This window comes from Arthrobacter sp. V1I7, from assembly GCF_030817015.1.
GTDB lineage: Bacteria > Actinomycetota > Actinomycetes > Actinomycetales > Micrococcaceae > Arthrobacter.
The window spans coordinates 1,991,265-2,103,964 of the sequence record NZ_JAUSYS010000001.1; the positions used below are offsets into that span (position 1 = coordinate 1,991,265).

Consider the following 112,700-nt stretch of genomic DNA (forward strand, 5'->3'; position numbering starts at 1 on the left):
CCACCATTACCGGACCCTCAGGACCGACGACCTCACCTTCGTCCTGACGAATCGCTGGCGGGAACTCGGCCTGAGCATCGACCCCCCGGACTTCACCGACGCCGAAGCTATCGCCGCCGTCGCCCGCATCACCAACGGCAACTTCCGGCTCATCCAGAGGCTCTTTACCCAGATCATGCGAATCCGCGACATTAACCAGCTCCACAGCATCACGAAGGAAGTCGTCGAAGCCGCCCGCGAAACTTTGCTCATCGGCACCTGGCCGCGCCGATATCGCCGCTACATCTCCGCCAAATACCGTGGAGAATCAGGTAGCCCAAAACGCAGAATCGCAGCAAGTGTGATGCCCAGGAGGTTATGAGCCGGCGGTCCACCTGAAGTGAGGCAGAAACCATTAATGGGCCAGCTGTAATGGAACTTGGCCAACTTGGATGAGACCGAACATCTGAAATGCCGAACGGGCCAGGCTCCAGAAACCGCGCCGAGCTGACGTAACGGCGGTTATCTGCGTAACGAAACAGTCGAAAAACGGGGGAGTCGGCACTCGCTACCGCCTCGGTGCAGGGTGAAGTGGGCCTTCCGGTGGGCGGCGCTACGGCAAATCCACCCCCGGTGGCAGCAAGAAGCTCTCGATGAAGATCACGTCCACAGTGGACGGCAGAACCCTGAGACCCAGACGGTTACCGCGCCAGTAAAGGTCGTCGCCGGGACACTCAAGACGGTGACGCCTATCGTGTGCCGTTATGGCAAGGGAGAAACCTACTTCCGGGACCTACGGAGCACCCGGTCATAAATGTCTTATTGGGCGGCGGGCGGCGGCAGGCAGCGGATCTGCCTCCGCGTTGTGCCAGCTTGTTCTGCGACGCCAGCATAACTTATCGTCTATCGACCTGGCGTGGTCATTTGAAATCGCCGGACCCATCGTTATGCCGCGCTACGATTCGGGGCCAATCGCCTCGGGGGCGGATCCCAAAGGCGCGGTCGGCTCCACACTTAAGGGACATTTATCGACCCTTGGAGGGTGACATGCGCAGATCAGCAACGTCCGGCGTCGCGGTTTCCGCGGCATTTCTCTTCGCCTTGCTGCTCGCGGGATGCGGCCAGCCGGCAGCGCCCCCGGCAACCTCGACGACGACGGCGCCTGCCGAGTCCAGCCCCACCGCGACGGCGAGCCGGCCGGCGTCGCCGACCCCGACCCCCAGTCTCACCGCGTCCGCAGCCTGGACTACATACACGACGGCCGACGGCCAGTTGACCTTCGATGTGCCTACAGCCTGGAGCATTAGGGATCCCGCTGGGGATTTGCCTGAAGGTGGTGGCGCATTCGCGGAAGTTACCAACCAGGCCGGGAAGCCGATGGCAACACTCCGCACCAATATGGCCGTGGGATCCGCCTGCGTGGAGCGGTTCCCATATTCGGTACTGGAAACCCAGCCGATGGCCGCCCTGACCCAAGGCGGCTCCACGCCACGGTATGTCTTTGAGACCCGCGGAGACGTCACGGCGCCGTATCCGACTATCAACACCGTAGCTGCGTACGGCATCGAGACAGCCGCCGCACCCACGGGGGAAGTGGCGTGCCCCATCTTCCACTTCTTCACGTGGCCGCCGACGTCCGCGAGCTTCGGTGCGGGCTATAACCCAGTGAACAATGAGACTCCCGGCGACCCGTCGCTGCCGTACCTCGAAAAGGCCAAGCTATACATGGGCACGCCCGAGTACCTGGATATCAAGCGGATGATCACCTCGTTGCGGCCGACATCGTAGGCTGCCAGTGATGGCCGAAAACCGCCAGGACACCCTGAGCGAAATGTCCGTCGCCGAACCCCGTGTAGCCAAGGTCGTGAGGAACGCCCTACCCCGTCGCTGCTAACTTGCATCTCTCCCTAACGCCCTCACCGGTAATGGACCACATGTCGGCCTATGTGGCCTGAAAGGCCAACGGGGGAGTGGTAGCGCGTCTCCTGCTTGGCCTTACTTCACGAGGGCCGCAAGTCGCTTCTGGCAAACGCCGGCACCGCTGGTTTCCGTGTGATGGTGGCATGGCGGATGCCGGGGAAACGGGTCCTGTTCGGTTGCGGGGTTCAGGTACGGACCCGGTCGCGGCGGCGGTCGATGACCGAAACGATCACAGCTACCGTGGTGAGTCCCGCTGCCAGGTACAGGGGTAGGTAGGTGGCCGGGGCAATGATGGCGCCTGCCAAAGCTGTTCCGGCGGAACCGGCGGTGATCTTCAGGGCGCCGATCCAGACGAATATCTGCCCTCGCGCTTGAGTTGGGGCGTACTCGCTTCGGGCCGCCAGGGTGGCGGCAAAGAAATAGGAGTTAAGGGCTCCCGCGAGCGAGTAAGCGGCAACAGCCTCAGGAAAGACGCCCGCGAAGGTTATCCCGCAGAGGGCGACGCCGACGGTGGCGGCCAGCCAAGTCATGAGGGGGTCCGCGTCAGTTCGCATGGGCCGGATCATCACGCCGGCCGAGCCGACAAGACCACCAAGGCCGTATGCTGCCGTCAGGATCCCTGCGGCGGCTGGTTCCACTCGCAGCTCTCCGGTGGATGCAACCGCGGTGATGGGCAGAGCCGCGACAGAAAGGGCGATGACGACAGTCAGGTAAAGCGTCCGGCGCATGGGACCGCTGGATACCATCATCAGCAGTGTTTGTCCGGGACGGGGAATCTCCGAGGGAACAGCAGCTGGCGGTGAGTAGGGCAACAATCGGATTACGGCTGCGGCCACGAAAGTCGAACCGGCCAGTAGTAAGGCCGCAACAGCCGGATCCGCCCAGGCCGAGACGGCCGCCACCAACGACGGCCCAATAGTGCCGCCGATGCCGTATGTAGCAACGTCCCACCCTTGGGCCCGCCGCTGGCTGATCCGGTCACTGCCGGCGATCGCAGCGAGGCGGCTGCTGATGCCTCCAGTCAGGAGTGGACCAACCAGCCCGGAGGTTATGAGCAGCAAAGCCGGGATGATGGGCGGTGTCAGCGGATACAGCAGGACAGCTGCGGCCAGTGTGACGCCGTGTGCCATGCAGGCCACGGCGATCACCGTTCGGCCGTCGCGTGCTGTGTCGAGGCACCTGGCAATGAAAGGGCCGAAGATGTGCGGGGCGGTGATGCACGCGCCCAGGATTCCTGCCAGCCACCCGGGGGCGCCGCTGGTCGTCACGAGCAGGACGATGGCGACGACGGCACCACCATCCGCGCTGCGAGCCAGAGTAGCGGCAAGAACGTATCGGGCAAGACCGCCAGGGACGGCGGACTTTTGCCTGTTCTTTTGGGGCTGGATTTTGCTGGGGGACAGGCTCATGTCCCTCTCCGAAGTGTCCGTCACTGGGTTATGCCTCCAGTCCGATCTGGCGAATGGCCTCAGCGACTTTGTCCCGCCCTTCGCTGTCGAGCCCGCGCAACGGTAATGGCAGCGTCGAGGAGGCCACCAGTCCGAGGTCCTCTGCAAGGGCTGCCGTGACGCGAAGGCTGCCGTAGGTTCTGAACAGCGACCACACCGGTTCGAGCTGTGCGGACGCTTCCAGGGCCAGATCGCTCCGGCCAGCCATGGCGTGATCCACAATGGCCCTGGCCCGCTGAGGAGCCACCCCCGCGATCACCGAGTACCAGAGGTCGCAACCGGCAAGCAGCGCTTCCGCCGCTACCCAGTCCCCGCTAATACCTACAAAGGTTCCCTGCGGCAGACCGGGGCGAAGCTTGCCGAGGCGGCTTGCAACTTCTCCGGCGGCGGGCGGCGGGATCTTGATTGACGCGATTCCCGGGATACGGGCGATGCGGGCATGCAGGTCATCGGAGAAGGTAAAGCCTGTGGTGCCCGGGTTGTCATAAACGACGACGGGAAGCACGGACTCGGCTGCAACGGCTGCGTACAAGGCAAATACTTCCACGTCGGTGAGGCGCTGGTAGGACACCGGAGCCAGGAGCAACGCGGAGGCACCCGCGTTCTGTGCATCCTCCGCATACGCAAGCACGTCACGTGTGCGCACCGCACCTACACCGGCGAGAACCGGAACGCCGTCAGCGGCGTCCACAGCTGCCTCGAGGACGGCTCGGCGTTCGTCACGTGAGAGGTAGGCATAGTTTCCCGTCGAGCCAAGAACGCCCAGGGAGTCCACGCCGGCCTGGGCGGCGCGGGATACCAGCAGGGCCACGGCTTTGAGGTCGACGCTTTCACCGTTCATGGGGGTGAGGGGAAATGCACTAAGGCCGTTGAACAACGAGTCCTGCTTTCATGCGGCTGCAGCGGGCCGGGCCGAGCCGCAGCGTACGGGTGGTTACGCATTTCATGCTGCCAAACCCATTGGTCCTACACTAGGTCCAAGAACGTACAACTCCGGAGGTCCAATGGGTGAAGCTGAAATACCGATCGTGCTCGACAGGCAGAGCCCCGCCTCCCTGACCGCACAACTGGCCAGCCAGCTGCGCATTGCCATCCTCAACGGACTCCTTCAGCCCGAACACACGCTTCCCGCGACGCGACGGATGGCAACGGAACTAGGCATCTCACGCGGCGTCGTCGTCCGCGCGTTCGAGCAGCTATCCGGCGAAGGGTTCCTTGAAAGCAGCGGAGCAGGCGGAACCAAAGTCGCGGTCCGCCCCGACATCCAAACCCGTCCCCGCAAAAAGACGGAGCACAACAGCAACCGCACCCAAGCTGACTCGATTGACCTGACCCCGGGCAGGCCGTCCGGGACGCCCTTCAAAGACAGGGAATGGCGTAACGCCTGGAAAAAGGCACTATCAGAACAGGGAAACACGCACCTGCCGCCAGCCCTCGGGACCTCCGCGCTGCGCGAAGCAGTCACCCGACATCTTGCAGTGTCCCGAGGGCTCTCCGTCGAACCCGAGGACGTCATCATCACCGGCGGCACCAGCGACGCACTTCAGCTAGTCGTGGCCATGCTCCGCAGCCACGCAGATCACCCCCACATCCTGGTGGAGGACCCCGGCTACCCAACAGCCCGCCGGGTCATGAGCGCCGCCGGTGCCCAGCTTTTGACCGTTCCGGTAGACGAAAACGGTCTCAAAAGTTCCCAACTGGCCGCACTGAGCGACATACCCGACGCGGTACTCATAACGCCCAGCCACCAGTACCCGCTGGGCGGCAGGATGGCCGTCCAGGAACGGCTGGGTCTACTGAAATGGGCTGACCATCATGGTGTGCTCGTCCTGGAAGACGACTACGACAGCGAGTTCCGTCACAGCAGAATGCCCCTTCCTGCCGTCGCCTCGCTGCCCACCAACGCCGAGGTAGTGCTTCTGGGAACCTTCTCGAAAAACCTCAGCCCCTGGCTGCGCTGCGGATACCTGGTGGTTCGGGGCGATGCCGGCCACCGGCTCAAGGCAGTACGTGAAGCCCTGGACACCCCGGTAGCAGGAGTACTCCAGTCGGCCCTGGCCCATTACATCCAGGAAGGCGGGCTCGCCCGCCACGTCACACGCGCCCGGCGGGAGTATTCACACCGCCGCGCCATGCTCATGCAGCGCCTGGGATTCCGCGAGGATCTCGAGCTAACGGCTCTCGACGGGGGATTGCACGCTGTCATCCGCTTCGAACAACCCGACGCCGCGGACTTGGCAGCAAAAGCCCTGCAGCAAGGGGTCCGCGTGACACCACTTGCCGGATACTATGCGGACCGCCAACCCACGAACGGTCTGATCATTGGCTACGGAGCCGTTACAGACCTGCAATTGTCCAGAGCGCTCACCATCATAAGTAGCCTGCTGAATACAACAGCTGAACACAACACCCGCCCCTGAGGACAGCAACTCACGTAGTTGAACGCCATTGAGCGAAATGACGTCCGGGGATAGAAGCCCGTAGGCTGCCAAGCCTTTTGAGATTTTTGCCAACAAAACTAAGACAGGACAGGGGCGGTGTCCGGTCTCACCCATTCTGGCATCCGACCAGGCAACTGACGTGGGCAGATGCGAAGCCCAGTGGGAAGAATTACCTACAAATCGTCGCAATATTGATGAGATTTCCGGTTTAGTTTGCGCGACCGGAGTGGCGGCTCAGACAGCCGGACGGCTCGCCACCCTGCCCTTAGCACGGGAAGCACAATTGGAGACACTTGGGCGATGAACATGGCTGTGAGCGAACATAGCCAACTTCGGACACCGCGTGACCCCGGCATCCGGTCCGCGCCGCGCCGAATGCTGACGAGATCCACGACTTCTACTCCGGGTCGGGTTCGTCGTATGTGATTGGCGAGACTGTTAATACTGACAATGACGACTGGGACTTCTAGGTCGTTGTAGATGGACAACGTATTTGGTCCTTTGGACAACCTAATTGGTCCTGGATGTGAGTGTGAGATTCCGAGCTAGTTGAGATTTGTCGGAACAAGTTGGACCAATTCAGGTCAACTTGACCCTCATCCAGCCTGCTCTGAATCTCACCCTATTGTGAGGTTCCACGGTACTTGGTCATTTCCCAACTTAGATGGCCACGTTTCACAGTAGTTGGCCAGCTGTTTCATACAGTTGAGATTGCTAGAAAACTTGGTTAACTTTGCCATCTCAGTAAACTGTCGGGCTCCTGACTCGTGCCACTAGGACCGCAAATTTGGGGCAATAGGCCCCTGACCTGCTGTTTCTCGCTGCCGGTAGGGCATTTTTGGTTACTAAGAACCTCTGGGAAGTAGCCTCGGAGGATGGTTTCACAGTTCGTGCGCAAGATTAGGACGGCCTCGGGCGCCGTCGCGGTCCAGGTCGTGGCGAAGGATCGTGGCCAGGTCGTTGAGATCGACCATGTGGGCTCGGCCCACACCGACGCCGAGTTGGAACTGCTGCTGGAGTTAGCGCGAGAGAGGCTACATCCTGGCCAGGGGATGTTGGATCTGGGCCCGCTGCCCCGGATCCAGGCCAGTACCGAGGATGTCGCCGACTGGACCACGGCCGGGCCCATGCCGGTCTCCAGCCCTGGTGGCCGCCGACGGCTCGTGGCCGGAGGCGGGCGCGTGGTCGCGACCGCTTCGCTGCTGCTCTGGAACGTCCTGACCGAGGCGTACTCCCGTCTGGGATTCGACACAGTCGGAGACGACGTGTTCAGATCTCTGGTACTCGCCCGGATCGTCGAGCCTACCTCCAAGGCCGATACCATCCGGGTCCTGGAAGAGATCGGCGCGGTTGCCCCCTCCCTGCGTACAGTCTTCCGGTGCCTGCAGCGCTGCAACAAGCAGGACTACCGCGGCACTCTGGCCAAGGCGTGCCTGGCCCACTCGGTCCGAACAACCGGGACCTCGGCCATGGTGCTCTACGACGTCACCACGCTCCACTTCGAGAACGAGGACGAGGACGCTCTGCGCAAGGTCGGGATGAGCAAGGAGCACCGCGTCGACCCGCAGGTCCAGGTCGGGCTTCTCGTGGACCCGGCCGGGTTCCCGCTGGAGATGCACCTGTTCGAGGGCAACAAGGCCGAGACGACCACTCTCGTCCCCGTTCTGGAAGCCTTCCAAGAACGCCACGGCGTGACGGACATGGTCGTGGTGGCCGATGCGGGCATGCTCTCGGCGGGGAACCTGAACGCGCTCGAGGATGCCGGGTTCTCCTTCATCGTCGGCTCCCGCCTGACCAAAGCCCCCTACGACCTCGCCGAGCACTTCGAACGCCGCGGGGACTACTTCGAAAACGGGCAGATCCTCGAATCCAGGCGCGTGATGGGCACCGGCAAGAACGGGCGGGAGCGCCGGATCGTCTACCAGTACTCCTTCAAGCGCGCCAAACGGGACAACCGCAATATCAACCTCATGATCGACAAAGCCGAACGCATCGCCGACGGGAAGGCCCCGCTGAAGAAGGCCAGATTCCTCAAGGTCACCGGCGCCCAGAAGGCTCTCGACCAGCCCACCATCGACCGCGCCCGCCAGCTCGCCGGCCTCAAGGGCTACGTCACCAACCTCCCCGAGACCAAGATGCCCGGCACCGCGGTGATCAGCGCCTACCACGACCTCTGGCAGGTCGAGGCCTCCTTCCGCATGACCAAATCCGACCTACGCGCCCGGCCCGTGTTCCACCGTCAGCGGGAGGCCATCGAAGCCCACCTCACCGTCGTGTTCGCAGCCCTCGCCATCGCACGCCATCTGCAGGAGGCCACCGGGGCATCCATCAAGCGCATCGTCCAGACCCTACGCGCAGTCCGATCAGCGACCATCGAACTCAACGGACAACGCCTGACCCTCGACCCCGACATACCGTTGGAAGCCCAAAACCTCCTCGCAGAACTCGGCCGCGAAGGTCACTAAGCCAGTTGGCACGAGTCAGGTCTCAGTAAACTGTCGGGCTCACCGCCGGGGCTAGGGCGGACGGCTTCGCGATCTCCGAAACGGACCGCACCGCCGTTCTGTCCACTTCCGGCCGGGCTAGAGCTATGGCAGATATGCTGGCGGCGCTCCACCATGCAATTTCGCATCTCTTCATCGTCACGGACTGTAAGGCCCAGGGTGACGAGGCGGTGCTTCGCTGGCGGGATCACAACCGCGACCGCTACCGAAAGGGCATCGCACATGAAAAATGTGTGATGCCCTTTCGTGCGTTCAGAGACTGAGCTGATGCGGCTCATTGCTGGAACTACACCCGGCTTACGATTTCTTCGTCCTCACATTCTTGGCGAAGTCGTCGTAGATGCTTTTATTGCTACTTACTGTGGCTTCCATAAGTGAGGTGAAGAGAGCCAAAACCGCTTTTACGTTAGAGCTGCTCTTCAATCCTTGGTTAGTCGCCGGCTTCAGTTGCTCTGAGAAGGAGAGGGCCGTGCGCACAACTGGAAGCCAAAGCTTGACACCCTGTTCAGGCTTTAGGTTGTTCTTCTTGAACTCGATGTCGACTCGAGAGGTTACAACTTCGGATAGGATCACCTCTACGCATGACGCGATCGCGGCGACAGTCAGTACGAGAGCGCCGCGAGAGCTCAGGAATGCAGCATGAGTCTTCTGTTGTGCCGTTCGATCGTCCTCTGCCAGCGCTGTGATCTCTTGTTTGACTTGTTCTACGGCTTTTAGAAGCGAATGGCAGAACAACACGTGTTTAGCAGAGAGGGACTCATTGAAGAACCGAGCGTATATTGCGTCGTCCTCCCAAATTTGCCGGGTTTCGTTATACCCCAGGTTGGGTTCGCCATGGAAAGCTGCCAGTGATTGGGCAACCGAGCCGTCTGCCAGCAGATTCTTTTCACGACGCATAGCATCAGTGCTGCCCCCTCTACGCCCACCGCGATATTCGGCATCAGGAATAGACTCGAATTGCGACCTAAGACGCTGCTGAACGGCGTCCCCGCTGCGGAAGTCAGTTGCTTGGACTTTATTTTGAGTATTGTTGAATTTAACTACGCTGTTGACAATATTTGGATCTGCGCTTGATATAAATCGAACTTGCACCCAGGCATCATGAAGGTTGACCGCCTCTTCATCAGTTAGCTCGCCTAGGGAGCCGGTTGTCTGTCCACCATTCACGATGCCAATACCGTCAATTTCGATAGACGTCTTATCTTCATCCGCTAAGGCCTGGTATTTGTTCACTAAGGCCGTGATGCCGTTGTTGAAAATAAGGAAATCCTTGGGGTTCCCCTGCGCCGTCAATTTGATGTTGTGATTGATATTCTGCGTAGACTTTCTGGAACCGAGGTATTCGCGTATGTTAGGGGAGAGCAGGGCAGATTTGTGCTCCGTCCAAGTGGTTCTCAGAGCGTCTGCCCGGACTGCCGTGCAGTATGTGTTCCAAGTGGGTCCCGCAACTTCAAAACCGCCCTTCGTCTCGAAGGTGAAAGTGTCAGAGACAAGAATGGGCGCTTTCCCTCTTCGATATATGTCCTCGATACTCTCGATGCCTATTTGTCGCGCAAAGACATCAACATCCGAACTCGGGGCGCCCGATCAACGCGGCGGGCGAGGTGTCGGCGATCGCTGGACCCTGATCGTGCTCCGCGACATCGTCTTCGGAGACAAGCGCTATTTCCGAGAGCTGCACGCCGGCCTCGCCGTGCGCGGTCAAGAGGAAATACTCGTCTAGGGGATAGGGCGGGTCTGCCGGACTTGCTGGTCACTGTTAGCGGACTGCGAATCGGGCGTAATTGCGCCGCTCACCACGAGTGCGAACCCTTGCGTGGGTCCGAAGTTGACTTCAGTTGCGATGACTTCGGCGCTCCACTGACCGGGTTGGGCGTCTACCACGACCATTTCGGTTGGGTTGAGCGTGTCCGGGACGCCGCCGGGCGCTGACTGGCCGGCGATGAAATGGTTACCCAGAAACACGTCGCCGTTCGGTGCGGTCACCCGGAGGTCGAGGTTGTTGATGGCGCTGTTGTCCGAGCCGATCGTGCCCGGCGGTTCCGTCCAGTTGAGTGTGACGGCGAGGGGGGCGGATTGCTCGAGGGAGAATTGAAGCAGACACGTCGCACCGGTTACGAGCCCATCCTTATTCCGCACGTCGAGCAGCAGGCGTGGGGCGTGCTGTCCCAGTGCCGCAACGGGTTTGAGCGCGCCCCAGCCCCGTGTGGGGCTCGGTATCTCGGTATTGTTGCCGGTCGCGACGGTCGAGTTGAGTGCGATCGCCCGGATCAGTGCCGCCGTCGGCGCGAAACCGTCTTCGGGCCGCGGATGTCCGTCACGGTACCGTCCCTCGATGAGTTGTTGGCGGACGAGGGTTAGGACAGCGGCGACCCATGGGGTGGCGTAGCTGCTCGCGCAGGGGACAGCCGCGGCGTTTAGCTCGCATAGTGTGCCGATCCGGGCGGACATGACGCCGCATCCGACACCCGTCAGGTCCGGCTTTCGGCGTCCATCGGCGGTCGGTCCCGCGTTGCCGTCGCCGACGGTGTCTCCGGGTTGGCCTACTGCTGTAGCGCTGACGCAGAGGGCATTCTTCGCTGTGCCAGGGGGGCCCTGCTCTTCGTCGCTGTTGCCGCTCGATCCGACGACGACGTGGTCTTCGTTCGCCGAAACGAAGGCGTCCACGCCTGCCGAGTGCGGGTCGTAGGTGGCCGGGCGGCCGACGCCTTGCGGTTTGGCGTGCCAGCTGTTGCTGTGCACTGTCGCACCGCTCTGGGAGGCGGCGGCCAGTTCGATCATTATGGTGCTTGTGGTCTTGACGTCGCTGACGTTGCCGCATGTCAGGCGGGCGCCGGAGGCGACTCCTCGCTGTGGGTGCGCGCCGAGGCCGCCTGCAGCGTCGCCGGCGGCGATGCCGCAGGTGAAGGTGGCGTGTTTGCCTGTTGGCCTCTGGGCGGAGTTGCGTACCAGCAGGACTTTCCGGTGGTTGGGCCCGGGCTGCGGGTGTTCGGTGTCGGTGAAGAAGCAGTGGTCGAGGTCCGGTGGTCCGTTGTCGATCATTCCGATGACCTGGCCGGCTCCGGTCAGGCCCAGCCTTTCGATCTCGGGTATCCGGCCTGCCGTCGTGAGCACCGGGTTCCCTGCGGTGCCTCCTCGGTCTTCGCTGACCTCGGGCACTTCCTGGACCCAGCGGACACCTTGCATTTCAGCGATCCGTGCCGCAGTGGCGGAGTTGCCGGTGATGCGGATCAGGAACTTGCCTCCCAGTGGCCGTTCGTCGAGGACGGCGATGATCCGCTCCGGTGGGAGAAGTTCCTGTACTTGGGTAAGAACCGACTCTGCCTGCGAATTAAAGGCGATCACGTCGATAGGTGCGGGGGCGGTTGGCTCGTCGACCTGCTCTTCGTTGCGTAACTCGGCCGAAACTTTGAGATCGTTGGTCATCTGCGCGACCGCCCGCACCCGCTCATCGCTTCGCAGTTGTGCCGCCGTGGCCGGGTCGAGCACTTCGATATAGCAGTTGCGGGGCACGTATTCGGTAAGTTTCAGGCCGAATTCGGATCGGAGCTGCTCGGTTGCCTCGGCCTTGAGAGTCTCGAAAAACTGGACGATCCAGGCGGGTTCGCTCGCCATGTCGATCGGCTCGTCAAGGTTCGACTGGAGGTCCTGTTCAACGAGTGGATCGAAAGTGCGTCCGGCCATCGAGATGGCGGTATCCGTGCGAGGCTGGTTCATGGCCTGCTCCTTCCGCTGGGTGGATGCGTGAAGAGGCGAAACGAGGTATTCATCCGGGCAAGCGCCCACCAGACGGCCAGCGAAATCGGGAGCCGTATGTCGATGTCCGGATCCATTTCGCCGGTTTCGGTGGCTGGGGGGATGACGCCGAAGCCGCCATCGGGGCATTGCTGCGCGTGCAGGAACGCGGTCACGGAACGAATCCGCTCGGGAACCAGTGGTCCAAACGCGTGCGCACTCCGCAGCAGTGAGCACCCGGTAACCAGATTTGACCGGCGCAGTGTATCGATCGCAAGTGATTCGAGACGGCGTGCTACCTGGCCGTCCGGCTGCGGCAACGGCGCGTCGCCGTATGCGGCGGCAAGTCGCCGGACGTGGTCGGGATCAACCTGCCGTACGGCCAGCGCTTGCCATAATTGCGCAGGGGCAGGGAGATTCGCCGGTGCCAGCAGTCCGAGTTGGGTAAGTATCGCCCTTTCCTCACACCACCTGGACTGGCTGCCGGATGTTTGGCTGTCCACAATAGATCGGACTCCGTCGACGAAACCGGTCAGGATCGGAACGTCCATCCCGCGGCCGCGTAGAATGCCGAAAACTGCCAAGGTGAGCGTGGCCGGAACGGCCGCGAGTTGAGCGCTTTCCTGCAGACGTGCGGTGAGCTGTTTGGCGGCCCTGTCCGCCAGAGCAGTGGCGCGTTCGTCGATGGCGCTGATCAGGGTCGTGCCGACGAGCGCGCCCATGACTGCGGTCGGGGTCGACTGCGGGGTTTCCATGATGGCGGCGAACCAGGCGGCGCCCTGGCTCGTGGACGACTGGTTCGTGCGCTCTGCTCGGGGCGCGACGCTCCGAACCTCGTGGTCTGGATCGGCTAATGTCTCACGCCCGATCCTGCTCATAGTTGCGAGGACGAGGACCAGGGTGCTGTGGTATCTCTCAGCGAAACGCCGTTCGTCCGGCGGTGCACTACCGGTGCGGGTTGCGTAGGCGCCGGGGTCCGTTTGTTCGATCGCCACGATCGAGCCGTCGAGGTCCTGGGCAGCGGTGAGCTCGGACCATGCGTTCTCGTAGCTGGTGTCGTGGTTGAAACGCAAGCAGTCCCAGGACAACAGCAGCTCACCCACCAGGTCCCAGTGCCCCTGGCGTCCAAAGCGCACCAGGGCGTCGGACACGACTCGGTGCAGTTGGTCGAGTTGCTGCGGGGTCAGTTCGCTCGGCGGGCGGTCACCGAATGCGCAGCCGAACATCACGTCGTGGGTTAGCTCGTAGATCGATCGCTCGGTTTGGTAGAGCGCGTCGGGGTTCCGGACTAGGAGTGATGATGCCGTGAGCTCGGCGAGCGGAGGCAGGTGGTGGCTGAACCCGCCCCAGTCGAGGATTGTCCGCTCGATCATCACATGGTGCGGGAGGCGCCCGGTCTGATCGAGCAGGCCTGTGTCGATAGCCCGTTGGATCGCTGCCTCATGCGCCGGGTCCGGGTTGCTGGTGATCCTGAGAAATGCGCACAGGCCGGCCCGCAGGATCAAATGATTGCTGTTGCGGACAGGTCGGTTGCGAAGCTCGGGTACTTGTGCGGCCGTGGTGAGCCGGTCGATGATCTGGGTGGCGCTCGGCTGCTCGTCGATCAGTCCATGCCGGATGCCGTGCACCATGAGGACGATCAGCTCAAGCAGAGGCTTGTTCTGCGATTCGTTCTTACTATCCTGTCGCGGCACGAATTGATTCAGCTGTAGTGCGAGCCAGTCCATAGCTGCCGCCGCCGCGGAACGCCGGAACACCTGCAATCCGATCCTGCCCGTGGCGCCCTACTGGTCCTTGCTGTGGTAGAGCACGTAGGTTTCGTGGACGAAGAGGTCCGTCACGCTCTGCTCGTCTTCGTCCTCGGCGTGTTCCTGAGACGTCTCGACGATTTTACGAGCCAGTGTGGGGAGATCGAAGATGCTCTGCTTGGCCAGGGCGGCCATCACATCCTCGAGCGCGGGGACTCCTTGAATCGGTGTAGAGGTTGAATCGGCCATGCCAGCTCCCAGTGGATTGTTCGGTGAGTGGATGTGAAGGTTGTTGTTCCCCGTCGGCTGCGCGAGTGCCGGCACATCATTCCTCTTTGTGCACGTATACGTAACTGGAGTGGACAAACATCTCGCCGACGTACGATGAGTCCTCGTTCTCAGTGCGTTCTTCGGCGTCTTGGATGAGTCGGCGGGCTAGTGTCGGCAGATCAAAAACGCTCTGCTTGGCAAGTGACGCCATGACGTCTTCAACGTTCGGTGTCCCGATGAATTCGGCCATTTCAGCTCCCTGCTCGTTCCGGATTGACTACAGGGTAGGCGCTGTCATTACCGGTGGCAATAGTCCGCGTTGACTCATAGGAAATGCGCGCGAAGCAGGTATCGAAGAATCATCTGAGAATGCGCGCTAGGCGGGGTGTCCGCCGGCCCGGCACGCTGGGCCACGGGGCTGTCAATGAACGAACGCAAGGCTGTGACGAAGGCGATCGCGACCCGGTATGCGCGGTCGGACCGGTCGGCCAAGAGGATCATCCTGGACGAGCTATGCGCGACGGCCGGGTGGCACCGCGACCACGCGCGCAAGGCGCTGCGCCAGTCGCTGGTGCTGCGGAAGGTCAGGCCCAGGTCGCCGAGGCCGCCGATCTACGGGGAGCCGGTGATTACGGCGCTGCGGCCGTGCTGGGCCGTTCAGGGCAACCCATGCGGGCGGCTGCTGGCCGCGGCGCTGCCGGACCTGGTGCCGAGGCTGCGCCGCCACGGCGAGCTGGTCATCGATGACGGACGCCGCGGCGCTGCTGGTGCGGATCTCCCCGGCCACCATCGACCGGCGGCTCGCGGCCGACCGGGCAAAACTCGGGGCCCGGGGCCGCTCACACACGAAGCCCGGGTCGCTGTTGAAGGACGCCATCCCGATGCGGACGTGGGCCGAATGGAACGATGCGAAGCTCCGCGGTACTGCAGGCTGTAGGCGAATTCGAGGCTCATCGGATCGATCATGGACGTGGGTGCCTTTCACCGGATGAAGGTCGCTGTGCGCTGGATTCAGCATAAGACCGACCCGCGACCCCGTCATGGCTTTGTGGGAAGATGCTCGAAACACCGATCAGAGGGGCGACATCGAATTCGACGAGAAGCTTCGCAGATGGGCTAAGGGGTCCTACACACTCGAGGCAGGCACGGAGCTGCTGATTCGCGCGTTCGGCGGCCGGTTCGCCTCCACCGGGGAGCCGTGGATCCATGTCGAGGACGGACAGCCATGGATCGACTTCGAAGCCATTCCCGACAATGTAGGCGTCCTCTCCGGAGGGGAGCGCCGGATGCTGCTCATCATCGCGTCCATAGGCGGCGGCGCTCCGGTCGACCTGTCGGACGTCTTGCCCGCACTCGACCGGGCCAACCTGAGCATGGTCCTGGCAGCCGTGTCGCACGCCGGCGGCTCCCATGAACATTCGATGATGGACCTGAACAAGGACGGAACCCACTCGATCAGCCGGCAGACGTCGCTGTATCCGTGGCCGGAGCCCGGCGTTCTGTATTCCCTGTAGCGCCGGAAAGTGACACCCCTCGGTCCCACATGTACTGGGCGATGTCTGCCAATGATGAAGTGAGCCCGGAAACGCCGGGCCACGAAAGGAAAACATCATGTCTCGCACGCACTTCGAGCTCTACATCGGATCCTCCACGGACGGATGCTCCATCCACCCGCACTACGAGGAAGGCACGCACCTCTCCCTGGAAGACGCCAAGGCGCATGCCGCTTCGGTGACCGGCCGGCGGCTGTCATGGGAGTGGGTGGCAGAGCGGAAGCGATGGCGGGCGGAGGCCGGCTGGGGCAAGGCCGCCGAGATCGAGGAATTGTCGAACGGTCCCGTCCGGATCAGCGTAGCTGTCACGCCGATGTAGCCCCGTGCCAGCTTCGCGGTGGTGCGGCACCGCGAAGCGGGCACAATTAGCCGTCAGGCCCGGTGCCTATTTGAAGAAGTCCACCATGCCCTGCTGAAGCCGGATGTGGATTGCCCCGCGCCCTTCTCTCACGCCTGGGATGTAGTAGACCTCGTCCGTGAGCAGTGGCGGCTGCCCTTCCCACGTCGAGGTGACGTGTGAGCGGGGCATGGACGAGTACCAAATTTTTCTCTTGGGCTCTTCCTCTTTCCACAGCACCATGTAGGCCATCCTCCGAAAGGAAGTAGCTGCTGTTCGGGTCGACTTCAGGTGCGAGATTCCAGCAACGGATGACAGTACGGTCCAGCACCTTCTTTCCGACCGTGTAGGTCCTGTAGCTGGGGCGGCTGCTCAAAGCACGCTCGTCTTGGTGCACCTTCCTCAGCCGTATGGCCGTGGTTAGCTCGTGCTCTGGCTGTATGCCCAGCCTGAGAGCGCGTTCGATGAATTCAGCGACCAGCGGCGCCGCCTCTTGCTCTGCCCGGCGCGGGGCCGCAGCGGCAGCTTCCACGTCCCTTGATGCTTGGGCCCTTTGGGCCTCAGCCTGGCGTTTGCTTGTCTCGATTGCATCTTCAAGTTGGCCCATGCGAGCACTCTAGGGTCAGACAGAGACTTGGCGCTATGGCCCAGCCGCAGATGAAGCAGTCGCTCTGGCGAGGCGGGGAGAGGCATTCGAAGGCCCGCACACCTGAGGTTTAGCAAGGGGCAACAGCCCGACCTAACTACGGGCTTGTTGGGGGAGTGGCTTACCGTCACTGAAAGCCTCTGAGGATCTCCAAGGCGGCTTGCTGCTCACGGGACCCTGGGCGTTCAGCCAGATTGCAGGATCCACATAGGGAACTCGTAGCAGTTGAGCATCTTCTGTCATGTCCTCAAGCTGGTCAGCGGTTCCGGCCACGTAATTGCAAAGTCCGAGGATCTGAGCGCCCTGGCTGCGTTCCGCGTCCTTGCCGTCCTCAAGGAATGCCTGTTCCCCGAGTGGCGGTAAGTCGGGCAACGGTCGATACTCAACTGCCATTTCCGTCATTTCAGCCCCCAGGGTCCGGATTTGGACTTACTGTACGCCGACCGACCTTCCCGAACTCGATCCGTGTTGGGCGCGGATCAGTGGGTTCTGGTGTTGGCGCGCCAAAGCACTCCAGCAGCGATGGCGCCATGGCGTACCTGTCCCTGGTCAACGGTCCTATCTGGCTGAGATTCAGGCCGTCCCGGACTTGACCGGTTTACGGGGGCTAACGGCCGTGATGAGATTAGCCAGACATTGAACACTGGGGGACATCTTGAACGCGCTTTCCTTTGACCGCGCAGCACGTTTTCGCGCCCTCGTGGCCCGGCTTGACGGCAGCAACAGCACCAAGGAACGGACGCAGCTGCTACCCGCCCTGATTGACCTGGCGGAGGACCTGGCAGCTAGCCCTCCTGGCCGCCGGAAGCGCTTCACCCGCGCTGAAGGCCGAGATCATCGCCTTGGTCATCCGGTTCCGGGTCGAGAAGCAGCGCTCCGAGGTCATCCGTCCGCAGGCAGTTACCCGAACATTCGACTACGACACAACGGACCCCCGGTCGCGGAATCCGTATTATGCGGACAAGAATCACCGCCAGGCTCGCAAAAACCGAGCCCGCCGGGTCAACTTCGGCTCCACCCCCAGCGCTCTGCAGTTCGGAAAGGACATGGCCGCGCTGCGCGAGGATGTCGACTTCGCTCTGGCCGATGCCGACAAGGACCCAAGCTTCCTGCTGGATCGGATCGTGAAGCTCTATCGAGCCCGGAAGAGGGCCCTAAACTCCAACTACGAGCACGAGGTCGGAGATGAGCTGGACGGGATGGCCATCAGTGTTGCCGGTACGACGGCACGGGAAGCTACGGCCCATGCGCGGCCGGCTGTCCGATTTTACAAACCTGTCCCGGATGAGGTCTCGCCAATCTTCAGTAAGCAGGTCGTTTCCGGTGGCCTGCCTACACTGGGTCGTGGTCGGCGTTAGCCGCGAGGGAGGATAGCCCACACACACCTTTGCGCCCATTCCGTAGCAGCGGCAAACCTATGTACCGGTGCGATCAGCTCGTCATACATCCCCGTCGTCCGCTGGGGTACCGTGGGATGGCGATTCTGTTGGCGCTACCGCTACCGCTAATGCTGCCGCCCTCCGACATTTAAGTCGACAATCGAATCAGTGGATCAAGCCGCAGACCTTGCAAACTTTCTCAAGGACAATGACGGTAAACAGGTTCAGTTAGATGTGACGTGCAAATCGTCCAGCACCGCATGTTACCCCGGACAGGCGAATTGATTCATCTGATGAGATACGCAGAGTACTACTTGACATAATGTGGATTATCGGCGTTTGGGGTGAGGGGTGGAAGGGGCCGGAAACACGTGGAATATGCCGATGGTCGCACCCGGACCGGCCCGGCCTTTCCTCCGGCGAATCCATTGTCTTAAGCGTCGGCCTCGCTGAGAATGAACCATGACGGTCTACCTGAGGTCCCTGGAAACTGCTGTTCCACCAACTGTCCTGGTCCAAACCGAAGCGCGTGACGTCTTTGCGGCCCAGCCCGGACTGACGAGGCTCGGTACGCGGCTCGTCAGCACCTGCTTTGACTCGGCAGCCATCGACACCCGCTACACGGCCGTCGAGGAACTCACCCTGGACCGCCGGGCCGAGAATCCCCGGTTCTTCGATTCCGCCACCGGCCTTCTGCTCAGTCCCAGCACCAAGGCCCGGAACGACATCTTTGCCACCGAGGCCACCAAACTCTTTATCGAGTCCGCCCAAAAAGCCCTGGACGCCTGCCCGGGAATTGATCCACTTGACATAACTCACCTGGTGACGGTCTCCTGCACCGGTTTTTTCAACCCGGGCCCGGACTATAAGATCGTGCGCGCCTTGGGCCTGAACCCGGCCGTTCAGCGGTACCACCTCGGCTTCATGGGCTGCTACGCCGCCTTTCCCGCGCTGCGGGCCGCGAAGTCCTTCTGCGAGGCCGATCCGGAGGCCGTGGTGCTGGTGGTCTGCGCCGAACTCTGCTCCCTGCACGTCCGGACCTCGAATGATCCGGACACCATCATGGGCTCGGCCCTGTTCGCCGACGGTGCGGCTGCGGCCATCATCAGCGCGCGGGACATCCCCGGTGAACCGGCGCTCCTGCAGTTGGACCACTTCGAAACGGTTCTGACGCCCGTCGGCGAGGAATCCATGGCATGGAACATCGGCGACCAAGGCTTCGAGATGGTGCTCGGCAACTACGTTCCGCACATCATCGACGACCACATCATCGGCGCACTGGAACCGCTGCTGTCCCGGGAGGTTTCCCTGCTCGGACTCCCCTACCGCGACATCCGGCACTGGGCCATCCATCCCGGCGGCCGCAGCATCCTGGACAAGGTGCAGTCCCGGCTGGGGCTCAGCGACGAGCAGCTGGTACCGGCCCGGGAAACGCTCCGGAACTTCGGCAACATGAGCAGTGCGACGGTGCTGTTCGTGCTCAGGCACATCCTGGACCTTCCGGGCGAAGACGGCAACGAACGGATCTGTTCGATGGCGTTCGGGCCCGGGCTGACAGTCGAAACGGCACTCTTCACCAAGCTCCGCGACACCGCGACGGCGGCTTCCGCGCGGACGGAGCGAAGCGCCGCCGCCCTGCCGGAATCCGCGCTGGCCTGAGGCGCAACGTGGAGCTTCTGCGGGAACGTGCAACTGACGCGGTCGAGCAAATGGACCTGCCCGGCTGTGACCCGGCCCGGCTGGACCGGACCTACGAGCAGTTTGCGCTGGTCAACCGGGCCGTCTCCGGCTGGCGCGGCCTGTACCTCCGTGAGCTCCGGCCCCGGCTCAGGGCAGGCTCAGCCACGACCCTCCTCGACATCGGCTGCGGCGGCGGGGACGTGCCGGTAATGCTGGCCCGTTGGGCCTCCCGCGACGGGCTCCGGCTTGAGATCACGGCCATCGACCCGGATCCGCGGGCCAGCCGTTTCGCCGCCAAACATCATCCGGCGGCCGGCGTGACGTTCCGGCAGGCGACTACAGCCGGCCTGGTCCGCGAGGGCCGCAGCTACGACTTCGTCGTATCCAACCACGTGCTCCACCACCTGGCAGCGGACGAGTTTCCGGCCTTCCTGGCCGAGTCGGGAAAACTCTGCCACGGCCGGGTCATCCATAATGACCTGCGGCGCAGTGTCCTGGCCTATGCGCTCTTCTTCGCCGGCTCCCGGCCTCTCACCGGCTCCTATATCCGGCAGGACGGGCTGACGTCCATCCGGCGGAGCTACACGACGGCGGAGCTCCGTGCCGCCGCTCCCCCGGGCTGGACGGTGGTACGCCGCGCCCCCTACCGGAACCTGCTGATCCTCGACAAAAGCGCCGCGGGTGCCTGAGGTCCTGGTCATCGGCGGCGGACCGGTCGGCCTGTTCATGGCCGCCCTGCTGCTGCAAAACGGCGTGCGGGTCCGGGTGCTCGAACAGCGCGCCGCGCCGGACCCGCACTCCCGGGCCATCGGCATCCACCCTCCCGCGCTGGACGTGCTGGAACGGATCGGCGTCGCGCAGGAACTGGTGGCCGGGGGGATCCCGATCCGTCGCGGCATCGCGGTCGGCGGCGGGCGGCAGCTCGCGGAGATGAACTTCGACGGCGTGTCGGAGAGCTACCCCTTCGTCCTGTCCCTACCCCAGAGCCGTACCGAGGCAGCCCTGGAACGGCGCGTCCGGGCGCTCGATCCCGGCGCCCTGCACCGCGGCGTCGGGCTCACCGGCCTGCACGACGACGGCGCTCAGGTCACGGTGACGGGCAGCTCACCCACGGGGCCGGTCCGGTATTCGGCGAACCTCGTGATCGCCGCCGACGGGGTCCGCTCCACCGTGCGGACACTGCAGGGAACGGCGGTGCATGCCAAGGACTATCCCGACACCTACCTGATGGGCGACTTCGCCGACGGCACCTGCCTCGGCCCGGACGCCGCGCTCTTCCTGGCGTCGGAGGGGATTGTCGAGTCCTTCCCGCTGCCCGGGGTCCAGCGCCGCTGGGTGCTCCGGCTCAACGGGTCGGACAGGGCGGGGAGTGCTGCGCTGCACGCCAAGACCGACGCCGGCTGGCTGGCGGAGCGCGTCCGGGACCGCACCGACATCCATGTCGACGCCGGCAGCAACAGCATGCTCAGCAGCTTCGGCGCACGGTCACGGCTGGCACGCCGGATGGTGACCGGACGGACAATCCTGATCGGCGACGCCGCCCACGAGATCAGCCCTATCGGAGGCCAGGGCATGAACCTGGGCTGGCTCGACGCTGTGGCGCTGGCGCCGCTCGTGCTCGCCGCCGTGCGGGGTGCCGACGCGGGAGCGCAACTGCAAAGGTTTGAACGCAACCGGATGACGGCCGCCGTCAGGGCGATGCGGCAGGCGGAGATCAATATGGCGCTGGGCCGGCCGCTCGCCGGCACCCTCCTTGACATCAGGAACAACGCGATCTCGGCGGCCGCCGCGGTCCCGGCGCTGAATTCATTCGTGGCCCGCCGTTTCACCATGCAGTGAGCAGCGGGTCGGTCCAGCCGGCGGGGCCATGTCCCCGGAATAGACTGGGGGCATGGGCCGCCTCTCCAGGACGAACCGGCGCATGGCATTGCCGACCACGGCAGCGGCGGGTCTGCTGGCCGTCGTGTCGGCATGCGGTGCGGGCGGCGGAAGCGCCGCCGGGACGGGTCCCCGGGAACCGCAACGGGCCTTCCCGGTCACCGCCGAGGTCAACCAGCTCCGCGACAACTACGGCAAACAGATCGTCTCGATCCAGCTCACCAATACCTCAGACGCCGCACTGACCGTGCTTGGTGCCCGGCTCGATAGTGCGCTGTTCGCGGACAGGATCAGCTGGCAGGCGTCCCCGGACGGGATCGAGCTCCCACCCGGCCAGACCAAGAGCCTCCCGGCACAATTGCCCGCCCCGGTCTGCGCACCGGCCGGACGGGCGGAAGCCGCACCAACCCTCGCCCTGACGATGGCACCGGCCACGGAAACCGCGCTGGAGGAAACTGCACCGGAGGAAATCGTCACCGCGGCCGACCCCTACGGTGTCCTGGCCCGGACCAACGCCGAACTGTGTCTCGCGCAAGCGGCGGACGCTATCGCCGGATTCCGGCTGGATCCCGGCCTTGAGGTCTCCGCGGACGGGCGGACCGCCGTCGTGCGGCTGCTCATGACACCACGGCACGCCGGGCCTGCCGCTGATTCCGCTGCCTTGACGATAGTCCGGATCGAGGGCACCACGCTCCTGGCCGAGGACCCGGCGGTCCCCTGGCCCCGTGCCGTTCCGGTGCGGACCGGCGGGGACGGCCGCGAGATCCGGCTGGGGATCCGGCCCGCGCGGTGCGATCCGCACGCCGTGGCGGAAGACAAGGTCGGGACGCTGCTTCCGCTCCGCGTGACAGTCGCAGGGCGGGACGGCGTGCTCAAGGTCGACGCCGGGCCGCTGCTTCGCGGCCGCATCTACGACTTTGTCACCGCAGCCTGCGGACGCCAGTAGTCTGTTGGCATGTCACCAGAGGCCAAGGTCACGGACTTCAGCGCCGCCCGCATCCAGGAAACCGCCCAGCAAATCCTCAGCGCAGGGGTGCTTCCGACGATTGTCCAGGCCGGCCACCCGGTCCTCCGGCAGGTGGCGGCGCCCTTTGACGGGCAGCTGAACGCGGCCGAACTCGGGCAGCTGATCGACCTGATGCGCAGCGTCATGCACAAGGCGCCGGGCGTGGGCCTCGCCGCCCCGCAGCTCGGCATTCCGTTGCAGCTGGCCGTGCTCGAGGACCAGTTCCAGGTCGACCCCGAAGTTGCCGGCACCCGCGGAAGGGAGCCGCTGCCGTTCTTCGCGATGCTTAACCCGTCCTACCGCCCACTGGGTCCCTCGACCGTGGCGTTCTACGAAGGATGCCTGTCCCTGAACGGTCTGCAGGCTGCCGTGTCCCGGCCCGAGTCGGTGCGGCTCGATTTCACTGCGCCGGACGGCAGCCGTCAAGAGCGGGACTTCAGCGGCTGGCAGGCCCGGATTGTCCAGCATGAAACAGACCACACGCATGGCATCCTGTACCTGGACCGGGCGGAGCTCCGTTCCATCACCACCAATGCCGAATACTCAGCCCGCTGGGCGCAGCCGGACATCAGCCTCGCCCGGCGGGAACTCGGGTTCCTGCCGGACCCGCCGGCGCCCTAAGCAGGTCGTCAGCACCGGGCGCCCGGGCCGGGAAGCAGCTCGCGGGCCTGCCGGCCCGGCGGCGCCGGATGCACCGCCGCCCTAGGATGGACAGTATGTTCCCCGTGTCCGTTGCCTCCCTGCTGTGCCCGGTGTGCCGAAACAGGCTCCGGCCCGGCGGTGGCTCCGGCCGGATGCTGGTGTGCCCGGCGGGCCACAGTTTCGACGCGGCCAAGCAGGGGTATTTCAATTTCCTGGTCGGCAAGGGAACGGTCTTCGAAGCCGACGCGGCCGACATGGTGGCGGCCCGCTTTGAATTCCTCTCGGCTGGACACTACCGGCCGCTCGCCGATGCCGTGGCCGAACTCTCCGCCCCGGCACTGGCCGCCCAGCAGAATGCCGGCACCGGAGCCGTGGCCACGGTGCTGGACGCCGGAACCGGCACCGGGCACTACCTCCGGGCTCTGCTGGACCGGACCGTGCAGGATGGAAGCGCGCGTGCCGGGAGACCGGTCGCGGCAATCGGCCTCGACATCTCGAAGTTTGCGCTCCGCCGCGCGGCAAAGCTGAACCCCGAGGCGGTGAATCTGGTGAGCGATGTGTGGCAGCCACTGCCGGTCGCGAACGATGCCGTCGACGTCGTCACCGTGGTCTTCGCGCCACGCAACGCGGCCGAATTTGCCCGGGTGCTCCGGCCTGGCGGCCGCCTGGTGGTTGTCACACCCCGGCCCGGGCACCTTGCCGAGATCGCCGGCCAGACCGGAATGCTGGGGATCGAACCGGCGAAGGACGAACGGCTTGCCGCCTCCCTGGAGAATCATTTTTCCGCGGTCAGCGGCCGCGACCTTGACCTGGATCTGGCCCTCTCCCCTGCCGACGTCGCGAGGCTGGCTGTGATGGGTCCGGCCGGACACCATCTGGACCGCGGCGCCCTCGACTCACTGGTGGCTGCACTTCCGCCGATAACTGCCGTGTCCGCCCGGTTCCGGATCAGCGTCTTCGAACCGCGTTCCTAGGCCCGTTCCGCACCCCGCCCGGGAGCCGCCCAGATAACGACTTGGCCACGTTGCCGAACACTTTTCCGCGGCCCCCCGCGGCCCGCGGCCTTCGGCTTAGGATGGAAGCAGAGTTACTGAGGGTCTGCGCTGCCGGCCCCGGGGCGAAGGGGGAACGAATGTTCGACTGGCTGGCCGAAAACTGGTGGGCATTGTGGCTCACGGGCTTCCTGGCATTCGCCGTGGTGGAGATGATCACTCTCGACCTCTTCTTCATCATGCTCGGTGGCGGCGCATTGGCCGGGCTGCTCGCCGACTTCGCGGGAGCGGACCTCTGGCTTCAGATCGTCGCCTTTTGCGTCGTCTCCCTTCTGATGATCGGCTTCGTGCGGCCTGTCGCCCTCAAGCACCTCCACCGGGGGCCGGCCGAGCAGCGCAGCAACATCGAACGCCTGATCGGCGAGTCCGCACTGGTCATGGAATCCGTCACTGAGAGCGGTGGACTCGTCAAGATCGGCGGAGACGTCTGGAGCGCGCGATCCGAGGCCGGAGTCCTCGCACCGGGCCAGCACGCCGTCGTCAGCGCCATCGAGGGCGCAACCGCCGTCGTGACCCCGCAGGCGGAAGCGGCCAACCCGTAGGCACGACCCCATGCGGCGTCCCGATACCGGGAAAAGACTTCCTGCCGCCGCCACCGGCGGCAGGACCGTCGCGGCAGCTATCCGGCCGCTGACATAGCAGGACCACATAACTGGGGAAAAGGTGATGTATGGATATCGCAGTCGCAATCGTGCTGCTGGTACTCGTTGCGTTCGTAATTATTGTGCTGGTGCGCTCGGTGCGGATTATCCCGCAGGCCCGGGCCGGCGTCGTCGAGCGGCTCGGCAAGTACCAGCGCACTCTTAACCCCGGCCTCACCATCCTGATCCCGTTCGTGGACCGGTTGCTCCCGCTGCTGGACCTGCGCGAACAGGTGGTCTCCTTCCCGCCGCAGCCGGTGATCACCGAAGACAACCTGGTGGTCTCGATCGACACCGTGGTCTACTTCCAGGTCACGGACGCGCGCGCCGCGACGTACGAGATCGCCAACTACATCCAGGCCGTCGAGCAGCTCACCACGACGACGCTCCGCAACGTCGTCGGCGGCCTGAACCTCGAAGAGGCCCTGACATCCCGTGACCAGATCAATGGCCAGCTTCGCGGCGTGCTTGATGAAGCGACGGGCCGCTGGGGCATCCGCGTCTCCCGCGTGGAGCTCAAGGCGATCGATCCGCCCCACTCGATCCAGGACTCGATGGAGAAGCAGATGCGGGCCGAGCGTGACCGGCGCGCCGCCATCCTCACCGCCGAAGGCACCAAGCAGTCGGCCATCCTTACCGCGGAAGGCCAGCGCCAGTCCTCCATCCTGAAGGCCGAGGGCGACGCGAAGGCGGCGATCCTGCGGGCGGACGGAGAGGCCCAGGCGATCCAGAAGGTGTTCGACGCCATCCACAAGGGGAACCCGGACAACAAGCTCCTGGCGTACCAGTACCTGCAGACCCTCCCGAAGATCGCCGAGGGTTCCTCGAACAAGCTCTGGATCATCCCAAGCGAGGTCGGCGAAGCGCTGAAGGGAATCGGCAACGTCCTGGGCGGGACCGCTTCCGGCCAGGCATCCGATGGCCTGTTCGGCCCCGATGTGGACGGCCGGGCACCCGTAGCGCCGGCGGCGGGGGCAGTGGGCACGGAAGCTGTCGCTCCGTCCGCCGGTCCCACTCCCCCGGCACGCCCGCCGAGCTAGCCGCACGCCGGGCCGGGCCGGGCGCACGAGGAACACAGGGAGGCATCCGCCAGAGCGGGTGCCTCCTTCCTCTGCTGTGCCTCCTTCCTTGGCAGCCATGAACCGGCGGCCGGCGCGGAACGGCGGCAGGGCTTTACCGGAGCGGTACCGTTCCCGTATACTTGAATATTTGTCCGGCTGGTTCAGCCCGTCGGAACAATTACGCCTCGCAAAGCGTTGAAACCAGTGACGATTTATCCGGTCTTTGTCCAGTGGTTGTCCACTTAAAGCGACGTAATGCACACAGTAGTCCGGCGAGGCTTTACCGCCCCGGATCCCGCAGGGCACGACCCTGCGAACCGAATAGAGGGAGAAAAGATGAGCGATCGCAGCCTGCGGGGTATGCGCCTTGGCGCACAGAGCATGGAGACCGAATCCGGCGTCGAACCGGCTCCGCGCCAGCGGGTTGAGTACCGCTGCGAGGACGGCGAGCAGGTATTCGTGACCTTCTCCTCCGAAGCGGAGATCCCCCCGGTCTGGGTATCGAAGACGGGCAAGGAAGCCTTGCTGGTCGACGGCGAACGTCCCGTGAACAGCAACGAGAAAGCGGTCCGCACGCACTGGGACATGCTGCTGGAACGCCGCTCCCTCCCCGAGCTTGAGCAGATCCTCGAAGACCGCCTCACGATCCTGCGTGAACGCCGGGGCGAACGCCGCTCGGCCTGACCAGCCCTGCAGCAACAGAAGGGGCCGGGCCCGCAACGTCATTACCGACGGAGCGGACCCGGCCCCTTTTTTGCTGCTGCTTGAAGGGGCTGCTAGAGCGACTTCTTGCCGGTCAAATTGTTCCAGCGTGCTTTCAGACCCCACCGCGTGACGTTGACCATGGCCTCGACCACGATGCTGCCGCTCATCTTTGAGGCGCCAAGCTCCCGCTCCACGAAGGTGATCGGTCGTTCCACGATGGTGAGCCCAAGCTTAGCCACCCGCCAGGCGAGGTCCACCTGGAAGCCGTAGCCAACCGAGTCGACGGTGTCGAGGTTAAGTTTCTCCAAGGTCGTGCGCCGGAACGCGCGGAAGCCCCCGGTCACGTCCTTGATCTTGACGCCGAGCATGATCCGCGCGTAGGTGCTGCCGACCCGGGAGATCGCTTGACGGTAGAGCGGCCAGTTGACGACGCTGCCCCCGGGAACCCAGCGCGAACCCATTGCGAGGTCGGCGCCCTGTTCTACCGCCTCAAGCAGCTGGGGAAGCTGCTCGGGCTTGTGCGAACCGTCGGCGTCCATTTCAACCAGGACGTCATAGCCCGCATTGAGGCCCCATTTGAAGCCTGCGATGTAGGCTGCACCGAGTCCCGCCTTGCCTGCGCGGTGCAGGACGTGGACCTGGCTGTCCTCGGCGGCGATCCGGTCCGCGAGCCCACCCGTGCCGTCAGGGCTGTTGTCGTCAACAACCAGGACATCGGAAGCCGGCACAGCGGTGCGCAGACGCCCGAGAGTCTTGGGCAACGATTCGAGCTCGTTGTAGGTCGGGATGATCGTGAGGACACGCACAGCGAGGCCTTTCCTTGAAGGGAGCGGTCAGAACGCCGGGAAGTCAATAGATAGCGGACACCAGGCGCAACTTACCATTATAGGGAGTCGCGGGGCCCGCACAGGCCGTCCCCGTCCCAGGGCAGGTCCACCCGCTTCGGGCCAGTTCCGGAAGTCCGCGAAGTGTGCCGCCGGAACCGTTTTCTGCTGCGGGGTGGACCCGCCCCCTGGGGTTACCCATGGCCGGAACCAAGGCCGCCGCAATGCAGGGGCGCTGGAACTGTCCGGGGACGTCCGGAGCCTGCATCCTGCGCAACCCTCCGTTGAGCGTCAATGCTACGGGCACCCCGAGTTCTGTCAACCGGACTGTGACCTGCCATTTCATCCATCGCCGCAGGCCAGCAGCGTCCCGTGGCGGTGAATGTTTCGGGATGTTTGCCTCGTGTGTCAGGCTCCGAGGGCGCCGCTCGAGAACAGTTCGCGCCCGTCGCGGACGGTGAGCAGGCAGTCCGGATCTGAGCCCGTGTCCAGCGCAGGCAGCAGGGGGGTGCGGGCCCGGGGATCCGTGCTCCAGGACTGCACCCGGCCATCCGCAACCTGGACCATGAGTTCCTCGACCTCCCAGACAGCGAAGCTTGCCGGAGCACCAGGGACGAGTTGACCGGCCATCGGGTTCCGGTAGCGGGCGGCGCGCCAGCCGGCCCGGGTGTGGCCAAGGAAGGCGGCGCGGGCAGAAATCTGTTCGGCGGGGTTGCTGTGCTCCAAACAGGCACGGACGCTGGACCAGGGCCGCAGTGGGGTCACCGGGCTGTCGCTGCCGAAGCAGATGGGGACTCCGGCGGCGTAGAAAGAGGCGAACGGGTTCATCCCCAGCTGCCGTGACCCGAGGCGTTGCTCGTACAGCTTGCCGGCTCCGCCCCAGGCGGAGTCGAAACCTGGCTGGGCGCTGACCGTGACGGAGTACTTGGCCAGCCGGCCGATGGCATCCGGATCGGCGAGTTCCACATGTTCGAAGCGGTGGCCTGCAGCACGCACCCGCTGCTCCCCGACTTCAGCGGCGGCCAGGTCCAGGGCGTCCAGCGCCGCAGCGAGGCCGGCGTCGCCGATGATGTGGAAGCCCGCCTGGATGCCCAGCAGCGAACAGGCTGCCAGATGGGCGGCGGCCTGGTCCACCGAGACGTACAGGCTGCCGCGCTCCCCCGGTGAGTCGGTGTAGTCCGCGCGGAGCGCCGCGGTGCGGGATCCAATGGAGCCGTCGATGTTCAGGTCCCCGGCGAGGCCCAGGACGGACACGCCCAGGCCGTCGAGGATGGACTGCGCGTGCTCCTGGGACGTGGCCAGTTCGCCCCAGTACGGCAGGATCTCGGGGACGGCGGGGCCGATGCGGCTTTCGTCGTTCCAGCCGGCCGCAAGGTGCAGGTCCTCGATGCTGCCGATATGCGGTGCCGCCATCTCGGCGAGGCCAACGTACCCGTTGGCAGCTGCTTCGGCCAGTGCCTGCTGCTGGTAGCCGCGGAGTGCGGCGGCGGGCAGGCGGCGCGCTGCGAGCCGGGCGGCCGTGTGCGCGGCGCGCTTGACCTGGCCACCGGCGGACAGGCCATCCAGACCGTCCAGGCCGGCCGCCGCCGCCAGGGCAGAAGAAACCAGCGCCGAATGCACATCGACGCGGGATAGGTAGACCTTGCGTCCTCCTGCCGCGCGTTCCAGTTCGGCTGCGGACGGCAGGCTGGGGTCGGCCCACAGCGTCTCGTCCCAGCCATGGCCCAGGACGGTGCCTTCCGCGGTGGAACCGGCGACGGCGTCGAGCAGTTCGCGGGCGGAGCGGACGCTGCTGAGCTGCAGGGAGTCCTGCGCGATGCCCGTTTCGGTCAGGTGGACGTGGGAGTCGACGAAGCCGGGGGCCAGGAGCGCGCCGTGCAGGTCCACGACGTCCATCGAGGCGTCAGCGATGGACGTGGCGGCCTGTTCGGAGCCGACCCACGCGACCGTGTCGCCGTCGACCAGCATCGCCGTCGCAAAGGGATCGGCGGCCGTGTAGACGGATCCGTTGCGGTACAGCGTCACCTTGCGGGGTGCGGGGGCGGCCGGGGAGTCGGTCATGGTGCGGGAGCTCCTTGTAGCTTGTCGCCGGCGCGGGCCGGCCGTGTTCGAGGAAGGTGTCCGGCCCAAGCTCGGACGAGGGAGTAGCGGCGGGCGTCGGCCCGCTACGTCACGGAGGAGTAGGCGACGACGCCGCGCTTGACGAGTTTGATGGCGTCACTGCAGAGCCGGGAGACACGCGCGTCCAGGTCGGGGATCTTGGCCAACTGGTCCAGCAGGTCAATGACCTGCTTGACCCAGCGGACGAAGTCGCCCGCGGCGAGGTCCGTGCCGCTGAGGACGTCCTGGAGGTGCCGTCCCTTGGCCCATTTGTAAATCGGCCAGACGAGGCCCAGCTCGGGTTCCCCGGTCAGCGGCAGCTTGTTCGCTTCCTCCACGTCTTCGAGGGCCGACCACTCCCGCACGACGGTGTCGACGGCGGATTCCAGCGAGACGCTGGGCATCTTGGGGCGCAGCCCCCGGTCCTCCCGTTTGGCCTGGTAAACCAGGACGCTGACCAGCGCTGCCACTTCGGCGGCGTCGAGGTCGCTGAATGCTCCCATCCGGAGGGACTGGGAAATCAGCAGATCCTTTTCCCCGTAAATCCGGCGGAGCCGCTGCCCGTCCCGGCTGATCGTGAGCACCCCCGAATCGGAGGTTTCCAGATAGCCGTAGCTGGCCAGCACGCCGCACACCCGGTCGAACGTCTTCGCGATGGTGTTCGTGCGGCCCTGGATCTGCCGGACCAGCCCGTCCGTCTCCTGCCGCAGCTTCCACCAGCGCTCGGACCAGCGTGCGTGGTCTTCGCGTTCGCTGCAGCCATGGCAGGGGTGGGCGCGGAGCTCGCGCCGCAACTCGGCAATCCGCTTTTCCTGGTTCGGCAAGGCCGCGGCGCGGCCGAAGTCTTCGTTCCGGTTCGGCGGTGCCGGCGGGCGGTTCTCGCGGATGGCGTTGCGGACCGACGAGGCCAGGTCGCGACGCGATTTGGGCACCTTCGCGTTGAAGGACTTAGGGATCCGGATCCGAGTGATCGGCGCGAGCGGGCCCTCGACGTCATGGATGCCGATCCGCCGCAACTGGTTGTCCATCGTCAGAACGGCCGGCCGGGGCTCGCGGGAGTGATGGTCCGAACTGAGGACGACGGCGAGTCCCGGCGCCCTGCCGCCGGGCACGTCCACCACGTCCCCGGGCAGGAGCCGGCTCAAGGAGTCCTCGGTGAGGGATTTCTTCGCGCGGGAACCGCTCTTGGACGCGTTCTTCTCGGCGTCGGACAGCGCCCGCAGCAGCCGGGAGTATTCGGTGAAGTCGCCCAGGTGGCAGGTCATCGCCTTGCTGAATCCGGCCAGCGACTCTTCCCGGCTCCGGACCTGCCTGGCGAGCCCGACGACGGAACGGTCCGCCTGGAACTGGGCAAAGGAGGATTCCAGGATCTCCCGGGCGCGCATCCGGCCGAACTGGGCCAGCAGGTTGATGGACATGTTGTACGTGGGCCGGAAGCTGGAGTTCAGCGGGTAGGTCCGCCGGGAGGCGAGGCCCGCGACGGCGGCCGGATCGGTGCCCGGCTGCCACAGCACGACGGCGTGGCCCTCGACGTCGATCCCGCGCCGGCCGGCCCGGCCGGTCAGCTGGGTGTACTCCCCCGCCGTGATGTTGACGTGTGCCTCGCCGTTGAACTTGTCGAGCTTTTCCAGCACAACGCAGCGCGCAGGCATGTTGACGCCGAGCGCCAGGGTCTCGGTGGCGAAGACGGCCTTGACCAGTCCGTCGACGAAGAGCTTTTCCACGACTTCCTTGAAGGTGGGCAGCATACCCGCGTGGTGCGCGGCGAGGCCGCGCAAGAGGCCGTCGCGCCAGCTCCAGAACCCAAGGACGTCCAGGTCATCGGAGGGGATGTCCTGCGCGGCCTCGTCGACCCGCCGGGCGATGACGAGCTGCTCCTGCTCGGTGGTCAGCCAGAGCCCGGCGGAGACGCACTGGGCCACCGCCGCGTCGCAGCCGGCGCGGGAGAAAATGAAGGTTATTGCCGGCAGCAGGTCCTGACGGTCCAGGCTGGCGATGACCTGCGGCCGGCTGGCCTTGCGGACCGGGCTGCGTGGACCGCCCTGGAGGGCGTCGTCGCGCTGGCTCTGTTGGTTGCGTTGATTCCGCTGATTGCGTCCGCCCTGCCCGAAGCGGCCGCGGAAGTTCATTTGGCTTTCGGCCCGGGCCATGGAGAGGAGCTCGGGGTTAACCTCGAAGCCCGGGCGGGTGCTGAGGTCGGCAGTTTCCGTCGTGGCGGAGGCATCCGCTTCCCCGGCGGGGGCGATTTCGTCGAAGCTCGTATCCCCGGCGAAGAGATCCACGATCTTCCGGCCCACCATGACGTGCTGCCAGAGCGGTACCGGGCGGTGTTCGGAGACGATCACGTCGGTCTGCCCGCGCACGGTGTCCAGCCAGGCACCGAACTCTTCGGCGTTGGAGACAGTGGCGCTGAGCGAGGCCACCTGGACCTCGCTGGGCAGGTGGATGATGACCTCTTCCCAGACGGCGCCTCGGAAACGGTCGGCGAGGTAGTGGACCTCGTCCATGACGACGAAACCCAGATCGTCGAGGGTGTCGGAATCGGAGTACAGCATGTTGCGGAGCACCTCGGTGGTCATCACCACCACGGGGGCGTCGCCGTTGATGCTGGTGTCACCAGTCAGCAGCCCGACCTGCGAGGCGCCGTACTTCTCGGACAGCTCGGAGTATTTCTGGTTGCTGAGGGCCTTGATCGGGGTGGTGTAGAACGCTTTCAAGCCACGCTGGAGGGCCAGATAGATGGCGAATTCCCCCACGATGGTCTTGCCGGCACCCGTGGGCGCCGCCACGAGGACACCGCGGCCGGCCTGAAGCGACAGGCACGCCTCGCGCTGGAAATCGTCGAGTTCGAATTCCAGCGACCGGATGAACCCGCCCAGATAGGTTTTGGCTTCTGCAGCCCGTTCGACGCTGGCGCGGTAGCGTTCAGCCGGCGATTCGGGCCCGGGTAGTAAGGACATGCTTCCAGCCTAGTGCGCGAACGGCTAGAGATTCTCCAGCTCGGAGCTTGGAGTTGCCTGGCCCGCCGTGGCCTCGGTCTCCGCGGCGCGCTTGACGGCCCGCCGTTCCCGGCGGCGGTCGTTGAGCAGGCAAAGCCCAATCGCGGCGAAGAAGAGCGCCAGCATAGGACCGGCCAGGTAGAACATGCTCATCGCATCGGCCCCGGGCGCGGCCATCGCGGCGAAGAGGCAGACCAGGAATACCGTGATGCGCCAGCTCTTGACTAGCTGCTGGCCTTTGACCAGGCCGGCCAGGTTCAGGCCGAACAGGACCACCGGCAAGAGGAAGGCGATGCCGAAGGCCAGCAGCAGGCGCAGCACAAACGACAGGTACACCTGGGCGCTGATGAAGTTGGATCCGCCGGACGGGGTGAAGTCGGTCAGCACGCGGACTGCATTGGGGAGCACGAGCCAGGCCAGCAGCACGCCGCCGACAAACAGCGGCACCGCGGCGGCGACGAAGGACAGGGCCAGGCGGCGTTCCTTCTTGTGCAGGCCGGGCACGATGAACGCCCAGAGCTGGTAGAGCCAGACGGGACTGGCGACGATGAGGCCAAGGAAGACGGACACTTGGATCATCAGGTCGAAGGAACTTGCCACGCCGTCGAAGTTCAGGCTGGCCTGCCGGCCCTCATGCTCGTTCAGGTCGACGATCGGCTGGATCAGCGCCGCGAGCATCGGCTGGTAGACGAGGAAACCGACGACGGTTCCGAGCACGACGGCGATCGCAGACTTGAAGAGGCGGTTCCGCAGCTCTTTCAGGTGGTCAAGGAGCGCCATCCGCCCCTCGGGATTAGACCGGCGACCCATGGTTACTGCCATGGGGAATTAGGCGCGGTTCGGAGGCGGAACGTCGGTTCCTTCGCCTGGGCGGCTCTCGGTGCCGGGGGTGCGCGGGTGGTTCACGACCCGGCCCTCGACGGGGTCGGATTCAGCCTTGGCGTCGGTGGTGCCGTCCTTCTTCATTTCGCGGACCTCCGACTTGAAGATGCGCATCGACTGGCCAAGGCTGCGGGCCATGCCGGGGAGCTTCGGCGCCGCGAAAAGCACCAATGCCAGAACGATGATGATGATGAGATGCCAGCCTTCAAGCCTCATGACAGGAGGTCCTTTCGTTTGAGTCCATCTTATGTCTAACTGAATTCGATGTCGTGCAGCCGCTGCGGCTGGCCACGGTCCGTCTTGCGCTGGATGCGGCGCAGCCGGCGGGCCTCCTGCCGTGCGGATTTAGCGGCATGATACTCGTGCCGGATCCGGGCGGGCGGGGTGAAAACGGCGGAGCCGGGGACCGCGCCGGGCTCTGCGGGGATAGGACTCGGCGCGGTGGACGGTAACTGGCTGAACCGGTCCCCCGCTTCGCCGAGCTCCTTGACCGTCGTCATGAACTGGCGGAACAAGCGCACACCGAGCACGGCAAAGAACAACAGGGAGAGCGCGACGAGCGCTATCCAGATCACGATCCAGGACCACCAAGGCATGCTGAACAGTCTAGCCGGGATACTGGCTAGTCTTCGTACTGGGCCCGGGCGGCCTCCACCCAGTCCCGGGCGGCGTCCGCGAGGGCGGCAGGCTCCAGGATCCGGACCGCGCCGCCGTGCTGGGCCACGAACATCGGCAGCCAGTCGGGATTGCCGAAGCGGATTTCTGCCAGCATGCCGCCGCCGGGCAGGGCTGCGGTGCGTTCGGCGTAGTAGTCGTCGGCGAGCCCGATGCCCCGGCGCGTCAGTTCCACGACGACGACAGTGTCGTCGTCGTTCGGGGTGAAAAGCTTCACCGGGAAACTGCCGGCCGGCGCCGCCGGCGCCGACACCGGGCGGCCGGTGGCGTGCAGCTCCTCGATCCGGTCCAGCCGGAAGTTGCGCAGGCCCCGCGCGGAGTGGCAGTAGGCCTCGAGATACCAGGTGCTGTCGAGCGAATAGAGCCGCAGCGGGTCCACCTCGCGTTCGGAGACGGTGTCGCTCTGCGGGGAGTAATACCGGAGCCGCAGCTGCGTGCCGGTACGGATGGCCGCGCGCGCCGCCTCGAGGGTCGCGGAGTCGTCCGGTCCCACCTCCGGGCCGGAGAGCGACGCCGCCTTAAGCCCCTCTTCCCCGGCCGCCGCCAGCAGCTTCAGCGTCACGGACTCCAGAGCACTGCCCTCGGCGAGCTCGGGAAGGCCGTTGAGGGTCTCCAGGCCCGTCAGCAGCGCACAGGCCTCCTCCACGGTGAAGCGCACGGGCCGGAGGTCCAGGTCCTGGCGGATGAAGACGTGGTCATCGTCCCACTGGATGTCCAGCAGGTCATCGGGGTAGCCCTCGGGAAGGCCCGAACAGATCAGGATCCGCAGGTCCTCCTCGAGTTCCTTGCGGGTGATGCCGAACCGGGCCGCGACCTCGCTGATGTGCAGGCCCTGATTGTGGACCAGGAAAGGGACCAGCTGGAGCATCCGGTTGAGCTGATCCTCGGACGTCCGTTTGCGCCGCCGTTTGGCCGGACCCGTGTCCGGGAAGATGACCGGCGGGACGGGGGTTGCGGCGAAGTCGGCCGCGGCGGAAAGGCGACGCCGCACGGCGCTGACAAGCTCGGGCGGGTCAGCTACCTTCACCCGGGGGCCGTAGGAGGCGAGTTCCTCGCCGAGGATCTCGGCGTCGCGGAACGGCACCAGCAAGCGGTCCCGGCCGGAATCGGGCTGGTTCGCGTCGGGTTCGGAAGTCGGGCCGGCGGCCGCACCGGGCTTCACGGTCGGGCCGGCGCCGGGCTGGCCGGCGGGAGGGACCGGCTGGGCGCGCTTGCGCAGCCCCAGCAGCCTGTCCTGCTGGACGTCGACGACGGCGGTCCGCAGCGGCAGCTCCGCCAGCCGCGCGAGTTCGGCTCGGACGTTAAAGCCCGACGGCGGAGTGAAGGTTTCCTTTTCGAGCACGGTCACGGCCGAGGTCAGGCGGGAGAGCCGGAAGAAGCGCCGGTCACCGCGCGTCTGGTCTTGTCCGACGAGGTACCACTGGCCGAAACGGCTGCCAAGGCCCCAGGGCTCCACGCGCCGTTCCTCCTCCTTGCCGGTGCTGCCGGCGAGGTAGTGGAAGCTGACCGGGTGCTGGGCGTGCATGGCGGCGACGAGGTCCTCGAACGCCTGGCCCGCCGGCCGGATGCGCGGCTGGACCCCGGCGGGAAGCTCGGCGTCGGCCAACCCTCCGGCCGCCTGGAGTTTGCGGACCGCGTCCAGCGCCGCCGAGCCGAGCGCGGCGTGCTCCCAGAGCTGCGCGGCCAGGATCAGGACCGTGCACTCTTCGGGGCTCAGGCTGACGTCCGGCAGCCGGTTGGAGTCCTTGCCGATCCGGTACCGGGTGGTCGCCGGGTCATCCGAGCCCCAGCCCTTGTCCGTCAGCGTCTCGACGTCGAAGCCGAACTGACGGAGCTCACTCTTGTCCCGCTCGAACATCCGGCCGAAGGAGACGTCGCTGCTGACGGTGTCGCGGTACACCTTTTCGCGCAATTCACCGCGGCGGAGGCCGTACTTGGTGTTCAGCAGGGCGATGAGCAGGTTCAGGAGGCGTTCAGTACGTGAGGCGGACACCTCGCTAGGGTACTTCCCCCCGGGAGAATGACAAAAGCGCGGTAACAGCCGGAAGGGCTTTCCGGTTGTTACCGCGCTTTCGCAGTACGGTGGCTGGCCCGAGGTGGGCCCACGCCCGCGGGGTTCCCTGTCCGAGCTTGCGAGGATAGGGGGCGGGTGGGGACTAGCGGACGGCGACGAGGTCGACGACGAAGATCAGCGCCTCGTTCGGGCCGATCGCCCCGCCGGCGCCACGGGAGCCGTAGGCCAGCTCGGAGGGAATTTCCAGCCGGCGGCGGCCGCCGACCTTCATGCCCAGCAGGCCCTGGTCCCAGCCCTGGATGACCTGGCCGACGCCGACGCGGAAGTCCAGCGGTGCGCCGCGGCCCCAGGACGCGTCAAATTCTTCGCCGGTGGACCAGGCCACGCCGACGTAGTGGGTGGAGACGGTGTCGCCGGCCTTGGCCTCGGCGCCGTCGCCCTCGATCAGGTCCGTGATGACCAGTTCGGTGGGAACGGCACCTTCGGGGAAGTCAATTTCCGGCTTCTGGCGGTCGAGGTCGCGCTGTCCAAATGACATGGTTGCTCCTTCTTGCGTGGCGTGCGGTGGCGTGAAAGTTACTTGGTGCCCAGGATGTCGACGACGAAGACGAGGTCGCCCTTGGCGTCGCCCTGGCCTTCTTCACCGTAGGCGAGGTCCTTGGGGATGACCAGCAGGACGCGTGATCCGACGGTCTTGCCGGCCAGGCCCTGGGTCCATCCTTTGATGACGCCGGTGAGCGGGAAGCTGGCCTTCTCGCCGCGGTCGAAGCTGGAATCGAAGACCTTGCCTTCGGTCAGGGTGACGCCCACATAGTTGACGGTGAGGGTATCGGTTTCCTTGACCTCGGGGCCGGTGCCCTTGATGAGCTCCTGGGAGATAAGGGCGGTCGGTGCCGCGACGCCGGCGACGGAGATCTCGGGGATGCCCTTGTCGTTTTCGGTGACGGTCGGCAGACCGGCCGGCGGGGTGATGGTTTCGCCTTCAGGCTTGTCCAGCACCGTCGGGGCCTCCTTGGCGGAGAGCACCTTGACGACGAGGAGCTGGCTGGGCTGGGCTTCGGCGCCCTCGGCGGCGGCCTGGCCCGGGACGGCCAGGGCAAGGGTGGGAACCGATCCTGGCGCCGACGAAGGCGTTGTAGATGACGGCGCTGCCGGTCTTGAGCTCGTCGTTCAGTTCGAGTGGCTCCGGGTCGCCGGCAAAGGTGTCTTCCAGGGTCGTGCCGTCCGTGCCGTTGAGGGCGAGGATGGAGATTTCAGCGATCTGGTTGGCCTTGACCCGATCGCCGCTGCCTTCCGTGATCACCTTGACAGTGGGTTCGGAGACCTCCAGGGGTTTGGTGAATTCCACACCCGGCGCCTCCTTTTCGCCCTTTTCCGTCAGCTTGACCGAGTCGAGCTTTGCGGTTTCGCCGGCGGACTGGCTGGTGGGCTCCGGCGCGGGGGGCTCGCCGCCGCCGCAGGCGGTCAGCAGCAGCAGTCCGGGGAGGAGAATTGCTAGTAGTCGGCGCACTTTAGAAACTTTCGTCGAGGCAGTGTGGACACATTGCCGCGCAGTTTCCCACGGCAAAGGAAGCGGTGGCCGCCTAACGGCCGTATCCAGAATAACGCGGAAAGCTGGATGTCAGCCCATAGAGTCCAGCAGGGCATCCACCCGCTCGTCAATGCTGCGGAACGGGTCCTTGCACAGAATGGTCTGATGCGCGCGGTCGTTGAGCTTCAGGTGCACCCAGTCCACGGTATAGTCGCGGCCGAGCTCCTGGGCCCGCCGGACGAAATCGCCGCGGAGCTTGGCGCGGGTGGTCTGCGGCGGCGCGTCCACGGCGTCCTTGACCGCGGTGTCGTCCACCACCCGGCGGACCGCACCGCGGGCCTGCAGCAGGTAGTACAGCCCGCGGGTGCGGGAGATGTCGTGATACGTCAGGTCCAGTTGCGCGATCCGGGGTGCATCCAGCCCCAGTCCGTGCCGCGCGCGGTAGCCATCCATCAGCTTTTTCTTGATCGCCCAGTCCACTTCGGTGTCGATCGTGCTGGTGTTGCCGCTCTCGATCGCGTCGAGGGTCCGTTCCCACAGGTCCAGGATCATCGGCACGTGCACATTGTGCGCGCCCTGTTCGGCCACGAACGCCGTGACCTTGCCCAGGTATTCCCGCTGGATCTCCAGGGCGGTGAGCTGCCGGCCGTTGGCGAGCCGGACGAGGGCGCGGCCGGTCAGGTCGTGGGATATTTCGCGGATGCTGCGGATGGGGTTCTCCATCCGCATGTCCCGCATAATGACTCCGGCCTCGATCATCCGCAGGATCAGGTCCACGGTCCCGATCTTAAGCAGCGCGGTGGTCTCGGACATGTTGGAGTCGCCGACGATGACGTGCAGCCGGCGGTAGAACTCGGCGTCGGCGTGCGGCTCGTCCCGTGTGTTGATGATGGGCCGGGACCGGGTGGTGGCCGAGGAGACGCCTTCCCAGATGTGGTCGGCCCGCTGCGAGAAGGCGAAGGTGGCGCCATGCGGGGTCTTCAGGATCTTGCCGGCCCCGGCAATGAGCTGGCGGGTCACGAGGAACGGGATCAGGATTTCCGCCAGCCGGGAGAATTCCCCGCGGCGCGGGATGAGGTAGTTTTCGTGGCTTCCGTAGGAGTTCCCGGCCGAGTCTGTGTTGTTCTTGAACAGGTATACGGTGCCATTGAACCCCTCGGCCGCGAGCCGCTCCTGCGCTTCGTCCACGAGGTCGTCCAGGATCAGTTCGCCGGCCCGGTCGTGCGCGATCAGCTGCGCCAGATCGTCGCACTCGGCGGTGGCGTACTCCGGGTGGGAGCCGACGTCGAGGTACAGGCGTGAGCCGTTAGTCAGGAATACATTGGAGGATCTCCCCCAGCTGACCACTTTGCGGAACAGGTAGCGGGCCACCTCCTCGGGCGCCAGCGGACGGGACTCCGGGCTCGAATAGGAAATCCCGAACTCGGTTTCGATGCCGAAAATACGCTTGTCCATTTCAGTCCTCCTCAGCAAGCAATGCCACGATGTCGGCGTCCTCCAGGCGGCGGAACGCGCGGCGGGTGCCGCGGCTGCTCTCCGAACCGCGGTCGAGCACGGCAACTTCCACGGCCGACGCCGGCAGGGTGGCGGTTTCCTTGTCGGCCACGAGTCCGGCCTGCGCGAGGCGGATGGCGGCAGCGAAATCCAGCTCGCCCCGCCAGCCGGCGTCGACGGCCTCGGATACCTTGTCCGCCTGGCCGCCCATCACGATGAATCCCTTTTCGTCCGCGATGGACCCGTCAAAGGTCAGCCGGTACAGGTGGTCCTCTTCCGGGCTGGCACCCACCTCGGCGACGGCAAGCTCGACTTCGAACGGCTTCTGCTCCGCCGTGAAGACGGCACCCAGGCTCTGCGCATACACGCTCGCCAGTCCCCGGGCGGTGACGTCCTCCCGGTCGTAGGAGTAGCCGCGTACGTCCGCGTACCGCACCCCCGCCTGGCGGAGGCTTTCGAATTCGTTGTACTTGCCTACCGCGGCGAACGCGATCTTGTCGTAGATCTCACCGATCTTATGCAGCGACGGCGAGGGGTTTTCCGCCACGAGCGCGATCCCGTCCCGGCAGCTGATCACCACCACCGAGCGGCCCCGGGCGATGCCTTTCCGCGCGAAGTCCGCACGGTCCTTCATCAGCTGTTCCGGCGAAACATAGAACTGCTGGGTCATCTCAGGCCTCCCGCTGGGCGAGGGAGCGGGACTCGATGATCCGGCCGGCGACCGCCGCGAGCTCGCGGTCCGGCACCCGGAAGGCGCCGGAACGGCTCACGGTGTAAATCACCGGCCAGAGGCGGCGGACCGGGTCGGGGCCGCCGGTGGCGGAGTCGTCGTCGGCGGCGTCATAGAGGGCTTCGACGGCGACGGCGACGGCTTCCTCCTCCGTGAGGTTGGGCCGCCACAGCTTCTTCAGCGCGCCGCGGGCGAACATGGAGCCGGACCCTACGGTGTGGTGCTCCTGCTCCTCGTAGCGTCCGCCGGTGACGTCGTAGGAAAAGAGCCGTCCAATGCCGGCCGGCCGGTCGAAACCGGCAAAGAGCGGAACCACGGCGAGTCCCTGCATCGCCATCGGCAGGTTTCCGCGGATCATCGCGCCGAGCCGGTTGGCTTTGCCTTCGAGGCTCAGAAGGGTCCCCTCGATTTTTTCGTAATGTTCAAGTTCCACCTGGAACAGCCGCGTGAGGTCGAGGGCGATTCCGGCCGTTCCGGCGATTCCGAGCACGGAGTACTGGTCCGCCGGGAAGACCTTCTCGATGTGCCGGCTGGCGATCACGTTCCCCATCGTGGCGCGCCGGTCACCGGCCATCAGCACGCCACCGGCATAACTGAGGGCAACGATCGTCGTCCCGTGCGGCGCCTGGAGGGGCGCGGCACCGTTCGGGGCCGCGGCGGGCAGGTGCCCGGCAGAGTGCAGGCCGAAAGGCAGTAAGCCGGGACGTTCGCGCTGGAGATGCTCGGTGAAGGAGGACGTCGCGGTGGCTGCTACCTGGTTGGCTGTTGTTTCCTGCACTCGTGCGCTCCCTCAACGTGGTGGATCAACGACTTCCTCAAGCCCGGTACCGCCCCTGTCCGACGGCTGGCTGCGGTCTTATTGACCGCCCTTTTGGACGAAGGCGCGGACGAACTCCTCTGCGTTGGATTCAAGCACGCCATCGATCTCATCAAGCAGATCGTCCACGCCCTGCGTGGCGGCTGATGCCTGGCCCTCCGCGGGTGCCGGCGGCGCCGCGGGGATGTCCTCGTCGACCTCGGTGTCCCGCGACTGCGGCTGCTGCTGCTCCTGGCCTGCCATTGTTCTCTCCTTCTGTCCGTCCCCGATTTTCGAAGGGACATCCTGTAGCAATACTGCCACGCCGAAGGCGTCGGCGGGGGCCTTTGTTCCTAGGAACCGGGGCTGAGTCCGAGGAGCTCGGCAAGGAACGGTCCGGCCTCCCGGTGACGGGCAAACAGCGCGCCGGTAAGGGCCTCGGTTCCGCGCAGCGGTTCCCGGGTGGGCACGCGCTGGAGCCTGCCACGGCCGGGGACATCGAAGATCACCGAGTCCCAGCTGGCCCCGACGAGGTCGGTCCCGAAGCGGCTCACGCAGCGTCCCCGGAAGTAGGCCCGGGTGTCCGACGGCGGTTCGGTCACGGCCCGCTGAATGGCCGCGTCCTCGACGATCCGTTTCATCCGGTCCCGGGCCAGGAGCCGGTAGTAGAGCCCCTTTTCCGGCCGGATATCCGCCCATTGCAGGTCCACCAGGCCCAGCCGTGCGTTATCCCATTCCAAGCCGTCCCGGTCCCGGTATCCCTCCAGCAGGGAGAGCTTCGCGAGCCACTCCACGGAGGAGGCGGCTGCGGTCCGGTCGCTGCCCAACTCGGTCAGGGTGGCGGACCAGCGCTCCAGCACGGCATGGGTATGCCCGTCACCGTCCACGGCATCGGCAACACCGGTGTCCTGGGCGTGCTTCGCGGCCGCCTCGTAGTAGATCCACTGAAGGTCCAGGGCCGTGATCCGGCGCCCGTCCAGCAGACGCACGGTGGCGGTGAGGGAGGTGTCGTGGCTGACGGCCTGGAGCGCTGCGACCGGTTCGTGGATTTCCACGCGCGGGGCCAGGCCGGCCTCGATCAGGCTCAGGACCATCGCGGTGGTGCCGAACTTGAGGTAGTTGGACGTCTGGCTCAGGTTGGCGTCGCCGATGATGACGTGGAGCCGGCGGTACTTGTCGGCGGTGGCGTGGGGTTCGTCGCGGGTGTTGATGATGGGCCGGCGGATGGTGGTCTCCAGGCCCACCTCCGTCTCGAAGAAATCCGCGCGCTGGCTGATCTGGTAGCCGGGCCGGGAGCTGTCCTGCCCCCTGCCGACCCGGCCGGAGCCGCAGATGATCTGGCGGGTGACAAAGAACGGGGTCAGGCCTCGCACGATGTCGCCAAAGGGCACGTTGCGGGGCATCAGGTAGTTCTCGTGGGAACCGTAGGACACCGACTTGTTGTCCGTGTTGTTCTTGTAGAGGTTGATCGGCGGCAGGTCCGGGTCGCCGGCCAGCCGGCGCACGGCGGCGAGGGCCACGAGGTCCCCGGCGGCATCCCAGGCGACGGCATCGCGAGGGTTGGTCACTTCCGGACTGGAGTACTCGGGATGGGCGTGATCAACGTAGAGCCGAGCGCCGTTGCCCAGCACCATGTTCATCAGCAGCGTGCCGGATTCATCCTCGCCGTCGTGCTCCAGCTCGGCCCGTCCGTAGGCCAGGGCGACCGCCTCCGCGTCCAGCACGGGCGGCTGGTCGGTCAGCTGCTCCGGGTCTGCGGCACTGCGCTCCAAGGTCCAGCCCCGGGCGTCGTGCAGCGGCTCCTCGTCCGTGTAGTCCCAGCGTGTTTCGGCGCCGCCGGCGGCACGCTGCCGCGTCACCTGGGCGTAGGCCTGGATCACCCGGGCAGACATCATGGTGGCGTTGGCGCCGGGGGCGGAGGGCGCATGGATGCCGTATTCCGTCTCCGAACCCATCACCCTCATGGCACCGCCGACGGGCAGGCCCCCGGACACCCCGGCCGGACGGCCGGTCGCAGCTGCCGTCATAGGTACTGGCCCGTGCTGGGCATCGTCTCGATGGACTTCCCGGGTTCCTGGCCCGCCTTGCCCTGGACGATGGTGCGGATGTAGGTGATGCGCTCGCCCTTCTTGCCGGAGATCCGTGCCCAGTCGTCCGGGTTGGTGGTGTTCGGCATGTCCTCGTGCTCCCGGAACTCGTCGATGACGGCGCGCAGCAGATGGTCGATGCGGATGCCCTTCTGGCCAATGGTGAGCAGGTCCTTGATCGCGTACTTCTTGGCCCGGTCCACCACGTTCTGCACCACGGCGCCGGAGTTGAAGTCCTTGAAGTAGAGCATCTCGGTGTCGCCGTTGGCGTACGTCACCTCAAGGTATTCGTTGGACTTGTCGGTGGAGTACATGGCCTCGACCGTGCGCTGGACCATGGCGTCCACCGTGGCCTGCACATCGCCGTCATGTTCGGCCAGGTCGGACTGGTGGAACGGCAGGTCGGCGGTGATGTACTTGTTGAAGATGTCGGCCGCGGCCTCGGCATCGGGGCGCTGGATCTTCACTTTCACGTCGAGCCGGCCCGGCCGCAGGATGGCCGGATCAATCATGTCCTCCCGGTTGGAGGCGCCGATCACGATTACGTTGTCCAGACGCTCCACGCCGTCGATCTCGCTCAGGAGCTGCGGAACGATCGTGGTTTCAACGTCGGAGGAGATGCCGGTGCCACGGGTGCGGAACAACGAATCCATCTCGTCGAAGAACACCACGACGGGGCTGCCCCCGGAAGCCTTCTCCCGGGCGCGGGCGAAGATCAGCCGGATATGCCGTTCGGTCTCGCCGACGTACTTATCGAGCAGTTCCGGTCCCTTGATGTTCAGGAAGTAGCTTTTCATGTCCGACTTGCCGGTGCGCTCGGCTGCCCGGGCCGCCAGGGAGTTGGCGACGGCCTTGGCGATCAGTGTCTTGCCGCAGCCCGGAGGGCCGTACAGCAGGATGCCCTTGGGCGCCTTGAGCCCGTGTTCACGGTACAGGTCCGGATGCAGGAACGGCAGTTCGACGGCGTCGCGGATCTGCTCGATCTGCGGCCCCAGGCCGCCGATGTCCTGGTAGGTGATATCCGGAACCTCTTCGAGGACCAGGTTCTCCACTTCCGAGCGCGGGATCTTCTCCAGCGCGTAGCCGGTGCGGGAGTCGATGGAGAGCGCGTCGCCGACCCGCAGGTTCTGCGACATCAGGGCGCCGGAGAGCCGGATGACGCGCTCCTCGTCCGCGCGGCCCACCACGAGGGCACGGTCCGAGCCCAGCATTTCCTTGAGCGTGACCAGGTCCCCGGCCCGCTCGTAGCCCAGCCCGGCCACCACGAGCAACGCCTCGTTGAGCAGCACTTCCTGGCCGGCCGCGAGCTGGTTCATATTGACCAGCGGGCTGATCCCCACGCGCATCTTGCGCCCGGCATTGAAGATGTCCACGGATTCCTCGGTGGCTGCCTGGCCGCTGTTGCCGGCCGCGGGCAGCCGCTTCGGGTTCAGCTGCAGCACCGTGCCGAAGCTGTAGGGCGGCTGACCCTCCTGGTCGAGGGCGTTCTTGAGCCGGAGGATTTCCGCCTTGGCCGCCTCCAGCGTGGCCACGAGTTTGGAGTTGTTCTGCGTCGCGGCGGCTAGCTGCCGGTCAATATGCCGGAGTTTGTCCCGGAGAATATTGACCTGCCGTTCGGCCACGGACAGCTCGTTCGCGGCGTAGCGGTCGTCGTCGGCACCCTGTGCCGCTGATCGTGCTGCCGTCTCTGCTGCCTCGTCCGCCGGTGTGCGGCCCGGGTCAGTGTTCGGAGTCTCCATCGTGCATCATCCCCTTCCTGCGCTGCTATTAAGACATTAGCCCCAACTAGCCGGTCACGCGGAAGACTTCCGAAATCTGGACTAGTTCGTAACCTCCGGGTCGTCCTTGACGTTGGTTCCGGCAATGGCGTCCCGGGCGGCCCGGCGCAGTTTCTTGTCCGAGACGGCGCGCTCTCCCACCGCGCCCGGGGTCCAGGCGTTGACGTCCTCTTCGTTGAAGCCGGTCTTGGAGGGACGGCGCTTGACAGAGATGCCGGTGACGCCGTCGGCCAGCCGCCGGGTGACGAGCAGGAAGCCGGTATGCGCAACCATCCGGTGGTCCGGGCGGACGGCCAGGCCCTCGAGGTGCCAGCCGCGGACCATGGATTCCCAGGCATCGGGTTCGGTGAAACGGCCATCGGCCCGGATGGCTTCGGCGGTCCGGGAAAGCTGCGTCACCGTTGCGACATAATTGATCCACACGCCGCCGGGGGCCAGGACTGTGGCGACGGCGTCGAGGCATTCCCAGGGGGCGAGCATGTCAAGGACCACACGGTCCACGGAGCCCGGATCCTCGCTGCGGACGACTTCCTCCTGGAAATCGCCGAGGGAGATCTTCCATGCCGGGTGGGGACCGCCGAAGATCGTTTCGACGTTGCCGCGGGCGATATCAGCGAATTCCTCGCGCCGTTCAAAGGAGTGCAGGTAGCCGTTGTCCCCCACGGCGCGCAGCAGCGAGATGGACAGCGCGCCGGAGCCGACGCCCGCTTCGACCACGCGCGCGCCGGGGAAAATGTCCGCCATGGTGACGATCTGGCCGGCGTCCTTGGGGTACACCACGGCCGCGCCGCGGGGCATCGAGAGCACGAAGTCCGAAAGCAGCGGCCGCAGCGTCTGGTACTGCTGGCCGACGTTGTTCACGACGACGGAGCCGTCCGGCTGGCCGATGATCTCGTCATGGTTCAGGAACCCGCGGTGCGTGTGGAAGGCGCCGCCCGCTTCGAGGCTGATGGTGTTCATCCGGCCGCGTTCGTCCGTGAGCTGCACGCGCTCCCCTTCGCGGAACGGGCCGCGACGGCGGGCGGCGCCGACCGGCACCGTGGGCGTGGCGCCCGTGGTGCCGGCCTGGGCCTCTTCGGTGCTGGTTCTTGTGCTCCCGGCCGCGCCGGTGTCGGCCGGGCTGGTGTTGGCGGCGGTGTCGCTGCTCATGAAGATGTCCTCACTCCTGTAAAGCTGTAGGGCCGCGGATTTGCCGGCGGCTCGGCTGCTTGAGCCCGGGGCGTTGCGCCCAGGGCCGGAAAATTCACGGCCGGCAGGTAACTCTACCCGTTCCGGCCGTACGTCCGCCCGCTGCCGCGGGGACTCTTACCGGTGATGGCGTCCAGGACCGTGGCTTGGCGCAGCAGTCCCGTGACGGTGCCGTCGCGGTTGACGACGGCGTATGCCTGGCCGTCGATCTGGGCCAGGTACTGAAGCAGCTCCTGGCCCTGGGACGACTCAGGAACATACGCACCGGCGCCCAGGGCGTAGGAAACGGCCGTGAGCGGTGTGCTGGCCACGGCGTCCGGCGGCACCGTGGCGGCAACACCGGCGTCGACCACGGCCACCGGACGGCCGTCCGGGCCGTACAGCACGACGGCGGGCGGGGAACCGGCGGCGGACCGGTGCAGGCGCTCCAGTTCGGCGACTGTGGCGGTTTCCGGAAGCCCGACGGCCGGCTCGGCGAGGGATCCTGCGTGCACGAGATGCAGCCGCCCCCGCAGGCGCGCCTGCTGGATCGACGCCGTCGCGCCCATCCAGAGGAAGCTGCCCACCAATACGGTGATGAGCATGAGCGAGATATCCGGGCGTTCACCGCTGAGCAAGGGCAGGGCGACGAACCACACGACGAGGGCGATCACGATGATCCGGCCGCCCCAGCCGGCGGCCACGGTGCCTTTCGCCTGGCTGCCCGTCACCTTCCAGACAGCGGATTCGACCAGCCGGCCACCGTCCAGCGGCAGCCCGGGCAAGACGTTGAAGATGCCGATCAACAGGTTGGCCCAGACAAAAATGTTGGCCAGGATGTCCGCGACGCCGCTCAGGTTGCCGGCGGTGAGCAGCACCCAGCCGCCCCCGGCCAGGACGAAGTTGGCGGCCGGACCGGCCAGGGCCACCAGGACGGAGCGGCCAGGGGAGGCGGTGAAACTCTCGAACTGGGTATGGCCGCCCCAGAGGTTAAGGACGATTTTCTCGGTGGGCCAGTGGTAGATCTTAGCGGTCAGGGCGTGCGCGAGTTCATGCACCAGCACCGAGATCAGCAACAGGAGGGCGTAGGCGAACGCTACAAAATAGGCGCCAATGCCGAGGTCGGGGTTGTTGCGCAGGAGCACGGGCCCGTAGACGATCACGGTGAACGCCGCGATGATGAACCAGGAATGGGCGAGGACCACGGGGATCCCGGCGATCCGGCCCAGCGGGATGCCGTCTTTGCGGGCACCCACCGATTTTCCGGGCTGTCCCTGGGTGTCGGTGTCAGTCACTGGCGAGGCTCCCGGCCGTGGCACGGTCCAGGCCGAATGTCGCGTCCGGAAACTCCCGGCGGAGGGCCACAAGTTCTTCGAGGTCCGCCACGGTGCGTCCGGCCAGGGTTTCCCAGGTGGCGTGGCGGGGATCCGGCGGGAGCGGGACGATATGCGGAATCGCCACGGTCAGTACCCCGGACGCCACGGCCGCCGCCACCCCGGGCGCCGAGTCCTCGAGCGCCACGCAGTGTTGCAGGCCGAGCGCCGGATCTGCCTGCTGGAGGAGTTCGACGGCCTTCAGGTAGGCCTCGGGGTGGGGCTTGCCCTGCGTCACCGTGTCCCCCGTGATGAGGAAGTCAAAGTAGGGCTTCGGCAGGCTGGCGACGATTTCGCGGGCCAGCGGGGCTTCGGACATGGTGACCAGGGCGCAACGGATGCCGGCGGTGTGGAGCTCATCGAGGAGTTCACGGGCCCCGGGCCGCCAGGGCACAGAGGTCCGGACCCGGCTGATGACGTGTTCCGTGAGGATGTCGATTATTTCGCGGCGCTCCAGCTTCACGCCGGCCCCTTGCAGAATCCCGGCGGAGAACATCAGCGACTGGCCCACGAGCTGCAAGGCCTTCTCGTGCGACCACTGCCCGCCGTGGGCGGCGACGAGAGCGTGTTCGGCTTCAATCCAGTACGGCTCCGTGTCGACGATGGTGCCATCCATGTCCCATAGTGCGGCTTTGAGCAGGGGCTGGGAAGCTGAGGATCGCATGCCCTCAAGTCTACGGTGCGGCCGTGTTGGGGCCTGGATAGTACGCCCATGGCGAATATCACGCCCCCGGACCGCTCCCGGCGGAGCCGGATTCACCGGGCATGCAGGATTTCCGGCGCTTCATTCCATGCGGGGGCCGGGTGCTTGGACGTAGGGTGAAGAAATGAATAGCTTCGAGGCAGACACAACCGAAGCGGCCGGCGTGCCCGAGCCGGAGCGGCTTCTGCAGCCGGTGCCCGAGGGCCAGCGCATCACGGTGATGCTTGCCGCCTTCGAAGGCTGGAACGACGCCGGCGAGGCCGCAAGTGACGCGTTGCGCTACCTGAACAAGTTATGGGGCGGCAAGAAAGTCGGATCGATCGACGCCGACGAGTACTACGACTTCCAGTTCACCCGCCCGACGATCCGCCGGACCTCCTCCGGGGAGCGGAAGATCAAATGGCCGTCCACCCGGATCTTCAAGGCCAGCGTGCCGGACTCGAATGTGGACGTCATCTTTGTACAGGGCACCGAACCGTCTTATAAGTGGCGCGCCTACACCGCCGAACTGCTGGTCCACGCGGAGGCGCTCCAGGTGGATTACGTGATACTGGTCGGCGCCCTGCTCGCTGACGTACCGCACAGCCGGCCGATCCCGGTCAGCGCGTCCACTGACGACGCGGCCCTGCGCGAGCGGATGGACCTCGAGGCCTCGCAGTATGAGGGGCCGGTGGGGATCGTCGGAGTCCTGGCTGAAGTGTCGCTGCTGGCCGGGCTGCCTACCGTATCCCTGTGGGCCGCGGTGCCGCACTACGTGGCCCAGGCGCCATCACCCAAGGCCCAACTGGCTTTGCTGCACCGCATCGAGGAACTGCTGCAGGTTCCACTGGACACCCAGGAACTGGTCGAGGAGTCGGACGCGTGGGAGCGCGGCGTGGACGAGCTGGCCACCGAAGACCCCGAGATTGCCGCCTACGTCCGCCAGCTGGAGGAAGCGAAGGACACCGCCGACCTTCCCGAGGCCAGCGGTGAGTCGATCGCGCGGGAGTTCGAGCGCTACCTCAAGCGCCGCGGCAAGGACAAGCCCTAGCCGGAGCCGGGCGGCCGCTCAGCGCGGGCCTGCATGGCAGCCCGGGGCCATCGCCCCGCGGGTCAATACTTTGGGGTCAGAGCTCGATGCCGAGAAGCGCGTCGACGGCGTCGCTCACCAGGGCAGAGTCCCCGGCGGCGCCGATGCCGCCGCCCTGCCGGGCCGCGCGGGCCCAGTCGTCGACGGCTGCGAGGGCACCGGGGGCATTCAGGTCATCGGACAGCGCGGCACGCATCCGGGCGACGAGCGGGGCGGCCGAGCCTTCCGGAGCCACCCCCAGAGCCTCGCGCCAGTTACGGAGCCGCTCCTTGGCCTCGGTGAATCCACCGTCGGTCCACGACCAGTCGGTCCGGTAGTGATGGGCCAGAATGGCCAAACGGATCGCGGCCGGTTCTTCACCCTCGGCGCGCAGCCGGGACACCAGGACGAGGTTGCCCTTGGACTTGCTCATCTTTTCGCCGTCGAGCCCCACCATCCCGGCATGGGCGAAGTGGCGTGCCAGCGGCACCCCGGCCAGCGAGTACGCATGGCCGGCACCCATTTCATGATGCGGGAAAACCAGGTCCGAACCGCCTCCCTGGACGGTGAACGGAGCGGGAAGAAACTGCCGGGCGATGACGGTACATTCGATGTGCCAGCCGGGGCGCCCCTCCCCCAACCCGCCGCCAGGCCAACTCGGTTCCCCGTCCCGGGCCACCCGCCACAGCAGCGGATCCAGGGCCTGGCGCTTCCCGGCACGGCCGGGATCGCCACCTCGTTCGGCGAAAAGCTCCAGCATCTCGGCGTCGGACAGGCCGGAGAGGGCGCCCAGCGTCCACGCGTCGTCGGCGTCCGGGGCGTGCTTGCCGGCGGCTTCGACGTCGTAGTAGACGTCGCCGTCGGGTTCGCCGTCGCTGCCGGGCACACGGTACGCGAGGCCCCGCTCCACCAGCCCTTCGATCGCGGGAACGATCAGGGGTATCGCTTCGACGGCGCCGACGTAGTGGTCCGGTGCAAGCACGTTGAGGGCTTCCATGTCCGTCCGGAAGAGGTCGATCTGGCTGGCGGCGAGGTCACGCCAGTCCACACCCGTCGCCGTCGCCCGCTCCAGCAGCGGGTCGTCGACGTCGGTGACGTTCTGGACATACGAGACCTGCTGACCGCCGTCGCGCCAGGCCCGGTTCAGCAGGTCAAAGGCCACATAGCTGGCCGCGTGGCCCATGTGGGTGGCGTCATACGGGGTGATCCCGCAGACATACAGCGACTGTTCGCCCGAGGCTTCGAGGGCGGCCATTGCGCCCTTGGCGGTGTCGAAAAGGCGGAGGGCAGGCATGCTGCCCGGGAGTTGGGGAACAGGGGGGGAGATCCAGGACTTCACAGCCCAAGCCTAGTGCTAGGCGCTGATGACATTGAAACCGAGCAGCAGATACAGCGCCAGGCCAAGGAAGATTCGGTACCAGACGAAAAGGCGGTAGCTGCGGGTCGAGACGAACTTCAGGAACCAGCCGATGATGATGTAGCCCACCACCAGGGCAATGATGGTGGCAAGGGCCGTTTCGGGCAGTCCGTAAGGTCCTGTGATGCCGTCCTTGGAGACCACCTTGTAGAGCTGGTAGAGGCCGCTGCCGAACACGGCAGGGATGGCCAGCAGGAAAGAGTAGCGCGCCGCGGCCTCCCGGGTGTAGCCCATCAGCAGGCCTGCCGTGATGGTACCGCCGGAGCGGGAGACGCCCGGAATCAGGGCCATGGCCTGGGCCAGCCCGTACAGGAGGCCGTGTTTGTAGGTCAGCTGGGTGAGGTCGCGGTCCTGGCGGCCGACCGCGTCCGCGACGGCCAGGAACAGGCCGAACACGATCAAGGTGGTAGCAACAATCCAGAGGCTGCGGAGCACGGACTCAATCTGGTCCTGGAACAGCAGCCCCAGGACGATGATCGGCAGGCTTCCCAGGATCACCAGCCAGCCCATCCGGACGTCCGGATCCTGCCGGGAGATCTTGCCGCGGAGCGAACCGAGCCAGGCCTTCACGATCCGCACGATATCCCGCCAGAAGTAAATGACCACGGCGGTTTCCGTGCCCAGCTGCGTGATGGCGGTGAACGCCGCACCGGGGTCGGCCGCGTTCGGCAGGAAGGAGCCGACAATCCGCAGGTGGGCGCTGGAGGAAATCGGCAGGAATTCTGTCAGGCCTTGGACAAGGCCCAGCAGGGCCGCTTCAAACCAGTTCACGTTTATAGACCCTACGTCATCAACCATTCCGAATCCCCGTAAGCTTGCTGACATGCAGCAGCGTTATGTCGGCAACAGTGGGTTGCGCGTGTCCGCCCTCGCCCTTGGCACCATGTCCTGGGCCAGGGAGACTGATGAGCAGGAAGCTTCCGGCCTGCTTCGCGGGTTCGTGGACGCGGGAGGCACCCTGATCGACACGGCAGCCTCATACGCCGGCGGCCAGGCCGAGGCCCTGCTCGGCGGCATGCTGGGCGACGTCGTGGCCCGGTCCGAGGTCGTTCTTTCCACGAAGGCCGGGCTTTCGACGTCGGAGGGGCGCCGGAGCGTCGATACGTCCCGGAATGGGATGCTGTCCGCGCTGGACGCCAGCCTGGCCAGGCTGGGGACCGACCATGTGGACATCTGGTTCGCCCAGGCCTGGGATCCGAACGTCCCCCTCGAGGAAACCCTCTCCGCCCTGGAGTTTGCCCTCCGTTCCGGCCGGGCCCGGTACGTGGGCGTCTCCAACTTCAACGGTTGGCAGACGTCCAAGGCCGCAGCCGTGGCAGGATTTCCCCTCGTCGCCAACCAGTCCGAATACTCCCTGGTGCACCGCACCCCGGAAGCCGAGCTGATTCCGGCAATCGAGGACGCCGGCCTTGGCCTGCTGGCGTGGGGGCCGGTGGGCCGCGGCGTGCTGAGCGGGAAATACCGCGGGCACATTCCGGCGGACTCACGGGCGGCCAATTCGCGGCTGGCCAGCTACGTGGAACCGTACCTCGAGGGTGCCGCCTCCAGCGTTGTCGAAGCCGTAGCGATGGCGGCGAAAGGACTTGGCCGGACAGCCCTGGACGTCTCCCTCGGCTGGCTGCTGTCCCAGCAGGGAGTTGCTGCCGCGATCGTCGGCGCCCGCACCACGGTGCAGCTCAAGGAAGCCCTGGATTCGACGCTGGCCCCGTTGCCGGCGGAGATTGCCCAGGCCCTGGAGGACGTTTCCAACCCGGTCTGAGACACCGGGACAATGGAATCAAGGAGCTACAACGGACCTCGTCAGGACCTAGTCCTGAAGGATTTCGAGGTCTTCCTCGTCGTCCACGTCTTCCTCATCGTCCTCGTCGCTGTCGTCATCGATCACCTCAAGTGGAGTAACTTCGCCATACGCTTCGTAAAGGGAATCGTCATAGACTTCAAAGGCGTCAGCAACGGCAAAGAACGCCGCCTCGACCGCGGGGTCCCCATCCCCCCGGCGCGCCGCAGCGGCAGCCAGGTGTTCTTCCAGGGCGGCGGTCAGGGACTGAAGCGCGACGCGCGGATCGATGCTCATGACTTCACGTTAGCGGGAAAAAGACGAAAATGGAGAGCAATGAAGGAACATTTTCTGAGCAGTTCGGTCCGGCGGGAGAGGGACTACCTGAAGCAGTACGAGTACCTGGTACTGACGGTCAGTCCTGAGGATTCCCTTGCCGAGGCCCGCCGCCGTCTCGTCGAACATTCCGAGTACGGCAAGTGGGAACTCGAGCGCAGCGTCCTCTATCTGGGCGGCGGGCGGCGCTTCTGGCTCCGGCGCAAGGTCATCCAGGTCCAGCGGACCGTCTAATACTTACGGGGCTCCCGCCGCTGCTACGGCGTTTCCAGCGGACCCAGCCAGGCGTTCGCGACCGTGTTGTGCGCCGATTCGTCGTCGGAGGGGTGGAACATGCCCGCCAGCACGTCACGGTACAGCCGCTCGAGTTCCGAGCCACGGAAGTAGCTTGATCCGCCGGAGACCCGGATGGCCAGGTCCACCACGGTGCGTGCCGTCTCCGTTGCCCGTACCTTGAGCCCCACCAGCTGCGGGAACCACTGGCTGCCGTGTTCCGCGAGGTCGTCGACGTCCGCGGCGACCCGGGACAGCTGCGGGTAGAGCGCGTCCATGGCCATCGCCGCCTCGGCCACCTTCCAGCGGATGTCCGGGTCCTGGGCGTAACTGCGCCCGCCGTTCTTGAGCGACGTCCGGCGTTTGACCGCTTCGACGCCGAGCAGCAGCGCACGTTCGCCGATGCCGGTGTAGACGGCGGCGAGCAGCGTCTCGAAGCAGGCGAAGATCGCAAAGATCAGCGGATCCGCGGTAGGTCCCACCGGCAGCTTCCGGAAGATCCGGTCGGGCCCGACGACGGCACCGGCCAGCACCGTGGTGTTGGACTGGCTGGCCCGCATGCCCAGGGTGTCCCAGTCGTCCAGGATCTCGTAGCCCGGCGTGTCCCTCGTGATGAAGCCGTGCACCAGCTCCCCTTCGCCGTCCCGGGCCGCCGCATCCTTTCCGAAGATCCCAAGCCGGGTCCAGGCCGGCGAGAGGCTCGTGAAGATCTTGCGGCCCGTGAAGGAGTAGGCGCCATCGGGCTGCGGGACCGCGTCCGTGCGGGAGTCGAAGAGCACCGAGTCGTTGCCCGCTTCGGAGTTCCCGAAAGCAAAGATCTCGCCCTGTGCCGCTTCCCGGAGGACGAACGCGAGCGAGGAATCGCCCCGGGCCGCGAGGACGTGCGCCACGCCAGTCCAGACCAGGTGCATGTTGATCGCCAGAGCCGTGGCCGGGGCCGCCGTCGCGAGCCGGCGCTGGAGTTGTGCCGCCGCAGCGAGTCCCAGCCCCAGGCCGCCGTCGGAGACGGGAACAAAGATCTTCAGGTAGCCCGAGGCAGCGAGCTCCTCCAGATCCTCCTGGCAGAACGCATTGTCGCGGTCGTACCCTGCGGCCCGGCTCCGGATCCGGTCCAGCAATGGCTCGGGCAGGATGTCAGCAGGGTTCATCGTGGCCTTCCGGCTCTCGGCGCTTCAAGCCAGCGGGGTTCAGTAGTTGGTCAGCAGCGTATCCAGCACCCGGGCGCCGAACTTCAGGGACTCGGCGGGGACGCGCTCGTCGACGCCGTGGAACATGCCGGTGAAGTCGAGGTCGTCCGGCAGCTGGAGCGGGGCGAAGCCGTAGCCGGTGATGCCGAGTCGGCTCAGGGCTTTATTGTCAGTGCCGCCGGAGAGTGTGTACGGCAGGACCTTGGCGCCGGGGTCCTCGGAGTGCAGGGCGTCAATCATCGAATCGACGAGATTCCCGGCGAACGGGACCTCCAGCGAGACGTCGTTGTGGACGTAGCTTACGTCGACGCCGTTGCCCGCCAGTTCGCGGACGATCTCGAGGACCTGCTGTTCCTGGCCGGGCAGGGTACGGCAGTCAATGAGGGCCTCTGCCGACTCGGGGATCACGTTGTGCTTGTAGCCGCCCTTGAGCAGAGTGGGGTTGGTCGTGTTCTGCAGCGTCGCGCCGACGAAGCGGGCGACGGTACCGAGCTCCTTCAGGATCCTGTCGGGGTCGTCCGGGTCGAATTCCACGCCCGTGAGTTCCGTCACGCCGTCCAGGAACTGCCGGGTGGTGGGGGTCAGTTCCACCGGCCATTTGTATTCGCCGATCCGCGAGACGGCGCTGGCGAGCCGAGTCACGGCATTGTCCGTGTTGATCTGCGAGCCATGGCCGGCGCGGCCGTGGGCCACGAGGCGGAGCCAGGAGAGGCCCTTCTCGGCGGTCTGCAGCAGGTAGGTGCGCTGGCCGCCGATGGTGGCGGAGAACCCGCCGACTTCGGAGATTGCCTCGGTGGCGCCCGCAAAAAGTTCCGGGCGTTTGTCGACGGCGTAGTGGGCACCGTATTTGCCGCCGGCTTCCTCGTCGGCGAAGAACGCGAAGATCAGGTCCCGCTTGGGCTTGCGGCCGGTGCGGGCAAAATTGCGCAGCACCGCGAGGATCATGGCGTCCATGTCCTTCATGTCGACGGCGCCGCGGCCCCAGATCAGGCCGTCCTTGAGTTCGGCGCCGAAGGGGTCCACGGACCACTGCTCGCGGAGTGCGGGAACCACGTCCAGATGCCCGTGGACCACGAGGGCACTGGCGGAAGGGTCCTCCCCCGCCATTCTGGTCACCACGCTGGCCCGGCCGGGGGCGGACTCGAAGATTTCGGCGTCCAGCCCGACCTCGGTCATCAGCCCTGCCGTGTATTCGGCCGCCGCACGCTCCCCCGGACCTGTTCCGTCGCCGTAGTTGGAGGTGTCGATCCGGATCAGTTCCTGGCAGATCCGAACAACTTCGTCCTCGGGCCGGATTTCAGTCATGGGGCACTCCTTGTGGCGGGGGCTGATTGCTGGCTTCAGCCTACTCACAAGCCCCGACAAGCCCCGATTATTTGTTTCCGGAAACTTCATGCTAGAGTCTTTCTCGCTGCTTCGGAGAAAAGCGAAACGCTGAAAGGCGGAAATCGTCTCCGAATTACCACCTGCGCGGGTGGCGGAATGGCAGACGCGCTAGCTTGAGGTGCTAGTCCTCGAAAGGGGGTGGGGGTTCAAGTCCCCCTCCGCGCACAAGGGAAAACCCCTAGAATCCAAGGATTCTAGGGGTTTTTTTCTTTGTCCACCCACGCCGGGCGCTGAAAGCGCCATCCGCCAGTCCAACCTCCGCGTAGTGGTGTCATGACCCACGTTCTACGTCCGGTGGATCTAGAGGGGCCCGGTCAGGACCACTCTCTCTCGTTGCGCGGTGCCGTGCTCCCAGCATGGCGGCAGCTGCCACCAGAATCAGCAGGATAATTCCAGCGATGAATGCGGCCGTTGTCCCTATCCCGTACGACATGGACTCCTCACCGGAACCAGCCAGCAAGTTGCCGCGCTGCACGTCAAGCCAAACGCTGATTGCCGACAGCACTACGATCAGAGGCAACTGAGGTAGTCCGACCAAGAGAGACGAAGCAACCTTCAGCGGAATGCCAAGGCGGCGGCTGGCAAGGTAAGCCGTAAGGGGAGCTGCCAAAAGCATGGCGACCAACCAACCGGGCGGGACCGCTTCAGTCGTCGATGGGTTGCGCAGCACAACCGGAATGAATACCAGCACGGTGGCAGCCGCGGAGGTCGCGGCCAGCCAAGCGACACGGCTGGCGGACCCCTTCCTGGTCGAGCGATGATCAGCGGCAAAAGTGTTCATAACGGGTCCATCCTGACTCTGTAAGTTCCACATTCTCCGCGACGAGTCCTCGGAGGAACCGTGACATACCGCCTAGCGGCATCTTGGGGTTGGCTGTTATGGCGCCAACACCAATGACAGCGGTAGCTTTGGAACGCTCTTTCTTCGAAACAGCCGAGGTACCGGAGGTACCGCTGATGGATGGCTTGCCCACGTCGTTGGTTCTGATCGCCTTGCTGGCTGTAGCAGCGCCCCTTGCAGCCCGCTTCCTTGATCGTCTGGTCAAGGTGCCTATCGTGGTGTTCGAGATTGTCCTCGGAATCATGCTCGGCCCCAGGCTGTTGGGGTGGATTCAGCCCGCCGACTTCACGGATACATTGGCCCAATTCGGGCTGGCCATGCTCTTCTTCGTTGCCGGCAACGAGATTGATTTCGCCGTAATCCGCGGCCGGCCCGTAAAGCGTGCATTCGCTGGCTGGGTCATCTCGTTGGCGGCTGGCATCGGCGCTGGCCTTGTCCTCGCCCCGACACCGGCGGCCGCTGTGATCATTGGCGTCGCCTTGTGTTCCACGGCTCTGGGCGCGCTGCTGCCGATCCTTCGCGACGCCGGCGAATCGAAATCCCCGCTCGGTATCGCGGTGACCGCACTGGGGGCTGTTGGGGAGTTTGGGCCTCTGGTTGCGATCTCGCTGTTCTTTAGTGGCAGGCAATTGGGGCCGGCTACAGGAGTACTTCTCGGGTTTGTTCTCCTGACCGGGCTGGCGGTTTATCTGGCCTCGCGCGCACGGCACACACTGCTCCACTCCCAGGTCACCAGGACACTCCACACCAGCGGCCAGTTCGCCATCCGGTCCATCATGCTCATCCTGACCGTACTCGTTGTACTCAGCATGGTTCTGGGACTCGACATGCTGCTGGGTGCATTCGCCGCCGGAGTCCTCTGGAAGGTTGCAATCGCGCGCGCCCCCAAACAGGACCGGAAGGTCATCGAGATGAAAATCGATGCCATCGCATTCGGATTCCTCGTTCCGATCTTCTTTATCGACACCGGCATAGACTTCGACCTTCGCGCGCTCACCGCCAGCCCGGCCGCTCTCGCACTGGTCCCCCTGTTCCTGTTCCTCCTGCTCATCATCCGCGGTCTGCCGTCGTTGCTCGCAGCTCCCCCCAACGCCACCCCTGCGGACAAACGTGCCATCATACTGTTTGGTGCAACAGGATTGCCGATTATCGTGGCCGTAACAGCCATTGGCCGGGACGAGGGGCTTATCTCAAGCGGAATCTCGTCTGCACTCGTTGGAGCAGGAATGCTCTCGGTACTCATGTTTCCGTTGCTCGCACTTGGTCAGCACCAACGCAGACCGTCGGGACGCCTACGCGGCACAAAGAAATCCGGTAGGAGACCGGACCAGGCCGACGTCCCTGGGGAAGCACCAAAGTGAATGTCGGTAATCCGAAACGCAGGTACCGCGGTGTCCTGAAGATTCCAAGTGACTTCCGATGGCCAGGACGTAGGGGCAATGAGGCGGTTTTGGGCCGCTTTCAGTTATGCCAGGCGGCTGCGGACTATCTCGCTGACGGTCTTGCCGTCGAAGCGGCCCGCCACTTTGGCGGTGACGGGTTTCATCACGAGGCCGATGGAGCGCATCGACAGCTCCTGGCCATCGGCTTTCAACCCCGTGACCGCCTCGTCAACGATCGCTTCGACTTCCTCGCGCGTCAGTGCCTTCGGCAGGTACGCCTCGATGATCTCAGCTTCGGCGACTTCAGCCGAGGCACGGTCTGCCTCCCCCGCCTCGGTGTAGATGCGGGCGGTATCGCGGCGCTTGGCCGCCTCCTTCTGCAGCAGCGAGGTCACCTGGGCGTCATCCAGCTCGACCGGCGTCTTGCCGGACTTCTCGCGGGTGCTGATCTCGCCCAGGACGTTGCGGACCGTCGTCAGCGCGGTCTTGTTGCCGGCCTTCATGTGGGCGACGACGTCTTCTTTCAGACGCTCTTTCAGTGACATGGTGTTCCTCGTTTCATTGAGACGAACGGTGCTCAAGCAGACCGGCTCCTGCCGCTACGGTCGCGGCGCGGAGATGGACTGCCTGTCCCTCTCCTCCATCATGCAGCAAAACAAGGTAGTGCCTGTCCATCGAGGTGAGTCGCCCCATGAAGGCGGGAAGGTCCCGCTGTCGGCGCCGACGGGAGCTTCTTCCGTGGTCGGTCCTGCCGGACCGGTCACTAACAACGGCGGCTGTCAGTGACCGCGGGCTGCGCGGAACCGCAGGCCCAGGGAAGTGGCTACTCGATGGACGGAGTCTTCCCAGCGGGGGCTCCCGCGTGCAGTGCCGTGCGGACAGTGCGGGCCAGGGAACAGAACCCCGGATGGTTTGGCAGTTCGTCGAGCAGCACCGGGCCAGTGGGTCCGGCCAGCGGTATGCACCAGTTCGGGTACTGCAGGTTGCCGGTTCCGGGCTGGTTTTGCGTGCGGGTTTCGCCCACCGCATCCACCAGCGCCACGCCCAGCAGCGACGACGGCGTCAGTGCGGTGAAGGCGTACAGGGCCTCAACTGTCGCCGGCACGTCCCGCGCCGTGTCCGGGGATCCGGCAGCCGGCAGGAGCCCGCGGTCCCGGACGACGGCCAGCACTGCCTCCTGCTCGGCGGCGGCTTCGGCGTGTTCCTCGTCGACCGGACGCTGCAGCAGCCCCAAGGACTCGCGTAGGGTGACGTGTTCGCCGGCCAGGTAGCCCGCTGTCGGCGGCAGATCGTGGGTGTTGACGCTGGTCAGGCACTGTTGGCGGTACCTTTCCGGCGGGATCGGCCCGTCCGCGTCGTGCTCAAACCAGAGGATCGACGTGCCGAAGATCCCGCGTTCGGCCAGATAGTCCCGGACCCAAGGCTCGAATACGCCCAGGTCCTCACCGATCACAATCGCCCCCGCACGCTGTGCCTCCAGGGCCAGGATGCCGATCAGCGCCTCGTGGTCGTAGTAGACGTAGGTGCCCTGCTCCGGCCCCGCCCCTGCAGGAATCCACCAGAGCCGGAACAGGCCCAGGATGTGGTCCACCCGGATCCCGCCGGCGTGGCGCAGCACGGTGCGGAGCATGTCCCGGTAGGCGGCGTAGCCGGACTCGGCGAGCCGGCCCGGGTGCCAGGGCGGCTGGGTCCAGTCCTGCCCCTGCTGGTTGAACACGTCCGGGGGCGCGCCGACGGTGACGTCCCGTGCCAGCACTCCGGCAAGGGACCAGGCGTCGGCTCCGCCCCGTTTCACGCCCACGGCAAGATCGTGGATGACGCCGATTTCCATGCCCGATTCCCTGGCCGAGCCCTGCGCCGCTTCCAGCTGCCGGTCGCAGCACCACTGCAGCCAGCGGTGGAAGTCGATCCTGTCCGCAAGCAGTGCCCGTTGCTCGGTGCAGTACGCGGTATCCGGTGCGGACGCCGCCGTCGTCCATTCTGGAGCCCCCGGAGGCAGCTCCTCGGCCAGTGCGCACCAGAGCGCGAAGTCGTCGAGTCCCTGTCCCTGTTCGGCGCAGAAGTCCGTGAACGAGCGTGTACGGTCGGGTCCGCGCGGCACCGCGAAGACGAGCTCAAGGGCGGCCAGTTTCGCGGCGTAGCTCGAGTTCCGGTCCAGCAAACCGGCTGAGCTGTTGGCGGAGCGCTGTTGTTCGGCCAGTTGCTGGACTTCTGCCCGGCCGGCAGGATCCAGGTAGCCGAATTCGGGGATCTCCTCCACCCGGAGGTAGAGCGGGTTAACGAAGCGTCGCGTGGTGGGCAGATACGGAGAGTCCTCGACCGGAGGCCGCGGCTCGGCGGCATGCAGCGGGTTGACCAGCACAAAGCCCGCGCCCTCCTGCCCGGAGACGGTGGCAAGGTCGGCAAGGTCGGCAAGGTCGCCGATTCCCCAGGACCGGGCGGAACGAACGGAATACAGCTGCGCCGTCAGCCCCCAGTTCCGTCGTCCCGCGAGCGCCTCGGTGGTGCCCAGCCGCCGCGGCGTGACCACGAGCGGGCATCGGGCGGGGGCGCCTTCGGCGTCCGCGAACAGAGTGTGCCAGCCAAGGGGAAGGTCAGCCGGGGTCGCAAAGGTCGCGCGGCCCGTCAGTACGCCGTCGACGTCGACGGGCTGGTCCCAGTTATCCCGCTGGGCGGCCTCGTGCCGGCTGCCGTCCTCGGCCTCAATCCAGACGCGAACCTGACGTCCGTGGGGAACGTGGACGTTGACGAGCGTTTCCTGCCCTTGGCGTCCGACGACGACCGGCGGCAGCAGGCGCCGCCACGGTCCCAGCCGGGTCTCGTGCAGCGATCGCTGCATCTCGTCCGGTCCCCCGGCCGGAACGCCCAGCGCGGTCAGGACACCGCGCAGGGTACCGTCAGGGACCGAGCGCTCGGCGCCGTCCCAGCCTCGGAACATCGTTCCGACTCCGTGGGCTGCCGCGAGCTCCCGCAGCAGCCCGCTTCCGATGTCCGTGTTCCCCTGCTCCGTAGCGTCCGCCATGGGGACACTCTAGACGCTGCCCCCGAGTCCGGGGCGTGCCCTGTGCACATGGGCTTCCCCGACGAGTTCGGAAAGGCCTTCCACAGCCCGGGCCAGCGACGGCCCGGGGGATGCCACGATGAGCGGCAGCAGGAGCCGGTTCTCCTTGTCCAGGTGCACGGCAAAGACATTCCGGATGGCACCGGCCGCCACCGCGGCATCGACCCCGCTGGCCCCGCGCAATTCCTCGATGAGGCCCACGAGGGCCTGATGCTCCGCCAGCAGGGCCGCCACCAGCAGCCGACCCTCCGGCGCGCGCCCGGCACCACCGTAGACGGGCCCTTCTTCGGCGAGCGCATGCGGGAGCAATTCGGTTTCGCACCATTCCAGCAGCACCCCATGGGCGTCGTGCTCGGTCACCGCCTCCCCCGTCTTGACTGCTTGGGTCAGCGTCGAGACCAGGGCGTCGAGCCGCTTGAGCATGCTGCCATGGTGCGTCGCCACGGCCTCCAGCGCCGCGGCCTCCTCGCCGGCGTCTTTGACCGCCGCGTTCCCGGACTCCGTGTTGACTGGCTCCGTGTTGACTGGCTCCGTGTTGACTGGCTCCGTGTTGACTGGCTCCGTATTTTGCGGCCCGGTGTTTAGCGGCTCAGACCCGTCCATGTGGCTGCCTCCCTGATCTGAACGCGGCACAGCATCGGTCTGCGCACACCTGCTGGTTTCCCCACTGTACGGCCGGACGGTCCGTGGCGGACGGGCCTTTCGGCCCGACTTCAGTCTGCTGACGTCCTCTCCGGTCCTGTCCGCTTTCGACCTGCGCTTTCGACGAAGTCAGGAGTTCCGCGCTAGCCTTGCAGCCTATGGTCGACGTCGAACGGTTCCGGATACTCCTCGATGAGGAGCGCCTCCGGAAACTGGCCCTTCTTCCTGCGCTCCGGCGGGACATCACTTCGGTGAACGCCGCCCGGCAGGATTCCAACGTGGATGATGAACACGATCCGGAGGGGGTAACGATCGCGTTCGAACTCTCCCAGGCCTCGGCCCTGCTGCAGCAGAGCACGGCGGGGCTGGCCCAAATCGACGCTGCCCTGGCACGCATCGATGCCGGCCATTTTGGCATCTGCGAGGTCTGCGGGGAAGAGATCGCCGAGGGACGCCTGGAGGCCAGGCCCTGGACCGCGTACTGCATCGGGCACAGCTCGGGAACAGCATGACCAATCCCCTCGGGGAGAACCTTGCCGGAACCTGGTGGGACCGGATCATTGCCGGCTTCAGCCAGTCGCCCCTCCCGCACGTCACCGGCACCGAGCTCGGAATGGTGATGCTCCTGGCGGTCGCCCTGTCGCTGCCCCGCGCCACCTGGCGTTACTTCGGCCTGCTGGCCACCGTGACCCACGAACTGGGCCACGCCTTCGCGGCCCTTCTGGCCGGCCAGCGTCTCGGCGGTATCCGCTTGCGCCTGGACCACTCGGGCACCACGACGACGTACGGCCGGGGCCGGCCCGCCGCGGCCTGGGTCACGTTCTGGGGTTATCCAGTGCCGGCCGTCGTCGGGGCAGCCATGGTCTGGTGCGGGTTCAACGGTTGGGGGCCGGCGGCGATGTCGGTCGGGACTCTGCTGTTACTGGCATCGTTCGTGTTCATCCGCAACGGGGTGGGGCTGCTGATCACCGCGGCCGCCGTGCTGGCCGCGGCGCTCCTCGTACTGTTCGTGCCGTCGGACTTCACCGGTCATGTGATGATCGTGCTCGGCCTCGCCCTGCTGGTGGCTGCCGTCCGGGACCTCGCAAAGCTGGCGAACGTCCATCTGCGGCGACGGGACAGATTGTCGTCGTCGGACGCCTATCTGCTCTTCCGTGCCACGTCAATTCCCGCCGTCGTCTGGCTCGTGCTCTTCGCCGCCGTGGTGGCGGGCGCGTGGTGGTTTGCGTGGCAGCCGATGGCGCAGGTCCTCGCCGCACTGCTGGGTCCCGGCGTTCCGGCGTCATAGGCTGGGACCATGAACCAGACATCCACGAGCAAGAGCCCCTCCAGTGCGGACCATGGCGGCGCTGCCGGCACCGGTGACCAGGGGTTCAGCACCCGCGGCGCCTACGTTACCGGCGGAGCCGGGTTCACCCGGGACACCAACTACATCGAGGACCGGATCACAAAGGACGGAGCGCCGGGCAGCAACGGAGAGCCCGGCTGGCCGGTGGAACCGGGGCGGTACCGGCTGGTCGCGGCCCGCGCCTGCCCCTGGGCCAACCGGACGGTGATCGTGCGCCGGCTGCTGGGCCTGGAAGACGTCATCTCGCTCGGGCAGCCCGGCCCCACCCATGACGCCCGCTCCTGGACCTTTGACCTGGATCCCGGCGGCAAGGATCCCGTCCTGGGCATCGAACGGATCCAGGACGCCTACTTCCGCCGGTTCCCGGACTATCCGCGCGGCATTACCGTCCCGGCCGTGGTCGATGTGCCGACCGGGCAGGTCGTCACCAACAACTTCCCGCAGATAACCCTGGACTTTTCCACCGAGTGGACCGCCTACCACCGTCCCGGCGCCCCGGACCTATACCCCGAGCACCTGCGGGACGAAATCGACGCGGTCAACAAGCGGGTCTTCACCGAAGTCAACAACGGCGTGTACCGTTGCGGCTTCGCCGGCTCCCAGGAGGCGTATGACGCCGCCTACGACCGGCTATGGACCGCCCTCGACTGGCTTGAGGAACGGCTTGCCGGGCAGCGGTACCTCGTGGGCGACACCATCACCGAGGCTGACGTCCGGCTCTTCACCACGCTGGCCCGCTTCGATGCCGTCTACCACGGCCATTTCAAGTGCAACCGGCAAAAGCTCAGCGAAATGCCGGTGCTCTGGGCCTACGCCAGGGATCTGTTCCAAACGCCGGGGTTCGGTGACACGACCGACTTCGTGCAGATCAAGCAGCACTACTACATCGTCCACGAGGACATCAACCCCACCGGGATTGTCCCGAAGGGACCCGGGCTGGGCAACTGGCTCACCGGCCATGGCCGCGAAGCACTCGGCGGCCGGCCCTTCGGCGGCGGTACACCGCCGGGACCGGTGCGGGCGGGCGAAGAAGTAGCCCCCGGGCACGGGGCGGCCCAAGCGGATGCAGTTCCTCCATTTGTAGCAGCAATGCCGCCAGCCTAGGGTGAACCGGAATGACTACTGCCCACGAACCCCCCGGCACCGGAGACCCACCCCTGTTTCGGCGGTTCTGGCGCGTCCTGAGCGGCAGCGTAGCCTCGGCGCTCCTGTGGCCCCGGCTGCAGCTGGCCATGAAGGCGGCGCTCGCCGCCGGTATTGCGTTCTTCATCGCCCCCTTCATGCCGGGCTCGGCGGCCGACTACCCTTACTACGCCCCGCTCGGCGCCCTGGTGGCGATGTACGAGAATGTTTCCGGCTCCATGCGCCAGGGCGTGCAGACACTGGTTGGCCTGGCGTTGGGAATCGGACTTGCCTTCATGCTCTTCAGCCTTGGCGAGCCGAGCCCGGTGACGGTTGCCATTGTGATGGGCCTGGGCGTCATCCTCGCGGGGCTGCCCCGGATCGGCTCCGGCAGCGACTGGATTCCGACGGCGGCGCTCCTGGTCCTGCTGGTCGGCGGCCATGACCCGGACCGGTTCTCCTTCGGCTATCTGGTCCAGATGGGCGCGGGCGTCACTGTTGGCGTCGTCGTCAATCTGCTGGTCTTCCCGCCGCTGCACTTCAAGGCCGCTGCCCTCAGCATCGCGGAACTGCGGCTGGCGCTCGCCCGGCAGCTGGGGGACATGGCGACGGCCCTGAAGGAGAACTGGCCGCCGGAACACGAGGACTGGTCACGCCGCTCAGATGCGCTCGCGGCATCGGCCCGCTCCGTCCGCCTCGCCGTTGAAAAGGCGGACGCCAGCCGGCGGGCTAACCCCCGGCGCCGCCTGCACCCCCGGGACATGGACCAGGACTACCGCAACCTCCGGGACCTCGAACGGGTCACGTTCCATGTGCAGGACGTGACACAGGTGCTCTCCGATGTCATCTGGGCCGAGGACATGCCCTTCGTCGTGCCGGACGAATACACGGACCCGCTCTCGGCCGCGATGTCGGCGGTGGGCGACGTGCTGTGCTCCACCGAAGAGGAGAGCCCGGAGCGGCAGGGCGAGCTTGCCGGCACGGCCGAGGCGGCCGTGGATGAACTCAGCAGGCGCATCGGCGCGGGTTCGCCGGCAACGGACGAGCCCAGTGCGGCGGAATCAATCCTCTTGAGCCTGCACCGGATGCTCCGCGTTGTCAGGACCTCGGACGCCTAATGGCCACGGTCACCCGCCCCAACCACGCAGGGTCGGCATCTGAGACGCCCACGGCAAGAGCGTGGCCCGGACGGTGCTGTGGCTTGACAGTGCTACAACGCAGCCACGGAGCCGCTGAAGTGCTTGCGGCCCGACCGCGGGTTCCAGGCGACGTAGTCCGAGCGCTGCCAGCCGCCGTCGCCGTCCTGGACAGTACTGATGTCCAGGGCCACCCGGGCGGGCAGGAAGACGGGAGCCCCGAAGGCCACGTCCCAGCGGAAGGCCTCCCCCTTGGCTGCGCCCACATCGGCCAGCGCCCTCGATGCGAGGTACATCCCGTGCGCGATGGACCGACGCATCCCCAGCGCTTTGGCCGAAAGAACGCTCAAGTGGATCGGGTTGAAGTCGCCGGACACCGCGGCGTAGGCGCGTCCCGTGTCCACTCCCAGCTGCCAGAGTGCCGTCGGGTCCGGGGGCTGGAAGTCCACCGGCACCGGCGGCGCCGACGGCTTGTCGAGTCCCGGCAGGAACACGCCTTTGGCAAGGTAGGTGGACACGCCACGCCAGCGGAGGGCGCCATCGCCGGCGCCACGCACCTCGGCCACGAGGTCCAGCTGGGTACCGGAGCGGTGGCCGCGCAGGTTTTCCGCCTGCGCCCGGATGTCCACGGCTTCGGTGAAGCGCACGGGCGCGGACTGCAGCACCTGGTTGCCCAGGTGGATCATGCCGAGCAGGGGCAGCGGGAAGTCGTCCCGGTTCATCACGCTCATGGCCAGCGGGAATGCCAGCGCGTGGATGAAGCCGGCCGGCAGGATGTCGCTGGCGGTCTCGCCGATCAGATGCTGGTAGGCCGTGAGGTTCTCAACCCCGGCCCGCACGCCGCGGACCTCATGGCTTCCATCGGGAAGTGCGGAGCCCGTGTGCGTGCCGAGCACCCGACGCCGGGCCGCGGTGGCTGCCGCGTTCAGATACAGCTTCGACAGAGACGGCATCTCACCCAGGATGACGGGCTGCGAACCGGTCATGCTCCGACCAGGTTCTGCCCGCAGACCCGCAGCACCTCGCCGGAGATCCCGCCGGCCGCGTCGCTCGCCAGGAACGCGATCGCCTCGGCAACGTCACCCGGCTGGCCACCCTGTTGCAGGGAGTTCAGCCGGCGGGCCACCTCGCGGGTGGCGAACGGGATCCGGGCGGTCATCTCGGTCTCAATGAACCCCGGGGCCACCGCATTGATGGACCCGCCGTGCGCGGCGAGCAGCGGGGCGGTGGCGCGGACCATGCCCATCACGCCGGCTTTGGAGGCGGCGTAGTTGGTCTGGCCCCGGTTTCCCGCGATCCCGGTGGTGGAGGCCACGGACACGATCCGCGGCGAGCCCCGGAAATGCCCGGATGCCAGAAGCGCTTCGTTGATGCGCAGCTGCGCGGCGACGTTGACGGCGATGACGGAGTTCCAGCGGTCCGGGTCCATGTTCACCAACAGCTTGTCCCGCGTGATCCCGGCATTGTGGACCACGATGTCCAGCCGGCCATGGCGTTGCACGGCGTGGTCAATGATCCGCTGCCCGGCATCCTCGCGGCTGATGTCCAGCTGCAGGGCGGTGCCGTGCACTTCGTTCGCCACCGAGGCGAGGTGGTCCCCGGCGTCGGGGATGTCGACGACGACGACGGTGGCTCCGTCGCGGTGCAGCGTGCGCGCAATTGCGGCCCCGATTCCGCGGGCGGCTCCGGTCACGACGGCGACCTTGCCTGCCAGCGGCTTCTCGACGTCGTCCGGCAGCTGTCCGGCATCTGAGGTGACGGTCAGGAACTGCCCGTCAACGAACGCCGACCGGCCGGAGAGGAAGAACCGCAGGGCCCCGAGGGTGCTCGGACTCGTGGTGCGGGCACCGTGCGCGAGCAGGATGCCGTTGCCGGTGGCGCCGGCGCGCAGTTCCTTGGCCAGCGAACGGAGCAGGCCGTCGACGCCCTGCCGGGCCGCGGCGACGGCCGGCCCGGCGGCCTCCACTGCGGCGCGGGAGACGGTGATGACCCGGGCGTTCGGTGCCAGGTCCCGCAGCGAGGCGGCGGCCGTGAGCACCGGTTTCTCCAGGTCCTCGGGGCGGGCCAGCTCGTCCAGGACCAGGATGACGGCGCCGAGCTTTTCCTTCGGCACCGCATGCCGTCGGACATCCAGGTTCCACGAGAGGAGCGTGGAGGCCAGCTCGTCCGCGCCGCTGCCGGTCCCCTGGACCAGCACCGGCCCGGCAACGAGCGGCTGGCCCGGCCGGTGGCGCCGCAGCGGCACGGGCTGCGGCAGCCCCAGTTTCCTTGCGATGTCCTTGCCGAGTCCCCGGCTCACCAGCTGGGTGTATTTGTCGGTCATCGGATCCCCCTAGAGTGCTTCAAGAATCGCGACGACACCCTGGCCGCCGGCGGCGCAGATCGAGATCAGTCCGCGGGCGGGGCGCCCGTCCACCTGGCCTCTGGCGTGCAGCATCTTAGCCAGGGAGGCCGCGATCCGTCCGCCGGTGGCCGCGAAGGGGTGGCCGGCGGCGAGCGAGGAGCCGTTGACGTTGAGCCTGGACCGGTCGATGCTGCCGAAGGCGCCGGCCAGGCCGAGCCTGGTGCGGCCGAATTCCTCATCCTCCCAGGCCGCCAGCGTGCTGAGCACGGTACCGGCGAACGCCTCGTGGATCTCGAAGAAGTCGATGTCGTCGAGGGTGAGGCCGTTCCGGGCGAGCAGCCGGGGCACCGCGAAGGCGGGGGCCATCAGGAGTCCGTCCTTGCCGTGCACAAAGTCCACGGCTGCGGCTTCGCCGTCAACGACAGCGGCCAGCTTCGGCAGATCGTGGGCGTCGGCCCACTCCTCGGAAGCGAGCAGGACGGTGGAGGCGCCGTCGGTGAGCGGAGTGGAGTTTCCGGCGGTCATGGTCGCCGCCGCACCCAGGTACTTGCCGAAGACCGGCTTGAGCGTGGCCAGCTTCTCAAGGCTGGTGTCCGCGCGCAGGTTGGAGTCCCTGCTGAGCCCGCGGTAGGGGGTGAGCAGGTCGTCGAAGAACCCGGCGTCGTAGGCGGCCGCGAGGTTGCGGTGGCTGTTGTAGGCCAGCTCGTCCTGCGCTTCACGGGTGATTTTCCACTGGGCGGTGGTCAGTGCCTGGTGTTCGCCCATCGACAGGCCGGTGCGCGGCTCACCGGTGTTCGGGGCATCGGGGGCGAGGTCCTTGGGCCTGAGACGGCTGAGGATCTGGAGCCGCTGGGGCAGTGTCCTGGCACGGTTCAGGTCCAGAAGGGCCTCGCGGAGTCCCTCGCTGACGGCGATGGGGGCGTCCGAGGCGGAGTCGACGCCGCCGGCAATGGCCGAGTCGATCTGGCCAAGCTTGATCTTGTTGGCAAGGCCGAGGACCGTCTCCAGCCCCGTGGCGCAGGCCTGCTGCAGGTCATAGGCCGGGGTCTCGGCGGACAGCGGGGAGCCCAGCACGGCTTCGCGGGTCAGGTTGAAGTCGCGGGAGTGCTTGAGGACCGCACCGGCAGCCACTTCGCCGATCCGTTCGTCCTGCAGGCCGAACCGGGCGATCAGGCCGTCCAGGGCCGCGGTGAGCATGTCCTGGTTTGAGGACTTGGTGTAGGCGCCGCCGGTCCGGGCGAAGGGAATCCGGTTGCCGCCCACCACCACTGCCTTGCGGAGTTGCGGCGTTGCTGCCCGAGCGGCGGAAGGGGTCGAATCCGTGAGTCCGGGTGCGGACTGTCCGTGGACGGACATGGCTGTCTCCTTAGATCAAAGCGGTTACCGATACCCAGCGTACCTGATACGCTGGGTATCGTGAACAATCCCGCTGATCCTCCGGAATCCGGTGCTGCCCGGGGCGCGCCGGCGTCCGTGGACGGCCGCGCATCGCGCTGGCAGCGGCACCGCGAGGACCGGCGCCGGGATCTGATCAAGTCCGCCCGTAGGGCCGTCCACGCCCTGGGCAGCGATGCCTCCATGGAGGAGATTGCTGCCGCGGCAGGAACCTCCAAATCGGTGTTCTACCGTTACTTCGGGGATAAGGCCGGGCTTCAGCAGGCCGTGGGAGAAGTGGTGCTCAGCCAGATGCAACGGCGCATCCAGGAAGCCGCGCAGGGTGCGCAGACACCCCGCCAGGGGCTGTATGCGATGGTCTCCGCCTACCTGCAGATGGCCGAGACGAGCCCCAACGTCTACACCTTCGTCACCCGCTATGCGCCCGGCGATGCGGAGGCTGCCAACGGCTCGATCGCCACGGCCGGAGCCCTCAGCCACTTCTTCGCTGCCATCAGCGACATGATCGCCCGGCCCATGCGCAGCCACCTGGCCCCCTCCGCCGGACGGGAAGCCGTGATCGGCTACTGGCCCAGCGCCGCGATCGGCCTCGTCCGGAACGCCGGCGAACAATGGCTTGCCAGTCCGGCATCGCCCGGCAAGCCGGATCAGGAAGCGATGGCACGGCAGATTACGGACTGGCTCTGCCTCGGCATCGCCCCCGAGCTCCGGAACCTCGAGCCCCAGACTTCAGAACCGACCTTGTCAGAACCAACGAAGGAATCGACATGACCGAACTAGCGGACCGCACCGCGGGTCCCACCGACAGCACGCCGTCGACGACGGCGACGTCCGTCCACCCGGCGGCCGGCTCACCCGCCGTCGACGTTGCCGCGCTCGGCGAACTTCTCCTCGGAAGGTGGGCCGACGCCCGGCGGGCATCCCGGGCCCTCGCCGGCATGCCGGAGCTGCACAAGACCGAGGGTCTGACCCACACCGAGCACCGGAAGCGCGCCTTCGGGCAGCTGAAGATCCTGGTCGACAACGGCGCCGTCCACCGCGCCTTTCCGCAGTCCGTAGGTGGCATGGACGAACACGGCGGCAACGTGGCCGGCTTCCAGGAGCTGGTCATCGCCGACCCCTCGCTGCAGATCAAAGCCGGCGTGCAGTGGGGCCTGTTCGGCTCCGCCGTGAACCACCTTGGCACCGAGGAGCACCACAAAAAGTGGCTGCCCGGCATCATGAGCCTGGACATCCCCGGCTGTTTCGCCATGACGGAAACCGGGCACGGCTCCGATGTGGCCAGCATCGCCACCACCGCCGCCTACGACCCCGCGACCGAGGAATTCGTGGTCCACACGCCGTTCCGTGCGGCGTGGAAGGACTACATCGGCAACGCCGCCATCGACGGGCTCGGTGCCGTCGTCTTCGCCCAGCTCATCACGCGGGGCGTCAACCACGGCGTGCACGCCTTCTACATGGACCTCCGCGACCCCGGAACGCAGGAATTCCTGCCGGGCATCGGCGGTGAGGATGACGGCGTCAAGGGTGGCCTCAACGGCATCGACAACGGCCGGCTGCACTTCACCCACGTCCGGATCCCGCGCACGAACCTGCTGAACCGCTACGGAAACGTGGAGGCCGACGGCAGCTACAGCTCCCCCATCGCCAGCCCGGGCCGGCGGTTCTTCACGATGCTCGGGACCCTGGTGCAGGGCCGCGTCTCGCTCGACGGCGCCGCGGTGACGGCATCGAAGCTGGCCTTGAAGACCGCCGTCCAGTACGCCACCGAACGCCGCCAGTTCAACGCCTCCTCCACGACTGATGAGGAGGTTCTGCTGGACTACCAGCGGCACCAGCGCCGACTTTTCACCCGGCTCGCCACCACCTACGCCGCGGGCTTCGCCAGTGAGCAGCTGCTGCAGAAATTCGACGACGTCTTCTCCGGCCGGAATGACACCGACGAGGACCGCCAGGACCTCGAGACCCTGGCCGCGGCCCTTAAGCCGCTCAGCACCTGGCATGCCCTGGACACCCTGCAGGAGTGCCGCGAGGCCTGCGGCGGTGCCGGTTTCCTGATCGAGAACCGCTTCGCCTCGCTGCGCGCCGACCTCGACGTCTACGCCACCTTCGAGGGCGACAACACGGTCCTGCTGCAGCTTGTCGCCAAGCGCCTGCTGGCCGACTACGCCAAGGAATTCCGCAACGTGAATTTCGGCGTGCTGGCCCGATACGTCGTCGGCCAGGCCACCGGTGTGGCGCTGCACCGTACCGGCCTGCGCGGCGTTGCCCAGTTCGTGGCCGACTCCGGCTCGGTGCAGAAGGCGGCTCTCGCGATCAAGGACGAAGCCAGCCAGCGGACCCTTCTGACCGACCGGGTCCAGACCATGGTGGCCGAGGTGGCCGCCGCCCTGAAGGGGGCGAACAAGCTCCCGCAGCAGCAGGGAGCGGCGCTGTTCAACCAGCACCAGAACGAACTCATCGAAGCCGCCCAGGCGCACGCCGAGCTGCTCCAGTGGGAGGCCTTCACCGAAGCCCTCGGCAAGGTCACGGACCCCGGCACCAGGGCGGTCCTGACCTGGCTCCGCGACCTCTTCGGCCTGTCCCTGATTGAAAAGAGCCTGTCCTGGTATCTGATGAACGGCCGGCTCTCGATGCAGCGCGGCCGCACCGTGGGCGAATACATCAACCGGCTCCTGGTCAAGATCCGCCCGCACGCCCTGGATCTGGTGGATGCCTTCGGCTTCGGCCCGGAGCACCTCCGCGCCGAGATCTCCACCGGCGCCGAAAGGGTCCGCCAGGACGAGGCGCGGGGCTACTTCCGCGCGCAGCGCGCGAGCGGCCAGGCGCCCGTGGACGAGAAGATCCTGTTGGCCCGTAAGGCCGCTGCCGCGAAGCGGCGCTGACCGCCGCCCCGGGGACTTACGCTCACCGCAGCCGGACGAGGACGGCGGGAACCCTGCCGGCCCAGGACGACGACCGCGCCGCCCCCTCAGCCGGGGCGGCGCCGTCGTGGTGGTTGTTCTCAGGAGCCGTTCGGAAGCACCGAACGGTACACCTCGAGGGTGGTTTCGGTGATGGACTCCCAGGAGAAGTGCGCCTCGGCCCGGCGTCGGCCGGCCTCCCCCATGGCCCGGGCACGCCCGGGATCGGTGACCACTTCGGTCAGGGCCGCGGCGAACTCGGTGACGAACTTTTCCGGATCCAACGGTGTGCCGGTGCCGTCGGTGACCTGCTCGATCGGTACCAGCAACCCGGTTACGCCATGCTCCACCACTTCCGGGATGCCACCGGTGGCGCTGGCCACGACGGCCGCCCCGCAGGCCATCGCCTCGAGGTTCACGATGCCGAGCGGCTCGTAGATCGACGGGCACGCAAACGCCGTCGCGTGGCTGAGCACCTGGACCAGCTCGTTGCGCGGGAGCATCCGCTCCACCACGATGACTCCGTCGCGCTGGCTCTGCAGCTCTTCAATCAGCCGTGCCGTTTCGGCCGCCAGCTCGGGGGTGTCCGCCGCGCCCAGGCACAGAACCACCTGGACATCGGCCGGCAGCTTCGCGGCAGCCCGCAACAGGTACGGCACACCCTTCTGCCGGGTGTTGCGGCCCACAAAGACCACGCTCGGCCGCTCGGGATCGATGCCGAGGGCACGGATGACGTCGACACCCTCGTCCCGGTTCCACAGACTGACGTCGATCCCGTTGTGCACGACCCGCACCTTTGCCGGGTCAACCTCCGGGTAGCTGCGCAGGATATCCTGGCGCATCCCCTCGGAGACGGCGATGATGGCCGCGGCCGACTCGTAGGCGGTCTTTTCCACCCACGAGGATACGGCGTAGCCGCCGCCGAGCTGCTCGGCCTTCCACGGGCGGAGCGGCTCCAGGCTGTGGGCGCTCAGCACATGGGGAATCCCGTGCAGCAGCGCGGCGATGTGCCCGGCCATGTTGGCATACCAGGTGTGCGAATGCACAAGATCCGCTCCCGCAATGTCCGGAACGATCCGCAAATCCACCCCCAGCGTCTGCACGGCAGCGTTCGCTCCGCCCAGGTCCTCGGGCACCGCGTACGACGTGACCGTCGCTCCGTGGTACTCAGATTCCCGGGGCGCGCCGAAGGCACGAACCTGTAAATCCACACGCTGGGCCAGCACCCTGCTGAGCTCGGCCACATGGACTCCGGCACCGCCATAGATTTCGGGCGGGAATTCTTTAGTCACAATGTCTATTCGCACAAAACCCAAGGTAGTCGTTACGGTCGAACTGATCTAGTGTGAAGACGTCCGGGCGTGCCGGACATATTTGGGGAGCAACAAAGGCGTTCAGGAGCGATCACCATGCCGCAGCAAAAAAAGGTCTTGGCAATTGTCCTCGCAGGTGGCGAGGGAAACCGGCTCATGCCGCTCACGGCGGACCGGGCCAAACCCGGCGTCCCGTTTGCCGGAAGCTACCGGCTCATTGATTTTGCGTTATCCAACCTGGTCAATTCCCGCTACCTGCAGATCGTCGTCCTGACGCAATATAAATCCCACAGCCTGGACCGCCACATCTCCGAGACATGGCGGATGTCCACCCAGCTCGGCAACTACGTCGCCTCGGTCCCGGCGCAGCAGCGGGTCGGCAAGAGCTGGTTCCTCGGCAGCGCCAACGCCATTTACCAGTCCCTGAACCTGATCCATGACGCCAACCCGGACATCGTCGTCGTCGTCGGCGCCGACCACGTCTACCGGATGGACTTCGCGCAGATGGTCGAGCAGCACGTCGCCAGCGGCGCCCGGGCCAGCGTCGCCGCCGTCCGGCAGCCGCTGCACATGGCCGACCAGTTCGGCGTCATCGAAGTGGACCAGGACGATCCACGGAAGATCGCCGCGTTCGTCGAGAAGCCGTCCTCCACGCCCGGACTCGCTGCCGACCCGACCCAGTTCCTGGCCTCCATGGGCAACTACGTCTTCGACACCGACGCCCTCATTGAGGCCCTGCACGTGGATGCCGAGCGGCTCGACACCAAGCACGACATGGGCGGCGACATCATCCCCTACTTCGTCAACAAGGGTGAAGCCGGGGTCTACGACTTCACCCTCAACGACATCCCCGGCTCCACCGAACGCGACCGCACCTACTGGCGCGATGTCGGCACCATCGACTCGTTCTACGACGCGCACATGGACCTCATCTCCCCGGTGCCCGTGTTCAACCTGTACAACTCGGAATGGCCGATCTACACGCGGCAGACCATTTCCCCGCCGGCCAAATTCGTCCGCGGCATGGGCAGCACCGTCGGCACGGCGCTGGACTCGATCGTCGCCAGCGGGGTCGTGATCTCCGGCGGCATCGTGGAGGGTTCCGTGCTATCCAACGACGTCTACGTCGGCACCTCCAGCCGGGTGATCGACTCCGTCCTGATGGACAAGGTCAGCATCGGTGAAGGCGCCGTCGTCAGGCGGGCCATCATCGACAAGAACGTCAGAGTGCCGGCCGGGGCGGCCATCGGCCTGGACCCCGAACTGGACCGCGCCCGCGGCTTCAAGGTCACTGACTCCGGCATCACGGTCCTGTCCAAGGGCCAGGACGTTCCCGAACCCGGCGACGCGGAGCGCGCCCTCTCGGCCGCCAACCTGCACCTTGTTCCCGACGCGGTAAAGGCGGCCACCGCGAATTATCCGGAGTGGCAGGAATCCAGCGAGAAGGCCGGACGCGCCCGCGCGGCCGCCGTGGGCGTGGAAGCTCCCGCCCAGCAATCGACCCAGGCCTACTGAGCGGCGGAGCCCGGTCGACGGGCCGGGCTCCCCGCAGGCTGTAAAATTAGGGCAATGAGCTCCCCCGATCTGCCTTTCGACCTGATCCCTGCCGATGCGGCGCCCGTCGCTGTCGTCATTGCCGAGCTGACGGCAGCGGAAATCCAGGCCTGCCTGAAGGTCCTGAACAGCATCCACGTCTACGACGAGGAACACCCCGACTACGTTTCGGTCCGCCGCGCCACCGGCAAGATGTTCAAGGCCGTCAAGCGGCACCGCCGGGTCACCAAGCGGGACTTGATTGCCGAGGCAGACCGCGCCGTTCTGTCCCAGACCGCGACGGCGGCCCCCGACCGGATCGACGACGAGACCCGGGGCAACAAACTCGCACCGTCCGCTACGGGAGAGATCGCCGGCCACCTGATCAGATCCCGCCCGTGCTACATCTGCAAGCAGCACTTCACCCAGGTGGACGCCTTTTATCATCAGCTCTGCCCCGAGTGCGCCGCCTTCAGCCACAGCAAGCGGGACGCCCGCACGGACCTGAGCGGCCGCCGCGCGCTGCTGACCGGCGGCCGGGCAAAGATCGGCATGTACATCGCCCTCCGGCTGCTCCGCGACGGCGCCCACACCACCATCACCACCCGCTTTCCCAAGGACGCCGCGCGCCGCTTTGCTGCCATGGAGGACAGCGGCGACTGGCTGCACCGGCTCCGGATCGTCGGGATTGACCTCCGCGATCCCTCCCAGGTGATGGCCCTCACCGATTCCCTCGACGCCGCCGGGCCGCTGGACATCATCATCAATAACGCGGCCCAGACCGTCCGCCGCTCCGGCAATGCCTACAAGCCCCTGGTGGACGCGGAGGACGAGCCGCTGCCCGCAGCACTGCACGCCGCCAACGGCGGACCCGAGCTGGTCACCTTCGGTCACGCCCACGACAAGCACCCGCTCGCCCTGGCAAGCACCGTCCTGGAGCACCCCGTCCTCGCCGGTGACGCCGTCACCTCGCTGGCGCTGTCCACCGGGTCCGCGTCGCTGGAGCGCATCTCAGCGGGCACCGCGATCGACGCCGGCGGGTTGGTTCCGGATCTGGCCTCGATCAACAGCTGGACCCAGGTGGTGGACGAAGTGGATCCGCTCGAGATGCTCGAGGTGCAGCTGTGCAATGTGACCGCTCCGTTCCTGCTGGTCAGCCGGCTGCGCGGGGCCATGAAGCGTTCCACCGCGAAGCGGAAATACATCGTGAACGTCAGTGCCATGGAGGGCCAGTTCTCCCGTGCCTACAAGGGCCCCGGCCACCCGCACACCAACATGGCCAAGGCCGCGCTGAACATGATGACGCGGACCAGCGCCCAGGAGATGCTCGATGCGGACGGCATCCTGATGACCGCGGTCGACACCGGCTGGATCACGGACGAACGCCCGCACTACACCAAGGTCCGCCTGATGGAGGAGGGCTTCCACGCCCCTCTGGACCTTGTCGACGGCGCTGCCCGGGTCTATGACCCCATCGTGATGGGCGAGGCGGGCGAGGACCAGTACGGGGTCTTCCTGAAGGACTACAAGCCCAGCCCCTGGTAATCGGCCTGCCGGGCTACCTGTTCTCCGGGGCGTGGACCACCAGTACCGGGCAGTGGGCATGCGCCACCAGGGCCGAGCTGACCGAACCCAGCAACAGTCCGCCGAAACCGCCATGGCCGCGCCGGCCCAGGACCAGCATGTCGGCGGACCGGCTGGCCTCAATCAGCGCGTACCTCGGGTGCCCCTGCACCAGGCGGGTTTCCACGGTGGAGGGCAGTTCCGGGCCGAGGGCTTGTTCGACGGCGTCCCGCAGGATCTCGCCGGCCCGGACATCGAAGTGGTCGATGCCCATCGCCACGTAGCCGCCGTAAACGGGCGGGGCGTCCCAGCACGCGAGTGCGACCACGTTCGCCGAGAGCGGGCCGGCAAGGGCGACCGCATAGCGGAGCGCTTCGATGGAGGCCTCAGACCCGTCGACGCCCACCACGATCATTTTCACGGCCCTTGCCGTGCTCATGGCCGGTCCCTTCCTCGAGCAGATGGCACGTTTTGCCCCAGCATCCCGTCAACTGCCCGGGTTGCCTAGGGCCGAAGGTCACGGCGCCGGGATCCCGTTGCGGACGGAGACGGGCGACTTTCCGCCCCGGTGGGTCAAACGGCCCTTGTTCCTGACCGGCTCGTAGAGAAGAATTGCAGAGCACGCTGACGGAACAACGTTGACGGAACCCACTGCCGGCACCGGCAGTAGCCGGACGGGAGAATCATGATTGCCTGGTCAGACGCGGGTCTCACTGCGCACGACGGCCTTCCCAGCGTCATCCGTGTCTTCATCCTGGATGACCACGAACTCGTCAGACGGGGGCTGCAGGAGCTTCTCGAGGGCGAGGGCTTCCTCGTCGTCGGCAGTTCCGGGTCCGCCGTGGAGGCGGCACGCCGCATCCCGGCGCTGCATCCGGACGTCTGTGTGCTGGATGCCCGGCTGCCGGACGGGACCGGCATCGAAGTCTGCCGGGACGTCCGTTCCGTGGACCCCTCACTGAACTGCATCATCCTCACGAGTTTCGATGACGAGCAGGCACTCCGCGGCGCGGTGCTGGCTGGTGCCAGCGGTTACGTGCTGAAGGAGATCGGTGGCATGGACCTGATCGGTGCGCTGCGGCGGGCAGCGCGCGGGGAATCGCTCTTCGAGGATGGGGTCGCGGCGGGCATCGTCGGCAGCATGGTCGAAGCCGATGAAGTGGACCCGCGGACGTCCTCGCTCACCCCGCAGGAACGCCGCGTGCTTGAACTCGTCGGCGGCGGATTGACCAACCGGCAGATAGCGGCCGAGATGTTCCTTGCGGAGAAGACCGTCAAGAACTATGTCTCGTCGCTGCTGGCAAAGCTGGGCTTCGAGCGGCGCACCCAGGCCGCCGTTTTCATCGCGAGCCCGGCGCCGCCCGTGCAGTCCGGCAGCCACTCCGCGGCCGACGGAAGCCGCCCGCACAGCATCCGCTAAAGCCCGCGTCCTTGGGCCACGTCTGCTGACCACGGTTCAATGCAGCTGCTAAAGCGGGACGGACCACTCCAAGCTGGTTCCGGCGTCGAGGGCGCTGGTGATGGTGCAGTCCCCGTCCAGCATCCGCGCCCGGTCCTCCAGATTGGCCAGCCCGTTGCGCTTTTCCGGTTCCGCGAAGCCCGATCCGTTGTCCGTGATCACGACGGTGACCCGGCCCTTGATTACAGCAACTGACACGGAAATGGCGTCGGCGCCCGAATGCCGGATCGCATTGCTGAGCCCCTCTGAGACCACGGCCACCACGTTGTCCGCCTTCTCCGGCGTCACGGCGTCCACCGGACCGGTAATGGTCAGCCGCGGAGTGAACGGCATGGACTTGGCGGAACTCCGTGCCACCCGTCGGATCCGGCCGCTCAGCAACTCGGTCTCACCGCTGCCGCTCCGGAGCGAGTAGATGGTGTCGCGGAGGCTGCGGATAGCTTCATCGAGCTCGCCGGTGATGGCGCGGATCCGTTCCAGGGCAAGGTCATCCCTGGTGTAGCGGGCCAGGCTCTGCACACTCAGTCCGGCCGCGAACAGCCGCTGGATGACGAGGTCGTGCAGGTCCCGGGCAATCCGGTCACGGTCCGTGAACACCAGCAGTTCCTCACGGAGCCGATGGACGCGGGCCAGCTCCAGCGCGAGGGCAACATGGGAACCGAAGACGGCGCCCATTTCAATGTCCGTCCGGGCGAACTGGAGCGCCTCGGGATCGCGGACCAGCAGCAGGAGGCCGTGATGCGCTCCTTGGGTGCTCAGCGCGACCGCCAGGAGCGGGCCCGAGATCGCGCCGTCGAGTTCCCCGAAAAGCGCCGCGGCGTCGTCAAGCAGTACCGGCTCCCCGCCGTTCAGGACACCCTGGAGCTGGGGCGAGTCCAGGGTCAGGGACCGGCCGGAGAAAGCGGGGGCGCGGTCGCCGGCGGCTCCGGCGACCAAGTAGCCGGGACCGGTCACGGCCGGCGCCACGATCAGGGCCAGTTTCGAGCCTGACTCCTGCAGCGCCCGGCTCGCGATCGGGTCCAGGCCGCCGGCGGTGTAGTCCCGGTCGCTGCTGAGCATCAGTCCGGAGACGTCCATGCATGCTTCCAACCAACGGGCCCGGCGGCGGGCATCGTCGTAGAGGCGGGCGTTTTCGATGGCGACGCCGGCGGCCGCGGCAAGGGCGACGGCCAGCCCCTCATCTTCGGCAGTGAACTCGCTGCCGTCCTCCTTCTCGGTCAGGTACAGGTTGCCGAACACCACGTCCCGGACCCGGATCGGGACCCCGAGAAAAGACTGCATCGGGGGGTGGTGGTCCGGCAAGCCGTAGGCTTCGGGATGCGCGCGCAGATCATGCAGGCGCATCGGCCGGGGATCGGAGATCAACAGCCCGAGCACCCCGTGGCCGGTGGGCAGCGGACCGATCCGCTGCGCGAGCTCACCGTCGATGCCGATGGAGATGAAGTGGCTTAATGCCTGGTCGTCACCGATCACGCCCAGCGCACCATAGCGGGCACGCAGCAGCCGGCACGCTGATTGGACGACGCGTTCCAGCACGGCGTCCAGGCTGAGGTCCTCCGCGACCGCAACGACGGCCTCGAGCAGGCCGGCCATCCGCTCCTGGGACTGCAGCAACTCCTCGGCCCGCGAAACGAAGCCCTTGAGGACTCCGTCATTTCTGGGTTGTGGCTCGGCGGTTGCTTGCTCCCGACTGTCACCCATTAAATGCATTTTCCTGCCCCAATTCACTACCCCGCGTTCACTACCCCGCGCATCGGCGCTGACGACGTGTTGACAGAATACGCCTGAGAGCTGTCGAAATCCTTGGAAGCCGGCGCTGGTGGCCCTTCTGTGACCTTGGGTCCTGGCTCCGTTGCACCGGTGTGATCTGGTCTCGGCGCCCGCGCACCGGACCGGATCCGGCGCGGCGGCGCAGATGGATCCTAGGCGACGCGGGTGATTTCCACGGTCACATTGAGGGCTGAACCGCCGCCGCCCGAGAGTATACCCTTCAGCGGGGGCACGTCGCGGTAGTCCCGGCCGCGTGCCACCGTGACGTGGAAATCACCGGCCGGCTTGTGGTTCGTGGGATCCCAGCTCCGCCATTCACCGTCCCACCACTCCAGCCAGGCGTGCGACTGGCCGGCCACGGTTTCGCCGAGCTCCGCCGTCGACCGCGGGTGAAGGTAGCCGGAAACGTAACGGGCCGGGATCCTGCAGCTGCGCAGCGCGCCGATGGCGAGGTGGGCGAGGTCCTGGCAGACGCCCTGCCGCTGGCTCCAGGCTTCCTCGGCGTTCGTGGTGACTCCGGTGGAACCCGTCATGTAGGACATTTCACCGCGCATCCACTCGAACACGGCAAGGGCGGCCTGGTGCGGATTGCGGCCCTCGACGACGCCGGGAATGATGCCGAGGACCTCGGTGCCCGGGGCCGTGAGCTGGGACTGGGGAATCCAGTCGCTGAACTGGTCCAGTGTTTCCGGAGCCGCCAGGACGTGCCAGCCGACGATGTCCGCCTCGGACGGAATCTTCTCCACCCGGTGCACCTCGACCGTGGTCGTGGCCAGCACTTCCAGATGCTCGTGCGGCATCTGCATGTCGAAAGCCGTCACCCGGGTGCCCCAGTAGTCGCGGTAGCTGCTCAGCGCGGCCTGCGACGGCGAGACTTTCATCGAGGACTCCAGCACCACCTGCTGGGGATCCGTCAGCGGCGTCATCCGCGCCTCGTTGTAGGAGAGCGTGACGCGCTTGTTGTACTTGTAGGCGGTCTTGTGGTTGATCCTCAGCCGGGTCATGAAACTTCTCCCACCCAGGCCAGTTCGTCTGCCTGATTGAAGTACTTACGGGAAATGGCGTCGGAGGCTTGCGAAACGGCCTTCTGCACCCGTTCCATGTGCTCCGGCAGTTCCGACATCAGGTCATCCGTGCGGTGGAACTCCAGGAAGGTGCGGGCCTGACCCACGATCCGCCGGGCGTCGTTGATGAAACCGACGCGCTGGGCCGAAGGGTCGAGCTTGGCCAGGCACTCGTCGGCGTCACTCAGGGCGTAGACGATGGAGCGCGGGAAGAGCCGGTCCAGGAGCAGGAACTCGGCCGCGTGCTGGTCGCCGAAGGCCGCGCGCCGGGTCCGCAGGAAGGACTCGTAGGCCCCGGCACAGCGGAGCATGTTCACCCACGACATGCCGGCAGAGAGGACATCGCGGGTGGAGAGCATCCGCGCGGTCATGTCGGCGCGCTCCAGCGAACGGCCCAGGACCAGGAACAGCCAGCTCTCGTCATGGCTGACCGTGGTGTCCGCGAGGCCGCTGACCATGGCCGTGCGCTCCAGCACCCAGTTGCAGAAGCGGTACGTTCCCACCACATCCTTGCGGTGCTGGTTGAGCCCGTAGTATGTGGTGTTCAGGCTCTCCCAGAGCCCGGACGACACGGTTTCCCGGGCGCGGCGGGCGTTCTCCCGCGCCGCGCCCAGGGACCCTGCTATCGAGGTGGCGCTGTGCTTGTCATAGGCCAGCGCGTTCAGGAGCTCATTGAGGCCGAACTCGTCACTTTGCGGGCGGGCGCCCATCACCGCGAGAAGTTCCTGCGCGACGCTGCGCTGTTCTTCCATCGGCAGATGGTTCAGCCGTTCGAGGTGGACGTCCAGGATGCGGGCGGTGCCGTCGGCCCGTTCCACATAGCGGCCGATCCAAAATAGTGATTCGGCAATGCGGCTAAGCATTCGCGGTTACCTCCTGCGCATCCGAAATCTGTTGCTGTTGCTGTTGCTCCGTCTGGCGGTCCCGCCAGTTGCTTTCCACCGGCCAGACCGAGACACGTTCGCGGACCGCGACCGCCGGCCGCGGAGCAGTCTCTACCGGGACCTGCGGGGAGTCCGCCAGCACCCAGGTGTCCTTGGAGCCGCCGCCCTGGCTCGAGTTGACGATCAGGGAACCTTCCTTGAGCGCCACACGGGTCAGCCCGCCGGGCAGGACCCAGACCTCGTCGCCGTCGTTCACGGCGAACGGACGCAGGTCCACGTGGCGGGGGCCGAACCTGTCGCCGCTGAGCGTGGGGACGGTGGAGAGCTGCAGCACGGGCTGGGCGATCCAGCCGCGGGGGTCCGCGAGAACGCGTTTGCGCAGGGCCTCCAGCTCGTCCTTGGACGCGTCGGGACCGATCACGAGGCCCTTGCCGCCGGACCCGTCGACGGGCTTGACCACGAGTTCGTCCAGACGGTCCAGGACTTCTTCGCGGGCTTCCTTTTCTTCCAGCCGGAAGGTGTCCACGTTGGCGATCACGGGTTCTTCGTTCAAGTAGTAGCGGATCAGGTCCGGCACGTAACTGTAAACGAGCTTGTCGTCGGCGACGCCGTTGCCCACGGCATTGGCGATCGTGACGCCACCGGCGCGGGCCGCGTTCACCAGCCCCGGGCAGCCCAGCATCGAGTCGGCCCGGAACTGCAACGGGTCCAGGAACTCATCGTCGATCCGTTTGTAGATGACATCCACCCGCTGTTCGCCCGCCGTGGTCCGCATGTAGACCCGGTTGCCGCGGCAGATGAGGTCCCGGCCCTCGACGAGTTCGACGCCCATCAACCCGGCGAGCAGGGTGTGCTCGAAGTAGGCGCTGTTGAACACGCCGGGGGTCAGGACCACCACGGTGGGATCGTCGACGCCGGCGGGAGCGGTCTTCCGCAGGGCGGACAGCAACCGGCGCGGGTACTCTTCGACCGGCCGGATCAGCTGCTGGCCGAAGGCTTCGGGGAGCCCCTTGGCCATCGCACGCCGGTTTTCCAGGACGTAGCTGACCCCGGACGGTACACGCACGTTGTCCTCCAGGACCCGGAACGTCCCCGCGGCGTCGCGGACCACGTCGATGCCGGAGATGTGGACCCGGACGCCGCCGGCCGGTTCGAAGCCGTGCACCTGGCGGTGGAAGTGGGCGCTGGTGGTGACGAGTTGGCGCGGGATGACGCCGTCGGCCACCACGGTCATCTTGTCGTAGACGTCGTTAAGAAAGGCCTCGAGGGCCCGGACGCGCTGCGCCACGCCCTGCTCCAGGACTGTCCATTCATCCGCCGGGATCACCCGGGGGACGATATCCAGCGGGAAGGGCCGCTCCTCGCCCGCGAAGTCGAACGTGACGCCGCGGTCCAGGAAGGTACGGGCCATGGAATCGGCGCGGGCCGAGACATCAGCCAGCGAGAGTTCACGCAGGGCACCGGCAACCTGCCCGTAGGACTTCCGGGCCAGCTGCCCGGGGGTAAACATCTCGTCGTAGGCACCCGTGCGCAGGGCAGCCTCGGAGTAATCCTCGAAAAGGTCAGACATGGTCACTAGCCAACCACCTTTTCGTTTCGAAATCATTTCGGGCGGCGGGTTCAGCCACGGGTCGGAGCTGACGCGGGACCCAAGGCAAAACCCCGCCAGGCCAGCCGGGGCGGTTGCAGGTTTCCGCGGCGTGTAAGGCAAGGTAGGGACGTGCCCCTGTTCAGCCCAAAGCCCCCGCCCGCGACGACCCGACGGGCCGGCTTCGCCGCCGCCGCGTCCCTCGCAGGGCCGGGCCTGCTGGCCGCCGCGGCCGCCGTCGTGCTGGCCCTGGCCGTCCACGCCCTCGTCCCGGCACTGCCGGCGATGACCGTGGCAGTGGTACTCGGGCTCCTGGCGGCCAACCTGCCGGGCGTGGCCGCCTGGAGCGCCGGGCGGGCCCGGCCCGGGCTGGACTTCGCCGGCAAACACCTGATGCGTGGCGGAATCGTGGTGCTCGGCCTGAAGGTCAGCCTCGTCGACGTGCTGGGCCTCGGCGGACCCGCCCTGCTCCTGATCACCGGAGTCGTGCTGGCCGCCTTCGCCGGGACCTACGGCATCAGCAGGCTCTTCCGCCTGACCCCGCCGGTGGCGCTGCTGATCGCCACCGGCTTTTCAATCTGCGGCGCCTCGGCCATCGGAGCCGTGGCCGCGGTGCGGCGGATCCGGCAGCAGGACACTGTGCTGCCGATCGCCCTGGTGACGCTGTGCGGCACGCTCGCCATCGGCGTGCTCCCCCTGCTGATGCGGCCGCTGGGACTGGGGCCGGAACGATTCGGGGCGTGGGCCGGGGCGTCCGTGCACGACGTCGGACAGGTGGTCGCCACGGCGCAGACGGCCGGAGCCTCGGCGCTCGCGGTCGCCGTCGTCGTCAAACTCACCCGGGTGGTGCTCCTGGCACCCATGGTGGCCGCCGCGGGCCTGCATCACCGCAACGGCGCGGGCGCCCGCTCCGGCGGCGGGCGGCCCCCCGTCGTTCCGCTGTTCGTGATCGGCTTCCTGGCGCTGGCCGCCCTGCGCTCCACGGGCTGGCTGTCCCCCGCAGTGCTGGACGCCGCCGCCGTCCTCCAGGACCTGCTGCTGGGCATGGCCCTCTTCGGCCTCGGATCGGCCGTCCGGGTATCGCAGCTGCTCCACACCGGGGTCCGGCCCTTGCTGGCCGCCCTGGCTTCCTGGCTGCTGATCGGAGTGCTGGGGCTGGGCGCCGCCGCCATCATGATTAGATAGCTGGGTGTCGAACCAGAACCTGCGCCGCGACGAGGCGGCCACACGCTCAGCCCTGATCACCACGCACAGCTACGATGTCTCCCTCGACGTCCGGCGGGCGGCGGATCCGAACGTGGCCGGCTACACCAGCCGCAGCGTGATCACCTTCGCCGCGGGCGAGCCGGGCGCCTCGACCTTCCTCGACTTCATCAGCGGCGAGCTGCACAGCGTCTTCCTGAACGGCAAGGGGCTGCCGATCGCCGACATCGCGGACGGCTCCCGGATCCGGCTCGACAACCTGCAGGCAGAAAACCAGGTCACCGTCACCGGCACCGCGTTGTTCAGCACCTCGGGCGAGGGCATGCACCGCTTCTTCGACCCGGCCGACGGGCAGTGCTACCTGTACACACAGTACGAGCCCGCAGACGCCCGGCGGGTCTTCGCGAACTTTGAACAGCCCGATCTCAAGGCCGAATTCACCTTCCACGTGCTGGCGCCCTCCGGGTGGCAGGTGGCCTCCAACGGAAGCGAAACCGAGCGGATCCAGCTGACCAGCGACCCGGCCACGAGCCGCTGGGACTTCGCCCCGACCAAACCGATGTCCACTTACATCACGACCGTCCTGGCAGGCCCCTACTTCAAGGCGGAAGATACCTGGAACGGGACGCTTGGTGACGGGACCGTCCTGGCGGTACCGCTGGCGCTGTACTGCCGCGCCTCGATGGCCGAGTCCTTCGACGCGGCCGCGCTCTTCCGGCTGACCAGGAATGGCCTCGACTTCTTCAACGGGCTCTTCGACTTCCCGTACCCCTGGGGCAAGTACGACCAGGCCTTTGTGCCGGAGTACAACCTGGGCGCGATGGAAAACCCCGGGCTCGTCACCTTCACGGAAAGCTACGTGTTCACCTCGCGGGCCACCGATTCGCAGTACCAGGCCCGCGCCAACACCCTGCTGCACGAGATGGCGCACATGTGGTTCGGCGACCTCGTCACCATGCAGTGGTGGGACGATCTGTGGCTCAAGGAATCCTTCGCGGACTACATGGGCACCCTCGGCCTGGACCGGACCACGGACTGGGATACAGCGTGGGTGGACTTCGCCAACAACCGCAAGGCCTGGGCCTACGTCCAGGACCAGCTGCCCACGACGCACCCGATCGTCGCCGACATCCCGGACCTTGAGGCCGCCAAGCAGAACTTCGACGGGATCACCTATGCCAAGGGCGCGTCCGTGCTCAAGCAGCTAGTCGCCTACGTCGGATTCGAGGCCTTTATCGCCGGTTCCCGCCGGTACTTCAAGGACCACGCCTACGGCAACACGACCCTCGCCGAGCTGCTGGCTGCGCTTGGCGCCGCCTCCGGCCGCGACCTCGGGGAATGGGCCCGACGGTGGCTGCAGACCTCCGGCATCTCGACCCTCACCGGCGAGATCGATGAGCACGACGGCGTCCTGGCGGCCGTGACCCTCGTCCAGGACGCCAGGGACCCGGTTACCGGACGGCAGGAACCGCGGCCGCACCGCCTGCGGGTCGGCTGCTACGACTTCGACGACGCCGGCGCCCTGCTCCGCCACGACAGCGTGGAAACCGACCTCAGCGGCGCACGCACGGCCGTGGCCGGGCTGGCGGGCAGGCAGCGCCCGGCCCTGCTGCTGGTGAACGACGAGGATCTCACCTACGCCAAGGTGCGCCTGGATGCACGTTCCGAAGCCACCGTGCGCAGCTCCCTGGACCGGCTCAGCGACCCGATGGCCCGGGCGCTATGCTGGACCGCGCTGTGGGATTCCGCCAGGGACGCGGTCACGCCCGCGTCCCTGTATGTCGACGCGGCGATGCGTTTCGGACCCTCCGAAACCGGAATCGGGGTGCTGCTGAACGTGCTCGGCAACGCCTCCACCGCGATCGAACGCTACGTGCCGCGGGCCCAACGGGATTCCGTGCGCTCCGGGTTCCTGAACGTGGCGGCCGCCGAGCTGCTGGGCGCCGGGCCGGGTTCGGACCAGCAGCTGGCGTGGGCGCGCACCGTGGCGGCGACGAGCCGCTACGACGCCAGCAGGCTCGAGCTGATCCGCGGCCTCCTGGCCGGCAGCACCGTGGTCCCAGGCCTCGCCGTCGATGCCGAGCTGCGCTGGAACTTCTGGCACGCCCTGGCCGCGCACGGGCAGGCATCCGCCGAACAACTCGATGCCGAGCTGGCCCGGGACAACACCGCCGCGGGCAAATCCGGCCACGCCACGGCCATGGCGGCCCGCCCCGACGCGGCCGTCAAGGAAGCAGCCTGGAATGCCGCGGTCCACGGGACCTCGCTGTCCAACCAGCTGTTGAGCGCGACCATTGCCGGCTTCAGCACCGGTCCGGCGGCCCTGCTCAGCGCGTTCATTGACCGGTACTTCGAGTGCCTGACACCGGTGTGGTCCGGGCGGAGCATTGAGATTGCCAGCCGGATCGTCCGGGGACTCTACCCGGCGGCCCAGGACCTCGACGGGTTTGGCGGGACCCCCGGGACGCACGCCGTGATTGTCCGGAGCGACAACTGGCTGGCCGAACACAAGGACGCGCCGCGTGCACTGCGACGCATCATCATCGAACAGCGCAGCCACCTGCTGCGGGCCTTGACGGCCCAGGCCGTGAACGCCCCGGTGCGGACCGCACAGCCCGCTTCCTAGCGGGGTTGGCGCCAGCGGCTGTAAGTGGGCGCGCGCCCTACGGCACCCGGTGCAGCCACTCGGCGGTCCCGAACTTAGCGTCGACCCTGCGGCGTGCGGCGTCGAGTTCGGCCGCGGTGAGTTCCGACGGCGTCGCGGCGTAGCGTTCGGTGAAGACCTCCATCATCGCTGCCACGATCTCGCCGCGGGCCAGGCCGGTCTGCCGGCGGAGCGGGTCCACCCGTTTCCTGGCGCTCGTGGTGCCCTTGTCCGAGAGCTTTTCCTTGCCGATCCGCAGCACCTGGACCATCTTGTCCGCGTCGATGTCGTAGCTCATCGTGACATGGTGCAGCATTCCGCCGTTGACGAGCCGCTTCTGCGCCGCACCGCCGATCTTGCCCTGGTCCGTGGCGATGTCGTTCAGCGGGACGTAGAAGGCGCTGACGCCGATCTTCTCGAGGGCGGCCATCACCCAGGCGTCCAGGAACGCGTAGGAGTCGGCGAAGCTGATGCCGTCCACGAGGGTCTGCGGGAGGTACAGCGAGTAGGTGATGCAGTTGCCCGCCTCCATGAACATCGCTCCCCCGCCGCTGATCCGGCGGACCACGCTGATGCCGTGCCGGGCGACGCCGGAAGGATCGAGTTCGTTCCGGACGGACTGGAAGCTGCCGATCACGACCGAGGGTTCTTCCCAGTCCCAGAAACGCAGGGTGGGATTCCGGCGGCCGGCACCGACCTCTTCGGTGAGGACCTCGTCCAGGGCCACATTGATGTGGGTGGGCAGGACCGAGGGGGCGATGATGTTCCAGTGGTGGTCCGCCCAGCCGGTGGCCTTGGCGAGGGCGCGGCGGACGGTGACGGCCACTGCCTCCGCGGAGAAGCCGAACAGGACCGCGCCCGGCGGCAGGGACGCCTCCACCGCGGCGGAAATGTCCGCCGCGCCGGCGTCTTCGGGAAGACCGGTCAGCCCCCGGTTGATCTCCAGCAGCGCCTCATCGGGTTCCAGGAAGAAGTCACCGCTGAGCGAGACATTCGCCAGGACCCCATCGACGACGTCGAAGTCGGCCACCACGAGTTTGCCGCCGGGTACCTTGTACTCCCCGTGGTGAGCGGCGCCGCCGTCGTCAGCGTTGCCGGGACCGGGAACCAGGGGAAGGCTTGTCATGCGCTTAATCCTGCCACGCTGCGCGCTGTCCCTCGCGGACGCCCGGACGCAAAAAGCCTGCACGCAAAAAAGCCCGCACCGTAACGGTGCGGGCTTTTTCAAAAGACCTTGGGGCGAAGTTGTTACTTCTTGCCGCCGAAGCCCTTGAAGCGAGCGTTGAAGCGCTCGACGCGGCCAGCAGAGTCCATGATGCGCTGCTTGCCCGTGTAGAACGGGTGGGACTCCGAGGAGATTTCGACGTCGATAACCGGGTAGGTGTTTCCGTCTTCCCACTCGATGGTCTTCTTGGAAGACACGGTGGACTTGGTCAGGAACTTGACGCCGGAAGCCAGGTCGTTGAAAACAACAGCTTCGTACTTCGGGTGGGTATCAGTCTTCATAATTGGACCTTTGTTCGCACAACTGGATTTTGCCAGTTGCCAGGTATGAGTGGGATGGCTGGTTGGCACCTGTCGGCGCAGCACAGCCAACTACTAATGATAGCCGAAAACCGCCCGGCTGACGAACCCTCCGGCGAAGTCCGGCGCGCCTCAGTCGCGGGGCCGGAGCTCCCAGAATGCGACGGCTGATGCCGCGGCGACGTTGAGGGAATCGACGCCGGCACGCATCGGGATCTTCACGGCAAGGTCGGCGGCGGCCAGGGTGCCTTCGCTCATGCCGGCGCCTTCGGTGCCGAGCACCAGCGCCAGCCGTTCCGGGTTCCGGGCGGCGAGGTCCTCCAGTGAGACGGCGTCGTCGGTGAGCTCCATCGCTGCGACCGTGAAGCCCAGCTCCCGGAGCATCGTGAGGCTCCCCGGCCAGTCCTCCAGCCGTCCCCACGGGACCTGGAACACGGTCCCCATGCTGACCCGGACGCTGCGCCGGTACAGCGGGTCACCGCAACGCGGCGAGACGAGGACGGCGTCCACGCCCAGGGCTGCCGCGGAGCGGAAGATCGCCCCGACGTTCGTGTGGTCCACGATGTCCTCCAGCACCGCGACCCTGCGGGCGCCGGCAAGCAGCTCGGGCAGCGGGACTGGCGCCGGCCGGTGCATGGCCGCCATGGCGCCGCGGTGCAGGTGGAAGCCGGTGATGTCCTCGAGCAGCCCGGCGGAGCCGATATAGGCGGGCACCTCCGGGTACTGCTCGAAGACGTCGGCGAGGTCCCGGACCCACTTCTCCGCGAGGAAGAAGGAACGCGGCCGGTGCCCTGCCGCCAGCGCGCGGCGCAACACGCGGGAGGATTCCGCGATGTACATGCCCTCGGCGGGTTCGCGGAGCCTGCGCAGGTGGACGTCCGTCAGCTGGGTGTAGTCGTACACGCGGGGGTCATCGGCCGACTCGAGGTGGTGGAAGGTCATGGGCAGGTCATTTCAGGAGGTTGGCGATCATGAAGCCGAGGGCGACCAGGCCCAGGGTGAAGATGACTCCGCGCAGCACCGCCGGGGAGAGCCTGCGGCCCACCCTGGAACCGATCACGCCGCCGATCAGCGAGCTGACAGCAATCAGCCCCACCACCGCCCAGTCGATCCGGCCGAAGGCAAAGAGCAGGTAGGAGGCCGCCGCGACGATGTTCACGCCCAGGACCAGGATGTTCTTCATGGCATTGGCATTCTGGATGGTCCCGGACATAAAGACGCCCAGGATTCCGACCAGGAGGATACCCTGGGCAGCGACGAAGTAGCCGCCGTAGACGCCGGCCAGGTAGACCAGCACCACCAGCAGGAAGCCGTGGCTGCGGTCCCGGAGGGCATGTTCAGGGTTCTCTTCGCGGTTCCGGACCCACTGCTGGAGCCTGGGCTGGAAGACCACCATCAGCAGGGCCAGCACGATCAGCACGGGGGCGGCGTAGTGGAAGACCTTCTCGGGCAGGTTCAGCAGCAGGTACGCGCCGCTGATGCCGCCCAGCAGCGAGGCGGGCAGCAGCCGGAGCAGCTGCCTGCCGCGCCCGGCGAGCTCCTTGCGGTAGCCCCATGCCCCGGCGGCGTTCCCTGCCACGAGGCCCATCGCGTTGCTGATGGACGCCGTAACCGGCGCGTAGCCGAGGGCGATCAGGACCGGGAAGGTGACGAGGGTGCCGGAACCAACAACGCTGTTGATGGTGCCCGCCCAGAGCCCGGCAAAGAAGATAAAGACGCTGTTGAGGAACTCCACGCGCTGTCAGGGACGCGTCAGCGGCGGGCAGTGGCGGTGTAACGTCCCGCTGCGACGCTGACGTCCAGGGGCAGGCCGAAGGTCTCGCTCAGGTTGTCCGAGGTGAGGACCTCAGCCACCGGACCCTGCGCGACCACGCCGCCGTCGCGCATCAGCATGGCGTGGGTGAATCCCGGCGGGACCTCTTCGAGGTGGTGGGTGACCAGGACGATGGCCGGGGCCGCCTCGTCGCGGGCCAGTTCGCTGAGCCGGTACACGAGGTCCTCGCGGCCGCCGAGGTCGAGCCCGGCGGCGGGTTCGTCGAGGAGCAACAGCTCCGGGTCCGTCATGAGGGCCCGGGCGATCTGGACCCGCTTCCGCTCCCCCTCGGACAGTGAGGCGAAGGGCCGGTTGAGCAGCGGGCCCATGCCCCATTCGTTCAGCAGGCCAAAGGCGCGGCGCTCGTCGTCCCTCTCGTAGCCCTCGCGCCAGCGCCCGGTGACGCCGTACGCGGCCGTCACGACGACGTTCAGCACCTTCTCGTGCTCCGGGATCTGGGTGGCCAGGGCGGCCGAGGACAGACCGATGCGGGGCCGGAGTTCAAAGACATCGACGGCACCGAGGATCTCCTCCAGGATGCCGGCCATACCGCTGGTGGGGTGGATCCGTGCGGCGGCGATCTGCAGCAGTGTGGTCTTGCCGGCGCCGTTGGGGCCCAGGATCACCCAACGCTCACCTTCCTTGACCTGCCAGTCCACCTTGTCCAGGAGCGTCTTCGCCCCACGTACAACGCTGACGGCGGCCAATTCAAGAACATCACTCATAGGAGTAGACACTAGGACAAAAGGGCGGCCTACCGATAACCGGGGCATGGTCCCATGCGCCGGTTCGCGCCTGGTCCCCTCGGGCGGCCGCTGGCGGATGTCCCGCGGCATGGCTCTGCGGCATGGTACTGCGGTATGGCATTGCGGCGAAACGAATTCGGGCGCCGCGGGAGCGCTGGCTAGGATTACAGCCATGAGTTCGAACGTTACTGCGGTCAGCTACGGCCCGAAATTGTCCCCTTCCGAGATCCAACAGCTCCGGGCCGTGCTCAGTGCGGCCGGTGTGACCGTGGACGCGGAAAGCCGGACCGGCGACGGCCGCTTCGAGGTGTACACCGCCGATTGCGGCCTGGAGTCGGGGACGGCGGCGGCTCTGACGGAACTGCGCCAGGCAGCGGCGGGCGCGGTCGAGGGCGTGGATACCGCGATCGTGCCGGCCTCGCTCCGGAGCGCCCCGCGGAAGTTCCTGATCATGGACGTGGACTCCACCCTGATCCAGCAGGAGGTCATCGAGCTCCTGGCCGCCTACGCCGGCAAAAGGGAGGAAGTCACCGCCGTCACGGAGGCTGCCATGCGCGGCGAATTGGACTTCGCGCAGAGCCTGCACGCACGGGTGGCCGTCCTCGCCGGACTGAAGGCGGACGTCGTCGACGCCGTCCGCGCCGAAGTGAAGCTCAGCGACGGCGCCGCCGAGCTCGTCGCGGCCTTCCGGGCGGCCGGCCACGTCGTCGCGGTGGTCTCCGGCGGGTTCAACCAGATCCTTCAGCCGATCGCAGAAGGCCTGGGGCTGGACTACTGGATTGCCAACGAGCTGGAAATTGTGGACGGCGCGCTGACCGGCAAGGTGCTTGGCGATGTGATCGACCGCGCTGCCAAGGAAAAGTACCTGCGCGAATGGGCCGCCGCGGAAGGCATCCCGCTGGAGCACACCATCGCGGTGGGAGACGGCGCCAACGACCTGGACATGCTCGGTGCCGCCGGGATCGGGATCGCGTTCAACGCGAAGCCCGCTGTCCGCATTGCCGCAGACGCCGTCGTGAACATGCCGTATCTCGACGCCGTGCGGCACATCGCCGGGGTCTGAGCGGCAGCGGGCAATCGGGCAGGGGCCGGGGCAGATGCCCCGGCCCCTGCCGTTTAGTCGTCCGTGCTCTGACGCTTAGCTGGCGGTCTTGCCGAAGTAGTCAGCGCCGCCGACGTACTCGGTGTGGCCGGTCTCGACGTCGGCCGTTGCCATCTTGGCGACCTCGGCAGCGAACTCGGAGACCGAGTACAGCTTGCCGGCCTCGGCCCGGCGGGCCTCGATGGCGCCCGGGCTGGAGCGGTCCAGCAGGGTGGCCGTGACCGTGCCCTCAATCATGTCGCCGGAGACGACGACGAGCGAGATGCCCTTTTCGGTGAGGTTCGGGATGAGTTGGCGGAGGGCATCCTCGCCGGCGCGCTTGCTGCGCGCCACCGGCTCGTACTCCGGCATGGTGGGCACGGTGTCGATGAAGTGCGCCTGGTGGCTGGTCACGAAGACCACGCGCGAGCCCTCGGGCATGAGCGGCACGGCGGCGTTGAGCATGTTCACCTGGGCATCGCGGTTGAGCTTGAGTGCATAACCCTCTTCCATGCCGGTCTCCATGCCGCCGGAGGCATTCAGCACCAGCACATCGAGCGATCCGAAGTTCTCCATGGCCGCGCTGGCAAGGGTCTGCACGCCTTCCTGCGTCGTGAGGTCGGCGCCCACGGCGGCTGCACGCCCGCCGGCTGCTTCGATCTCCGTGACCACCTTGTTGGCGCGCGGCGCCTTCTGGCGGTAGTTCACAACCACGTTGGCGCCCTCGGCTGCAAGGTACTTGGCGACATCGGCGCCAATTCCCCGCGATGAACCGGTCACAATTGCGGTCTTCTTGTCCAGCAGTCCCATTCGAGCTCCTTTGTTCCAAACGTCCAAAAACGGTGGGTCTGCACTCCATCATGCCAGCGTCGCAGTTCATTCCCGTTGTCCGGGATCCACAAAGAAGCCGCGACCGGGTAGTTACGGAGGAGCTAGCCGGCTGCGCTGCCGCGGCGTAGGCTCGCGGTCATGGGACGGGCGTCCGGAAGGTCTCCAGCCACGACGCTCACGGGAACGCGATGCCGCGGGGCGTGAGTGAGGAATCGACGCCCGAGGAGGTCTTCAGCGGCTCGCCACAGGGCTTGGAGCTGTTCCACGCCGTGGAGCGGCTGCTGGCGTCCCCAACGCCGCCGGCCCTGCGGAGCACGAAGAGCCAGGTGGCCTTTGGCGGGAAGCGCGGATTCGCATACCTCTGGTGGCCGGGCAGATACCTGAAATCCGACGTTCCCGCCGTGCTTTCCCTCGCGCTGCCGCTGCGGATCGCATCGGACCGGTTCAAGGAAGTGGTGGAGCCGTCACCCGGCGTGTGGATGCATCACCTTGAACTGCACACCGTCGACGAACTAGACGAGGAAGTGGCCGGCTGGCTTCGGCAGGCGCGGGACGCGGCGGACTGATTCCGCCGCGGGCCCCGCCGGCTGGAATGATCAGGTGTGCTCGACCCGGATCTTCTTTTTGGTGCCAGCCTCCGGCGGTGTGGCCGGTGCTGGGGCCCGGACCTCGAGGACGCCATCCTTGTAGCTGGCGGTAATGTCTTCTTCCTTGGCACCGGGCGGCAGGGCGATGCTGCGCTGGAAGGAGCCATAGCGAAACTCCGAGCGGTACCCGGTCTTGCTTTTGTGTTCTGACTTTTCCTCGCGCTCGGCCTGAATATTGAGCATGCCCTCGCTCACGGAGACGTCGACGTCCGTCTCGGGATCGATTCCGGGCACCTCCGCCCGGACCACCAGGGTGTCCCCGTCCAGGTACTGCTCCACTTTGATGGACGGCGTCATCGGAAGGTCGCCTTCGAGGAAACGCTTGATCGGCTCCAGCACGTCCGAGGGCGCCCATTTGCTGGGTTCAGCCATGATATTCCTCCTGATTCAGGCTCCTGCCGCGGCATAGTCAGGAGCTGTAGCCCCATTAAACACCCGCTACCGGGCGCACCTTAAGGGCGAAAGGATCCGGCGCGGCTGACCAGGTGGACGGCCATGGCGTCCCGGACGACGTTGGCCCGCCGCGTCCGACGTCGTCCCGTCCGCGTCCGACGTCGTCCGTCGAAGAGTGCCGCCTTTAGTGGCCCATGCCCAGGCCGCCGTCGACCGGGATGACCGCGCCGGAGATGTAGGACGCTTCTTCGCTGGCTACCCAGCGGACGACATCGGCGACTTCGGAGGCCTCGGCGAAGCGGCCGGCGGGGACCTTGGACAGGTAGTCCTTCTGCGTCGCCTCGGGCAGTTCCGCCGTCATGTCCGTGTTGATGAAGCCGGGCGCGACGACGTTTGCGGTGATGCCGCGGCCGCCCAGCTCGCGGGTCAGCGACCGGGCGATCCCCACCAGGCCCGCCTTGGAGGCCGAGTAGTTGATCTGCCCCGGGGCGCCGTAGAGACCGGAGACGGACGAGATGAGCACCACGCGTCCCTTGCGGGCCCGGATCATGCCCTTGGACGCCCGCTTGATTACGCGGAAGGCGCCGGTGAGGTTTGTGTCGATCACGGAGGTGAAGTCGTCCTCGCTCATGCGCATCAGCAGCGTGTCTTTCGTGATGCCGGCGTTGGCCACGAGCACCTCGACGGGCCCGTGCGCGGCCTCGACCTCGGCGAAGGCGGCGTCCACCGAAGCCTCGTCCGTGACATCGGCCTTCACGCCGAGGACACCCGCGGGCAGCTTCGACTCGCTGCGGTACGTGACCGCCACCTTGTCCCCGTTGGCAAGGAAGGATTCTGCGATGGCAAGGCCGATCCCGCGGTTACCGCCGGTGATCAGGACGCTGCGGCCGGTGGATGCTGCTTCAGACATAGTGGTGCTCCGGATTCTGCGGCGGACGCGCCGCGCTGGGGACTGGATTTTCCTGCCTCCGATCTTAGCGTCCGGGCCGAGCGCGTTTGGGCGGCTCCCCCGATGGTGCGAGAATTGAAGTAAGCCTTGGGAGCGTGATCTGACAGCCTTGACACTCAAAAACCGACCCGGTGAAGCGATGCCCGGGGACCGCGACGCGCTTTCCGCTGACACTGAGGTCCACAGCATCACTGACGCCGCGACGGCACACTCGGAAGAGATGCGCCAGCGGATGATCAAGTACGCCGTGGCCATGGGCATCCGCATGGTGTGCCTGATCCTGATTTTTGTGGTGGACGGCTGGTTCAAGGTTCTTCCCGTGATCGGCGCCGTGTTCCTGCCGTGGATTGCCGTGATCATCGCCAACGGCAGCGATAAGGCGGAGATCCACAGCGACTCGCTGCTGGACTACGCTCCCATGGCCGAACTGGATGCGCCCGGAGCAGCCGCAGGGCCGGCGGCCGACGGGGCTGAAGATGCTTCCATAACTCTGTTGCAGGGCGAATTGATCGAAGAAGAGGATGGACTTGCTGACGATGAAGGCGACCACGGGCGGGCTGCTTCATGAGCCTGTTTGACCTTGCCCGGAACGGGAGCCCGACGCCGGGCCCCGCCGAAGCGGTGTGCTCGCGGAAAGCATGCAGGGCCGGAGCCCAGTGGCAGTTGCTCTGGAACAACCCGAAGATCCACACGCCCGAACGGCGGAAGATCTGGCTTGCCTGTTCCGAGCACCGGCCCTGGCTGGAGGATTACCTCCAGACCCGCGGTCTCTGGAAGGAAACCGTGGCCCTTGGCCCGGCTGGCGAGGCCGGCTGAATGTATCGCTTCCTCTTTTCCAGCAAGTGGCTGGGCTATCTCCTGCTGGCCGCCATCTTCGCGACTGCCTGTGTCTTCCTCGGCCGCTGGCAGATGGACCGCCGGGCCGAGGCGCTGGCCGAAATCAACCGCGTCACCTCCAACTACTCGGCCACGCCTGTACCGTTTGCCGAGGTCAGGGACCAGTTCAGCAGCCTGGACGCGCACCGCGAGTGGACCCAGGTGGAACTGAAGGGCAGCTACGACGCGGACGGCCAGCGCGTCGTCCGCAACCGCCCGCTCAACGGCCAGCCCGGCTACGAAGTTGTAGTCCCGTTCCGGCTGGAGACCGGCGAGACGGTGGTGATCGACCGCGGCTGGCTGCCCATCGGCAACAACAATCCCGGCCGGCCCGACTCGGTTCCCGCGCCGCCGGCGGGCAACGTGACCGTCGTGGCCCGGCTCAAGCACGCCGAGCCCGAACTGCAGCGCGGCGCCCCGGACGGGCAGTTGGCGTCCATTGACCTGGCCGCCTACTCCACGCAGCTCGGCTATCCGCTGCTGAGCGGCGCCTATGGACAGCTGGCGTCGGAGAGCCCGTCCGTGGCGGACATGCCCGTAGCCTTCCCCAAACCCTCCACCGAGGAAGGCACCCACTTGTCCTACTCACTGCAGTGGTTCGCCTTCGGCGTGCTGATGTTCATCGGCTTCGGTTACGCGGCCCGGCAGCAGGCCCGGAACGCGGCCATCGACGCGGAGGACGCGGAAGAGTCTGCCGACGACGGCGGCTTCCATCACTCGACCGCGCCGGTGGCCCGCCGCCGGCCTTCGCCCCGCAAGCGGAAACACGCCACGGCGGAGGAAGAGGAAGACGCCATCCTGGACGCCCAGGGCTACTGAAGGAGCGCCGCATGTATCCGGAACCGGTAGCAAACGTGAAGCAGGCGTTGACCGCGGCGGGCGCCGAGGACACGGTCACCGTGTTCGATTCGGAGGTCCCGACGGCGGCCGCCGCGGCGGCCGCGCTCGGTTGCGAGCCCGCTGCGATCGCCAACAGCCTCGTGTTCGACCTGGCGGGCGCGCCCCTGCTGATTCTGGCCAGCGGTGCCGCCAAGGTGGACGTCCGGAAGGTCGCCGCCCAGCTGGGCGCCGGGAAGATCCGCCGCGCCACACCCGGCTTCGTCCTGGCACACACCGGACAGGAGATCGGCGGCGTAGCCCCGGTGGGCCATCCGGAGAAGATCCGCACCCTGCTGGACAGCTCCTTGGCAGTCCACCCCGTGCTCTGGGCAGGGGCAGGCGACCACAAATCGATGTTCTCGATCGGCTACGAGGAGCTCCGGAGGATCACCGGCGCCGAAGAGATGGGCGTCCGCTAGCCCGAAAAAGCGACGTCCGCAACAGCGCTGCGCGAAACGGCACGGAGGGTTTTGGACCCGCCAGCCAGCGCCCTACGCCAGCGTGATCAGGTCCAGGTAGTCCTCGTTCCAGAGGTCCTCGACGCCGTCGGGCAGGAGGACGACGCGCTCCGGGTTCAGCGCCTCGACGGCACCTTCATCGTGGCTGACCAGGACGACGGCGCCGGTGTAGTTGCTCAGGGCCCCGAGGATTTCGGCGCGGCTGGCCGGGTCGAGGTTGTTGGTGGGCTCGTCGAGAAGCAGCACGTTGGCACTCGACGCGACGATCGTGGCCAGCGCCAGTCGGGTCTTCTCGCCACCGGAAAGCACCCCGGCGGGCTTGTCGACGTCGTCGCCGGAGAACAGGAACGACCCGAGGATGCCGCGCACCTCGGCGTCGTTCATGTCCGGGGCGGAGGAGCGCATGTTCTGCAGGACGGTGCGGTCGACGTCGAGCGTCTCATGCTCCTGGGCGTAGTAGCCCACCTTCACACCGTGGCCGGGAATGACTTTGCCGGTGTCCGGCTTGTCAACGCCGGCGAGCATGCGCAGCAGGGTGGTCTTTCCGGCGCCGTTGAGGCCCAGGATGACGACCTTGGAGCCGCGGTCGATGGCAAGGTCCACGTCGGTGAAGATCTCCAGCGAACCGTAGGACTTGCTGAGGCCGTCCGCGGTGAGCGGGGTCTTGCCGCAGGGCGAGGGATCCGGGAAGCGCAGGGCTGCCACGCGGTCCGTCTCGCGGACTGCCTCGAGGCCGCCGAGGAGGCGTTCGGCACGCTTGGCCATGTTCTGCGCGGCGACGGCCTTGGTGGCCTTGGCGCGCATCTTGTTGGCCTGGTCGAAGAGGACCTGGGCCTTCTTCTCCGCGTTGGCGCGTTCGCGCTTGCGGGCCCGCTCATCGGTTTCGCGTTGCTGGAGGTAGCGCTTCCAGTCCATGTTGTAGAAGTCGATCTGGGCGCGGTTGGCGTCCAGCAGGAAGACTTTGTTCACCGTGGCCTCGAGCAGCTCGGTGTCGTGGCTGATCACGATCAGGCCGCCCTGGTGGTTCTTGAGGAACTCGCGGAGCCAGGAGATGGAGTCGGCGTCGAGGTGGTTGGTGGGCTCATCGAGGAGCATGGTCTCGGCACCCGAATACAGGATGCGGGCAAGCTCCACACGGCGGCGCTGGCCACCGGAAAGGGTCTTGAGCGGCTGGTTCAGCAGCCGGTCCGGCAGGGCCAGATTGGAGCAGATCGCCGCGGCCTCAGCCTCGGCCGCGTAGCCGCCGGCAGCCAGGAATTCGGATTCGAGCCGGTCGTAGCGGTTCATGGCCTTGCGCTGGACTTCGGCGTCCTCGCTGGCCATGTCCTCATGCGTCTGCCGGAGCTTTCCGACGGCGATGTCCAGGCCGCGGGCGGACAGGATGCGGTCGCGGGCCAGCTGCTCCATGTCCGGGGTCCGGGGATCCTGCGGCAGGTAGCCGATTTCGCCGCTGCTGGTCACCTTGCCGCCGGCGGGCAGGCCTTCGCCTGCGAGCACCCGGGTGAGCGTGGTCTTGCCTGCACCGTTACGGCCGACGAGGCCGATCTTGTCTCCCTTGTCGATCCGGAAGCTCACCTGGTCCATGAGGAGGCGGGCGCCGGCGCGCAGTTCGAGATCCTGGACGGTAATCAATGCAGCTAAGGCCTTTCACAACAGGGAAAGCCGCGGCACAACGGAGGAATCTGGAAGGCGCCGGGGCAGTGCGGCCGAGAGAACGGCCTCTACCAGTCTACCGGCCCTGCCTCCGCCGGATGACAAGGCCCCTGTCTCCGGCTGGGGGCCGCCTTTGGCGGCGTCCTCCAGCATCCGCGCCGCCGGTTAGTGGAGCACCTACAAAAAAGGCGCCGCGGCGCCGCCGTATCGTCGGAAGCAAGAACTGATCCCCCTTTGACTCGACAGGACAACCATGACCCAGACCGACGGCGCTTCGCCCACCCCCGTCCGCATCCCTTCGTCCGGCAGTCCTTCGTCCGGCACGCCTTCTGCCGGCACGCCTTCTGCCGGCACGGGGGCGCCTGCGCGCCGCGGCCGCTGGGACGCCACGGATCTCGGGCTGATCGCCGTCTTCGCCGCGCTCGTGGCCGGCTCCGCGTTGATCGCCGCGATTCCCGTGGGCGGTCTCGGGGTGCCCATCACGCTGCAGACCCTGGCGGTCATGCTTACGGGTCTGGCCCTGGGCCCGGGGCGGGCCTTCGCCGCCGTCGGGCTGTACGTTCTCCTGGGACTGGCCGGACTGCCGATTTTCAGCGGCGGCCGCAGCGGACTCGGCGTCCTGGCCGGACCGTCCGCCGGCTACATCCTGGCCTTCCCGCTCGCCGCCGCGGCCGTGGGCTGGCTGGCTGCCATTGTGCTCCGCCGGACCGCGGGCAGGGCCGCCCGGCTCCGGGCAGTGCTGCTGTTCGCGGCCGCCATGGTGAGCAGCATCATCTTTGTCCACGGCCTCGGTGTCCTCGGCATGATGGTGAACGCGAAGCTGGACTTCTCCAAGGCCTTCCTCGCAGACCTGGCCTTCTACCCCGGTGACGTGATCAAGAACGCCCTGGCCGTAACCATCGCGCTGTCCCTGCACAAGGCCTTCCCGGACCTGCTGCTCCGCCGCGCCCGGAAGGCCGACCCGCTGCCCGGTGAGGTGCTGCCGGGTGACGTGCTGCCGGGTGACGTGCTGCCGGGTGACGTGCTGCCGGGTGGCGCCCGCCCGTGAACATCGTCCTGGACCGGGTGGCGGTGCGGGTCGACGTTGACGGGCGCGCCGCGCCCAAAACCCTGCTTGAGGGGTTGTCACTTGACCTGGCAGAACAGCGGATCGGCATCATCGGCGCCAATGGTTCCGGCAAGTCCACCCTGCTGCGGCTCCTGAACGGGCTCGTGGCGCCCAGCAGCGGCACCGTGCTCGTGGGCGGTCTGGATACTGTCCGCGCGGTGCGGGACGTCCGACGCCGTGTGGGCTTTGTCTTTACGGATCCGCTGTCCCAGCTGGTGATGCCCACGGGCCGTGAGGATGTCGAGCTCTCCCTCCGGCGCTCGGTCCGGAACGCCGCGGAGCGGCGCAGGCAGGCAGAGACCACCCTGGACCGCTTCGGGCTGCTGCCGCTGGTGGACCAGAGCATTTACGAACTCTCCGGCGGCGAACGCCAGCTGCTGGCCCTCGCCGCCGTCCTCGCCGTGGACCCGGAGGTGCTCGTGCTGGACGAGCCCTCCACGCTGCTGGACCTGCGCAACCGGGAACTGCTGCGCCGGACGCTTTCCGGCCTTGGCCAGCAGGTCATCCTGTCCACGCACGACCTTGAGCTCGCGCAGGACATGGACCGCGTCCTTGTGGTGCACGCCGGCCGGGTCGTGTTCGACGGCGGCCCGTCCGCCGCCGTCGAGCATTACCGTGCCGTCAGCGCGGCGGGGCTCGAGCTGCCCCGCGCTGCCGTGCCGCACCGGGAGCAGCAGCGGTGAGCGGTTCCGGGTTCCTGTTCGCAAACTATGTGCCCGGCGGCTCCGTGGTCCACCGGGCGCCGCTGTGGCTGAAATTTGTCCTGGTCCTCGGCTGCGGCATGGCGTCCTTCCTGGTCGCGGACTGGACGGTGGCGGCCGGCATGCTGGCGCTGATGTGCGGATTGTTTCTGCTCAGCGGGGCGGGGCCGGCACGCCTGCTGCGCGCGGTCCGGCCGGTGCTGCCGGTGCTCGCCGTGATCGGCCTCTTCCAGTGGTGGCAGCTGGGCGGCCCTACCGCCGCCCGGATTGTGCTGAATGTGCTGATCTGCATCGTGGCGGCGTCTATCCTGACGGCGACGACGCCGGTCCAGGCGCTGCTGGACGGGGTGGCCTCCCTGGCCCGGCCGTTCCGGCGCCTCGGCGCGGACCCCGAACGCTTTGCCCTGACGATTGCCATCATGCTGCGGAGCATTCCGTTCATCGCCGGCGCCTATTCCGATGTCCGGGATTCCGCCCGCGCCCGCGGCCTGGAACGGAACCCCCGAGCCCTGGTGCTCCCGGTCTTCATCACCACCGTGGCCTTCGCCCGGCAGACCGGTGAAGCCCTCGCCGCGCGCGGACTGGGCGAAGCCGAGGACCCGGAAGCCTGACCCGCGTCCCCCGGCACCCCCCCCCGCGGGACATGCCCTCCCCTGCCCGCGGGCACTGGACATAATGCCGCTATGTCCACTGTTCGAGCCCAGGAATGAGCATGTCCCCCGATCGTGAGCCCAGGAATGAGCATGTCCCCCGGTCGCGAGCCCAGGAATGAGCATGTCCCCCGGTCGCGAGCCCAGGAATGAGCATGTCCCCCGGTCGCGAGCCCAGGAATGAGCATGTCCCCCGATCGTGAGCCCAGGAATGAGCATGTCCCCCGAGGTCAGTCGAGCGTGCGGTATTCCAGCAGTGCGGCCGTGCCCATGCCCCCGGCGATGCTGATCAGCGCCAGGGCCAGTTGCCCCTGCACCGGGGCGCGGCGGGCCTGGGCCAGCAGCCGGGTGACGAGCACCGCGCCGGAGGCCCCGTAGGCGTGGCCCAGCGCAAGGGCGCCGCCGTCGAGGTTGGCCCGTACCGGGTCGATGCCCAGCCGCTCGAGGCACGCGATCGTCTGGGAAGCGAACGCCTCGTTGAACTCGACCAGGCCTAGGTCCGCTTCCGTGAGCCCGTGCGCGGCGAGCAGCCGTTCCCCCGCCGCGGCCGCACCGATCCCGAGCAGCCGCGGGTCTACCCCTGCGGTGTCGGTACCGAGCACCAGCAGGCCGTTGCGGGCGCCGAGTTCGCGCGCACGCTCCACCGAGGTGATCACGACGGCGGCCGCACCGTCCGCGTCAAAGCAGGAGTTCCCGGCCGTGACGGTGCCCCCGGCCACGAACACCGGGGGGAAGCGCGCCAGCACGGCCGCGGTCAGCCCGCGGCGGGGGCCGTCGTCGGCGATGACCGGCGGGGTGCCGTCCGGGCCCCGGCCGCCTGCCAGCGGAACGATTTCGGCGTTGAACGCCCCGGAAGCGGCGGCAGCGAGGGCGCGCCGGTGGCTTCGGAGCGCAGCCTCATCCTGGCTCGCCCGGCCCACCCGGAAGTGTTCGGCCACGTTTTCCGCAGCCGTGCCCATGTCCGGGTCGCCGTAGCCGGCCGGCGCGAACTGCGCCCGCGGGAAGAACTCCGGCTCGCCTGCGCTGTTCCGGTGCGCCCGCAGCGGCGCCGTGCTGATGCTTTCCACCCCGCCGGCCAGGTACACGGCGCCGCCCCCGGCGGCCACGAGCCGGGAGGCGAGGGCAATCGCGTCGAGCCCGGAGCCGCACTGCCGGTCCACGGTGAGTCCGGGAACGCTGACCGGCAGGCCGGCCTCGAGTCCAGCGAGCCGGGCCACGTTCCCGCCGCCGCCGACGGCGTTGCCGATCACGACATCGGCCACCGATTCGGGCGGCACACCGGCATCGTCGAGGAGACTGCGCAGGACCGGGGCCAGCAGCTCGTGCGCGCGCAGTGACTTCAGGACCCCGTTGGCGCGGCAGACCGGGGTCCGGCGCGCGGCGATGATGACCGGTTGCCGGTCTTCCGGAAGGGCCGCCGTGCCGGTCTCAGCCAAGACGGCGGATCCTGGGGTCGGTCCCGGTGATCCAGTCCAGCAGGAGCTGGCGGCTGAGCTTGCCGCGGTCGGTCAGCGGGGGAGCTCGGTCAGGGCAAAATACTCCAGCGGCCGCTTGTTCCGGGCCAGCACGTCTTCCACGCCCGCCCTCAGCTGGGTAGCGGTGATTCCCCCCTGGGCCGGCACCACGGCGGCAACCACGCGTTGTCCGCGGAGATCGTCGGCGAGGCCGGCGGCTACCGCCGAGGCGACGCCGGGAACGGAGGCGAGGGCCAGCTCCACTTCGTGGGGGTACACGTTGGTGCCGGCGGTGATGATCATGTCCGAGCGGCGCCCCAGCAGGTGCAGCGTCCCGCCGGACAGGTAGCCCTGGTCCCCCACGGTGTACCAGCCGTCGAAGGACTGCAGGGCCTGGCCGTCGTCGCCCCAGAGGTACCCGTCGCTGACCATGCCGCTGCGGACGCAGATGTTCCCGTCGGCTCCCTCCGGCACCTCGGCGCCGGAGCCGTCCAGGATCCGGATCTCCACCCCGGGGAACGGTTTTCCGATCCCGGTTCCGCCCAGCTGGGGATGCTGCCCGGGCCGGAGGCCGGCGCCGGCGACGAAACTGAGCTCGGAGGCGCCGTAGTATTCGAAGATCGTGGCGTTGGGCGCCCAGCGGCGCGCCGCCTCCAGGGTCCGGGCGTCGAGCTTGGAACCGGCACAGACGATGCTGCGGATGCCGGAGGCGTCAACGCCGCCGGCAAGGCCCCGCTCGCTCAGGAGCCTGAGCATGGTGGGGACCAGGACCAGGCGGGTGATCCCGTCATGGCTGACGGCGGCGTGCGCGTCGCCGACGTCGAACTGCTTCAGGGCGTGGAACTCCGAGCCCGCGTGCAGGCATTCGGCGAGGGCGTAGAGGTTCAGGCTCGCGGCGAGCGGACCGGGCGCCAGGGTCCTGTCCTCCGCGGTCAGCCCGAAGAACTCGATGGAGGCGTCGAACGATATCCGCCAGGACTCCCGGCTGCGGGTGAAGGCCTTGGGGACGGAGGTGGTGCCGGAGGTCAGCCCGATCAGGAACGGCGACGCCGGCGGCCCGTCCATCAGCGCGTCACGGAGTCCGTCCCCGGGCCCGTCACCGGGCCGGCCGCTCAGGCCCAGTCCGGCGCTGGGATCCGGCGGGAACGTTGCCGCGATCCGTCCGGAGATCGCGTCCTGCAGCTGCTGCGGCCACGACGGATCCAGTACGGCGCACTGCCGCTCCCCCGCCACTGCCGCCGCGAATTCCACGGCGAACGCCAGCGAATTGTCCGCCGGAAGCACCGTCACGGCAGGTGCCGCCGACACCAGGTCCGCGGCGGCATCGCGCAGGCCGGCCCAGTCCAGGCGCTGCCCGGCGAGGACGACGGCGGTGCTGTCGGGGCGCACGTCGGCCCAGTGCTGGAGTCTGTCGAGAAAAGGCATCGGATCAACTTTACCGACCGGCGGCGCCCGCGTTGCCGCCGAACGATATTGTGACAGCATGAGTTTCAACGACAATGCCCAGTTGGACCCCTCGCAGGTGCAGGACCGCCGCGGCATGGGCCGCGGCGCCAAGGTCGGGCGGCGGCATCGGCGGCGGCATCATCCTGCTGATCGCGGCCCTGTTCGGCATCAACCCCAATCTGCTGGAAGGCCTGGCCGGAACCAGCCAGGACCCCGGCGCGCAGAGCCAGAGCACGGCCCCGGCGTGCAAGACCGGCGCCGACGCCGATGCCCGGGTCGACTGCCGCATCCTGGGGACTGTCAACAGTCTCAACGCGTTCTGGCCGGCCTACCTGGCCCAGTACAACCGGGAGTACCCGCAGCCCGAGACGGTGATCTTTGAAGGCGGCACCAACACCGACTGCGGCGCCGCGACCTCGGCGGTGGGCCCGTTCTACTGCCCGGCGGACAGCACCGCCTACTTTGATCCGGGCTTCTTCCAGGAACTCGTGGACCGCTTCGGCTCCTCCGGCGGCCCGCTTGCGCAGGAGTACGTCGTGGCCCACGAGTTCGGCCACCATGTCCAGAACCTGCTGGGAAACCTCGACCGCGCCCAGCAGGATCCGCAGGGACCCGAATCGGGGGCTGTCCGGGTGGAGCTCCAGGCCGACTGCTACGCCGGACTCTGGACCCGCTACGCCACCACCACCCCGGATGCCACCGGGCTGCCGTTCCTCGAGCCGCTGCAGGAGCAGGACCTCAGGGATGCCCTCTCCGCCGCGGCCGCGGTCGGCGATGACCGCATCCAGAAGGCCGCCACCGGCCGGGTGTCCCCCGAGGCGTGGACGCACGGGTCCAGCGAGCAGCGCCAGAAGTGGTTCTACCAGGGCTACAGCACCGGCGACATCAACCAGTGCGACACGTTCAGCGTCGCCACTCCCTGACCTGCGGCACTGATTAACGACGACGGCGGACCCACCTCTGAGAGACGGGTCCGCCGATCGCTTTCCCTGGCCGAAGCGGAGCAAGGCTAGGGAGGCGGTGGGGACTAGATGTTGAAGCCGAGGGCGCGCATCTGGTCGCGGCCGTCCTCGGTGATCCGTTCCGGACCCCATGGCGGCATCCAGACCCAGTTCAGGCGCCATTCGTCGACGATCCCGTCCAGGGCCTTGCCGACCTGCTCCTCGATGACATCGGTGAGCGGGCAGGCTGCAGTGGTGAGCGTCATGTCAATCAGCAGGGCGCCGTCGTCGTCGGAGTACTTCAGACCGTAGAGCAGGCCCAGATCCACGATGTTGACCCCGAGTTCCGGGTCGATCACATCCTTGAGTGCCTCTTCGACATCCTCGAGGCCCGTGCGGGCCACATTGAGTTCGGTCATCGCGGAGTCCTAACTACGCCTGGGTTGCTGCCGAGGCAGCAGCGATGGTGGCCGCCCCTGCGCCGGTGGCGTAGCGGTCGTACCCTTCTTCTTCAAGGCGGTCGGCGAGCTCCGGGCCGCCCTCTTCCACAACCTGGCCGTCAACGAACACGTGCACGAAGTCCGGCTTGATGTAGCGCAGGATCCGCGTGTAGTGGGTGATGAGCAGGGTGCCCATGTTGCCTTCGGCGTGGGCGCGGTTGACACCCTCGGAGACGACCTTCAGGGCGTCAACGTCCAGCCCCGAGTCGGTCTCGTCCAGGATGGCGAACTTCGGCTTGAAGAGCTCGAGCTGGAGGATCTCGACACGCTTCTTCTCGCCGCCGGAGAAGCCTTCGTTGACGTTGCGCTGGGTGAAGTCGGCGTCGATGCGCAGCTGCGCCATGGCAGCCTTGACGTCCTTGGTCCAGGTGCGCAGCTTGGGCGCTTCGCCGTCGATGGCGGTCTTGGCGGTGCGCAGGAAGTTCGTCATGCTCACGCCGGGGACCTCGACCGGGTACTGCATGGCCAGGAACAGGCCGGCGCGGGCGCGGGCGTCAACGCTCATCGCGAGGACGTCTTCGCCGTCGAGCGTGATCGAACCGGCGGTGACGTTGTAGCGCGGGTGCCCGGCGATGGTGGACGCCAGGGTGGACTTGCCGGAACCGTTGGGGCCCATGATGGCGTGGGTCTCGCCGGTCCTGATGGTCAGGCTGACGCCCTTCAGGATTTCCTTGGTGCCCTGCTCGGTGTCAATGCTGACGTGCAGGTCCTTGATCTCAAGAGTAGACATGTGTCTTGTTCTCCTCTGCACCGTGCCCTCCGGCATGGTGCGTTTTCTCGTCGAAAAGTTTGCTTGTGCGGGTGCCGGCTGCGGGCAGCTAGCTGAAGGTCGGAGCTTCGGCGCCGTTCAGGACGTTAGTGACGTCCACGTACACCTCGTCGCCCTGGATGGTCACGGCAAAGACAGGAACGGGATCATAGGCCGGCAGCTGGAGCGGCTCGCCGCTGCGCAGGTCGAACTGGGAGCCGTGCCCCCAGCATTCGATCAGGCAGCCTTCCACCTCGCCGTCGGAGAGCGAGATGTCCGCGTGCGAGCAGGTGTCGCCGATGGCGTGGATTTCTCCCATCGAGTCCTTCACGATGGCTACGGGGTAGTCGTCGATCAGGATCCGCAGCGCCTGCTTGAGTTGGATCTCGCTGGCGTTGCAGACGAGCTCGCCTTTTGGCCGGTCTGTCATCTGATGCTTTTCCTGTTTCCTCTAGTGCTGAACGCTAGTTGTCCGTGGCCGCGAGCTCGCGCTCAACAGCAGCCGTCAGGCGCTCTTCGATGGCCGGAACCCCGATCTGCTGGATGATCTCGTTCAGGAAGCCGCGGACCACCAGGCGGCGGGCCACCTCTTCCGGAATCCCGCGGGCCATCAGGTAGAACAGGTGCTCGTCGTCGAACCGTCCGGTGGCGCTGGCGTGGCCGGCGCCGGCGATCAGGCCCGTCTCGATCTCCAGGTTCGGCACGGAGTCAGCGCGGGCGCCGTCGGTGAGGACCAGGTTGCGGTTGGCCTCATAGGTGTCGGTGCCTTCTGCTTCCTTCCGGATCAGAACGTCACCCACCCAGACGGTGTGCGCGTTGCGGCCCTGCAGGGCGCCCTTGTAGAGCACGTTGGACTTGCAGTTGGCGACAGCGTGGTCGACGAACAGGCGCTGCTCAAGGTGCTGGCCGGCGTCGGCGAAGTACAGGCCGAAGAGTTCAACTTCGGCGCCGGGAGCGGTGAAACGGGCCGACGGCGTGACGCGCACCAAGTCGCCGCCGAGGCTGACGACGATGTGCTTGAACTTGGCGTCGCGGCCGAGCTTCACCTGCTGGGAGGAGGCGTGCACCGCGTCGTCGTTCCATTCCTGGAGCGAGATGACGGTCAGCTGTGCGCCGTCCTCCACGAGGATCTCGATGTTTTCCGAGACGACGGCGCTGCCCTGGTGATCCAGGACGACGACGGCCCTGGAGAACTTCTCCGCCACGATTACAACATGCTGCGCGGAAGCCTCGGTGCCCCGGCCGGTCAGCACAACGCTGACCTCACCCTCGGCCTGGACCTCGGCGGGCACGGTGATGACCGTGGCCTCGGTGAAGTTCTCCCAGGCGTTGGCGGAGACGCGGTCCTCGGGGATGGCCGCGGACCCGATCCGGCGGTCATCGCGGCCGACGGTCTCAACAGTGACGGAGTCCGGGGCCGTGACGGCGACGGACGGTGCGGCCCCGTTGAGGACTTCGCTGTGCAGCCCGCGGAGGCGCTTGAGCGGGGTGAACCGCCAGTCCTCCTCCAGACCGGTCAGCGGCTTGAAGTCCGCCAGCATGTAGGACGTCAGGCGGCCGGCGCGGGAACTGTCCGGAACGCCGACGCCGCCGCCGTGCGAGTGGCGCTTGACGGCGTCTCCCGCCAGCGGTGACTTGGATGCGGCAGCGTTGAGCGGCGAAAGGCTTTCGCCTTCTTCGGTGAAACCGTTGATGAACGGCTGGGCTGACGGCGCGCCGATGCGGGCCTTTTCAGTAGTGATGTCAGTCATTAACCGACCGATCCTTCCATCTGCAGTTCAATCAGGCGGTTCAGCTCGAGGGCGTATTCCATCGGCAGTTCACGGGCAATGGGCTCGATGAAGCCGCGGACGATCATCGCCATGGCCTCGTCTTCGCGCATGCCGCGGGACATCAGGTAGAACAGCTGCTCTTCACTGACGCGCGAGACCGTGGCCTCGTGCCCCATCGTCACGTCATCCTCGCGGATATCGATGTACGGGTAGGTGTCCGAACGGCTGATGGTGTCCACCAGCAGGGCGTCACAGCGGACCGTGTTGGCCGAGTGCTTGGCGCCTTCACGGACCTGGACGAGGCCCCGGTAGGCAGCACGGCCGCCGCCGCGGGCCACCGACTTCGAGACGATGGAGCTCTTGGTGTTCGGCGCGATGTGGACCATCTTGGAACCGGTGTCCTGGTGCTGGCCCTCGCCGGCGAAAGCGATGGACAGGGTCTCGCCCTTGGCGCCTTCGCCCACCAGGTAGACGGCCGGGTACTTCATGGTGACCTTGGAGCCGATGTTGCCATCGATCCACTCCATCGTGGCGCCCTCTTCGCAGATGGCGCGCTTGGTGACCAGGTTGTACACGTTCGTGGACCAGTTCTGGATGGTCGTGTAGCGGACGCGGGCGCCCTTTTTCACGATGATCTCGACCACGGCGGAGTGCAGCGAGTCGGAGGTGTAGATCGGCGCGGTGCAGCCTTCGATGTAGTGGACGTAGGAGTCCTCGTCGGCGATGATCAGGGTGCGCTCGAACTGGCCCATGTTTTCCGTGTTGATGCGGAAGTATGCCTGCAGCGGGATGTCGACGTGGACGCCCTTGGGGACGTACACGAAGGAGCCGCCGGACCAGACCGCCGTGTTCAGCGAGGCGAACTTGTTGTCGCCCACCGGGATGATCGTGCCGAAGTACTCCTGGAAGATCTCCGGGTGTTCGCGCAGCGCGGTGTCCGTGTCGAGGAAGATGACGCCCTGTTGTTCCAGGTCCTCGCGGATCTGGTGGTAGACGACCTCGGACTCGTACTGCGCCGCGACGCCGGAGACGAGGCGGCTGCGCTCGGCTTCCGGGATGCCCAGCTTCTCGTAAGTGTTCCGGATGTCCTCGGGGAGGTCCTCCCAGGTGGCGGCCTGCTTCTCGGTGGACCGCACGAAGTACTTGATGTTGTCGAAGTCGATGCCGGACAGGTCCGCGCCCCAGGTGGGCATGGGCTTGCGGTCGAAGTACTTCAGGCCCTTGAGGCGAAGATCGAGCATCCATTCCGGCTCGTTCTTCTTGGCCGAGATGTCACGGACAACGTCCTCGTTGATACCACGGCGGGCGTTGGCGCCGACGTCGTTCTTGTCGGCCCATCCGTATTCGTAGGTGCCGATTCCATGGAGCTCGGGATTCTTCTCCAGAATCTCCGAGATCACAGTAGTTTCGGCAACCTTCTTCTCTGATAGTTGGTCCGTCATCACGGCCTTTCTTGCAGATGGTTGGATACTTGGTCCAGGCTGACCGGCGTGCTTTCGGGGCTGTGCAGCCTCGTGACGGCCGGACGGCCGGTAGGTATGTGGGTGGTGCAGACGTGGCCGCCGCGCGCCAGGGTGGACAGCCGGCGGACGTCGACGCCGACCAGCCTGGAGAACACTTCGGTCTCCACCTCGCAGAACACGGGGAACTCTGCGGCGAGTTGCTGGATGGGGCAGTGTCCCTGGCAGAGCTGGACACTGGAGAGTGCCGCCGGCAGGGGTGCCTTGGCTTCGATCGAGGCCGCTGATGCGACGAAGCCGTCCCGGCCCAGCAGTTCGGAGAGCACCTGGGCGCGGGCCGTGATGTCCGGGCCGGCCTGCTCGACATCAGGAGCGTAGCGGCGTTCCATTTCGCCGAAGCGCTCGACGGCGAACTGGCGCACCGCCTCGGGTCCTGCCATCTCGCCGAGCCGCCGCAATGCAATCTTGGCGATGTCGAGGTAGTCGTTCCCGAGGCTGGACTGGCCCTGGGAGCTGAGCACGTAACGGCGGGCGGGGCGTCCGGCGCCGGCGCGGGCTACCCGCTTGACCTCGATGACACCATCGCGGGAAAGGTGGTCCAGGTGACGCCGTACTGCGGCGGGCGTGAAGCCCAGCAGGTCGCCCAGTTCGGCGGCGCTGATGGGTCCATGCTCCAGGACGGCGTTCAGCACGCGGTCCCGGGTGCGCTCATCGGCGTCGGCAGCATGCACCGCTGCTACGGGAGCGGAGGGCACCTGCGGCGCGCGTGTCGCACCGTGCCCGGGAAGGGCAGCAGAAGAGGAGGGGCTCATGGAATACACAACACAATCATGTCGTAATTTAGTCCCGCGTTCCAGTAAGGTATGGCTTCCCTCCGCAGCCGACCGGCGGCCCGACCGTGCAGTACTACATCGCGTAGAATGCTCTGGTGCGATCTCCCGAATCCCCCGTCCTGTCCATCAGCGGGCTAGTCAAGGATGTTGGTCCACTGCCCACCCTCGACGGCAAGATGCTGCGGGTGGTCAGCGGACTCTCCCTCGTCGCCGAACGCGGACAGGTTACGGCCCTGCTGGGTGCCAACGGAGCCGGCAAGACGACCACCCTTGAATGCGCCCAGGGCCTGCAAAAGCGTACCGCAGGGAGTATCAGCCTGCTCGGCCAGGATCCGGATACGGCAGGAGCCGGGTTGCGTGCGCGCGTCGGAGTAATGCTGCAGGACGGCGGGCTGCCGCCGTCGGCCCGGCCCATTCCCCTGTTAAGGCACATCGCCGGCATGTACCACGATCCCTGGCCCGTCGAGGAGTTGATCGGCCGCCTCGGGATCGATAGCTTCAGCCGCACCTCGGTCCGGCGGCTTTCCGGCGGGCAGAAGCAGCGGCTCGCCCTCGCCGCAGCCCTCGCCGGTAATCCGGAGGTGCTCTTCCTGGACGAGCCAAGCGCGGGCCTGGACCCGCAGTCCCGCCACCTCGTGTTCGAGCTGATCTCGGAACTCCGCGACCGCGGAATGGGGATCATCCTGACCACCCATCTGATGGACGACGCCCAGCGCCTGGCCGACTACGTCTACATCATCGACGCCGGCCGGAACGTCGCCGAAGGCACCGTCGCCCAGTTGTTGCAGCACCGGCTCCCGTCCGCTGGCGAACAGCACATCCGTACCCTCCTGTTCGAGGCCGAACCGGGGCTGGACTTCACCGGGGTGCTGCCCGACGGCGTCGACGTCACCGAGGCGCGGGCCGGCAGCTACACCGCCACGGGCGTCCTCACGCCCAACGACCTGGCCGCGATCACCGCGTGGTGGGCCGCGCACGGGATCATGCCCAGCTCCCTGAGCCTTGAGGCACGCAGCCTCGAGGACGTCTTCCTGGACATCTCCGGAAGGGAGATCCGATGACCCGCGTTTCCGGCGCCAGGCCCTCCGGCGGTGCAGCGCATGGCCGGGCCCCGCTGGGCAGCCCAGCTCCCGGCGTCCCGCTGGGCAGCGCCCCGGCTCCCCTGTTGCGGCGGATCGTGCTGCAGGGCAAATACGAGACGGTCACCATGCTCCGGAACGGCGAGCAGCTGATCCTCGCAGTAGTGCTCCCCCTCCTGGCGATGGTGGGGCTGACCGTCACACCGATGCTGGACGGGCTCGGTTCTAGCCGGATCAACGTCGCCGTCCCGGGCATCCTGGCCCTATGCGCCATGTCCACGGCGTTCACCGGCCAGGGCATCTCCACGGGCTTCGACCGCCGCTACGGCGTCCTGCGGTTCCTCTCCACGACCCCCCTGGGCCGCGCCGGCCTGATCGCCGGCAAGGTCCTCGCCGTGCTGGCTGTGTTGTTCCTGCAGGTGGTTGTGGTCACGGCGGTGGCCCTGTGGCTGGGCTGGCAGCCCGAGCCTGCAGGCTGGCTGCCGGGCCTGGCCCTGCTGGTGCTGGGGGCCGCGTCCTTCACGGCGCTCGGCCTGCTGGTCGCCGGAACGGTCCGGCCGGAAGCGACCCTGGCCATCACCAATTTGCTGTGGATCCTGCTCGGGGCACTGGGCGGGATCGTGATCCCGGCCGAACGGCTGCCGGCGCTGGCGCAGGCCGTGGTGCATTTCCTTCCCTCCGGTGCGCTGGGTCAGGCCCTGAGGGACGCTTTCCTGCACGGCAGCATCAACGCCGCCGCCGTGCTTGTCCTGCTGTTCTGGACGGCCATCGCCGGCGGAGCGGCAACCCGTTGGTTCAAGTGGAATTGAGAAAACTGTGAGTACGGTGTCACGCCCACCCCGGATCGTCTCCGGGATCACCTCCCGGCTGCCCGTCACCGTCGACAAGACGGTCAAGCGGCTGGCTGTTTTGTCCCTGATCGGCCAGACGGTGCTCGTGGTGACCGGCGGTGCCGTGAGGCTCACCGCCTCGGGCCTTGGCTGCCCCACCTGGCCGCGCTGTACGGATGCCTCGCTGGTGAACACTCCGGAAATGGGAATCCACGGCATCATCGAGTTCGGCAACCGGCTCCTGACCTTCGCGCTGGCCGCCGTCGCCGTCCTGATGCTCGTGTACCTGTGGAACCTCCGCAAGGAACGCCGGGACCTGTTCCTGCTGGCCGCGGGCCTGCTCGCCAGCATCCCGGCGCAGGCGGTGATCGGCGGCATCACCGTCCTGACCCAACTGAACCCGTGGGTGGTGGGCCTGCACTTCCTGGTCTCCATGGCCCTCGTTGTCCTCGCCACCCTGCTGGTCAACCGCGCCCACGGCCGCACCGGTAAGTTCCGGACCGCCGAACTGGACGCCCTGCCGGGTGCCGCACGTCCGGTGATGACCGCCGTCGCGCTGTTCTCCGCCATCGCCGTCTGCCTGGGCGTCGTGGTCACCGGGGCCGGTCCGCACGCCGGCGACGCCGACGCTCCGCGGAACAACCTGGACTGGGACCTGTTCTCACACATCCACGCCGTGCCCGCCTACCTGATAACAGCCGGGGCAATGTTCGGACTGTTCCTGGTGCTTCGCGGGCGGATCTCCGGGCCGTTCCGTAGCGCCGTCTTCCTGCTCCTGGGCGTGACACTGCTCCAGGCGGCCATCGGATTCAGCCAGTACTACAACGGCATCCCGGCGCTGCTCGTGGGAGCGCACATGCTGGGCGCGGCCCTGCTGATGAGCGCGGCGACCAACACCGCGGACCTGGCCCGCTACAGCCCGGTGAAGTAG

At 66.8% G+C, this 112,700-nt stretch carries 105 protein-coding genes, 1 tRNA gene and 4 pseudogenes (1 of these 110 only partly in view); 47 read left to right on the forward strand and 63 right to left on the reverse strand.

Features of this window, described 5'->3' with window-relative positions:
* Both QFZ69_RS09300 and QFZ69_RS09305 read right to left on the reverse strand, forming a co-directional pair.
* A protein-coding gene (locus tag QFZ69_RS09300; protein ID WP_306917539.1) for a hypothetical protein crosses the window boundary here: on the reverse strand, positions 1–205 show its start. Its footprint begins 374 nt before the window's first position; 205 of the gene's 579 nt are visible here — the first part of the coding sequence; its start codon is at positions 203–205; its stop codon lies beyond the left edge, outside the window.
* A 799-nt stretch (positions 206–1,004) separates the two neighbouring features.
* Positions 1,005–1,283, reverse strand: coding sequence for a hypothetical protein (locus QFZ69_RS09305; protein ID WP_306917541.1), 279 nt, complete (start codon positions 1,281–1,283; stop codon positions 1,005–1,007).
* A gap of 73 nt (positions 1,284–1,356) precedes the next feature.
* On the opposite strand from QFZ69_RS09305, the gene QFZ69_RS09310 reads away from it, so the two are divergent.
* Entirely contained in the window at positions 1,357–1,767 is a 411-nt protein-coding gene (locus QFZ69_RS09310) for a hypothetical protein (protein WP_306917544.1), read from the forward strand.
* A 317-nt stretch (positions 1,768–2,084) separates the two neighbouring features.
* Here the strand turns inward: QFZ69_RS09310 and QFZ69_RS09315 are convergent, their stop codons facing one another.
* Complete coding sequence (locus QFZ69_RS09315; protein ID WP_306917546.1) at positions 2,085–3,308, reverse strand: MFS transporter; 1,224 nt, start codon at positions 3,306–3,308, stop codon at positions 2,085–2,087.
* Between the two features lie 28 nt (positions 3,309–3,336).
* A complete protein-coding gene (locus QFZ69_RS09320; protein ID WP_306917547.1) occupies positions 3,337–4,224 on the reverse strand; it encodes a dihydrodipicolinate synthase family protein in 888 nt (295 codons plus the stop codon).
* 127 nt (positions 4,225–4,351) lie between these two features.
* On the opposite strand from QFZ69_RS09320, the gene QFZ69_RS09325 reads away from it, so the two are divergent.
* The 3 genes and pseudogenes from QFZ69_RS09325 (at position 4,352) to QFZ69_RS09335 (ending at position 8,253) form a co-directional block, all read left to right on the forward strand.
* Positions 4,352–5,767, forward strand: coding sequence for a PLP-dependent aminotransferase family protein (locus tag QFZ69_RS09325; RefSeq protein ID WP_306917549.1), 1,416 nt, complete (start codon positions 4,352–4,354; stop codon positions 5,765–5,767).
* A gap of 389 nt (positions 5,768–6,156) precedes the next feature.
* Positions 6,157–6,258, forward strand: a pseudogene (locus tag QFZ69_RS09330) (ribonucleotide-diphosphate reductase subunit beta); the annotation flags it as partial.
* Positions 6,259–6,663: 405 nt separating this feature from the next.
* Positions 6,664–8,253, forward strand: a complete 1,590-nt coding sequence (locus QFZ69_RS09335) for an IS1634 family transposase (protein ID WP_306912764.1) — start codon at positions 6,664–6,666, stop codon at positions 8,251–8,253.
* Between the two features lie 336 nt (positions 8,254–8,589).
* On the opposite strand, the gene QFZ69_RS09340 is transcribed toward QFZ69_RS09335, so the two are convergent.
* The 5 genes from QFZ69_RS09340 to QFZ69_RS09360 form a co-directional block, all read right to left on the reverse strand.
* Entirely contained in the window at positions 8,590–9,837 is a 1,248-nt protein-coding gene (locus tag QFZ69_RS09340; protein WP_306919648.1) for an AIPR family protein, read from the reverse strand.
* A 174-nt stretch (positions 9,838–10,011) separates the two neighbouring features.
* Positions 10,012–12,009, reverse strand: a complete 1,998-nt coding sequence (locus QFZ69_RS09345; protein ID WP_307000060.1) for a S8 family serine peptidase — start codon at positions 12,007–12,009, stop codon at positions 10,012–10,014.
* Positions 12,006–13,754 (reverse strand): hypothetical protein, encoded by a 1,749-nt coding sequence (locus tag QFZ69_RS09350; RefSeq protein ID WP_306917555.1) that lies wholly within the window; start codon positions 13,752–13,754, stop codon positions 12,006–12,008. The genes QFZ69_RS09345 and QFZ69_RS09350 overlap by 4 nt, the downstream gene beginning before the upstream one ends.
* Before the next feature lie 57 nt (positions 13,755–13,811).
* The gene (locus QFZ69_RS09355; protein ID WP_306917556.1) at positions 13,812–14,024 is read right to left on the reverse strand and encodes a hypothetical protein; all 213 of its coding nucleotides are present in this window, start codon (positions 14,022–14,024) and stop codon (positions 13,812–13,814) included.
* Between the two features lie 76 nt (positions 14,025–14,100).
* Positions 14,101–14,295, reverse strand: coding sequence for a hypothetical protein (locus QFZ69_RS09360; RefSeq protein ID WP_306917558.1), 195 nt, complete (start codon positions 14,293–14,295; stop codon positions 14,101–14,103).
* Between the two features lie 174 nt (positions 14,296–14,469).
* On the opposite strand from QFZ69_RS09360, the gene QFZ69_RS09365 reads away from it, so the two are divergent.
* The 3 genes from QFZ69_RS09365 to QFZ69_RS09375 all read left to right on the forward strand — a co-directional run bounded on the left by QFZ69_RS09365 (position 14,470) and on the right by QFZ69_RS09375 (position 15,917).
* A complete protein-coding gene (locus QFZ69_RS09365; RefSeq protein ID WP_306917561.1) occupies positions 14,470–14,982 on the forward strand; it encodes a hypothetical protein in 513 nt (170 codons plus the stop codon).
* A 103-nt stretch (positions 14,983–15,085) separates the two neighbouring features.
* Positions 15,086–15,559, forward strand: a complete 474-nt coding sequence (locus QFZ69_RS09370) for a hypothetical protein (RefSeq protein WP_306917563.1) — start codon at positions 15,086–15,088, stop codon at positions 15,557–15,559.
* Between the two features lie 97 nt (positions 15,560–15,656).
* Positions 15,657–15,917, forward strand: a complete 261-nt coding sequence (locus QFZ69_RS09375; RefSeq protein WP_306917564.1) for a hypothetical protein — start codon at positions 15,657–15,659, stop codon at positions 15,915–15,917.
* A 66-nt stretch (positions 15,918–15,983) separates the two neighbouring features.
* Here the strand turns inward: QFZ69_RS09375 and QFZ69_RS09380 are convergent, their stop codons facing one another.
* Positions 15,984–16,127, reverse strand: coding sequence for a hypothetical protein (locus tag QFZ69_RS09380; RefSeq protein ID WP_307000062.1), 144 nt, complete (start codon positions 16,125–16,127; stop codon positions 15,984–15,986).
* A gap of 679 nt (positions 16,128–16,806) precedes the next feature.
* Here QFZ69_RS09380 and QFZ69_RS09385 point away from each other — a divergent pair.
* The 11 genes from QFZ69_RS09385 (at position 16,807) to QFZ69_RS09435 (ending at position 26,604) form a co-directional block, all read left to right on the forward strand.
* The gene (locus QFZ69_RS09385) at positions 16,807–16,944 is read left to right on the forward strand and encodes a hypothetical protein (protein WP_306917568.1); all 138 of its coding nucleotides are present in this window, start codon (positions 16,807–16,809) and stop codon (positions 16,942–16,944) included.
* A gap of 398 nt (positions 16,945–17,342) precedes the next feature.
* Positions 17,343–17,939, forward strand: a complete 597-nt coding sequence (locus QFZ69_RS09390) for a hypothetical protein (RefSeq protein WP_306917570.1) — start codon at positions 17,343–17,345, stop codon at positions 17,937–17,939.
* A gap of 483 nt (positions 17,940–18,422) precedes the next feature.
* Positions 18,423–19,619, forward strand: a complete 1,197-nt coding sequence (locus QFZ69_RS09395; protein WP_306917572.1) for a type III polyketide synthase — start codon at positions 18,423–18,425, stop codon at positions 19,617–19,619.
* A gap of 50 nt (positions 19,620–19,669) precedes the next feature.
* Positions 19,670–20,329 carry a class I SAM-dependent methyltransferase gene (locus tag QFZ69_RS09400; protein ID WP_373461934.1) on the forward strand — a complete coding sequence of 220 codons (660 nt, stop codon included), beginning with the start codon at positions 19,670–19,672 and terminating at the stop codon, positions 20,327–20,329.
* Positions 20,322–21,479 carry an NAD(P)/FAD-dependent oxidoreductase gene (locus QFZ69_RS09405; protein ID WP_306917575.1) on the forward strand — a complete coding sequence of 386 codons (1,158 nt, stop codon included), beginning with the start codon at positions 20,322–20,324 and terminating at the stop codon, positions 21,477–21,479. Before QFZ69_RS09400 ends, QFZ69_RS09405 begins: the two co-directional genes overlap by 8 nt.
* An 82-nt stretch (positions 21,480–21,561) precedes the next feature.
* Complete coding sequence (locus QFZ69_RS09410) at positions 21,562–22,464, forward strand: hypothetical protein (RefSeq protein WP_307000064.1); 903 nt, start codon at positions 21,562–21,564, stop codon at positions 22,462–22,464.
* A gap of 9 nt (positions 22,465–22,473) precedes the next feature.
* Positions 22,474–23,145, forward strand: a complete 672-nt coding sequence (locus tag QFZ69_RS09415) for a peptide deformylase (protein ID WP_306917579.1) — start codon at positions 22,474–22,476, stop codon at positions 23,143–23,145.
* Between the two features lie 95 nt (positions 23,146–23,240).
* On the forward strand, positions 23,241–24,140 hold the full coding sequence (locus QFZ69_RS09420) for a methyltransferase domain-containing protein (protein WP_306917581.1): 900 nt from the start codon (positions 23,241–23,243) through the stop codon (positions 24,138–24,140).
* Between the two features lie 158 nt (positions 24,141–24,298).
* The gene (locus QFZ69_RS09425; RefSeq protein ID WP_306917583.1) at positions 24,299–24,760 is read left to right on the forward strand and encodes an NfeD family protein; all 462 of its coding nucleotides are present in this window, start codon (positions 24,299–24,301) and stop codon (positions 24,758–24,760) included.
* A gap of 128 nt (positions 24,761–24,888) precedes the next feature.
* Entirely contained in the window at positions 24,889–25,899 is a 1,011-nt protein-coding gene (locus QFZ69_RS09430; protein WP_306917584.1) for an SPFH domain-containing protein, read from the forward strand.
* A gap of 357 nt (positions 25,900–26,256) precedes the next feature.
* Positions 26,257–26,604: an RNA polymerase-binding protein RbpA gene (locus tag QFZ69_RS09435; RefSeq protein WP_026266329.1), complete on the forward strand. Its 348-nt coding sequence runs from the start codon at positions 26,257–26,259 to the stop codon at positions 26,602–26,604.
* A 92-nt stretch (positions 26,605–26,696) separates the two neighbouring features.
* On the opposite strand, the gene QFZ69_RS09440 is transcribed toward QFZ69_RS09435, so the two are convergent.
* From QFZ69_RS09440 to QFZ69_RS09525, 18 genes and pseudogenes are all read right to left on the reverse strand, one after another.
* A complete protein-coding gene (locus QFZ69_RS09440) occupies positions 26,697–27,431 on the reverse strand; it encodes a polyprenol monophosphomannose synthase (protein ID WP_306917587.1) in 735 nt (244 codons plus the stop codon).
* A gap of 426 nt (positions 27,432–27,857) precedes the next feature.
* On the reverse strand, positions 27,858–29,510 hold the full coding sequence (locus tag QFZ69_RS09445) for an amidohydrolase (protein ID WP_306917589.1): 1,653 nt from the start codon (positions 29,508–29,510) through the stop codon (positions 27,858–27,860).
* Positions 29,511–29,614: 104 nt separating this feature from the next.
* Positions 29,615–32,509: an RNA helicase gene (locus tag QFZ69_RS09450; protein WP_306917591.1), complete on the reverse strand. Its 2,895-nt coding sequence runs from the start codon at positions 32,507–32,509 to the stop codon at positions 29,615–29,617.
* 24 nt (positions 32,510–32,533) lie between these two features.
* Positions 32,534–33,370: a twin-arginine translocase subunit TatC gene (gene tatC, locus QFZ69_RS09455; protein WP_307000067.1), complete on the reverse strand. Its 837-nt coding sequence runs from the start codon at positions 33,368–33,370 to the stop codon at positions 32,534–32,536.
* A 6-nt stretch (positions 33,371–33,376) separates the two neighbouring features.
* Complete coding sequence (gene tatA / locus QFZ69_RS09460) at positions 33,377–33,646, reverse strand: Sec-independent protein translocase subunit TatA (protein ID WP_306917593.1); 270 nt, start codon at positions 33,644–33,646, stop codon at positions 33,377–33,379.
* Between the two features lie 35 nt (positions 33,647–33,681).
* A complete protein-coding gene (locus QFZ69_RS09465) occupies positions 33,682–34,026 on the reverse strand; it encodes a hypothetical protein (RefSeq protein ID WP_306917594.1) in 345 nt (114 codons plus the stop codon).
* Between the two features lie 26 nt (positions 34,027–34,052).
* Positions 34,053–36,098, reverse strand: a complete 2,046-nt coding sequence (locus QFZ69_RS09470) for a YafY family protein (protein WP_306917596.1) — start codon at positions 36,096–36,098, stop codon at positions 34,053–34,055.
* Between the two features lie 163 nt (positions 36,099–36,261).
* The gene (locus QFZ69_RS09475) at positions 36,262–36,657 is read right to left on the reverse strand and encodes an FKBP-type peptidyl-prolyl cis-trans isomerase (RefSeq protein ID WP_306917598.1); all 396 of its coding nucleotides are present in this window, start codon (positions 36,655–36,657) and stop codon (positions 36,262–36,264) included.
* 38 nt (positions 36,658–36,695) lie between these two features.
* Positions 36,696–37,629: pseudogene (locus QFZ69_RS09480) on the reverse strand (FKBP-type peptidyl-prolyl cis-trans isomerase).
* 111 nt (positions 37,630–37,740) lie between these two features.
* A complete protein-coding gene (gene pafA, locus QFZ69_RS09485; RefSeq protein WP_307000068.1) occupies positions 37,741–39,105 on the reverse strand; it encodes a Pup--protein ligase in 1,365 nt (454 codons plus the stop codon).
* A gap of 1 nt (position 39,106) precedes the next feature.
* Positions 39,107–39,814 carry a proteasome subunit alpha gene (gene prcA, locus QFZ69_RS09490; RefSeq protein WP_306917601.1) on the reverse strand — a complete coding sequence of 236 codons (708 nt, stop codon included), beginning with the start codon at positions 39,812–39,814 and terminating at the stop codon, positions 39,107–39,109.
* Position 39,815: 1 nt separating this feature from the next.
* Entirely contained in the window at positions 39,816–40,652 is an 837-nt protein-coding gene (gene prcB, locus QFZ69_RS09495) for a proteasome subunit beta (RefSeq protein ID WP_307000070.1), read from the reverse strand.
* A 78-nt stretch (positions 40,653–40,730) separates the two neighbouring features.
* Complete coding sequence (locus QFZ69_RS09500; RefSeq protein ID WP_264353822.1) at positions 40,731–40,934, reverse strand: ubiquitin-like protein Pup; 204 nt, start codon at positions 40,932–40,934, stop codon at positions 40,731–40,733.
* Between the two features lie 89 nt (positions 40,935–41,023).
* Complete coding sequence (dop, locus tag QFZ69_RS09505; RefSeq protein ID WP_306917604.1) at positions 41,024–42,697, reverse strand: depupylase/deamidase Dop; 1,674 nt, start codon at positions 42,695–42,697, stop codon at positions 41,024–41,026.
* Positions 42,694–44,496: a proteasome ATPase gene (gene arc / locus QFZ69_RS09510; RefSeq protein ID WP_306917606.1), complete on the reverse strand. Its 1,803-nt coding sequence runs from the start codon at positions 44,494–44,496 to the stop codon at positions 42,694–42,696. Before arc ends, dop begins: the two co-directional genes overlap by 4 nt.
* Positions 44,497–44,577: 81 nt before the next feature.
* Positions 44,578–45,684 (reverse strand): tRNA (adenine-N1)-methyltransferase, encoded by a 1,107-nt coding sequence (locus QFZ69_RS09515; RefSeq protein WP_306917608.1) that lies wholly within the window; start codon positions 45,682–45,684, stop codon positions 44,578–44,580.
* 113 nt (positions 45,685–45,797) lie between these two features.
* The gene (locus tag QFZ69_RS09520; RefSeq protein WP_306917610.1) at positions 45,798–46,997 is read right to left on the reverse strand and encodes a site-2 protease family protein; all 1,200 of its coding nucleotides are present in this window, start codon (positions 46,995–46,997) and stop codon (positions 45,798–45,800) included.
* Positions 46,990–47,739, reverse strand: coding sequence for an HAD family phosphatase (locus QFZ69_RS09525; RefSeq protein ID WP_306917612.1), 750 nt, complete (start codon positions 47,737–47,739; stop codon positions 46,990–46,992). Before QFZ69_RS09525 ends, QFZ69_RS09520 begins: the two co-directional genes overlap by 8 nt.
* 163 nt (positions 47,740–47,902) lie before the next feature.
* On the opposite strand from QFZ69_RS09525, the gene QFZ69_RS09530 reads away from it, so the two are divergent.
* The gene (locus QFZ69_RS09530; protein WP_306917613.1) at positions 47,903–48,808 is read left to right on the forward strand and encodes a PAC2 family protein; all 906 of its coding nucleotides are present in this window, start codon (positions 47,903–47,905) and stop codon (positions 48,806–48,808) included.
* A gap of 76 nt (positions 48,809–48,884) precedes the next feature.
* Here QFZ69_RS09530 and mshC read toward each other — a convergent pair whose 3' ends face one another.
* Both mshC and QFZ69_RS09540 read right to left on the reverse strand, forming a co-directional pair.
* The gene (mshC, locus tag QFZ69_RS09535; RefSeq protein WP_306917615.1) at positions 48,885–50,165 is read right to left on the reverse strand and encodes a cysteine--1-D-myo-inosityl 2-amino-2-deoxy-alpha-D-glucopyranoside ligase; all 1,281 of its coding nucleotides are present in this window, start codon (positions 50,163–50,165) and stop codon (positions 48,885–48,887) included.
* Positions 50,166–50,180: 15 nt separating this feature from the next.
* On the reverse strand, positions 50,181–51,014 hold the full coding sequence (locus QFZ69_RS09540) for an undecaprenyl-diphosphate phosphatase (protein ID WP_306917617.1): 834 nt from the start codon (positions 51,012–51,014) through the stop codon (positions 50,181–50,183).
* 52 nt (positions 51,015–51,066) lie between these two features.
* Here QFZ69_RS09540 and QFZ69_RS09545 point away from each other — a divergent pair, with 52 nt between their 5' ends.
* Positions 51,067–52,002, forward strand: a complete 936-nt coding sequence (locus QFZ69_RS09545) for an aldo/keto reductase (RefSeq protein WP_306917619.1) — start codon at positions 51,067–51,069, stop codon at positions 52,000–52,002.
* Between the two features lie 48 nt (positions 52,003–52,050).
* Here QFZ69_RS09545 and QFZ69_RS09550 read toward each other — a convergent pair whose 3' ends face one another.
* Positions 52,051–52,317, reverse strand: coding sequence for a hypothetical protein (locus QFZ69_RS09550; RefSeq protein ID WP_306917621.1), 267 nt, complete (start codon positions 52,315–52,317; stop codon positions 52,051–52,053).
* A gap of 39 nt (positions 52,318–52,356) precedes the next feature.
* Here QFZ69_RS09550 and QFZ69_RS09555 point away from each other — a divergent pair, with 39 nt between their 5' ends.
* On the forward strand, positions 52,357–52,590 hold the full coding sequence (locus QFZ69_RS09555) for a DUF5703 family protein (RefSeq protein ID WP_306917623.1): 234 nt from the start codon (positions 52,357–52,359) through the stop codon (positions 52,588–52,590).
* 23 nt (positions 52,591–52,613) lie between these two features.
* Here the strand turns inward: QFZ69_RS09555 and QFZ69_RS09560 are convergent, their stop codons facing one another.
* Together QFZ69_RS09560 and QFZ69_RS09565 are read right to left on the reverse strand one after the other, a co-directional pair.
* Positions 52,614–53,777 (reverse strand): acyl-CoA dehydrogenase family protein, encoded by a 1,164-nt coding sequence (locus QFZ69_RS09560; RefSeq protein ID WP_306917625.1) that lies wholly within the window; start codon positions 53,775–53,777, stop codon positions 52,614–52,616.
* 39 nt (positions 53,778–53,816) lie between these two features.
* Positions 53,817–55,121, reverse strand: a complete 1,305-nt coding sequence (locus tag QFZ69_RS09565) for a M20/M25/M40 family metallo-hydrolase (RefSeq protein ID WP_306917627.1) — start codon at positions 55,119–55,121, stop codon at positions 53,817–53,819.
* A gap of 163 nt (positions 55,122–55,284) precedes the next feature.
* Between QFZ69_RS09565 and QFZ69_RS09570 the strand changes: the two genes are divergently transcribed.
* Positions 55,285–55,367: transfer RNA gene (locus tag QFZ69_RS09570), tRNA-Leu, on the forward strand.
* A 106-nt stretch (positions 55,368–55,473) separates the two neighbouring features.
* On the opposite strand, the gene QFZ69_RS09575 is transcribed toward QFZ69_RS09570, so the two are convergent.
* Entirely contained in the window at positions 55,474–55,983 is a 510-nt protein-coding gene (locus QFZ69_RS09575; RefSeq protein ID WP_306917629.1) for a hypothetical protein, read from the reverse strand.
* 113 nt (positions 55,984–56,096) lie between these two features.
* Between QFZ69_RS09575 and QFZ69_RS09580 the strand changes: the two genes are divergently transcribed.
* Positions 56,097–57,404: a cation:proton antiporter gene (locus tag QFZ69_RS09580; RefSeq protein WP_306917631.1), complete on the forward strand. Its 1,308-nt coding sequence runs from the start codon at positions 56,097–56,099 to the stop codon at positions 57,402–57,404.
* 104 nt (positions 57,405–57,508) lie between these two features.
* On the opposite strand, the gene QFZ69_RS09585 is transcribed toward QFZ69_RS09580, so the two are convergent.
* The 3 genes from QFZ69_RS09585 to QFZ69_RS09595 all read right to left on the reverse strand — a co-directional run bounded on the left by QFZ69_RS09585 (position 57,509) and on the right by QFZ69_RS09595 (position 61,089).
* Positions 57,509–57,970, reverse strand: a complete 462-nt coding sequence (locus QFZ69_RS09585; protein WP_306917633.1) for a GatB/YqeY domain-containing protein — start codon at positions 57,968–57,970, stop codon at positions 57,509–57,511.
* A 278-nt stretch (positions 57,971–58,248) separates the two neighbouring features.
* Entirely contained in the window at positions 58,249–60,447 is a 2,199-nt protein-coding gene (gene malQ, locus QFZ69_RS09590) for a 4-alpha-glucanotransferase (RefSeq protein ID WP_307000073.1), read from the reverse strand.
* Positions 60,448–60,456: 9 nt separating this feature from the next.
* The gene (locus tag QFZ69_RS09595; protein ID WP_306917637.1) at positions 60,457–61,089 is read right to left on the reverse strand and encodes a hemerythrin domain-containing protein; all 633 of its coding nucleotides are present in this window, start codon (positions 61,087–61,089) and stop codon (positions 60,457–60,459) included.
* A gap of 197 nt (positions 61,090–61,286) precedes the next feature.
* Here QFZ69_RS09595 and QFZ69_RS09600 point away from each other — a divergent pair, with 197 nt between their 5' ends.
* The 4 genes from QFZ69_RS09600 (at position 61,287) to QFZ69_RS09615 (ending at position 64,716) form a co-directional block, all read left to right on the forward strand.
* Entirely contained in the window at positions 61,287–61,640 is a 354-nt protein-coding gene (locus QFZ69_RS09600; RefSeq protein ID WP_306919649.1) for a TraR/DksA C4-type zinc finger protein, read from the forward strand.
* Positions 61,637–62,416 (forward strand): M50 family metallopeptidase, encoded by a 780-nt coding sequence (locus tag QFZ69_RS09605; RefSeq protein ID WP_306917640.1) that lies wholly within the window; start codon positions 61,637–61,639, stop codon positions 62,414–62,416. The genes QFZ69_RS09600 and QFZ69_RS09605 overlap by 4 nt, the downstream gene beginning before the upstream one ends.
* Before the next feature lie 9 nt (positions 62,417–62,425).
* The gene (locus QFZ69_RS09610) at positions 62,426–63,580 is read left to right on the forward strand and encodes a glutathione S-transferase family protein (protein WP_306917642.1); all 1,155 of its coding nucleotides are present in this window, start codon (positions 62,426–62,428) and stop codon (positions 63,578–63,580) included.
* Between the two features lie 128 nt (positions 63,581–63,708).
* Positions 63,709–64,716, forward strand: a complete 1,008-nt coding sequence (locus tag QFZ69_RS09615; protein WP_306919650.1) for an aromatic acid exporter family protein — start codon at positions 63,709–63,711, stop codon at positions 64,714–64,716.
* A gap of 92 nt (positions 64,717–64,808) precedes the next feature.
* On the opposite strand, the gene QFZ69_RS09620 is transcribed toward QFZ69_RS09615, so the two are convergent.
* Genes QFZ69_RS09620 through QFZ69_RS09630 form a run of 3 tightly spaced genes read right to left on the reverse strand, consistent with a single transcriptional unit; the run spans position 64,809 to position 68,434 of the window.
* Positions 64,809–65,720: a MaoC/PaaZ C-terminal domain-containing protein gene (locus QFZ69_RS09620; protein ID WP_306917644.1), complete on the reverse strand. Its 912-nt coding sequence runs from the start codon at positions 65,718–65,720 to the stop codon at positions 64,809–64,811.
* On the reverse strand, positions 65,717–67,057 hold the full coding sequence (locus tag QFZ69_RS09625) for a 3-oxoacyl-ACP reductase (protein WP_306917646.1): 1,341 nt from the start codon (positions 67,055–67,057) through the stop codon (positions 65,717–65,719). Before QFZ69_RS09625 ends, QFZ69_RS09620 begins: the two co-directional genes overlap by 4 nt.
* A gap of 9 nt (positions 67,058–67,066) precedes the next feature.
* Positions 67,067–68,434, reverse strand: coding sequence for an acetyl-CoA C-acetyltransferase (locus QFZ69_RS09630; RefSeq protein WP_307000075.1), 1,368 nt, complete (start codon positions 68,432–68,434; stop codon positions 67,067–67,069).
* A gap of 60 nt (positions 68,435–68,494) precedes the next feature.
* Here QFZ69_RS09630 and QFZ69_RS09635 point away from each other — a divergent pair, with 60 nt between their 5' ends.
* Complete coding sequence (locus tag QFZ69_RS09635) at positions 68,495–69,244, forward strand: TetR/AcrR family transcriptional regulator (RefSeq protein ID WP_306917648.1); 750 nt, start codon at positions 68,495–68,497, stop codon at positions 69,242–69,244.
* The gene (locus tag QFZ69_RS09640; RefSeq protein ID WP_306917650.1) at positions 69,241–71,358 is read left to right on the forward strand and encodes an acyl-CoA dehydrogenase; all 2,118 of its coding nucleotides are present in this window, start codon (positions 69,241–69,243) and stop codon (positions 71,356–71,358) included. The genes QFZ69_RS09635 and QFZ69_RS09640 overlap by 4 nt, the downstream gene beginning before the upstream one ends.
* 119 nt (positions 71,359–71,477) lie before the next feature.
* Here QFZ69_RS09640 and glgA read toward each other — a convergent pair whose 3' ends face one another.
* On the reverse strand, positions 71,478–72,683 hold the full coding sequence (glgA, locus tag QFZ69_RS09645) for a glycogen synthase (RefSeq protein ID WP_306917652.1): 1,206 nt from the start codon (positions 72,681–72,683) through the stop codon (positions 71,478–71,480).
* Positions 72,684–72,785: 102 nt separating this feature from the next.
* Here glgA and glgC point away from each other — a divergent pair, with 102 nt between their 5' ends.
* Together glgC and QFZ69_RS09655 are read left to right on the forward strand one after the other, a co-directional pair.
* Positions 72,786–74,204 (forward strand): glucose-1-phosphate adenylyltransferase, encoded by a 1,419-nt coding sequence (gene glgC / locus QFZ69_RS09650; RefSeq protein WP_373461860.1) that lies wholly within the window; start codon positions 72,786–72,788, stop codon positions 74,202–74,204.
* A gap of 54 nt (positions 74,205–74,258) precedes the next feature.
* Positions 74,259–75,767 (forward strand): SDR family NAD(P)-dependent oxidoreductase, encoded by a 1,509-nt coding sequence (locus QFZ69_RS09655; RefSeq protein ID WP_306917654.1) that lies wholly within the window; start codon positions 74,259–74,261, stop codon positions 75,765–75,767.
* Positions 75,768–75,780: 13 nt separating this feature from the next.
* Here the strand turns inward: QFZ69_RS09655 and QFZ69_RS09660 are convergent, their stop codons facing one another.
* Positions 75,781–76,224: a universal stress protein gene (locus QFZ69_RS09660; RefSeq protein ID WP_306917656.1), complete on the reverse strand. Its 444-nt coding sequence runs from the start codon at positions 76,222–76,224 to the stop codon at positions 75,781–75,783.
* A 246-nt stretch (positions 76,225–76,470) separates the two neighbouring features.
* Between QFZ69_RS09660 and QFZ69_RS09665 the strand changes: the two genes are divergently transcribed.
* Positions 76,471–77,205, forward strand: a complete 735-nt coding sequence (locus QFZ69_RS09665) for a response regulator transcription factor (RefSeq protein WP_306917657.1) — start codon at positions 76,471–76,473, stop codon at positions 77,203–77,205.
* 48 nt (positions 77,206–77,253) lie between these two features.
* Here QFZ69_RS09665 and QFZ69_RS09670 read toward each other — a convergent pair whose 3' ends face one another.
* The 4 genes from QFZ69_RS09670 to QFZ69_RS09685 all read right to left on the reverse strand — a co-directional run bounded on the left by QFZ69_RS09670 (position 77,254) and on the right by QFZ69_RS09685 (position 82,532).
* Positions 77,254–78,945 carry a GAF domain-containing sensor histidine kinase gene (locus tag QFZ69_RS09670; protein ID WP_306917659.1) on the reverse strand — a complete coding sequence of 564 codons (1,692 nt, stop codon included), beginning with the start codon at positions 78,943–78,945 and terminating at the stop codon, positions 77,254–77,256.
* A gap of 221 nt (positions 78,946–79,166) precedes the next feature.
* On the reverse strand, positions 79,167–80,018 hold the full coding sequence (locus QFZ69_RS09675; protein ID WP_306917661.1) for a transglutaminase family protein: 852 nt from the start codon (positions 80,016–80,018) through the stop codon (positions 79,167–79,169).
* Positions 80,015–80,941, reverse strand: coding sequence for an alpha-E domain-containing protein (locus tag QFZ69_RS09680; protein WP_264353791.1), 927 nt, complete (start codon positions 80,939–80,941; stop codon positions 80,015–80,017). The genes QFZ69_RS09675 and QFZ69_RS09680 overlap by 4 nt, the downstream gene beginning before the upstream one ends.
* Positions 80,934–82,532, reverse strand: coding sequence for a circularly permuted type 2 ATP-grasp protein (locus QFZ69_RS09685; protein ID WP_306917663.1), 1,599 nt, complete (start codon positions 82,530–82,532; stop codon positions 80,934–80,936). The genes QFZ69_RS09680 and QFZ69_RS09685 overlap by 8 nt, the downstream gene beginning before the upstream one ends.
* 156 nt (positions 82,533–82,688) lie before the next feature.
* Here QFZ69_RS09685 and QFZ69_RS09690 point away from each other — a divergent pair, with 156 nt between their 5' ends.
* Both QFZ69_RS09690 and pepN read left to right on the forward strand, forming a co-directional pair.
* On the forward strand, positions 82,689–83,735 hold the full coding sequence (locus QFZ69_RS09690; protein ID WP_373461935.1) for a YeiH family protein: 1,047 nt from the start codon (positions 82,689–82,691) through the stop codon (positions 83,733–83,735).
* A 4-nt stretch (positions 83,736–83,739) separates the two neighbouring features.
* On the forward strand, positions 83,740–86,379 hold the full coding sequence (pepN, locus tag QFZ69_RS09695) for an aminopeptidase N (protein WP_307000077.1): 2,640 nt from the start codon (positions 83,740–83,742) through the stop codon (positions 86,377–86,379).
* Positions 86,380–86,416: 37 nt separating this feature from the next.
* Here pepN and QFZ69_RS09700 read toward each other — a convergent pair whose 3' ends face one another.
* From QFZ69_RS09700 to QFZ69_RS09720, 5 genes are all read right to left on the reverse strand, one after another.
* Positions 86,417–87,523 carry a biotin/lipoate A/B protein ligase family protein gene (locus QFZ69_RS09700; RefSeq protein WP_306917665.1) on the reverse strand — a complete coding sequence of 369 codons (1,107 nt, stop codon included), beginning with the start codon at positions 87,521–87,523 and terminating at the stop codon, positions 86,417–86,419.
* A gap of 122 nt (positions 87,524–87,645) precedes the next feature.
* A complete protein-coding gene (locus QFZ69_RS09705) occupies positions 87,646–87,903 on the reverse strand; it encodes a type B 50S ribosomal protein L31 (protein WP_306917667.1) in 258 nt (85 codons plus the stop codon).
* A 150-nt stretch (positions 87,904–88,053) separates the two neighbouring features.
* A complete protein-coding gene (locus tag QFZ69_RS09710) occupies positions 88,054–88,863 on the reverse strand; it encodes an RNA methyltransferase (RefSeq protein ID WP_306917670.1) in 810 nt (269 codons plus the stop codon).
* 7 nt (positions 88,864–88,870) lie between these two features.
* A complete protein-coding gene (locus QFZ69_RS09715; protein WP_306917672.1) occupies positions 88,871–89,656 on the reverse strand; it encodes a sulfite exporter TauE/SafE family protein in 786 nt (261 codons plus the stop codon).
* A 17-nt stretch (positions 89,657–89,673) separates the two neighbouring features.
* Positions 89,674–90,459 (reverse strand): ABC transporter ATP-binding protein, encoded by a 786-nt coding sequence (locus QFZ69_RS09720; protein WP_306917674.1) that lies wholly within the window; start codon positions 90,457–90,459, stop codon positions 89,674–89,676.
* A 193-nt stretch (positions 90,460–90,652) separates the two neighbouring features.
* On the opposite strand from QFZ69_RS09720, the gene serB reads away from it, so the two are divergent.
* Positions 90,653–91,543, forward strand: coding sequence for a phosphoserine phosphatase SerB (gene serB / locus QFZ69_RS09725; RefSeq protein ID WP_306917676.1), 891 nt, complete (start codon positions 90,653–90,655; stop codon positions 91,541–91,543).
* 75 nt (positions 91,544–91,618) lie between these two features.
* Here the strand turns inward: serB and QFZ69_RS09730 are convergent, their stop codons facing one another.
* Complete coding sequence (locus tag QFZ69_RS09730; protein ID WP_306917678.1) at positions 91,619–92,371, reverse strand: SDR family oxidoreductase; 753 nt, start codon at positions 92,369–92,371, stop codon at positions 91,619–91,621.
* Between the two features lie 221 nt (positions 92,372–92,592).
* On the opposite strand from QFZ69_RS09730, the gene QFZ69_RS09735 reads away from it, so the two are divergent.
* Entirely contained in the window at positions 92,593–92,958 is a 366-nt protein-coding gene (locus tag QFZ69_RS09735) for a DUF5655 domain-containing protein (RefSeq protein WP_306917679.1), read from the forward strand.
* A gap of 30 nt (positions 92,959–92,988) precedes the next feature.
* Here the strand turns inward: QFZ69_RS09735 and QFZ69_RS09740 are convergent, their stop codons facing one another.
* A complete protein-coding gene (locus QFZ69_RS09740; RefSeq protein ID WP_306917681.1) occupies positions 92,989–93,411 on the reverse strand; it encodes an Hsp20/alpha crystallin family protein in 423 nt (140 codons plus the stop codon).
* Between the two features lie 205 nt (positions 93,412–93,616).
* Positions 93,617–94,342 carry a beta-ketoacyl-ACP reductase gene (locus QFZ69_RS09745; protein ID WP_306917683.1) on the reverse strand — a complete coding sequence of 242 codons (726 nt, stop codon included), beginning with the start codon at positions 94,340–94,342 and terminating at the stop codon, positions 93,617–93,619.
* Positions 94,343–94,490: 148 nt separating this feature from the next.
* On the opposite strand from QFZ69_RS09745, the gene QFZ69_RS09750 reads away from it, so the two are divergent.
* Genes QFZ69_RS09750 through QFZ69_RS09765 form a run of 4 tightly spaced genes read left to right on the forward strand, consistent with a single transcriptional unit; the run spans position 94,491 to position 96,555 of the window.
* Entirely contained in the window at positions 94,491–94,949 is a 459-nt protein-coding gene (locus tag QFZ69_RS09750) for a DUF3099 domain-containing protein (RefSeq protein ID WP_306917685.1), read from the forward strand.
* Complete coding sequence (locus tag QFZ69_RS09755) at positions 94,946–95,197, forward strand: hypothetical protein (protein ID WP_306917686.1); 252 nt, start codon at positions 94,946–94,948, stop codon at positions 95,195–95,197. The genes QFZ69_RS09750 and QFZ69_RS09755 overlap by 4 nt, the downstream gene beginning before the upstream one ends.
* Positions 95,198–96,076: an SURF1 family protein gene (locus QFZ69_RS09760; protein WP_306917688.1), complete on the forward strand. Its 879-nt coding sequence runs from the start codon at positions 95,198–95,200 to the stop codon at positions 96,074–96,076.
* An 11-nt stretch (positions 96,077–96,087) separates the two neighbouring features.
* Complete coding sequence (locus QFZ69_RS09765) at positions 96,088–96,555, forward strand: YbaK/EbsC family protein (protein WP_306917690.1); 468 nt, start codon at positions 96,088–96,090, stop codon at positions 96,553–96,555.
* A gap of 72 nt (positions 96,556–96,627) precedes the next feature.
* Here the strand turns inward: QFZ69_RS09765 and QFZ69_RS09770 are convergent, their stop codons facing one another.
* Positions 96,628–98,226 carry an ABC-F family ATP-binding cassette domain-containing protein gene (locus tag QFZ69_RS09770; protein WP_306917692.1) on the reverse strand — a complete coding sequence of 533 codons (1,599 nt, stop codon included), beginning with the start codon at positions 98,224–98,226 and terminating at the stop codon, positions 96,628–96,630.
* A 274-nt stretch (positions 98,227–98,500) separates the two neighbouring features.
* Here QFZ69_RS09770 and QFZ69_RS09775 point away from each other — a divergent pair, with 274 nt between their 5' ends.
* The 3 genes from QFZ69_RS09775 to QFZ69_RS09785 are packed head-to-tail and all read left to right on the forward strand — an operon-like array spanning position 98,501 to position 100,667.
* Entirely contained in the window at positions 98,501–99,295 is a 795-nt protein-coding gene (locus QFZ69_RS09775; RefSeq protein WP_306917694.1) for a biotin transporter BioY, read from the forward strand.
* Positions 99,292–100,038, forward strand: coding sequence for an energy-coupling factor ABC transporter ATP-binding protein (locus tag QFZ69_RS09780; protein ID WP_306917695.1), 747 nt, complete (start codon positions 99,292–99,294; stop codon positions 100,036–100,038). Before QFZ69_RS09775 ends, QFZ69_RS09780 begins: the two co-directional genes overlap by 4 nt.
* Positions 100,035–100,667 (forward strand): energy-coupling factor transporter transmembrane protein EcfT, encoded by a 633-nt coding sequence (locus tag QFZ69_RS09785; RefSeq protein ID WP_306917696.1) that lies wholly within the window; start codon positions 100,035–100,037, stop codon positions 100,665–100,667. Before QFZ69_RS09780 ends, QFZ69_RS09785 begins: the two co-directional genes overlap by 4 nt.
* Positions 100,668–100,936: 269 nt before the next feature.
* On the opposite strand, the gene QFZ69_RS09790 is transcribed toward QFZ69_RS09785, so the two are convergent.
* Entirely contained in the window at positions 100,937–102,142 is a 1,206-nt protein-coding gene (locus QFZ69_RS09790) for a thiolase family protein (protein WP_306917698.1), read from the reverse strand.
* Positions 102,135–103,585: pseudogene (locus QFZ69_RS09795) on the reverse strand (class I adenylate-forming enzyme family protein). The gene QFZ69_RS09790 and the pseudogene QFZ69_RS09795 overlap by 8 nt, the downstream one beginning before the upstream one ends.
* A 58-nt stretch (positions 103,586–103,643) precedes the next feature.
* On the opposite strand from QFZ69_RS09795, the pseudogene QFZ69_RS09800 reads away from it, so the two are divergent.
* Positions 103,644–104,529 (forward strand): annotated as a pseudogene (locus QFZ69_RS09800) (neutral zinc metallopeptidase).
* A 104-nt stretch (positions 104,530–104,633) separates the two neighbouring features.
* Here QFZ69_RS09800 and QFZ69_RS09805 read toward each other — a convergent pair.
* The 6 genes from QFZ69_RS09805 to QFZ69_RS09830 all read right to left on the reverse strand — a co-directional run bounded on the left by QFZ69_RS09805 (position 104,634) and on the right by QFZ69_RS09830 (position 109,839).
* Positions 104,634–104,966 (reverse strand): metal-sulfur cluster assembly factor, encoded by a 333-nt coding sequence (locus QFZ69_RS09805; RefSeq protein WP_091561601.1) that lies wholly within the window; start codon positions 104,964–104,966, stop codon positions 104,634–104,636.
* A gap of 13 nt (positions 104,967–104,979) precedes the next feature.
* Positions 104,980–105,777, reverse strand: coding sequence for a Fe-S cluster assembly ATPase SufC (sufC, locus tag QFZ69_RS09810; protein WP_306917704.1), 798 nt, complete (start codon positions 105,775–105,777; stop codon positions 104,980–104,982).
* Positions 105,778–105,865: 88 nt separating this feature from the next.
* A complete protein-coding gene (locus tag QFZ69_RS09815; protein ID WP_306917705.1) occupies positions 105,866–106,225 on the reverse strand; it encodes a non-heme iron oxygenase ferredoxin subunit in 360 nt (119 codons plus the stop codon).
* A gap of 34 nt (positions 106,226–106,259) precedes the next feature.
* Positions 106,260–107,546, reverse strand: coding sequence for a Fe-S cluster assembly protein SufD (gene sufD / locus QFZ69_RS09820; RefSeq protein ID WP_306917708.1), 1,287 nt, complete (start codon positions 107,544–107,546; stop codon positions 106,260–106,262).
* Positions 107,546–109,009 (reverse strand): Fe-S cluster assembly protein SufB, encoded by a 1,464-nt coding sequence (gene sufB / locus QFZ69_RS09825; protein WP_306917709.1) that lies wholly within the window; start codon positions 109,007–109,009, stop codon positions 107,546–107,548. The genes sufD and sufB overlap by 1 nt, the downstream gene beginning before the upstream one ends.
* Entirely contained in the window at positions 109,009–109,839 is an 831-nt protein-coding gene (locus QFZ69_RS09830) for a helix-turn-helix transcriptional regulator (protein ID WP_373461868.1), read from the reverse strand. The genes sufB and QFZ69_RS09830 overlap by 1 nt, the downstream gene beginning before the upstream one ends.
* A gap of 116 nt (positions 109,840–109,955) precedes the next feature.
* Here QFZ69_RS09830 and QFZ69_RS09835 point away from each other — a divergent pair, with 116 nt between their 5' ends.
* The 3 genes from QFZ69_RS09835 to QFZ69_RS09845 are packed head-to-tail and all read left to right on the forward strand — an operon-like array spanning position 109,956 to position 112,700.
* Positions 109,956–110,921, forward strand: coding sequence for an ABC transporter ATP-binding protein (locus QFZ69_RS09835; RefSeq protein ID WP_306917713.1), 966 nt, complete (start codon positions 109,956–109,958; stop codon positions 110,919–110,921).
* Complete coding sequence (locus QFZ69_RS09840) at positions 110,918–111,748, forward strand: ABC transporter permease (protein WP_306917714.1); 831 nt, start codon at positions 110,918–110,920, stop codon at positions 111,746–111,748. The genes QFZ69_RS09835 and QFZ69_RS09840 overlap by 4 nt, the downstream gene beginning before the upstream one ends.
* Positions 111,749–111,755: 7 nt before the next feature.
* Complete coding sequence (locus tag QFZ69_RS09845; protein WP_306917716.1) at positions 111,756–112,700, forward strand: heme A synthase; 945 nt, start codon at positions 111,756–111,758, stop codon at positions 112,698–112,700.

Excerpts from the sequence above, each read along its gene's own strand:
- QFZ69_RS09305 (WP_306917541.1), bottom strand. The coding sequence starts at position 1,283 with ATGCTCCAGGCTGTAGGCACATCGAAGGTCAACTGGCCGTCGGCCGTC.
- QFZ69_RS09310 (WP_306917544.1), top strand. The coding sequence starts at position 1,357 with ATGGCAACACTCCGCACCAATATGGCCGTGGGATCCGCCTGCGTGGAG.
- QFZ69_RS09315 (WP_306917546.1), bottom strand. The coding sequence starts at position 3,308 with ATGAGCCTGTCCCCCAGCAAAATCCAGCCCCAAAAGAACAGGCAAAAG.
- QFZ69_RS09325 (WP_306917549.1), top strand. The coding sequence starts at position 4,352 with ATGGGTGAAGCTGAAATACCGATCGTGCTCGACAGGCAGAGCCCCGCC.
- QFZ69_RS09335 (WP_306912764.1), top strand. The coding sequence starts at position 6,664 with ATGGTTTCACAGTTCGTGCGCAAGATTAGGACGGCCTCGGGCGCCGTC.
- QFZ69_RS09345 (WP_307000060.1), bottom strand. The coding sequence starts at position 12,009 with ATGAACCAGCCTCGCACGGATACCGCCATCTCGATGGCCGGACGCACT.
- QFZ69_RS09350 (WP_306917555.1), bottom strand. The coding sequence starts at position 13,754 with ATGGACTGGCTCGCACTACAGCTGAATCAATTCGTGCCGCGACAGGAT.
- QFZ69_RS09355 (WP_306917556.1), bottom strand. The coding sequence starts at position 14,024 with ATGGCCGATTCAACCTCTACACCGATTCAAGGAGTCCCCGCGCTCGAG.
- QFZ69_RS09360 (WP_306917558.1), bottom strand. The coding sequence starts at position 14,295 with ATGGCCGAATTCATCGGGACACCGAACGTTGAAGACGTCATGGCGTCA.
- QFZ69_RS09365 (WP_306917561.1), top strand. The coding sequence starts at position 14,470 with ATGAACGAACGCAAGGCTGTGACGAAGGCGATCGCGACCCGGTATGCG.
- QFZ69_RS09370 (WP_306917563.1), top strand. The coding sequence starts at position 15,086 with ATGGCTTTGTGGGAAGATGCTCGAAACACCGATCAGAGGGGCGACATC.
- QFZ69_RS09375 (WP_306917564.1), top strand. The coding sequence starts at position 15,657 with ATGTCTCGCACGCACTTCGAGCTCTACATCGGATCCTCCACGGACGGA.
- QFZ69_RS09380 (WP_307000062.1), bottom strand. The coding sequence starts at position 16,127 with ATGCCCCGCTCACACGTCACCTCGACGTGGGAAGGGCAGCCGCCACTG.
- QFZ69_RS09395 (WP_306917572.1), top strand. The coding sequence starts at position 18,423 with ATGACGGTCTACCTGAGGTCCCTGGAAACTGCTGTTCCACCAACTGTC.
- QFZ69_RS09400 (WP_373461934.1), top strand. The coding sequence starts at position 19,670 with ATGGACCTGCCCGGCTGTGACCCGGCCCGGCTGGACCGGACCTACGAG.
- QFZ69_RS09410 (WP_307000064.1), top strand. The coding sequence starts at position 21,562 with ATGGCATTGCCGACCACGGCAGCGGCGGGTCTGCTGGCCGTCGTGTCG.
- QFZ69_RS09415 (WP_306917579.1), top strand. The coding sequence starts at position 22,474 with ATGTCACCAGAGGCCAAGGTCACGGACTTCAGCGCCGCCCGCATCCAG.
- QFZ69_RS09420 (WP_306917581.1), top strand. The coding sequence starts at position 23,241 with ATGTTCCCCGTGTCCGTTGCCTCCCTGCTGTGCCCGGTGTGCCGAAAC.
- QFZ69_RS09425 (WP_306917583.1), top strand. The coding sequence starts at position 24,299 with ATGTTCGACTGGCTGGCCGAAAACTGGTGGGCATTGTGGCTCACGGGC.
- QFZ69_RS09430 (WP_306917584.1), top strand. The coding sequence starts at position 24,889 with ATGGATATCGCAGTCGCAATCGTGCTGCTGGTACTCGTTGCGTTCGTA.
- QFZ69_RS09435 (WP_026266329.1), top strand. The coding sequence starts at position 26,257 with ATGAGCGATCGCAGCCTGCGGGGTATGCGCCTTGGCGCACAGAGCATG.
- QFZ69_RS09445 (WP_306917589.1), bottom strand. The coding sequence starts at position 29,510 with ATGACCGACTCCCCGGCCGCCCCCGCACCCCGCAAGGTGACGCTGTAC.
- QFZ69_RS09450 (WP_306917591.1), bottom strand. The coding sequence starts at position 32,509 with ATGTCCTTACTACCCGGGCCCGAATCGCCGGCTGAACGCTACCGCGCC.
- tatC (WP_307000067.1), bottom strand. The coding sequence starts at position 33,370 with ATGGCAGTAACCATGGGTCGCCGGTCTAATCCCGAGGGGCGGATGGCG.
- tatA (WP_306917593.1), bottom strand. The coding sequence starts at position 33,646 with ATGAGGCTTGAAGGCTGGCATCTCATCATCATCATCGTTCTGGCATTG.
- QFZ69_RS09465 (WP_306917594.1), bottom strand. The coding sequence starts at position 34,026 with ATGCCTTGGTGGTCCTGGATCGTGATCTGGATAGCGCTCGTCGCGCTC.
- QFZ69_RS09475 (WP_306917598.1), bottom strand. The coding sequence starts at position 36,657 with ATGTCATTTGGACAGCGCGACCTCGACCGCCAGAAGCCGGAAATTGAC.
- pafA (WP_307000068.1), bottom strand. The coding sequence starts at position 39,105 with ATGGACAAGCGTATTTTCGGCATCGAAACCGAGTTCGGGATTTCCTAT.
- prcA (WP_306917601.1), bottom strand. The coding sequence starts at position 39,814 with ATGACCCAGCAGTTCTATGTTTCGCCGGAACAGCTGATGAAGGACCGT.
- QFZ69_RS09500 (WP_264353822.1), bottom strand. The coding sequence starts at position 40,934 with ATGGCAGGCCAGGAGCAGCAGCAGCCGCAGTCGCGGGACACCGAGGTC.
- dop (WP_306917604.1), bottom strand. The coding sequence starts at position 42,697 with ATGACGGCAGCTGCGACCGGCCGTCCGGCCGGGGTGTCCGGGGGCCTG.
- arc (WP_306917606.1), bottom strand. The coding sequence starts at position 44,496 with ATGGAGACTCCGAACACTGACCCGGGCCGCACACCGGCGGACGAGGCA.
- QFZ69_RS09515 (WP_306917608.1), bottom strand. The coding sequence starts at position 45,684 with ATGAGCAGCGACACCGCCGCCAACACCAGCCCGGCCGACACCGGCGCG.
- QFZ69_RS09525 (WP_306917612.1), bottom strand. The coding sequence starts at position 47,739 with ATGCGATCCTCAGCTTCCCAGCCCCTGCTCAAAGCCGCACTATGGGAC.
- QFZ69_RS09530 (WP_306917613.1), top strand. The coding sequence starts at position 47,903 with ATGAATAGCTTCGAGGCAGACACAACCGAAGCGGCCGGCGTGCCCGAG.
- QFZ69_RS09545 (WP_306917619.1), top strand. The coding sequence starts at position 51,067 with ATGCAGCAGCGTTATGTCGGCAACAGTGGGTTGCGCGTGTCCGCCCTC.
- QFZ69_RS09550 (WP_306917621.1), bottom strand. The coding sequence starts at position 52,317 with ATGAGCATCGATCCGCGCGTCGCGCTTCAGTCCCTGACCGCCGCCCTG.
- QFZ69_RS09555 (WP_306917623.1), top strand. The coding sequence starts at position 52,357 with ATGAAGGAACATTTTCTGAGCAGTTCGGTCCGGCGGGAGAGGGACTAC.
- QFZ69_RS09560 (WP_306917625.1), bottom strand. The coding sequence starts at position 53,777 with ATGAACCCTGCTGACATCCTGCCCGAGCCATTGCTGGACCGGATCCGG.
- QFZ69_RS09565 (WP_306917627.1), bottom strand. The coding sequence starts at position 55,121 with ATGACTGAAATCCGGCCCGAGGACGAAGTTGTTCGGATCTGCCAGGAA.
- QFZ69_RS09575 (WP_306917629.1), bottom strand. The coding sequence starts at position 55,983 with ATGAACACTTTTGCCGCTGATCATCGCTCGACCAGGAAGGGGTCCGCC.
- QFZ69_RS09580 (WP_306917631.1), top strand. The coding sequence starts at position 56,097 with ATGACAGCGGTAGCTTTGGAACGCTCTTTCTTCGAAACAGCCGAGGTA.
- QFZ69_RS09585 (WP_306917633.1), bottom strand. The coding sequence starts at position 57,970 with ATGTCACTGAAAGAGCGTCTGAAAGAAGACGTCGTCGCCCACATGAAG.
- malQ (WP_307000073.1), bottom strand. The coding sequence starts at position 60,447 with ATGGCGGACGCTACGGAGCAGGGGAACACGGACATCGGAAGCGGGCTG.
- QFZ69_RS09595 (WP_306917637.1), bottom strand. The coding sequence starts at position 61,089 with ATGGACGGGTCTGAGCCGCTAAACACCGGGCCGCAAAATACGGAGCCA.
- QFZ69_RS09600 (WP_306919649.1), top strand. The coding sequence starts at position 61,287 with ATGGTCGACGTCGAACGGTTCCGGATACTCCTCGATGAGGAGCGCCTC.
- QFZ69_RS09605 (WP_306917640.1), top strand. The coding sequence starts at position 61,637 with ATGACCAATCCCCTCGGGGAGAACCTTGCCGGAACCTGGTGGGACCGG.
- QFZ69_RS09610 (WP_306917642.1), top strand. The coding sequence starts at position 62,426 with ATGAACCAGACATCCACGAGCAAGAGCCCCTCCAGTGCGGACCATGGC.
- QFZ69_RS09615 (WP_306919650.1), top strand. The coding sequence starts at position 63,709 with ATGAAGGCGGCGCTCGCCGCCGGTATTGCGTTCTTCATCGCCCCCTTC.
- QFZ69_RS09620 (WP_306917644.1), bottom strand. The coding sequence starts at position 65,720 with ATGACCGGTTCGCAGCCCGTCATCCTGGGTGAGATGCCGTCTCTGTCG.
- QFZ69_RS09625 (WP_306917646.1), bottom strand. The coding sequence starts at position 67,057 with ATGACCGACAAATACACCCAGCTGGTGAGCCGGGGACTCGGCAAGGAC.
- QFZ69_RS09630 (WP_307000075.1), bottom strand. The coding sequence starts at position 68,434 with ATGTCCGTCCACGGACAGTCCGCACCCGGACTCACGGATTCGACCCCT.
- QFZ69_RS09640 (WP_306917650.1), top strand. The coding sequence starts at position 69,241 with ATGACCGAACTAGCGGACCGCACCGCGGGTCCCACCGACAGCACGCCG.
- glgC (WP_373461860.1), top strand. The coding sequence starts at position 72,786 with ATGCCGCAGCAAAAAAAGGTCTTGGCAATTGTCCTCGCAGGTGGCGAG.
- QFZ69_RS09655 (WP_306917654.1), top strand. The coding sequence starts at position 74,259 with ATGAGCTCCCCCGATCTGCCTTTCGACCTGATCCCTGCCGATGCGGCG.
- QFZ69_RS09660 (WP_306917656.1), bottom strand. The coding sequence starts at position 76,224 with ATGAGCACGGCAAGGGCCGTGAAAATGATCGTGGTGGGCGTCGACGGG.
- QFZ69_RS09665 (WP_306917657.1), top strand. The coding sequence starts at position 76,471 with ATGATTGCCTGGTCAGACGCGGGTCTCACTGCGCACGACGGCCTTCCC.
- QFZ69_RS09670 (WP_306917659.1), bottom strand. The coding sequence starts at position 78,945 with ATGGGTGACAGTCGGGAGCAAGCAACCGCCGAGCCACAACCCAGAAAT.
- QFZ69_RS09675 (WP_306917661.1), bottom strand. The coding sequence starts at position 80,018 with ATGACCCGGCTGAGGATCAACCACAAGACCGCCTACAAGTACAACAAG.
- QFZ69_RS09680 (WP_264353791.1), bottom strand. The coding sequence starts at position 80,941 with ATGCTTAGCCGCATTGCCGAATCACTATTTTGGATCGGCCGCTATGTG.
- QFZ69_RS09685 (WP_306917663.1), bottom strand. The coding sequence starts at position 82,532 with ATGTCTGACCTTTTCGAGGATTACTCCGAGGCTGCCCTGCGCACGGGT.
- QFZ69_RS09700 (WP_306917665.1), bottom strand. The coding sequence starts at position 87,523 with ATGACAAGCCTTCCCCTGGTTCCCGGTCCCGGCAACGCTGACGACGGC.
- QFZ69_RS09705 (WP_306917667.1), bottom strand. The coding sequence starts at position 87,903 with ATGAAGACTGATACCCACCCGAAGTACGAAGCTGTTGTTTTCAACGAC.
- QFZ69_RS09710 (WP_306917670.1), bottom strand. The coding sequence starts at position 88,863 with ATGACCTTCCACCACCTCGAGTCGGCCGATGACCCCCGCGTGTACGAC.
- QFZ69_RS09720 (WP_306917674.1), bottom strand. The coding sequence starts at position 90,459 with ATGAGTGATGTTCTTGAATTGGCCGCCGTCAGCGTTGTACGTGGGGCG.
- serB (WP_306917676.1), top strand. The coding sequence starts at position 90,653 with ATGAGTTCGAACGTTACTGCGGTCAGCTACGGCCCGAAATTGTCCCCT.
- QFZ69_RS09730 (WP_306917678.1), bottom strand. The coding sequence starts at position 92,371 with ATGGGACTGCTGGACAAGAAGACCGCAATTGTGACCGGTTCATCGCGG.
- QFZ69_RS09740 (WP_306917681.1), bottom strand. The coding sequence starts at position 93,411 with ATGGCTGAACCCAGCAAATGGGCGCCCTCGGACGTGCTGGAGCCGATC.
- QFZ69_RS09745 (WP_306917683.1), bottom strand. The coding sequence starts at position 94,342 with ATGTCTGAAGCAGCATCCACCGGCCGCAGCGTCCTGATCACCGGCGGT.
- QFZ69_RS09755 (WP_306917686.1), top strand. The coding sequence starts at position 94,946 with ATGAGCCTGTTTGACCTTGCCCGGAACGGGAGCCCGACGCCGGGCCCC.
- QFZ69_RS09760 (WP_306917688.1), top strand. The coding sequence starts at position 95,198 with ATGTATCGCTTCCTCTTTTCCAGCAAGTGGCTGGGCTATCTCCTGCTG.
- QFZ69_RS09765 (WP_306917690.1), top strand. The coding sequence starts at position 96,088 with ATGTATCCGGAACCGGTAGCAAACGTGAAGCAGGCGTTGACCGCGGCG.
- QFZ69_RS09775 (WP_306917694.1), top strand. The coding sequence starts at position 98,501 with ATGACCCAGACCGACGGCGCTTCGCCCACCCCCGTCCGCATCCCTTCG.
- QFZ69_RS09805 (WP_091561601.1), bottom strand. The coding sequence starts at position 104,966 with ATGACCGAACTCAATGTGGCCCGCACGGGCCTCGAGGATGTCGAAGAG.
- sufC (WP_306917704.1), bottom strand. The coding sequence starts at position 105,777 with ATGTCTACTCTTGAGATCAAGGACCTGCACGTCAGCATTGACACCGAG.
- QFZ69_RS09815 (WP_306917705.1), bottom strand. The coding sequence starts at position 106,225 with ATGACAGACCGGCCAAAAGGCGAGCTCGTCTGCAACGCCAGCGAGATC.
- sufD (WP_306917708.1), bottom strand. The coding sequence starts at position 107,546 with ATGACTGACATCACTACTGAAAAGGCCCGCATCGGCGCGCCGTCAGCC.
- sufB (WP_306917709.1), bottom strand. The coding sequence starts at position 109,009 with ATGACGGACCAACTATCAGAGAAGAAGGTTGCCGAAACTACTGTGATC.
- QFZ69_RS09830 (WP_373461868.1), bottom strand. The coding sequence starts at position 109,839 with ATGAGCCCCTCCTCTTCTGCTGCCCTTCCCGGGCACGGTGCGACACGC.
- QFZ69_RS09840 (WP_306917714.1), top strand. The coding sequence starts at position 110,918 with ATGACCCGCGTTTCCGGCGCCAGGCCCTCCGGCGGTGCAGCGCATGGC.